Source organism: Stenotrophomonas sp. KH_036_B (assembly GCF_057839485.1).
Window position 1 is genome coordinate 625169 of sequence record NZ_CM174491.1, and the last position, 115343, is coordinate 740511.

A 115343-nucleotide genomic window follows, 5' to 3' on the forward strand; every position below is an offset into this window, starting at 1 on the left:
AATTGAAATGGCGCGCGAGGAACTGCTGCAGTCCGAACGCGCGGCCCGCAGTGCCGCCGAGAACATGGCGCGGCTGAAGGACGAATTCCTGGCTACGTTGTCGCACGAGCTGCGCACGCCGCTCACCACGATCCTGGGCTGGAGCGAGCTGCTGCTGCAGCGGGTGGACGCGACCAGCCCGCTGTACAAGGGCCTGGGCGTGATCGCCAGCAGCGCGATGGCGCAGAAGCGGCTGATCTCGGACATGCTGGATTTGAGCAGCATGCTGCTGGGCAAGGTGCAGCTGGAAGTGGAGGTGCTGGACCTGCGCGCGCAGCTGACCGAGGCCATGCGCGCCCAGGAGCTGGTGGCCGAGGGCAAGGCGCTGGATGTGAGCCTGGTGATGCCCGACGCCCCGGCTCTGGTGCTGGGCGATGCCACGCGCCTGCAGCAGGTGCTGTGGAACCTGCTGTCCAATGCCATCAAGTTCACCCCGGCGGCGGGCACGATCGCGGTCACGCTCGATACCGACGGCAGTCACTGGACGGTGACCGTGGCCGACTCGGGCGATGGGATCGCCCCGGAATTCCTGCGCCATCTGTTCAGCCGCTTCCGGCAGGCCGACGGCACCACCACCCGCCGCCACGGCGGCCTGGGCCTGGGCCTGGCCATCGTGCAGCAGCTGGTGGAACTGCATGGCGGCCAGGTTACCGCCAACAGCGAGGGCCAGGGCCGCGGCGCGGCGTTCACCGTGCGCCTGCCGGCCTACCTGCCGCAGGCCGACGGGCGACCGCTGCGCGAGGTGTTCAGCGGCCCGATCAGCGAACAGGTGATCGAGCCGTATCCGTTGAAGGGCCTGCGCCTGATGGCGGTCGAAGACCAGCCGGAGGTGCTCGAGTACCTGCGCCGCCTGCTGGAAGAGCAGGGCGCGCAGGTGACCGCCGCCGCATCGGCAGGCGAGGCGCTGGAACTGCTGGACCAGGGCGGGCACGAAAGCGTGGACGTGCTGCTGACCGACATCGGCATGCCCGGCATGGACGGGTATGGCCTGGTGCGCACCCTGCGCGAAGACATCGGCGTTGACGAGCGCATCCTGCCGGCCGTGGCGGTCACCGCCCTGGCCCGCGCGGACGATCGCAAGCGGGCGTTGGCGTCGGGCTTCCAGGAGCACGTGGCCAAACCCTATTCCGTGGCCCAGCTGGTGTCGGCGGTGCGCAGCGTTCTTGCCGCACGCCGGTGAAGTCGGCGGGTTTGCCACGCGTGGCGTGGCATTACGGAATGCGATTGCCACGCATGGCGTGGCACTGCCAGATGGCGCGTAGAGCCACGCCATGCGTGGCTGCCGTACCCCATGCTACCCAAGGAGACCCCATGTCCCGCTACGCCCCCACCATCCACACCGATCCGGCCGATATCGCCGCCCTCGAAGCGCTGCTGCCGCAGCTCAAGGGCCAGACCCAGGTCGAGCTCACCCTGGACGACGGCAGCCGCCTGCTGGGCACCGTTGCCGTGCAGCCGACCGTGCAGCAGTACCGCGACGCGGACGAGAACGAGGGCAGCAACGGCCAGTTGCGCCTGGATGACCTGGATACGCCCGCCCAGCAGCACGTGCTGTGGCTGGACCGGATCCGCGCGGTGCGGTCGCTGCCGCCCATCGAATAAGGCCGCACAAGGCACTGCCGGGCGGGCGGCCCGGCAGTGCGCTGGTCACACCCGGCGGGCGCCGCCCGGCACGGGCAATCAATGCGTGAATACTTCCGGCTCGGCCTCGAAACGGCGTGCATACGCCCGCTCGTCGGCCACCCGGGCCACTTCTTCATCGGCCATGTCCGGTGCGCCGTATACCGCATAGGCCACGGTGCCATCGGGCTGCTTGCCGACCTGGTGCAGCCGGTAACGGGAGTGCCCACCGCCGGTGTCTTCGGGGTAGTGCACGGGCGGCTGCGCCGTTTCCAGGTCCATTTCGCTGTTGTCGACCACGCCACCGACGAACAATGCGCGCATGAGCTACCTCCGTTCCGAATGAGCCTTCACCCTGACCGACCGCATGTTGCGATGGCATCAAGGACACGTTGAATAAACGGAAATCGCGACACGAACAGGGTCGATCGGCCGAGACGGTAGAATGGCGGCCTCTTTCAAGATGTGCCCCCCGCATGGCTGCCCAGCACGACGCCCCCCTGGAAACCCTGTTCCTGCCCTTCTCCGGTGCGCTGTCCTGGCCCGCCGGGCCGGTGCTGTTCCTGCGCGCCCGCGACGGCTGGCCGCTGCGCGAGCACGCGCAGCCGGGCCAGCTGGTCTGCGAGCAGAGCTTCCGCCCGTTCGCCGACGCGCTGGAAGCCAGTGGCTGGACCGTCCGCGACGAGCAGCAGCTGGCCGATGACAGCACGCGTTACGCCGTGGTGCTGGTGCTGCCGCCGCGCCAGCGCGAAGAGGCCCGCGCGCTGTTCGCCCGCGCCCTCGCGATCGCCGCCCCGGGCGGCATCGTGGTGGCCTGCCAGCACAACAACGAGGGCGCTCGCTCCGGCGAAGGCGACCTGGAGCAGTTGGCCGGGCTGGGCGGCAAGATGACCAAGAACCACTGCCGGGTGTACTGGACCGCGCCGCTCAACGGTCAGCACGACGCCGCGCTGGCCCAGCGCTGGTCCACACTGGACGCGCCGCGCGCGATCCTGGGCGGGCGTTTCCAGAGCCGTCCCGGCATCTTCGCCTGGGACCGCATCGATCCGGCATCGGCATTGCTGGTCGAGCAGCTGCCGGCCGACCTGGCCGGACGCGGCGCCGATCTGGGCGCGGGGTTCGGCTATCTGTCGGCCGAAGTGCTGGCGCGCTGCCCGGGCGTGACCGCGCTGGACCTGTACGAAGCCGAAGGGCGCGCGCTGGCGCTGGCCCGCGACAACCTGGCCGCGCTGGGCAAGCCAGCCGCACTGGCGTACCACTGGCAGGACGTGACCGCCGGCATCGAGGCGCAGTACGACTTCATCGTCACCAACCCGCCGTTCCACACCCCGTCGCGCGCCGACCGCCCTGACATCGGGCAGCGCTTCATCGCGGTGGCCGCGCAGGCGCTGCGCCCGGGTGGGCGGATGTGGCTGGTGGCCAACCGCCACCTGCCCTACGAGCAGATCCTCAACGACAGCTTCGGCCAGGTGCGCGTGGCCGCCGAGCGTGATGGCTTCAAGCTGATCGAGGCGACCAAGGCCAGCAAGACGGCCACCCCCGTCAGGGCTCCCCGGAGCACCGAGCCGAAGTGGGGCCGCGGGGGTCGCCCATGAAGCTGGTCAAGCTGTTGGCCAACCTGGGCTATGGCAGCCGCAAGCAGGTCCAGCTGATGTTCCGCGAGGGGTTGGTCACCGACGCCGACGGTGAGGTGCTGTATGCCGACGACCTGGTGGCGCATGAGGCGATCCGGGTCGAGGGCGAACCGCTCGACCCGCCGCAGGGGCTGACCCTGATGCTGCACAAACCGCGCGAATACACCTGCTCCACCAAGGACAAGGGCCGGCTGATCTACGACCTGCTGCCGCCGCGCTTCCGCGAGCGGTCGCCGTTGCTGTCGTCGGTGGGGCGGCTGGACCGGGATACCAGCGGCCTGCTGCTGATGACCGACGACGGTGCGCTGCTGCATCGGATCGTGTCGCCCAAGTCGCGCCTGGACAAGGCCTACGAGGTGACCCTGGCCGAAGACCTGCGCGGTGACGAGGCTGCGCGATTTGCCAGCGGCGCACTGCTGCTGGAGTCCGACGACAAGCCGTTGCTGCCGGCCGAGCTGCACGTGCAGTCGCCGCGCCAGGCACAGCTGGTGCTGCACGAAGGCCGCTACCACCAGGCCCGGCGCATGTTCGCTGCCGTGGGCAACCACGTGCAGGCGCTGCACCGCAGCCGCATCGGCGGGCTGTCGCTGGACGGCCTGGGCGAAGGCGAGTGGCGCATGCTCGACAGTGCCGACCTGGACACGCTGTTCACCGGCCACCTGACCGACGCCTGATGAACGCCGGTGCCGCACTGCCGTTCCTGCCCGACGCTGTCATCTTCGACATGGATGGCCTGATGATCGACAGCGAGCGTGTTTCGCTGGCGTGCTGGTCACAGGCGGCGCAGGAACTGTCGCTGCCGTTCACGGACGACTTCTGGCTGGGCATGGTCGGGCTGGGCGACCGTGACTGCGAGCAGCGGCTGCTGCAGCACATCGACGCCGCCCAGGTGGCCGCGCTGTTCGCACACTGCCACGACCTCTACGAGGCGCGCACCCAGCAGGGCCTGCCGCTGCGCCCGGGCATCATGGCGATCCTGCAGCTGCTGCAGGCGCACGCCATTCCACGCGCGGTGGCGACCTCGACCCGGCAGCCGCGCGCCTCGCGCAAGCTGGCGGCCACCGGGCTGCTGCCGTTCTTCGATGTGGTGGTGACCAGCAGCGACGTGGCCCATCCCAAGCCGGCACCGGACATCTACCTGCTGGCGGCGCAGAAGCTGGGCAAGGACCCGGCACGCTGCCTGGCGCTGGAAGATTCACCGGCCGGCATCCGTGCTGCGGTGAGTGCGGGCATGACCGCGATCCAGGTACCCGACCTGGTGCACCCGGACGAGGCGCTGCGCGCACTGGGCCACCGCATTGTTGCGTCCCTGGACGACGCGCACGCGTTGCTGGTGCCGCTGTTGCCAAGCGCACAGGTGGAATGAAACCGCGCGCGGCAGAGCCGACCGGGTAGAGCCGACCGCAGCCAGCGAACCCAGCCGCGCAAACCCATCCGTTCACCACAAAAAACCCGGCACATGGCCGGGTTTTTTCGTCCACGCCGCAGGCGATCACACCCGTCCGAACACCAGCGCGGCATTGGTGCCGCCGAAGCCGAAGCTGTTGGACATGACGGTGTTCAACTGCACCTCCTTGCTCTCGCGCACGATCGGGAAGCCTTCCACCGCCGGGTCGAGTTCGCCGATGTTGGCCGAGCCGGCCATGAAACCATCGCGCATCATCAGCAGGCAGTAGATCGCCTCATGCACGCTGGCCGCACCCAGCGAGTGGCCCGAGAGCGCCTTGGTCGAAGACAGCGGCGGAATGGATTCGCCGAACACCTCGCGCACCGCCTTCAGCTCGGTGACATCGCCCAGCGGGGTCGAGGTGCCATGCGTGTTGAGGTAGTCGATCGGGCCGGTGACATTCTGCATGGCCATGTTCATGCAGCGCACCGCACCTTCGCCGGACGGAGCAACCATGTCGGCACCGTCGGAGGTGACGCCGTAGCCGACCAGCTCGGCGTAGATGCGCGCACCACGCGCCACCGCGTGGTCGTAATCCTCCAGCACCAGCATGCCGCCGCCACCGGCGATGACGAAGCCGTCGCGGTCCTTGTCATACGGGCGCGACGCCGTGGCCGGGGTGTCGTTGAAGCGGGTGGACAGCGCGCCCATCGCATCGAACATCACGCTCATCGACCAGTGCAGGTCTTCACCGCCGCCGGCGAACATCACGTCCTGCGCGCCGTGGCGGATCAGGTCCGCGGCCGCGCCGATGCAATGCGCCGAGGTGGCGCAGGCAGCCGACAGCGAATAGCTCAGGCCCTTGATCTGGAACGCGGTGGCCAGGCAGGCCGAAACAGTGGAACACATCGTGCGCGGCACCATGTACGGGCCGACCTTGCGCACGCCACGCGCGCGCAGGATATCGGCCGATTCCACCTGCCACTGGCTGGAGCCGCCGCCGGAGCCGGCGATCAGGCCGGTGCGCGGGTTGGCAACCTGCGTCGCGTCCAGGCCGGCATCGGCGATGGCGTCGCGCATGGCGATGTAGGCGTAGGCGGAAGCATCGCTCATGAAGCGCTTGAGCTTGCGGTCGATCTGCGCGTCCAGGTCCAGTTCGATGTTGCCGCCCACATGGCTGCGCAGGCCGGCTTCGGCATGGTCGGGCAGGGCACGGATGCCGGCGCGGCCTTCACGCAGTGCGGAGGACACGGTGTCCAGATCGTTGCCCAGGCACGAAGTAATGCCCATTCCGGTAATGACGACGCGACGCATCAGAAGTTCTCGGTGGAAGTGAACAGACCTACACGCAGGTCCTTGGCGGAATAGATTTCGCGGCCATCGACCAGCATGCGCGCGTCGGCCTGGGCCATGACGAGCTTGCGGTTGATCACGCGGGTGATGTCGATCTCATAGCTGACGAGTTTGGCGCTGGGCAGCACCTGGCCGGTGAACTTCACTTCGCCGCAGCCGAGCGCGCGGCCACGGCCGGGCGCACCCAGCCAGGTGAGGTAGAAGCCGGTGAGCTGCCACATCGCATCCAGTCCGAGGCAGCCGGGCATGACCGGGTCGCCGATGAAGTGGCAGCCGAAGAACCACAGGTCGGGGCGGATATCCAGTTCCGCGCGTACCATTCCCTTGCCGTGTGGACCGCCGTCATCGCGGATGTCGGTGATGCGATCGAACATCAGCATCGGATCGTTGGGCAGGCGACCGCTGCCCGGCCCGAACAGCTCGCCGCGGGCACTGGCCAGCAGCTGTTCGCGCGAGAACGCGTTGATACGAGTCATGGAAAACGCAATCCTGAAGAAGTTGACATCGGGTGACGCCGGCCGTGGGTCGGCGAATTGTTGCTGTTGAAAGTGCCCAAGAGTGCAGAGTAAAAGTGATTCAATCAAACGTTTTAACCGTACGCTGGCGTAGTGTTTTCAGCTTGAAAAACGCATGTTGTTGTTATGAAAAGACCATGCTCAAGCGTATGGCTGTAATCTTGTTCATCTGAATCCGCCGCGCCCGCCCGAGTCTGCTGCCTTGTCCGCACTGCGCAAGATCATTCACGTCGACATGGATGCGTTCTACGCGTCGGTGGAGCAGCGCGACAATCCGTCGCTGCGCGGCAAGCCGGTGGTGGTGGCCTGGAAGGGGGCGCGGTCGGTGGTCTGCGCGGCGTCCTACGAGGCGCGGGTGTTCGGCATCCGCTCGGCGATGCCGGCGCTGCGTGCCGAGCGGCTGTGCCCGGATGCGGTGTTCGTGCCGCCGGATTTCGTGCGCTACAAGGCGGTGTCACGGCAGGTGCGTGAAATCTTCCTGCGCCACACGGACCTGGTCGAGCCGCTGTCGCTGGACGAGGCGTACCTGGACGTGACGGTGCACAAGGGGGGCATGACGGTGGCCACCGAGATCGCGGCGGTGATCCGCACGCAGATCCGCGACGAGACGCAGTTGACGGCGTCGGCGGGCATCGCGCCGAACAAGTTCCTGGCCAAGATCGCGTCGGACTGGCGCAAGCCGGACGGGCAGTTCGTGGTGCCACCGCACCGGGTGGAGCAGTTCCTCACGCCGCTGCCGGTGAAGCGGGTGCCGGGCGTGGGCAAGGTGATGGAGGCGAAGCTGGCCGAACTGGGCATCGCCACGGTGGGCGATCTGCGTGCGTTGCCGCTGGAGCTGCTGGAGACGCGTTTCGGTAGTTTCGGTGCCAGTCTGTACCGGCGCGCACGCGGGATCGATGAGCGCCCGGTGGAGCCGGATCAGCCGGTGCAGTCGATTTCGTCGGAAGACACATTCGCAGAGGATCTGCCGCTGGACGCGCTGGAGGCGGCGATCGTGGAGCTTGCGGCAAAGACCTGGAATGCCACGCGCAAGACCGATCGGGTGGGGCATACGGTGGTACTGAAGTTGAAGACGTCGCAGTTCCGGATCATCACGCGCAGTTTCACGCCGGAGTCGCCACCGGATACGCTGGAGGAGCTGCGCGACATCGCGCTGGCGTTGCGCGCGCGGGTGGAGCTGCCGTCGGAGACGCGCTACCGGCTGGTGGGCGTTGGCCTGGGTGGATTCCGCGAGCGTGAACCGGTGAGCCAGATGGGGCTGTTTGACGAACCACACACGTAACGCCGGATTGTATTGGACGTAGAGCCACGCCCTGCGTGGCTGCGCTACGGTCAGGCATCGCGCGGCCACGCAGGGCGTGGCTCTACGGTCAGGCATCGCGCAGCCACGCAGGGCGTGGCGCTACGGTCAGGCATCGCGCAGCCACGCAGGGCGTGGCTCTGCGGTCAGGCATCGCGCAGCCACGCAGGGCGTGGCTCTACGGTCAGGCATCGCGCAGCCACGCAGGGCGTGGCTCTACGGTCAGGCATCGCGCGGCCACGCAGGGCGTGGCGCTACGGTCAGGCATCGCGCAGCCACGCAGGGCGTGGCTCTACGGTCAGGCATCGCGCAGCCACGCAGGGCGTGGCTCTACGCCACAAGCCGCGCGTTGCCGCCAACAATCAATACGCCACGGTCGCAATCGTTCGCACGTACTGCGGCGTCTCGATTTCGCTCACGAACGCATCGGCGTAATCGGCGTAGCTGATCCGGCTATGTCCGTCGGCACCCACCAGGAACTGCCTGGCCTGGGTGCGGAAGCCGCCCTTCTGCGGGCCGGGGCCGATCTCGGCGGCGGGCGAGTAGAACGTCCAGTCCAGGTCGTCGACCTTCTGCAGCAGGTTGAACGCCTTGCGGGCGGCCAGGGCAACCGGCTTGTAGGCGTCGGGGAAGCCGTCGGTGTCGACCAGCTGCACGCCGGGAGCGACTTCCAGGGTGCCTGCACCGCCGACCATCAGGAAGCGCGGAACGCCCGCCTGGCGCGCCGCCTTCACCAGCGCGGCGGTCACGGTGGTGACCGTGGACGGGTCGTCGCCCGGGCGGGGGCCGAAGGCGCTGGCCAGGACGTCGTGGCCGGCAATCACCGCCGCCAGTGCGTCGGTGTCGTCCAAGGCGGCCACGGCCAGGGTGGCGCCGTCCAGTTCGGCGGGCAGGCCGGTGTCGCGGCGCACGACGGCCGTGACCTGATGGCCGCGGGCGAGGGCCTGGCGGGTGATTTCACGGCCGATGTTGCCGGTGGCACCGATGAGGGCAATCTTCATGTGGCGAGGTCCGTTGAGGGAGGAAGGCCAGCTTATGCGCCTGAAACCGGACGAAAAACCGCGTATAACGGCCTAATTTGTTGCGCGGATCGATCAAATGGACCGTCTTACCGCCATGAACGTGTTTGTCGAGGTGGCCGAGCGCGGCAGCCTGACCGCGGCCGCCGAGGCGCTGGACATGTCGCGGGCGATGGTGACGCGCTACCTGGCCCAGGTGGAAGGATGGCTGGGCGCGCGTCTGCTGCACCGGACCACCCGGCGGATCAGCCTGACCGGTCCGGGCGAGGCCGCGCTGCTGCGGTTCCGGCAGATGCTGGCGATCGGCGCTGAACTGCAGGGCGAAGTGGCCAGCGACAACCCCGAGCCGCATGGGCTGCTGCGGGTCACCGCCAGTGTGTCGTTCGGGCAGCTGCACCTGGCGGCGGCGGTGGCCGAGTTCGTGCGGCGCCATCCGCTCACGCGGGTGGAGCTGCTGCTGGTGGACCGCGTGGTGAACCTGGTCGAAGAACGGGTGGACGTGGCGGTGCGGATCTCGCGCGCGATCGACCCGAGCCTGATCGCGCGCTGGCTGGCGCCGTGCCGTTCGGTGCTGTGCGCGGCGCCCGCCTACCTGGCCGAACGGGGTACGCCGGTGAGCGCCGACGAGCTGGCCTCGCACAACTGTCTGACGCATCACTACGTGGGCAGGAGCGTGTGGCAGCTGCAACGCGGAGGGCGCGCGATCGCGGTGGCGGTGGGCGGCAACATCAGCGCCAATGAGGCGTCGCTGCTGCTGGAAGCGGTGCGTGCGGGCGCGGGCATCGCCATGCTGCCCACCTACCAGATCGCGCCCTTGCTGCGGTCGGGCGAGCTGGTGGAAGTGCTGCCCGATTACGAGGTGGAAGGCATGGGTATCCACGCGGTGTATGCGTCGCGGCGACAGTTGCCGGCGTTGATGCGCAGCTTCCTGGATTTCCTGGTGGAGCGGTTTGCGGCGCCGGAGTTCGTGGCGCGGATTTGACGCGTCCTGATGCCGGGATTGCGCGGGACACGCATGGCGTGTCGCTACGCGGCCGGGATTGCGCGGGACACGCATGGGCAGCGGGCATTGCGCGTAGGGACACGCCATGCGTGTCTGCGCAATCTCTGGATGCGCGCGGATACACAGTGCGCGGCCTACAATCATCGTCCCCACGTTGTAAAAGCGAGTGTCCCTTGACCTATCCCTATCCACTGGTGATCTTCGACCTGGACGGCACGCTGGTCGACAGCGCCGGTGATATCGCCGAGGCGCTCAACCGCACGCTGGAGGACTGGCAGCTGCCGCGCGTGCCCGAGGCCACGGTGCTGACCTGGATCGGCGACGGCGTGCGCCGTCTGGTCGAACAGGCATTCACCGCCGCACACAGCGACATCGACCTGGATCGGGTCATGCCCGGCTTCATGCGCCATTACGAGGCGTGCCTGCTGCGCAGCCCGCGGCTGTACGACGGCGTGGTGCCGACGCTGCAGGCACTGCGCGAGCGCAACGTGGCACTGGCGATCTGCACCAACAAGCCCTCGGCGCTGGTGGCACCGCTGCTGGCGCATCTGGGCGTGCAGGGCTACTTCGCGCAGGTGCTGGGCGGCGATTCGCTGCCCGAGCGCAAGCCGAGCGGTGCGCCGCTGCGGCATATCGCGGACCATTTCGGGGTTGCAGTGGCGTCCGCGCTGATGGTGGGGGACTCAATCACCGACTACGCCGCCGCCGTCGACGCGGGCATGCCGGTAGCGCTGGTGCGCTACGGGTATCCGCGCGGGCTGGATCTGGACACCGTGGTGGCGGTGGCCGTCGTGGACGACCTGCGGCAGTTGCCGGGGCTGTAACGCGAGGCGACGGAAGTGCCGACCTGCGGTATGCCCACCTTCGGCGGGCACCCTTCGGGCCGTCGCACGCGACGTCAGGAACGGCGTCGCCGCTCCTTGCGGCACCCACCGTGCAGGAGACGGCGCACAACCGTTGGTCGTGCGCCCCTCAACCTCATTTCGGCTGGTAACGCACGCTCAGGCGGTACTCCCGGCCGGGCTGGTTGTACCAGGCCACCGTTTCATAGTCGCGGTCGAACACGTTGCTGACCCGACCCAGCAGCGACCAGTCACGGCTGATCGCGTATTCCAGGCGCAGGTCCACGGTGCCGTAACCGGCCAGGCGCACGGTGTTGTCTGCATTGTCGTAGCGCTTGCCGGCACCGAACGCGGTGACGCCGGCGCGGAAGCCGCCGACGCTGCGGTCGATGTCCAGGCGTGCGGTGTTCTGCGCGCGGCGGGCCAGCCAGTTGTCGAACTGCGCGCTGCCGTCGGTGCGGTTGCGCGGATCGGTGTGGCTGAGCTGCGCGTTGAGATCGAACCCGGCCACGGTGATGGAACCGGTCAGTTCCGCACCGCGGATACGCGCCTTCTCCACCTGCGACATCATGAAGGTGGTGGAATCGTAGGTGATCAGGTCGTCGATGCGGGTCTCGTACACATCCAGGCCCCAGCGCCAGCTGTCACCCTGCTGCGCGATGCCGACGTTGGCGCTCTTGGAGGTCTCCGGGTCCAGGCCCGGCACGCCGCTCCACGGGTCGTACAGGTCACTGAAGGTCGGTGCCTTGAACGCGGTGCCGTAGCTGGCGTTGAGGCGGAAACCGCCGCCCAGTTCCATGCCCCAGCCGAGGCTGCCGGTGGTGTGGTTGCCGAACTGCTCGTTGTCGTCGTTGCGCACGCTGGCCTGCAGGTGGTGCGCGCCGAAGCGGCCCTGGTACTGCACGAACACGCCGGTATTGTCGCGGCTGTCCACCAGGTACCCGGCACTGCTGCCGTCCAGGTTGTCCTGGCTCCAGTCGACACCGGCGCTGAGCAGCTGGCCGTCGGCGATGCCGACATCGGCCTGCACCGAGGCGCTGTCGCGGTGGGTCTGCGCCGCACCCAGCCAGGTGCTGTCGTTGTAGTTGTCCGATTCGTTGTCGGCACGGCCGACATTGACGGTCAGGTTGAAGCGCTCGCTCGGCGTGTAACGCAGCTTGCCGCCCAGCACCTGCTGCAGCGTTTCCGAGTAGTTGTAGTACCCGTCGTAGTGGTTCTCGCCTTCGGCACGCAGCGCGGTACCTTCCACGTTGAGCGTGTCGCTCAGCGCGTAGCCGCCACGCAGGCTCATCGACAGGTTGCGGTAGCCATCGCGGTCGGGCTCATCGGCACCGCAGCCGGCGAAGGTGGCCGCATCACCGCGGCACGCATTGATGCCGTCGGTGTGCTGGTAGGCGATGTCGGTGCCGAACCAGCCACGCGCGCCGGTACCGCCGAAGCCGCCGCTGGCTTCACGCAGGCCGTTGCTGCCGCCGCCCAGCTGCAGGTGCGGGGCGAAATCGCCGGCATTGCGGCGGGTGAAGATCTGGATCACACCGCCGATGGCGTCGGCGCCGTACAGGCTGGACTGCGGGCCGCGCACGATTTCGATGCGTTCGATCTGCGCCAGCGGCAGGTCCTGGATCATCGCCAGGCCCAGGTCACCGGTATTGATGCGCACGCCATCCACCAGCACCAGGGTATGGGCCGAGTTGGTGCCGCGCAGGAACAGCGAGCTCTGCTTGCCCAGCCCACCGCTGTTGTTGAGGTTGATGCCGGCGCGGCCGCGCAGCAGGTCCTGCAGCGACGGCGCCTGGCTGCGCTCGATCTCGGCACGGTCGATGACCTGCGCCGGCGAGATGCTGTCCTGCAGGGCGATCGGGGTGCGGGTGGCGGTGACCAGGACCTGGTCCAGTGCGGTCGCGTCGTCCTGCGCGGCAGCGACCAGGGGCAATGCCGACAGCACGGCCAGGGAAAGAATGCGGATCTGAAGCGTCATCGTTGACTCCATGCACCGCGCACGCCCGCGCGGCAAGGGTAGGGGAGGTCGTGTCAACGGAGGCATCGGACGGTGGGCGGGCGCACGGCGCCGCTTGCCGCCGCCATGCCCGCCGCATCGCAACCAGTCGTCTTCCAGGCCGGTCTCCGGACTCGCGGGTCGATGGCGGACCATCGCACCAGGCGCCTTCCCATGCGTGAGCACAGTGGCGTATTGCCTGGTTTCCACGCTTACCGTTGCGGGGGCAGTGCCGGGCTGGCAGTGGGCAGGGCCCTGTTGCGTCACCGGCTTCCCGTTTCAACCTGCCGGCATGCGCCGCAGGTCACCTGAAAGTGCGCGCAGTGTAGAGCAAAGCCCCGCACCCGCGGCAACCTGCGGCGGAGCGACGCAGGCCGAGCGGTTAGAATGCGCCTCGCTCTACGAAGGGGTTCCCATGAAACAGACGTGGTTGCAGCACCCTTGCCGGCCTGGCCGTGGAACCCTGCGGTGGCCTGCAGCGCTACGCCACGGGGCAACGGCATGATCCTGGACCTGGTCCGGCACGCCAGCACCGGTCGCGACGGCCATCTCGATGGACGCAGCGACGCGCCACTCGAGGCAGGCAGCACCGACGCGCTGTGCGAGCGCTACGCCGGGCTGCCCTGGCAGCGCCTGTTGAGCTCGCCGCGCCAGCGCGCAGTGCACACCGCCGAAGCGCTGGCCCTGCCGCGCGGGTTGGAGGTGATCGCCGACGAGGAATGGGAGGAGCTGGACTTCGGCGACTGGGATGGCGTCGCACTCGATGCGCTGCCGATGGACGCGTTGTCCGCCTTCCACCTGGATCCGCACGCCAACCCGCCACCGCATGGCGAGAGCTGGGGGCATTTCGAGCGCCGCATCACGCGCGCGCTGCACCGCCTGCTGGACGATCCCGACCCCGTGCCGACGCTGGTGGTCAGCCATGGCGGTCCGTTGCGGATGGTGCTGTCGCAGGTCTGCGGTTTGCCGATGGCGATGTGCTGGGCGCTGCGTATCGACCACGGCACGCGCCTGCAGCTGCGCGTGGAGCGCGAGGACGGCCAGCTGTGGGGCGAGCTGCTGGAGCTCCAGCAGCCAACGTAGAGCCACGCCCTGCGTGGCTGCGCGCGGTGCCAAATGGTAGAGCCACGCCCTGCGTGGCTGCGCGCGGTGCCAGATGGTAGAGCCACGCCCTGCGTGGCTGCGCGGCGCCCGAACGGAAAACGGCCACGCAGGGCGTGGCTCTACGGCGCGTCGTCCTGGTCCTGCTCGAATGGCGCGTCATCGCTGACCACCGTCCGGTCATACACCGGTCCGGAGGCCGGCGGTGCCTTCTTCAGCGGCTTGTCGGCGATGATCGCGTCGTACTCGGCCACCAGTTCCACGCGGCGGGCTTCGGGCAGTTCCTGCCAGTGGCAGTCCCGAAGTGCGCCTTCCAGCGAATACAGCAGGTTGAGGCTGGGCTTGAAGCCGGCACGCCTGACCTTGACGAAGGCAGCGACCGCGCCGATGGCGGTCAGCTCCTCGGGCGTGCGCAGACCGACCTGGCGCAGCCAAGCGGCGCTCTTCGGGCCGATGTTGCGCAGCTTGGCGGTCATCCCAGGGCCTCGACGAACACCGCGGCGATCGCTTCCAGACCGGCCTGGTCCTCGGCGTCGAAGCGGGCCAGCGACGGGCTGTCCAGGTCCAACACGCCGATCAGGGTGTCGCCCTTCACCAGCGGCACCACCAGCTCCGAACGCGACGCCGAATCGCAGGCGATGTGGCCCGGGAACGCATCCACGTCGTCAATGCGCTGGGTGATGCGCTGCGAGGCAGCGGCACCGCACACGCCCTTGCTGAGCGGAATGCGCACGCAGGCCGGCAGGCCCTGGAAGGGACCCACCACCAGTTCGGTGCCGTCGAAGAAATAGAAACCCGCCCAGTTCAGCCCAGGCAGCGCGTGGTACACCAGCGCCGAAAGGTTGGCCGCGTTGGCGATGCGGTCGCGCTCGCCGTGCACCAGGGCGCGGGCCTGGGCCAGCAGCTGGCCGTACTGTTCCGGCTTGCTGCCGGTAAGCGTGGAGGTAGTGAACATGGCCGCAGTCTAGCAAGCGCAGCCCACACCGGACCGCCCGGCCACGGAACGCAGCGGTGCCGGTGCGCCACCGCCCTGCCAGCGCCGATAATGGCGGCCCCCTGTCCACCGGCCTGGCCATGACGACCCTTGCCTCCCCGCCCGCCGCGCTTTACATCACCGGTACCGATACCGGCATCGGCAAGACCTTCAGCAGCTGCGTCCTGCTGCACGCGCTGCGCCAGCACGGGGTCCGCGCGGTGGGCATGAAGCCGGTGGCCAGTGGCTGCGAACAGACGCCTGCAGGCCTGCGCAACGAAGACGCGACCGCGCTGCTGGCGGCCAGCGACCCCACCCCGGCCTACGCCGACCTCAACCCGTACGCGTTGCCCCTGCCGCTGGCCCCGGAGCTGGCGGCCGCGGCGGCCGGTGTGACCCTGGCGCTTGCACCGATCGAGGCGGCGTTCGCGCGCCTGCAGGCACAGGCCGACACCGTGGTGGTGGAAGGCGTCGGCGGCTGGCTGGCCCCTCTGTCGACCACGCTGGACCAGTCGCACCTGGTGCACGCGCTGCAGCTGCCGGTGGTGATGGTGGTGGGACTGCGGCTGGGCTGCCTCAACCATGCGCGGTTGACCGCGCAGGCCATCGCCGCCAGCGGCGCGACCTGCATCGGCTGGATCGCCAACGAGGTGGACCCGCAGATGGACCGGATCGACGACAACGTGACGTTGCTGCGCGCGCGCCTACCGCTGCCGTTCTGGGGCCGCCTGCCGTACGCGCCGGGCGCCGATCCGGCGCAGCTGGCGCGGCACCTGCTGGGCTGAGGCCTACCCGCGCGCCTGCGCAAGCAGCGCGCTGGCGAGCCGCCCGACGCTGGCGACGGCGTCCACATACCGCGCGTCCAGGTCCTGGCAGCACGACAGCCGCAGGCAGTGCCGGTAGCGCGCGCCGCGCGAATACACCTGGCCGGGCATGAACACCACGCCTTCGGCCAGCGCCTGTTCGAACAACACACCGGCATCCACCCCGGCGGGCAGCTCGATCCACAACAGGAAGCCACCGCTGGGCTGGGTGGCACGGGTACCCGGCGGGAAGTGCTGGGCGACCAGCGCGCGCACGCGGCGCACCTGTTCGCGGTACAGCCGGCGCAACCCGCGCAGGTGGTGTTCGTAGCTGCCCGCTTCGAGGAATGCGCCGACCGCCTCGCCCAGCAGCTGCGATTCGGCCCCGGTGGACTGGAACTTGAGCAGCTGGATGTCCGCCGCGAAGCGCCCGCCATCGAGCCAACCGATCCGGTAATCCGGCGCCAGCGTCTTGGAGAAGCCGTTGACCACGATCACCCAGCCGTCTTCGTCGAACGCCTTGAGCAGCGGCGCCAGCGGCTCCTGGAACTGCAGCTCGGCATACACCGCATCTTCGATCAGCGGCACGCGGTACTGGTTCACCAGCGCGGCCAGGCGTTGCTTGGCGGCCACCGGCATGGTGCAGCCCAGCGGGTTGTGCACGCTGGGCATGGCCACGATGGCGGCCAGTGCGCCGAGTTCCAGCTGCGCTTCCACGGCGTCGACATCCATTCCTTCGCGCGGGTCGGTGGGCAGTTCGATCGCCTTCAGGCCCAGGTTGCCCAGCAGCGGGTACAGGTTGAAATACGACGGTGCCTCGATGCCCACGGCATCGCCCGGGCGGGTGACGGCGCGCAACGCCAGCTGCAGGGCTTCCATCGCGCCATGGGTGAGCACCAGCCGGTCCACCGTGGTGTGCAGGCCCAGCCGCGGCCCGCGCCGCACGATCTGGTCCAGCAGCCGCCGCGCGCCGTTGGGGCGTGCGTAGGTGCGCACCATCCCCGGCGCGCGGCGCAGTACCTGGACGGTAGCGCGCGCCAGCTTCGTGGCCGGGTAGAAGCGCTCACCGCGCGGCCCCGCGAAGGCCAGGTCGACGATGCCGGGTTGCTGCTGGGCGGCCAGCACCCGGGCCATCATCAGCTGCTGGGTCTGGGTGGTGGCCAGCGACGGCGCCTGGCGCAGCGAGCGGGTCGGCTCGGGAAGGCGCGCGCTGACCACGAACCCGGCCTTGGGCCGCGGCATCACCAGCCCGGCGTCCTCCAGCTGCCGGTAGGCGGCAATGACCGTGTTGAGGCTGAGCTGGCGCTGCGCGGCCAGCCCACGCAGCGATGGCAGCCGCGCCCCGGCGGGCAGGCGACCGCTGTGGATGGCATCGGCCATTTCATCGGCGAGGGACTGGTAGAGATTGGCGGCCATGGGAGATCTGTAACCCTGCGAATCACGGATATCCTGGGCTGTACCTGGGTTGCCGGCAAGCGGGTAGGGTTGACGGGTACGCGGCTCTCTCAACGCGCCGACAACGTCGACACCAACCGCGGCTTCTCCCGGTACAGCTGCGGGTACATCCGCTGCAGGGCCGCCACCTTGGGCTGGTCGTTGATGCGGATGTACATCGATTCCGGATGCAGGGTGAGGTAGTTCTGGTGGTAACCCTCGGCGGCCACGAACGGCTTGCCGCCATCCACCGTTGTCACCACCGGCGCGGCATACGCGCGCGCCTTCTGCAGCTGGACAATGTAGGCACGAGTGGCGTCGCGCTGCGCGGCATCATCGGCGAACACCGCCGAGCGGTACTGCGTGCCGCGGTCCGGGCCCTGCCGGTTGAGCTGGGTGGGGTCGTGCGCCACCGAGAAGAACACCTGCATCAACTGCCCATAACTCACCTGGCTGGGATCGTAGGTGACCTGCACCGCCTCGGCATGACCGGTGCGCCCGCTGCCCACGCGTTCGTAGACGGCGTCGGCGCGGCTGCCGCCGATGTAGCCGGAGACGGCGTTGTCCACGCCCTTGATGTGCTGGAACACCCCCTGCACGCCCCAGAAGCAGCCGCCGGCAAACACCACCTGCGCGCGCTTGCCGGGCAGCATCGGATTGGCGGCGCCGGTGGGCGCCGGTACCGCGACCACCGCTTCGGCGGCGGCGGCGTGCGCAGGCCCATCCAGGCTGACCACGCCGCCGACGATGAGTGCGGCGATGGCCGCGGCGATGACGCCGGCCACCAGTTTGTCGAGTGAAAGTCGCATCTGCGTCTCCTGGTTCAACCAAAGGTAAAGGCGTAGGCCTGCACGCCCGGGTCGAGGAATTCGATCTCGAAGGTGCGTTCGCCGACGTCGCCGGATTGGCGGATCAGCTGGTACAGCCGGTGTTCGTCGACCGTGCCGCTGCCATCGGCAGCCACATCGCCGCCGGCCGCCGCGCCGGGCGCCTGCCCATCGATGCGCACGCGGAAGCGCACCGGTTTGCCGTCCTCACCCGGTGCCAGTACCAGGTGCAGGTCGCGGGCATGGAAACGGAAGGCGATGCGGCCGCCGGCACGTTGCAGCTGCGCGTCTTCGTTGCCTACCGTCCAGCGCCCGGCCAGCGCCCACTGGTTCAGTGCCAGCGTGGTGGGCAGCGCGTAGTCGGCCGCCTGGTCGCGGCGTTGTCCGCCCGGCGAGGCGAAGTTCTCTGCCCGCGCGTGGCCAAGATAGGTCTCCGGCGACTTCAGGTTGCGCATGTCCGCCTGCAGCTCCACGCCGTCGCGTGGCGAGGCGCCGCTCATGGCCATTGCCTGCGCCGGTTCGTCGGGCAGGGTGTGGCCGGCGTCGCGCAGCAGCTGGCGGATGATCTGCTCGGACTGCGCATAGTTGCCCTCGCCGAAGTGATGGGCGCGGATGCGACCTTCCGCATCGATGAAGTAATGCGCCGGCCAGTAGCGGTTGTTGAAGCCGCGCCAGATCGCGAACTCGTTGTCGATCGCCACCGGGTAGTCGATCTTCAGGTCCTTCACCGCACGCTGCACGTTGCCCAGGTTGCGCTCGAAGGCGAACTCCGGCGCGTGCACGCCGATCACCACCAGGCCGTGGTCGCCGTAGCGCTGCTCCCACTCGCGCACATACGGCAACGCGCGCAGGCAGTTGATGCAGGAGTAGGTCCAGAAATCCACCAGCACCACCTTGCCGCGCAGGCCCTCGGCGGTGAGTGGCGGGCTGTTGAGCCAGCCGGTGGCACCGGCCAGCGAGGGCAGCGTGCCTTCCACCGGCAGTGGGGCGCCGGCCGGAACATTGGCCGCCATCATCGCGCTGCCTGCAGCGGGTTGCTGGCCGGGCAGGGCGTCCAGCAGGCCCTGCTCCAGACGCGCGGTGCTTACCGTGGACAGCCGGGTCAGCACCCCGGTGTCCCAGCCCAGCGCGATGGCGACCACCGCCAGCAGCGCGGCCACACCCAGCCCGCGGCGGATCCACTCGCTGGCGCCGAGCCGCTGCTTGAGCGCGCTGAACACCCGCCCGCCGATCCAGATGGCCAGCGCCAGCGAGGTGGCCGCGCCCAGTGCATAGGCAAGCAGCAGGCCGCTGGTGCCCACGCTCGCGCCCTGCAGCGCCGCCCCGGTCAGGATCAGGCCCAGGATCGGCCCGGCGCACGGTGCCCACAGCAGCCCGGTGGCCACGCCGATCAGCAGCGAAGCGCCCGCGCCACCGCGGCCGGCGTCAGTGGCGGCGTCGGCCGATGCGCTCAGGCGCGCGCCCAGCCGCTGGAACGGCGACAGCATGCGGTCGGCCAGTGCCGGCCACAGCAGTGCCAGCGCGAACAGCGCCATCACCACCAGCGCGATCCAGCGCCCGATCTGGTTCGCCTGTGCGACCCACTGGCTGCCCACCGCGGCCAGGCTGGCGACGACGGCGAACATCAGCGCCATGCCGACCAGCAATGGCAGGCCACTGCGCAGGAAGGGGCGGTCGGAGCGGGCGAACACGAACGGCAGCACCGGCAGGATGCACGGGCTGAGAATGGTCAGTACGCCGCCCAGATAGGCAAGGACAAGCAGGAACATGGAGCATCCTTTCAGCTGTGGTGGGGAAACGCCTGCCGGCCAGCGGCCGGCACTACGCGTCGGTGGCGTTTCACGCCGAGGTAAATTGCATTGCCACACCGTTCATGCAGTAACGCAGCCCGGTCGGGCGCGGGCCGTCGTCGAACACGTGGCCCAGGTGGCCGCCGCAGCGGCGGCAGTGCGCCTCGATGCGGAGCATGCCCAGCGTGCTGTCGCGGTCCTCGCCGACGGCGTCGTGCAACGGGGCCCAGAAGCTGGGCCAGCCGGTGCCGCTGTCGAACTTGGTGGACGAAGAGAACAGGGGCAGCGCGCAGCCGGCGCAGGTGAAGGTGCCGCGCCGGTGTTCCTTGTTGAGCGGGCTGCTGAAGGGCCGCTCCGTGCTCTGCTGGCGCAGCACCGCGTACTGCGCCGGGCTGAGCTGTTCGCGCCATTGGGCGTCGGTGCGCATCACCTCGAAACGGCGCGTGGGCGCCGGTGCTGCCGGTGCCGGGCCACTGCACGCGGTCAGGCCGAACAGGCCGGCGGCGGCGCCGATGGCGCCCATGCCCAGCAGTCTGCGACGGGTACAGCGCATGGCCTATCTCCCGGTTTGGAAACGATGGGGCCATGCTGCGCCTCGGCCGATCAACGAATCCTCACGCAGGGTTAAATTTTCCGTGACACATTCAGGGTCGTATTTGCCGACAATGCGTCCACCTTCCTGCCCCTGCCACCGGTCCAATGAGCAGCAGCGCCAAGCGTGTCCTGATCGTCGAGGACGATGTCCACATCGCCAACCTGCTGCGCATGCACCTGCGCGACGAGGGCTATGAGGTCACCCATGCGGCCACCGGCGACGAGGGCCTGCGCCTGCTCGAGGAGCAGTCCTGGAGCGCGCTGGTGCTGGACCTGATGCTCCCCGGCGTGGACGGCCTGGAGATCTGCCGGCGCGCGCGCGGCATGGCGCGCTACACCCCCATCATCATCACCAGTGCGCGTGCCAGCGAGGTGCACCGCATCCTGGGGCTGGAGCTGGGCGCCGACGACTACCTGGCCAAGCCCTTCTCGATGCTGGAACTGGTGGCGCGGGTGAAGGCCCTGCTGCGCCGCGTGGAAGCCATGGCGCAGAACGCACGCATCGATGCCGGCGAACTGGACGTGGCCGGCCTGCGCATCGACCCGGTCGCGCGTACGGCGCAGGTCGAGGGTCGCGCGCTGGAGCTGACCCCCCGCGAGTTCGACCTGCTCTACTTCTTCGCGCGCCACCCGGGCCAGGTGTATTCGCGCATGGACCTGCTCAACCAGGTCTGGGGCTACCAGCACGACGGCTACGAACACACGGTCAACACCCACATCAACCGGCTGCGCAACAAGATTGAACGTGATCCGGCCACGCCGCAGCGCATCCAGACGGTGTGGGGGCGCGGCTACAAGCTGGTCGAGGGCGGCGAGGGCGCGCCGGCATGATCCGGCTGACGCTGTCGCAGCGGTTGTCGGTGGCCTTCTTCGCGCTGCTGCTGGTGTGCTGCGGCGCACTGATGTGGATCCAGATGCGCAGCACCACCGTGCACGAGCAGGAAACCGTGCAACGGTTGTCGCGCGGGCTGGCCGAACACATCGCGCGCAGTGGCGAGCTCATGGATGGCGGCGGCATGCGCAATGGCGAAGTACGCGCGCTGTTCGGCAAGCTGATGGCGGTCAATCCCAGCGTGGAGGTGTACCTGCTCGACGACCAGGGCCGTATCCTGGGGCACGACGCGCCCAGTGGCCACCTCAAGCGCGACCGGGTGGACCTGGCGCCGGTGCAGGCGCTGCTGCGTGATGCGCCCTTGCCGATCCTCGGCGACGATCCGCGCAGCGCCAACGGCCGCAAGGTGTTCAACGCCGCGCCCTTGTTCGTGCAGGGCCGCCAGGCCGGTTACATCTACGTGGTGCTGGTGGGCGAGCAGCGCGAGGCGCTGGCCGCCAACATCGCCGCCAACGCCACGCTGCGCACCACGCTGTGGTCGCTGGCCATCGTGGCGGGCATCGGGCTGCTGGCCGGTGCGGTGACGTTCCGCTGGGTGACCCGGCCGCTGCGCCAGCTGACCCGACGCGTGCAGTCGTTCGACGTGGACGCCGCCGCACCCGCGCAGGCGTTGCCACCCACGCCGCTGCGCGCTGGCGAGCGCGATGAGCTGGCCATCCTGCAGCACAGCTTCGGGCACATGGGCCAGCGCCTGGGCGAACAGTGGCAGCAACTGCGCCAGCAGGACCTGCAACGCCGGGAGCTGGTGGCCAACATCTCGCATGACCTGCGCACGCCGTTGTCCTCGCTGCATGGGTATCTCGAAACACTGGCCTTGAAGGACGCCACGCTGAGCGCGGAGGAGCGCCAGCGCTACCTGGCCATCGCGCTGTCGCAGAGCCACAAGGTGGGGCGTCTGGCGCAGGCACTGTTCGAGCTGGCGCGGCTGGAGCATGGCGGCGTGGTGCTGGACCGCCAGGCCTTCTCGTTGCCCGACCTGGTGCAGGACGTGTTCCAGAAATTCGAGCTGGCCGCGCAGGCGCGCCGGCAGACGCTGGCGGCGGAGATCCCGGCCGGCCTGCCGCCGGTTGATGCCGACCTGGCGCTGATCGAGCGGGTGCTGACCAACCTGCTGGACAACGCGATCCGGCACACCCCCGAAGGCGGCCGGATCACGGTGACGCTGCAGGCGGCGCAGGGCGAGGTGCAGGTAAGCGTGGCCGACACCGGCCCGGGCATTCCGGCGGCGCGGCGCGAGGACCTGTTCCACACGCCGCCGGCGCTGGGCAGCCAGCGCCCGGACAGCGGCGGGCTGGGCCTGCTGATCGTGCATCGGATCCTGCAGCTGCACCAGCGCGAGATCCGCCTGTTGGAGAGCCGCGAAGGCGCGCTGTTCGTGTTCTCGCTGCCCGTCGCGAAGGCACGTGCATGACGTTCGACAGGGCGACCACCGACACTGGGCCCGCGCACACCTGAGCGGTGCAATGATGCCCACACCGTCAATCGAGGAGTAACCCGATGGCCATCGCCGCAAGGTGCCACCGCTGGCTGGGGGAAGCGATATCGCTGGTGTGCCTGTTGGGCACGGCGTGCGGCGCGCTGGCGGCAGAGACCTGTCCGGACACGTCGGCGCTGGAGCCGGGCCGGGCGGTCATCCGCGACCTGCAGCGGATCACCACGCCGAACGGCATCCAGGAGCAGTACGCGACGCCGATCGGGGGCGTGTCGCAATGGCTGACCATTCGCGGCGACGACCGCGCCAACCCGGTGATCCTGTTCGTGCATGGCGGGCCTGCCAGCCCGGCGACGCCGAGCCTGTGGCAGTTCCAGCGGCCGCTGGAGGAATACTTCACGGTGGTGGACTGGGACCAGCGCGGCGCGGGCAAGACCTACGCGGAGGCGACGCCGGAGGCCATCGCACCAACGCTGACGATCGAGCGCTACGTGGACGATGCCATCGAGGTGGCCGAGCACCTTCGCACGCACCTGGGCCAGCGCAAGGTGATCCTGATGGCGCACAGCTGGGGCACCATCGTGGCGATGCAGGCGGCGCTGAAGCGGCCGGACCTGTTCCATGCGTACGTGGGCATCGGGCAGATCATCAACCAGGTCGAGAACGAGAAGATCAGCTTTGATTACGGGTTGGCGCAGGCAAAAGCGCACGGCAACGCCAAGGCGGTCGCGGCGCTGGAGGCAATCGCGCCCTACCCGGGCAACACGCCGATCACGCGCGAGCGGATCATCACGGCGCGCACGTGGCCGCAGTACTACGGCGGGCTCACGGCATACCGGGACGATTCAAACTACTACTTCGGGGCGGCCAAGCTCTCGCCGGAGTACACTGATGCGGACCGCTGCAACCTCGACAAAGGCAGCGTGCTGTCGTTGGGGCCGTTGTTGCCGCAGATGCTGAAGGTGGATTTCAACCCCATCACGCGCTTCCCGATTCCGGTGGTGATGTTCATGGGCCGCCACGACTACACCACGCCGACCGCACCCACCGAGCGCTGGTTGAACAACGTGGACGCACCGTTCAAGCAAGGCGTGTGGTTCGAACATTCGGCGCACATGGTGCCGTGGGAAGAACCCGGCAAGACATTGCTGAGCCTGGTGCAGATCGTGCGGCCGCTGGCGCGGTAGACGCGGCTGCCGGCGGGGCGAGCGCGGGGTGGCATGTGCTTGCCGGCGACAGCGGCTGCCGGTGGGGCGAGCGCGGGGCCGCCATGCCCTTGCCTGCGAATTTCCCTCAACAGCGGCTGCCGGTGGATCGAGCGCCGGGCCGCCTTACCCTTTCCGGCGAATGTCCCCCGGCGTCGGCCTTCGGCCGCCCCCTCCTCCTTTACTTCGCCTACAAGGGCAAGCCGACCCGGCGCTCGACCCACCGGCGTTGGCACCGTGACATCCGCTTTTCCCTGCGAACCGCAAGCCGAGCCCCGTCGCGGCCGGTAGGTCCCTGGCAGTGCCTAAAAAGGGGACGGAGGAGGTTAAGCCTCACCGTCACCGATTAACGTCCTCCGTCCCGGATTTTGCCTTTTCCTGCGAACCGGAAGCCGAGCCCCGTCGCGGCCGGTAGGTCCCTGGCAAAGTAAAGGAGGAGGGGGCGGCCGCACGCCGACGCCGGGGGACATTTGCATAGGGGCCTGCCGGCCGCGGCGGGGCCCTCAACGCTCGCGGCAGATCTGATCGAAGACCATGGCCCCAAGCGTCCAAAAAAAAAGACCCGACAGAGGGAGGGTTCTGTCGGGTCCTGGATTGCGTGGGGGGAGGGACCCACGCAAATTCACTTGATGCAATGCAGCATACGCCGATTGTGGTGCGTTGCAACAAATTTTTGCCGACGTGGTCCGGTTTCTGAAAAAACCAGCTTCTATCAATGACTTGGATGAGGCCGGTGCTGCGGGTCGTCGTCTTCTCAGCCTCGGTACCGGCAGCCGGACGTGCAGGTCTCATGCACGGTCACTTCGCTCAGCGCGGGCAGGGTCGGCTTGAGCTCGTTCCAGATCCAGATCGCCAGGCGTTCGCTGGTGGGGTTTTCCAGACCGGGAATGTCGTTGAGGTAGTGGTGGTCCAGGCGGTCGTAGATCGGCTGGAAGGCCGCTTTGACGTCGCCGAAATCCATGATCCAGCCGGTGTGTTCGCCCGGCTCACCCTCGACCTTGAGTTCCACGCGGAACGAGTGGCCGTGCAGGCGCGCGCACTTGTGGCCCGCCGGCACGTTGGGCAGGTGGTGGGCCGCTTCGAGGGTAAAGACTTTGAAGATTTCCATGGGCGCATTGTACGGCCTGCGGCGCGGGCGATCCGCCGCCGACAGGAACGGTTGCAGCAGAAAACATATCCATCCGGATGAAGAGATGTTACTTTTCGTTATATCCGCATGAAGCGATGTTATTGGCTCGTTAATGGCCCGGCATGGACTACTGCGGAACTTGTCGTCCACCACCCCCATAGAGTTCATGCCCAAGCACACCCTTCTTGTGGCGGCGCTTTCCGCCGCTCTGGCTACGCCTTTGTCCGCGTTTGCCCTCGACGCCGCCGCCGCCGATGCGGCCAGCCCCGATGCCGCCGCCAGTGGGGAGAGCACCACGCTCGCCGCCGTGCGGGTGACCGGCTCCAACATCAAGCGCACCGACACCGAAACCGCCAACCCGGTGCAGGTGATCGGCCGCCAGGAGATCGAAGCGACCGGCAAGGCCACCGTCGCCGATCTGCTGCGCTCGATCTCCGCCAATACCGGCAACGCCAACAACGAAACCACCAACAACGGGTGGGCCTCGGGCTCGGCCGGCATCGGCCTGCGCGGCCTGTCGCAGAAGAACACCCTGGTGCTGCTCAACGGCCGCCGCCTGGCCAACTACGGCTTCCCGGCCGGCGGCCTGTCGGACACCTTCGTCAACCTCAACGCCTTGCCGATGGTGGCCGTCGAACGCATCGAAGTGCTCAAGGACGGCGCGTCGGCCGTGTACGGCTCCGACGCGGTCGCCGGCGTGGTCAACATCATCACCCGGCAGAACTTCCAGGGCGCCGACCTCGGCGGCAGCGTCGGCACGTCCGACCAGGGCGGGCTGGACGAGCAGAACCTCAAGTTCATCGGCGGCATCGGCGACCTGGACACCGATGGCTACAACATCCTGGTCAGCCTGGAAGGCTACAACCGCGAGCGCCTGGACCAGGACCAGCGCGACCTGACCAAGTCGGGCATCTATACCGACCAGCCCGGTGGCCGCTGGAACGGCTGGTCGGCCAAAGGCGCGCGCTTCCTGGTCAACGGCACCTCGGTGCCGATGCTCGACGCCAACGGGCAGTGCCCGGAGAACACCACCTTGGTGCCCAGTGCGCCGATCGACGGCCTGCCCGGCAACACCTGCGGTTACAACCTGGCGCCGTACACCACCCTCATTCCCTCCACCAAGCGCTACCAGGCCTACGTCAACGGCACCTTCAAGGTGAACGACAACGTGGAAGCCTTCGGCGAGGTGATCTACAGCGAGATCAAGGGCGTGTCGTGGTTCGGCAGCAGCCCGTTCTTCACCCTGGAAAGCGGCCGCTTCGCGCTCAACGCCGATACCGGGCTGGCCGAGCCGGTGTCGTCCAACCTGCCGGCGAGCAGCCCGTTCAATCCGTACGGGCGTGCGATTCCGATCGAATACACGTTCTTCAACCTCGGCCCCACCATCAAGACCAACCGTTCCACCGCGTATCGCGGCGTGTTCGGCCTGCGTGGCAGCCTGCAGGACTGGGACTGGGAAGTGGGTGCGTTCGGCGCGCGCAGCAGCGAACGTGAGACCGTCTCGGGCGGCTTCGCCAACCGCTGGACCCTGGCCGATGCGCTGGCCACCGGCAGCTACAACCTGCTCGATCCGTCGGCCACCCCGCAGTCGGTGATCGACGGCATCAACCTGAGCACGCTGCGCCCGGCCGAGTCCGTGCTGCAGGGTGTGGACGCCAAGATCTCCGGCGGGCTGGGCAACACCTGGGCCGGTCCGATCGGCTTCGCCGCCGGTGTCGAATGGCGCCGCGAGAAGCTGGATTCGGAGAACCCGTGGCAGATCGATGCCGGCCTGCAGGTACGCCCGGCCATCGCCGAGGTGCATGGCGAACGCAAGGTCACCGCCGCGTATGCCGAAGTCAACGTGCCGCTGGCCGACCGCCTGGAGCTGCAGGCCGCCGCGCGCGCCGACCACTACAGCGATTTCGGCGACGCCTTCTCGCCCAAGCTGAGCCTGCGCTGGCAGCCGTTCGACATCCTGCTGGTGCGTGCCGCGGCGTCCAAGGGCTTCCGCGCACCGTCGCTGTCGGAGAACTCCAACAGCACCAGCATCGCCTACGGCAGCGTGATCGATCCGCGCGACCCGGACGTGCCCGGCTCGCGCCAGAACCCGACCTTCTTCACCGTCGGCAACAGCGACCTGAAGCCGGAGCGCACCAAGAGCTACAACCTGGGCCTGGTGCTGTCGCCGTGGTCCAACACCAGCCTGAGCGTGGACTACTACCGCATCGAACTGGAGAACCTGGTCGGCACCAACAACACCCAGACCCTGGTCACCAACGATGTGCCGGGCGCGGTTACCCGCGACGAGCGCGGCAAGCTGCTGGCGGTGTTCAACCGCTACCAGAACCTGAGCGAGCTCAAGACCTCCGGCTTCGACGTCGAACTGCGTCAGCGCTTCCCGACCGACGCGGCGGGCAACTTCTCGCTGTCCACCGCGTTCACCCACGTGCGCGATTACAGCCGCCCCACCGTGGTCGGTGGTCCGCTGGTGGACTACGCCGGCAGCAACCTGGGCGCCACCCTGCCCAAGAACAAGGCGACCACCACGCTGGACTGGTCCTACGCCGACTTCCGCACCGCGCTGACCTGGTACTACACCAGCGGCTATGACCAGAAGGCCAGCGCCACCGCCAGCGCCGTGCAGGACCGGGTGGATGCGTACAGCCAGTTCGACCTCTACCTGGCCTACACCGGGCTGGAGAAGCTGACCCTGTACGCCAAGATCCAGAACCTGGCCGATGAAGAACCGCCGTACGACGCCTCGTTCCCGGGCATCCGCGCGCCGTACGACTTCAGCCAGTACGACCTGCGTGGCCGCTACTTCACCGTCGGCTTCGACTACCGTTTCTAAGAGGGGTTGCTGTGTCCTTGTTCCGTGGTTTGTCGCGTCCCATCACCTGGCTGGTGGGCTCGCTGTGGCTGTTGGCCGCACCGGCGTTCGCGCAGAACGCCTACTTCTTCCCGCAGGGCGGGGAGTTCGATCCGGCCATTCCCACCCCGCAGCAGTTCCTGGGCTATGAGATCGGCAGCCGCTACACGCGGCATGACCAGTTGGTGGCCTACTTCAACGAGCTTGCCAGGCACTCCGACAAGATCAAGGTGGAACAGATCGGCAGCAGCTACGAAGGGCGCCCGCTGCTGATCGCCACCGTCACCTCGGCGCAGAACCAGCAGCAGCTTGAAACGCTGCGCCGCCAGCACGTGACCCTGGCCGACCCGGCACAGCCGCTGTCGGCGGCCGGCAACAGCCCGGTGGTGGTGTGGCTGGGCTACAGCGTGCACGGCAACGAGACCTCCAGCGGCGAAGCCGCGCTGCTCACCGCGTATTACCTGGTGGCCAACCGCAGTGCCGACACCGCCCGCTGGCTGGACCGCGCCGTGGTGCTGTTCGACCCGGCGCAGAACCCGGACGGTCGCGACCGCGCCGCCAGCTGGCACAACGCGTATGCGTCCTCGCCCGCGTCCGCCGACCCGGCCGACAAGGAGCACGTGGAGCCGTTCCCGCAGGGCCGCACCAACCACTACTTCACCGACCTCAACCGCGACTGGCTGGCGCTGACCCAGCAGGACACGCGGCCGAAGATCGCTTACTTCCACCAGTGGTATCCCAACGTCCAGATCGACTTCCACGAGATGGGCAAGGACAGCACCTACTACTTCGAACCGTCGCCGGCGAGCATGCACAGCCCGCTGCTGCCGGCGTCGTCGTATGAATTCAACAAGACCCTCGCCAAGTACCACGCACAGTCGCTGGATGCGCTGGGGTCGCTGTACTACACCGGCGAAAACTTCGACAACTTCTCGCCCGTGTACGGCTCGACGTATCCGGACTTCCACGGCGCGGTCGGCGTCACCGTCGAGCAGGCCAGTTCGCGTGGACGCGTGCAGGAATCGGTCAACGGCCTGCTGACCTTCCCGTTCACCATCCGCAACCAGGTCGCCACCGGCTTGGGCACGGTGCGCGGTGCGGTCACCGAGCGCGATGGGCTGCTCAAGCTGCAGAAGGCGTTCTTCCAGTCCGCGCTGAAGCAGGCCAACCAGCAGCCGGTGAAGGCATTCGTGTTCGGCGACGGCAACGACCCGGGCCTGACCCGGCGCCTGCTCGACCTGCTGCTGCAGCACCAGATCACCGTGCAGGCGCTCACCTCGACGGTGACCGTGGACGGCCAACGCTTCGAGCCGGGCAGCGCCTACGTGGTGCCCACCGCGCAGCCACAGTTCCGCCTGGTGCATTCGATCTTCGCCGACACGCCGCCCATCAAGGGGGACGTGTTCTACGGCAGCACCTCGTATGCCATTGCGCCGGCCTACGGCCTGGCGTTCGCCGGCAGCCGCAGCCGCATCGCCGGTGGTGAACGCATCAGCGCATTGCCCGCCGCGCACGGCGGGGTGAGCGGCGGACAGGCGGGCTATGCCTATGTGTTCGACTGGCGCGATTACAACGCCAGCCGCGCGCTGTACGCGCTGCAGGCCAAAGGCGTGCTGGCGCGCGCGGCCTTCCAGCCGTTCACCGCGAGCACCGCCACCGGCGAGCATGCCTTCGCCCGCGGCAGCGTGGTGATTCCGGTGGCCGGCCAGGTGCTGGCCGGCGATGCGTTGCTGGCCGCCGTGGACGATGCGGCGCGCAGCAGCGGCGTGCAGGTGCACGCGCTGTCCAGCGGCCAGAGCCGCAGCGGCATCGACCTGGGCAGCGACAGCGTCAAGTCGCTGCGCAAGCCGGCGGTGGCCCTGGTGATGGGCGAGGGCGTGAGCGCCACCGAGATCGGCTCGGCGTGGTTCCTGCTCGACCAGCAGGTGCAGCTGCCGGCCAGCAAGCTGGACCCGTCGCAGCTGGGCAAGGTCAACCTGGACCGTTACACCTCCATCGTGCTGGCCGGTGGCACCTACACCGGTGTGGACGCCGCCGCCGTGGCCGCCCTGAAGCGCTGGATCAACGCCGGTGGTTCGCTGGTGACCTACGGCAGCGCCGCGAAGTGGGCGATCGAGCAGAAGCTCAGCGATGAGGTGCTGGGCGCGGAAGAGAAGGAACCCGCTGGCGCCCGCCGGGCGTTCGGTGACCAGCGCGACATCGCCGCGATCGAACGGGTCAGCGGCAACATCCTCAGTGCGGATGTGGATACCAGCCACCCGCTGGGCTTCGGCCTGCCGCGCACGCAGCTGGCGGTGAACAAGGAAAACGGCATCAGCTTCAAGCCGAGCCGCAATCCGTTCTCCACCGTGGTGCGCGTGGACGAGGCACCGCGCGTGAACGGTTATCTGTCGGAGAGCAACCGCAGCCGCGTGGCCGGGTCGGCGTGGCTGCTGGTGTCGCCGCAAGGGCAGGGCAACGTAGTGCTGTTCGCCGACGATCCGGCGCACCGCAAGTACTGGCACGGCACCGAGCGGCTGCTGTTGAACGCGGTGTTCTTCGGCAACCTGCTGAACCCGACCAAGCCGCGGGGGTAATTCCCGCCCGGCCCGGACGTCCCGTGGGACACGCATGGCGTGTCTCTACGCGGGCCGGATTGCGTAGTGACACGCCATGCGTGTCATCGCAAACCCAAAAGAAAAGGGCGACGCAATGCGTCGCCCTTTTCTGTGTTCAATCCGCGAACGGATCAGGCCGGACGGCCGCCGCCGCCCTGGCTGCGCCCGCCACCGCCTCGGCGCTGGCCCTGCGGCTGGCCGCCGCGCGGCGCACCGTTACCGGCACCACGGCTCGCACCGCGACCGGCACCGTCACGCTGGCCGCCGCCGGTCTTGGCACCGGCATGCGCATGACGTGGCGCGTCACCGTGCGGACGGCGCGCGTGCGCGGTCCGGCGCGGCGCGCGATCGCCACCCGGCACTTCGGCCTTGCCCGGCGCGCTGTTGCCCCAGCGGATCGGGGTCTGCGGCTCGAAGCCGGGCACGTCGCGGATGTCCATGTCCTTGTCGAGCAGGCGCACGATCTGGCGCAGCAGCTTGGCCTCGTCCTGCGCCACCAGCGAGATCGCCTGGCCGGTCGAGCCGTTACGGCCGGTACGGCCGATGCGGTGCACGTAATCCTCGGCCACCATCGGCAGGTCGTAGTTGATGACCTTCGGCAGTTCGTTGATGTCGATGCCACGCGCGGCAATGTCGGTGGCCACCAGCACGGTCACACGACCGGCCTTGAAGTCACCCAATGCACGCAGGCGCTGGCCCTGGCTCTTGTTGCCGTGGATCGCCGCGGTCTTGATGCCGGACTTCTCCAGGAACGTGGCCAGCTTGTCGCAGCCGTGCTTGGTACGGCCGAACACCAGGGTCTGCTCGCGGCTGTCCTGGGACAGCAGGTGCAGCAGCAGCTCGCGCTTGCGCGGGCCATCGACCGGGTGCACGCAGTGCTTGATGGACTCGGCCACGGTGTTCTTCGGGGTGACCTGGATCTGTTCCGGGTCGCGCATGAACTCCAGCGCCAGCTGCTTGATGCTCTCCTCGAACGTGGCCGAGAACAGCAGGGTCTGGCGGTTCTGGCGCGGCAGCTTGGCGAGGATCTTCTTGATCGACGGCAGGAAGCCCATGTCGAGCATGCGGTCGGCTTCGTCCAGCACCAGGATCTCGATACCCGACAGGTCGACGCTGCGACGCTCCAGGTGGTCGATCAGGCGGCCCGGGCAGGCCACCAGCAGGTCCACGCCACGGCGCAGCACGTCGAACTGGTTGCCCATGCCGACGCCGCCGTAGATGCAGGCGCTCGGAATGCGCAGGTACTTGCTGTAACCGCGCAGGCTGTCATGCACCTGGGTGGCCAGCTCGCGGGTCGGGGCCAGCACCAGCGCACGCGGCTTGCGCGGGCCGTTCACGGCCTGCGGGTTGGTGCCCAGGTGCTGCAGCAGGGGCAGGCCGAACGCGGCGGTCTTGCCGGTACCGGTCTGTGCGCCGGCCAGCAGGTCGCGACCGGCCAGGGCGAGCGGGATCGCCTGCTCCTGGATCGGGGTCGGGTTTTCATAGCCCTGCTCGGACAACGCGCGCAGCAGGAACGGGGCAAGGCCCAGGTTTTCAAAAGACATCGGGTGGAAGCTCCAAAGACGAAGTAACGCCAGGCCGAATGGCCGGACGCAAGGCAGATCGTGGTGATCGGCTGACTCGGAGCGTTCCCGTAAACCGCGCTGCGAGAATTGGGTGCAGCCGGCGCGGTGCGCAGACTGGAATGCATGACGAATGGCGTCGGAGTGGGGGCGGGCGAGGGACGGAAATCCCGGTCGCCGGCGATCCCGAAGGGAAACGGACGGCCGCTGCAGACAATAGGAGTATAGGAGAAATCATGCGGCGCATCAATTTTCCCCATTCAGCTTTGTAGAGCCACGCCCTGCGTGGCTGCGCGCCAATTCGCGGTCATGAACGTCTGAAGGGTGGCTTATACCCCCATTCCGCTTTGTAGAGCCACGCCCTGCGTGGCTGCGCGCCAACTCAGGGTCATGAACGCCCGATGCGTGGCGTCGGCCGTTGCTAAACGTCGGAAAGGGGAGGGGGCATCTTCAGGTTCAGCGGCCCCGGATCCTTGTGCCGCGCTTCGCGCGGTCTCCACGCAGGGCGTGGATCTACGCGGTGTTGGCGCGAACGCCGTGGGGCAGCCCGGCGCAGAGGATCCACGCGGCATTGGAAAGCGCGCGCGGACAACCCGGCGGAGTGGATCCACGCGGCCTTGGCGCGGACGCGGGGATAATGCGGCGCAGCACCAGCCGGATGATGGCAGGGCACTGCGGGCTCCCCGATCGTTTAAGGTGGTTTCGTGCCGCATCGCAGCTTGGCAGCACCGCGCATTTGGTTACACTCGAAACCTATTTTTCTGCGATCCCGGATACCCACCCATGAAGCTTGGTTCTTTGAAGGAAGGCGGCCGCGACGGCACCCTGATCGTGGTCTCGCGCGACCTGCGCCACGGCGTGCGCGCCACCGGGATCGCCGCCACGCTGCAACAGGCGCTGGAAGACTGGAGCCACCTGGCGCCGCGCCTGAACGCCTTGTCCGAATCGCTCAATGACGGCAGCGCCGATGGCGTGTTCGACATCGACCTGCAGGCGCTGGCCGCGCCGCTGCCGCGTTCCTATGAATTCGTGGATGGCAGCGCCTACCTGCCGCACGTGGAGCGCGTGCGCCGCGCCCGTGGCGCCGAGGTGCCGGAAAGCTTCTACACCGACCCGCTGATGTACCAGGCCACCAGCGCCGGCTTCCACGGCCCGCGCGATGCAGTGAAGGTGGTCAGCGAGGACTACGGCATCGACCTGGAAGCCGAGCTGGTGGTGATCACCGACGACGTGCCCATGGCGGTCACCGCCGAGCAGGCGGCCGGTCACATCCAGCTGGTGGGCCTGGTCAACGACGTGTCGCTGCGCAACCTCATTCCCGGCGAACTGGCCAAGGGCTTCGGCTTCCTGCAGTCCAAGCCGCGTTCGGCGCTGTCGCCGGTGTTCGTCACCCCCGACGAACTGGGCGACGCCTGGCAGGACAGCAAGGTGCACCTGCCACTGGTGACCCACGTCAACGGCGCCTGGTTCGGCGCGCCCGAGGCGGGCGTGGACATGCAGTTCAACTTCGCCCAGCTCGTGGCGCATGCGGCCAAGACCCGCCCGCTGGGTGCCGGTGCGATCGTCGGGTCGGGCACCATCGCCAACGAAGACACCGGCAAGGGGGCCTCGTGCTTCGCCGAACTGCGCACCGTGGAAACCCTGCGCGACGGCAAGCCGAGCACGCCCTTCATGTCCTTCGGCGACGTGGTCCGCATCGAGATGTTCGATGCGGCGGGCGAGAGCATCTTCGGCGCCATCGAACAGCGCATTGAACAGGCCCAGCGGCCCTGAGCATCCCGATGAACCTGCCCATGGACCGGATCGAGCTGTTCAGTTACTGGCGTTCCAGCGCCGCCTACCGCGTGCGCATCGGCCTGAACCTGAAGGATCTCGCCCACGAGATCACCCCGGTCCACCTGGTCCGCGATGGCGGCCAGCAGCACAGCGACCATTACGCGGCGCTCAACCCGCAGGAACTGGTGCCCACCCTGTGCCACGGCGACCGCGTGGTGCACCAGTCGATGGCGATCCTGGAATACCTGGACGAGGTGTTCCCGGACCCGTCGCTGCTGCCCGACGATGCACCGGGCCGTGCCCGCGTGCGTGCACTGGCGCAGCTGGTGGCCTGCGACATCCACCCGCTCAACAACCTGCGGGTGATGCAGTTCTTCAGCGATACCTGGAATGTGCCGCAGCCCGAGCGCGAGGACTGGACCCGGCACTGGATGCAGGTCGGCTTCGATGCGATGGAGCGCATGCTGGTGGAATCGGTCGATACCGGCCGCTTCTGCCACGGCGACAGCCCGACCCTGGCCGACTGCTGCCTGGTGCCGCAGTTGTACAACGCGCGGCGCTTCAACGTGGACATGAGCCCGTATCCGACCCTGGCGCGGATCGACGAGGCGTGCCTGGCACTGCCGGCGTTCGATGCGGCGCGGCCTGAGAACCAGACCGACGCTTCATAACCGGTAGTGCCGGCCGCTGGCCGGCTCCTCGCATGGCCGGGTTTCCGTGGAGCCGGCCAGCGGCCGGCACTACGGGTATGGCCAGGTTTCCGTGGAGCCGGCCAGCGGCCGGCACTACGGGTATGGCCAGGTTTCCGTGGAGCCGGCCAGCGGCCGGCACTACGGGTATGGCCAGGTTTCCGTGGAGCCGGCCAGCGGCCGGCATTGCGGGCATGGCCGGGATTCCGTGGAGCCGGCCAGCGGCCGGCATTGCGGGTATGGCCGGGATTCCGTGGAGCCGGCCAGCGGCCGGCACTACCGCGGGCGGACGGCCATCAGAACCCGTGCGTGATCGCGGCCGGGCTCGCCGCCGAATAATCCGCGTACGGATCGTGCTCGCCGCTGCCGCCCTCGGACAGGCGGAACTTCAGCGCCAGGCCGTCGCGCGAATCGGCCGCACGCAGCGCCTCTTCCTGTTCGATGATGCCGGACTTGGCCATCCGGAACAGGCACTGGTCGAAGCTCTCCATGCCTTCTTCCAGCGAGGCTTCCATCGCCGCCTTGATCTCGTGCACCTGGCCGCGGCGCAGCAGGTCGCGGATCATCGGGGTGTTGATCAACACCTCGGTGGCCGGCAGCCGGCGCCCGTCCTGGCCCTTGACCAGGCGCTGGGACACCACCGCGCGCAGGTTCAACGAGAGGTTCATCAGCACGTTGCGATGCGCGCTCTCGGGGAAGAAGTTGAGGATGCGCTCGATGGTCTGGTCGGCGTTGTTGGAGTGCAGCGTGGCCAGGCACAGGTGACCGGTTTCAGCGAAGGCGATGGCCGCCTCCATCGTCTCTGCATCCAGGATTTCGCCGATCAGGATCACGTCGGGCGCTTCACGCATCGCGTTCTTCAGCGCGTTGTGGAAGGCATGGGTATCCAGGCCGACCTCGCGCTGGTTCACGATCGACATCTTGTGCTTGTGCAGGTACTCGATCGGGTCCTCGATGGTGAGGATGTGCCCGGTCGTGGTGCTGTTGCGGTGGTCGATCATCGAGGCCAGCGAGGTCGATTTGCCCGAGCCGGTCGAGCCGACCACCAGCACCAGCCCGCGCGGCGTCATGATGACGTCCTTCAGGACCTGGGGCAGGTTGAGCTCTTCGATGCTGGGAATCTTGCTGCGGATGGCACGGATCACCATGCCCACTTCGCCGCGCTGCTTGAAGACGTTGACGCGGAAACGCCCCGCCTCGGCCAGGGCGATGGCCATGTTGAGCTCAAGATCGCGCTCGAACTGGGGCACCTGGCCCTCGTCCATCAGCGAATAGGCGATTTTCTTGACCATGCCCGGCGGCAACCCGGTGTTCCCCAACGGGTACAGCTTGCCTTCGATCTTGATGTACACCGGGGCTCCGGTGGTCAAGAACATGTCCGAAGCGTTCTTTTCGGTCATCAGCTTCAGGAAATAGCCGATATCCATGCGAAATGTTTCCCCAACAATCAGCCGCGTGCCATTGCAAGCACGCCGCAGGCTTCCGACAATGGCCGCGCACCTTCTTCTGGCGAACGGCACCCCCAATGAATCCTAGCTTCGCACAATTACGACGCACTCTGTATGTGATGGCGTGCGCATTCGCGCTCTCTGGTGCCGTCCAGGCGCAGGATGGCGCCCTGGAACTGATGCAGGCCCGGCAGGCGGTCGACAAGGCCACCCAGGCCGACGCCGACCAGTACGCCCCGGACCTGATCGCCGTGGCCCGTCAGGGCCTGGAGCAGGCCCAGCGCGCCGCGGGGGACCGCCGCGAGCGCAAGAACGCGCCCGTCCTGGCCGTGCGCGCCACCGCCGACGCCGACCTGGCCCGCGCCCGCAGCGAGGAGGCCACCGCCAACGCCCAGCTGCAGCTGCGCCGCAACGAGGTGACCCAGCTCGAACGCCAGCTGGCCGCCGGGGAGGACCGCCGATGAAGGCCGTTGCCCTGCGCCTGTCGCCGCTGCTGCTCGCCACCGCGCTGTCCCTGCCGTTGCTGGCCAGCGCCGCCGAAGACCCGGCCGTGGCCCAGCTCACCCAGCGCCTGATGGCCATCCAGGCCAACCCGGACACCGCCGAACTGGCCGCCTTCGAGCGCCTGCAGGCCCAGCAGGCCGTGGCCGAGCTGGCCAAGGCCAAGCGCCGCGACCTGGACCAGGCCCGTTACCTGGCCGACCGCCGGGTCGAGATCGCCGAGACCAGCGTGCGCGCCGGCCTGGCCAAGCGTGAGGTGGCCACGCTGGAGCGCACCCGCAGCGACCTGCTGATCGAAGCCAGCCGTCGCGACGCCCAGCGCGCCCGCCAGGAGAACGAGCGCCTGCGCGTGCAGGCCCAGATCCAGGCCGAGGAAGCCGAGCGCCTGCGCCTGTCCGCCGAACAGGAGGCGCTGGCCCGCCAGGACGCCGAAACCGCGCTCACCAGCGTGGCCGGCAAGCAGACCGCCCGCCTCAGCGCCGCCCAGCAGAACGCGGCCAAGCTGGCCCGGGAAGAGGCCGAACTGGTCTCGGGCAACACGCTTCCCGGGTCGAAGGTCGACAGCCGCGGTGAGGTATTCACCTTCGCGGGCGACGCCTTCGCCAGCGGCAAGGGGGCACTGTCGGCCGGGGCCAAAGGCCAGGCCAAGGCGCTGGCCGAATACCTGAACATCGGCAAGAAGGGCCGCGTCCGGATCGAGGCCTACGATGCCGCCGCCGGGGTGGGGCAGCAGCGTGCCGACGCCCTGCGCGACGCGCTGGTGGGCGCCGGGGTCAGTGCCAGCCGGTTGCAGGCCAGCGGCAAGAAGGCCGCGTCCACCAAGGCCCGCTCGGCCGAGGTCATCATCGCCCCGTAAACGATGTTCATGACCCGCCCGTCATGACCAACGGTCATGACCTGCCCGCCATCGTTCCGGTAGGTCACGACCGTTGGTCGTGACCGCCTCGATGGCCGGCGCATATCGCCAACACGTTGTTTTCGTTACTTTTTCGTTGTTGTGCGTGTTCAGCCTGAACGTCTGCTGCGCCATTGGGTCGATTTCAAACGAAACCCTTGAACCGGTCGTTTGGCAGGCGTAGGGTCGATTGTCCGGGTTGCCTTCTGCAGCCCGGATGATTGGAGGGCCGGGCCGATGAACCAAGGGCGCGAACCAACGCCGTCAGCAGTCCGGGCAGTCCCGGCTGTGCGTGTGGATTCGGGTGCGGTCACGGTTGATGCCGGCACTCCTCCCAAAGCAACGCCCCGTGCCGTGTCGGCCGGGGCGTTCTTGTTTCTGCCGTAAAGCGATAGGAGGTTCATCATGTTTGAAGGTCAGCCCCAGAGCGAAATCGACGCACGCCGCCAGCGTGACCCGGAATTCAAGGCCCTGTACGAACGGCACCAGAAGTTGAACAAGAAATGTATGGATGCCGAGCTGGGCGTACTTCCGATCGACGGTGTCACCCTGGGCCAGATGAAGCGTGAGAAGCTGTATGCGAAGCAGAAGCTGGAACGGCTTTACTCCTCCCCCCTGAATTAAAGCCCCCTGCGTGCCGGCCCACGGTCGGCACCTACCGTTCACGGGCCGCCCTGCGGGGCGGTACCTGCCCCAAACGCCGCGGGCGGCGTCCGTCTCCTCGTCGACGGGCGCCGTCCGCGTCGCTCTTTCAGGGCCTCGCCCTGGAGGCGGCCGGGCAGACAAGCGCGGCGTGTCAGTAACGCCGTTATGTCGGATAATCGGGAGTCCGGCCGCGTTGCGGCGCGAATCGATGTGATCCGATGGCAATCCACTCCTCCGTACTCGACCTCATTGGCAAGACCCCGATCGTCAAGGCCCAGCGCCTGGATACCGGTGTCTGCGAGCTGTACCTGAAGCTCGAAAGCGCCAATCCCGGGGGATCCATCAAGGACCGCATCGGCCTGTCCATGATCGAGGCCGCCGAAACGCGTGGCGAACTGAAGCCGGGCGCGACCCTGGTCGAAGGCACCGCCGGCAATACCGGCCTGGGCCTGGCGCTGGTGGCCCAGCAGAAGGGCTACAAGCTGATCCTGGTCGTGCCCGACAAAATGAGCCGCGAGAAGATCTTCAACCTCAAGGCGATGGGCGCCGAAGTGCGCCTGACCCGGTCGGACGTCGCCAAGGGCCACCCGGAGTACTACCAGGACATGGCCCAGCGCGTGGCCGAGGAAACCCCGGGCGCGTACTTCATCAACCAGTTCGGCAACCCGGACAACCCGGCCGCGCACGAGTTCGGCACCGGCCCGGAGATCCTGGAACAGATGGACGGCGACCTGGACGCCATCGTGTTCGGCTGCGGCAGCTCCGGCACCATGACCGGCCTGTCGCGCGCCTTCGCCACGTTGTCGCCGAAGACCGAGCTGGTGCTGGCCGACCCGGTCGGTTCGATCCTGGCCGAGTACATCAATGACGGCGTGCTCAACGACAAGTCGGGCAGCTGGCTGGTGGAAGGGATCGGCGAGGACTTCCTGCCGTCGATCGCCGACTTCAGCCGGGTCACCAAGGCCTACGCGATCACCGACGCCGAAAGCTTCCACACCGCGCGCGAGCTGTTGGGCAAGGAAGGCATCCTCGGTGGCTCCTCGACCGGCACCCTGCTGGCCGCGGCGCTGAAGTACTGCAAGGAACAGACCACCCCCAAGAAGGTGCTGGTGCTGGTCTGCGACACCGGCAACAAGTACCTGTCCAAGATGTACAACGATTACTGGATGCTGGACAACGGCTTCCTGGAGCGCCCCCAGACCGGCGACCTGCGCGACCTGATCCTGCGCCCGTATGGCCAGCGCGACACCGTCGTGATCGGCCCGAACGACCTGCTCACCACCGCCTACCAGCGCATGAAGCTGTACGACGTGTCCCAGCTGCCGGTGATGGACGGCGACCAGCTGGTCGGCATCGTGGACGAAAGCGACGTGCTGCTGCATGTCTACGGCGACGAAACCCGCTTCCGCGACACCGTTGCCACCGCCATGGTCAGCAAGCTGGACCGGCTGGACGTGAAGTCGCCGATCGAGGCCCTGCTGCCGGTGTTCGACCGCGGCCAGGTCGCCATCATCATGGACGGGACCAGCTTCCTGGGCCTGATTACCCGGATCGATCTGCTCAATTATCTGCGCCGCCGGGTGCAATAACGACCCGATGGCCGGCGTTCGGCTCTGAACCTGCGTTTATCGGCGTCAACGGGCGATTAAGCCAGCGCTGATAGAATTCCGCTCCTTTTGCGGGAGCCCCAATAGGGGCTTCCAATTGCTGGGAAACACTATGTCCGACCACGCTTCCTCCGGGCACAACGACCGTGCACTCGCCCTGGCCACGCTGGCCATCCATGGCGGGCAATCGCCGGACCCGAGCACCGGCGCGGTGATGCCGCCGATCTACGCGACGTCCACTTACGCCCAGTCCAGCCCCGGCGAACACCAGGGTTTCGAGTACTCGCGCACCCACAACCCGACCCGCTTCGCCTACGAGCGTTGCGTGGCCTCGTTGGAAGGCGGCGGCCGCGGCTACGCGTTCGCCTCGGGCATGGCCGCCACCTCCACGGTGATGGAGCTGCTGGACGCCGGCAGCCACGTGGTGGCGATGGACGACATCTATGGCGGCACCTTCCGCCTGTTCGAGCGCGTGCGTAAGCGCACCGCCGGCCTGCAGTTCAGCTTCGTCGACCTGACCGACCTGGCCGCCCTCGAGGCGTCGATCACCCCGCAGACGAAGATGGTCTGGATCGAAACCCCGACCAACCCGATGCTGAAGATCGTGGATATTGCCGCGGTCGCCGCCATCGCCAAGCGCCACGGCCTGCTGGTGGTGGTGGACAACACCTTCGCCTCGCCGATGCTGCAGCGGCCGCTGGAGCTGGGGGCCGACCTGGTCCTGCACTCGGCCACCAAGTACCTCAATGGTCACTCGGACATGGTCGGCGGCATGGTTGTCGTGGGCGACAACGCCGAGCTCGCCGAGCAGATGGCGTTCCTGCAGAACTCCATCGGCGCTGTACAGGGGCCGTTCGACAGCTTCCTGGCCCTGCGCGGCCTGAAGACCCTGCCGCTGCGCATGAAGGCACATTGCGCCAACGCACTGGCCCTGGCCCAGTGGCTGGAAAAGCACCCGGCCGTGGAAAAGGTGATCTATCCGGGCCTGGCCTCGCACCCGCAGCACGAGCTGGCCACGCGCCAGATGAACGGCTACGGCGGCATCGTCTCGATCGTGCTCAAGGGCGGGTTCGAGGCGGCCAAGCGTTTCTGCGAGAAGACCGAGCTGTTCACCCTGGCCGAGTCGCTGGGTGGCGTGGAAAGTCTGGTCAACCATCCGGCGGTGATGACCCATGCGTCCATTCCTGTCGAACGCCGCGATCAGCTGGGCATCAGCGATGCACTGGTGCGGTTGAGCGTGGGGGTGGAGGACCTGGGGGATCTGCAGGTGGATCTGGAACGGGCGTTGGGCTGATCGCAGCCGATCCCGATGAACGCAATCGAGCCCACCCGACCGTCTGCCCAAGTGCGCCTGCTGGCGTGGTTGCGCAGTCAAGGTTGGCTGCGCAGCGCCTATCACCTCATTCCACGCCCGCTGCGTGAGGGCGCTTTGCAGCTCCTCACTCATCGCCTGCGTGCGCGTACCGGTTTTGCACGTACCGCCGCCTGGCGGGAATGGAACCGGCAGGCGCATCCGGACGCGCCGCTCGTTCGCGCGCCGGGCGTGGAGCCGGTGCGATCCGGAGTCAACATCATCGGTTACGTCAACGGCCAGTTCGGCCTGGCGGAAGCGGCGCGCAGCTATGCGCGCGCACTCATGGAGCAGGGGGTGCCGGTTGCGCTGCACGATATCAATCTGGGCCTCCCCAACGCGCGTGCGAAGAGCGCGCTCGATGCCCATATCGATGACACGATGCCGCACCGGGTCAGCATCATATTCGTCAATCCAGATTACCTTCCGCAGGCGTTGGCGAAGATCGGCGAAGCGCATCTCAAGGGGCGGCACCTCATCGCGTGCTGGTTCTGGGAACTGGAGCGGATTCCGGACGCCTGGCTGCCATCACTGGGCCTGGTGGACGAAGTCCTGGTCGCGAGCGCGTTCGTCGAGCAGGCTGTTGCGCGGGTGACCGACAAGCCGGTGCTGCGGGTACCGATGCCCGTTACGGTGCCTGCGGACAGTGGATTGCAGCGTGCCGATTTTGGCCTGCCGGACGATGTCTTTGTATTCCTGACGACCTTCGACTTCAGCTCCAGGATGGAGCGCAAGAATCCGGAGGCGGCCATCCGTGCGTTTCTGGCGGCCTTCCCATCGACGCGCCGTGACGTGCGCCTGGTGGTCAAGAGCAGCAATGGGCATCGATTCCCGCATTGGCTCAAGCACCTGCTGGCCCTTGCTGCGGGCGACGATCGAATTCTGATTCGGGACGACGTCATCGAACGAGAGCATCTCGCCGCCTTGCAACGGTGTTCGAACGCCTATGTATCGCTGCATCGGGCAGAGGGTTTCGGGCTGGGAATGGCCGAATGCATGGCGATGGGAAAGCCGGTCATCGCCACGGCCTGGTCAGGCAACATGGAGTTCATGGACGCAGGGTGCGCGGCGCTGGTCGATTACACCCTTGTTCCGGTTCGCGCCGGCGAATACCCCGGGGGCGAAGGCCTGCGATGGGCTGATCCAGATATTGAACAGGCCTCCGCCTGGATGCGGCGGCTGGTTGATGAACCCGGGCTGGCACCTGGCCTGGGCGAGCGGGGCAGGCAGCATGTCGACGAGGTTTTGTCCGGCAGGCATGCCGCGCGACAGATCATCATCCGTACAGGTGAAATCGAGGCTGGGCGGATGTCCACGCAGCAATGCATGAAAGAACCACTGGAAGAGGGCGAAACAAGCCGTGATTGACATGCTGCGGTCCCTTTGGGCATACCGCTACTTCATTCTCTCCTCGATCAAGAACGATCTGAGGATGCGCTTCATTCGAAGCAAGCTGGGTGCGCTGTGGATGATCATTCACCCGCTGATGCAGGTGCTCATCTTCGCCACCATCCTCTCCGAGGTGTTGTCGGCAAAAATGCCCGGCGTCGAGAACAAGTATGGATACGCCCTGTATCTGATGGCGGGAACGCTCTGCTGGAGCATGTTCTCCGAGACGGTATCCAAGTGCGTCAATCTGTTCGTGGATAGCGGGAACCTGATGAAGAAGATGGCGTTCCCGCGGATCTGCCTTCCGTTCATTGCCGCCGGGACCATGCTGGCAAACAACCTGCTGCTGCTTGCGGCGATCTTTGCCGTGTTCGCGGTGATGGGGCACTATCCCGGTGTACAGGTGCTGTGGCTGCCTGCGCTGATCCTGCTGACGCTCGGTTTCGCGATGTCGATCGGTCTCCTGCTCGGCGTATTCAATGTATTCATGCGGGACATCAGCCAGGTGGTTCCGGTTGTCCTGCAGGCGTTGTTCTGGCTGACGCCGATCGTCTACAACGTGAGCATCCTGCCGGAAGCGGCTCGCGAGGCATTCAAGCTCAACCCGTTGTACCCGCTGGTGACCAGTTATCAGCAGGTGCTCCTGTACAACCAGCCGCCCGTGTGGATGGATCTGTTGCCGATGGCGGTGGTGACGTTGATCCTGCTGCTTGCGTCGCTGGTGGTGTTCCGCAAGGCCAGTCCGGAAATGGTGGACGCGCTATGAGTGGTCTGCTGAAGCTCACCGGTGTAGGCAAGGCCTACCGGCATTGGGGCAGCGAATGGCTGCGTGCAGCCAGCTGGTTCGGCCTGCCGGTGCGCCCCAAGGAAGAACACTGGATCCTCCGCGATGTGTCCCTGACCATCTCGCCGGGCGAGGCCGTGGGTGTGGTGGGCCGCAATGGTGCAGGCAAAAGCACCCTGCTGAAGCTCATCACCGGCACCACCCAGCCCACCGAAGGCAGCATCGTGCGCGGTGGACGCATCGCCGCCATCCTCGAGTTGGGCATGGGCTTCAATCCGGACCTCACCGGCCGCCAGAATGCCTTCCACGCCGCGGGTCTGATGGGGTACACGCAGCACCAGATCGAAGCAATGATCACCTTCATTGAAGCGTTCGCCGAGGTGGGCGAGTATTTTGATGAGCCTGTCCGCACCTACTCCAGCGGCATGCAGGTGCGCGTTGCGTTCGCTGTCGCGACGGCATTCCGCCCGGACATTCTCATCGTCGATGAGGCGCTCTCGGTCGGCGATGCCTATTTCCAGGCGAAGTGTTTCAAGCGCGTGCAGGAGTTCAAGGAGCTGGGCACCACGCTCATCCTGGTGAGCCACTCCGTCGCCGATATCGTCAAGCATTGCGATCGCGTGATCTTCATCAAGGACGGCGGTGTTCACGCCGATGGACCGTCCCGCGAAGTGTCCAACCTGTATCTCGACGAATTGTTTGGCCGCAAGCCTGCGAAAGCGACCGCGTTGGCTGGCAGCGTCGCACCGGCGAGCGTGGTGCTGGACGGCGGGAGCGAGGATCTGTTCCACACCCGGCGGGGCTACAACAAGGCCGAACATCGATGGGGCCAGGGCGGAGCGAGGATCATCGACTACGCCATCGTGAGCGGAGGCGAGGAACACCCGGCGCGCATCGACAGCGGCGCACGCACCGAGTTCGTGATGAAGGTGCTGTTCGAGCAGGATGTCGAGAATGCAGTGCCCGGGATTCTGATCAAAACCCTGGAAGGCCTGTTCCTGTACGGCACCAACTCGTTCCTGGCCAGCAACGGGGCTGCAGCGATCTCCGCGAAGGCGGGCGACATCGTGGTCTGCAGCTTCCAGGTGCCGATGAACGTCAATGAAGGGCACTACATGGTGTCGCTGGGCATCTCGTCGGGAGATCCCCTTTCCGAATTGGTACCGCTGGATCGCCGGTACGACTCCATCCTGCTCGATGTGAGCCGGCCGATGCAGTTCTGGGGAATTGTGGACCTCCACGCTGACTTCAGCGTGCAGGCGGCCTGACCAGGCGCAGAAACGTATGTGGTACCGAGAATTGGATGATTATGCTTATGAATGATGCCCCCACCCGTGCCGACGGCTCGATCGAAGCGCTGGTAGCCGCGTTGCCGGAGAAGTACCAGCCCATCTTCGGTCACCCGGAGCTTTCGGATGGAAGTTCCCGCGGGTGCGAAGATCGATTGGCGCTCATTCTTGCAGCGGCCCAGCGATTGCAGGGCGCGTTGGGGCGGCCGCTGCGCGTGCTCGACCTCGGCTGTGCCCAGGGCTTCTTCTCGCTGAACCTGGCAGCAGCGGGTCATTCCGTTCATGGTGCGGATTTCCTCGATCGAAACGTCGATGTCTGCGCTGCGCTGGCCGCGGAAGCCGGCCTGGGCAAGGCGACCTTCCAGTGCGCCCGCATCGAGGACGTCGCTGCCGCATTGCAGGCCGACACCTATGACCTGGTCCTTGGTCTCAGTGTGTTCCATCATCTGGTGCACGAGCACGGTCTTCCCCCCGTCGTGGAGATCATCGCCGGGATCGCGGACAAGATCGGCTGCGGCATCTACGAGGTCGCGGTGCGCGAAGAGCCGCTGTATTGGGGGCCGTCCCAGCCGAAGCACGCCAGTGAGCTGCTCGCACCCTACGCCTTCCAGCGGGTCATGTCCTGGCAGCCGACGCACCTCTCCGGCGTTGAGCGCCCCCTGTATTTCGCCAGCCAGAAGTACTGGTATGTCGGGGATGATTTCCGTGCATTCGATTCGTGGCGCTTCCAGTCGCATTCGATGGACATGAGCAGTCACCAGCAATCGCGACGCTATTTCTTCAGCAAGCATGTGCTGCTCAAGCAGTACTCATTGGCGAATCCGGCCCGACGTGAGTTCAATCGGGAGGAGTACGAGAACGAAGCGGGCTTCCTCGGCGCAGCGCCGCCGCAGATGCGTACCCCTGCATTGATTGAAGCGGTGGTGGATCGCCAGGACTGCTGGCTTGCCAGAGAGATGTTGCCGGGCCGGCTGCTGCTGAAGCTGATGGACGAGCATGTGCCCTATGCGGCCGAGCGCGTGGTGGATGGGCTGATCCGCCAGCTGGTGCTGCTGGAGGAGCGTGGCCTTTATCACAATGACGTGCGCTGCTGGAATCTGATGATCGATAGCGATTCGGAGCCACACCTCATCGATTTCGGCGCGATCTCGAAGACCCGCAGCGACTGCGTGTGGCCGGTCGATCTGCTGGTGTCGCTGCTGATCACCGTGCGCGAAATCTTCATGGGGCACGTGGGTCCGGTGCTGCCGGTGCGGCGTGGCCTGCTGGATGTCAGCATGCTGCCCATGCGCTACCAGACTGCGTTCGCCAACGCACTTGCCAAGCCGCGTGGCGCCTGGAGCTTCCGCGAACTGTCGGACGGCATCAAAGCATGGGCCGGTGAGTCGATGGAGTTCCCCGGATACGTCGCGGCGATCGCCGCCGCCGAACGAGGGATGTTGAGCCTTGAAGGCACGCTTGCGGCTGAGATGCATGAGGGCAGGGTTGCCCGCGAGAACCTTGCACGCTCGCTGGACGAGGCCCGCGCGGAGCTGACACGCTCCCGTGAGGATGCCCATCGTTGGCACCTGCTTGCTGCGCAACGGGACGACGAGATCGCCACCTTGAATGACCGCACGATGTCCACGACGGTCAGCCACGGTGCCCTGCAGCATCGAATGGAAGGCTTGCTGGCCCAGTTGGCGGTCCAGGAGGCGGAGGCGCGCAGGGTTGGTGAGGACAATGCCGCGCTCGGAAAGTCCGTGCAGGAGTGGCAGGCGCGTGCAGACGAACTGAATCACCTGTTGCATCTCGTTCGCGGCAGCTGGTCCTGGAAGTTGACCGCCCCGCTGCGGGGCCTCAAGCTCCTGGTTCGGCAGCCGACCGCCTTCACCCGGCGGATCGTCCTGGCCGGCATGCGACGCGTGGTGCGTTATCCGGTGCTGGCGCGGCGGCTCAATTCGCTGGCCCAGTTGTTCCCGCCGCTGCACGCCAAGCTGATCTCGGTGGCCGTGAACAATCGAATCATCGCCGACGTTCCCGCTCCAATCGAGCAGGAAGGGATCGTCGGTGGCGTAAGCTCATTTACCGGCCTGACCGAGCGCGACGGCCTGGACCGCCTGTCCATCCGTGGCAAGGCGTTTTACCAAGGTATTGCAAACGGCAATCGCAAGGAGACCCGTTGATGCGAATTCTTTTGGACCTGCAGGGTGCGCAAGGCGAAAGCCGGCGCCGCGGCATCGGGCGATACTCCTTGTCGCTCGCGATCGCTGCAGCGCGGGCGAAGCGGGGGCATGATCTGCATCTCCTGTTGAATGGCGCCTTCCCGGAGACCATCGATCAGATTCGGGAGGCATTCACGGGCCTCGTGCCGAGACACAAGATTCATGTGCTGCATGTTCCGCTTCCGGTATTCGAGCGCGACGCGGGCAACGACCGGCGCAGAAGCCAGGCAGAGATCATCCGGGAAGCTGCGATCGCTTCGGTGAACCCGGATGTCGTGCACGTCTCCAGTCTCTTCGAGGGATTTGCCGACAATGCCGTCTGCAGCGTCAGCCAACACTGCCGCGTGCCTACGATCGTGACGCTTTACGATCTGATCCCGCTGATGAATGCGAAGCTGTATCTCGATCCGGATCCGACCTACAAGAGCTTCTACCTCGGAAAGCTCGGCAACCTGGGACGTGCCGATGGCCTCGTGGCCATTTCCCAGAGTTCGGCGGCGGAAGGGCACGACGTAGCCGGCTTCCCTGCTGATCGGATATTCAACATCTCCGCAGCATGTGATCGTGCGTTCCGGCCGCTGAAGCAAGCCGACCCGCTGCGCGGCGCTACACGCGCGGCGTTGGGACTGCGCGGCGGATTCTTGCTGTATACCGGTGGTGCGGACCGGCGCAAGAACCTGGGCCGGCTGATCGAGGCGTATGCCGGCTTGGACGTCCACACCCGTGCACATGTGCAGCTGGTCCTGGCGGGACACATGCCGGGCCCGCAAGTTGCCGAGTTGCAGTCCCTGGCGCACGAGAAGGGGCTGGGTGAGCGCGATCTCGTCTTTACCGGATACATCTCTGACGAACAGTTGATTGCCTTGTACAACGAATGCAGCCTGTTCGTTTTCCCGTCCTGGCACGAAGGATTCGGTCTGCCCGTGCTGGAGGCCATGGCCTGCGGCGCAGCGGTCATCGCATCGGATGCGTCCAGTATTCGGGAAATCGCGACCGAGAAGACGGCCCTGTTCGACCCGAACGACGCGGAGTCCATTCGCGAACGCATGGCGCATTTCCTGGCAAACCCGGAAGAAGTCAGCCGCCTGCGGGCGTACTCGCTGGAGCGCGCGAAGGTGTTTTCGTGGGACAGGGTCGCCGGACACTTTCTGGACGCCTGCGAGCGCGTTGCAGCACTCGGCATCGAGCGCACCTCGGTCGCGGCGGCCATCGACGACGCGATCGCCAGGCTTGGCGCTCTCAGGGGCCAACAGTCCAGCGAGATGCTGGCGGCCGCCGACGCGCTGGACCGAAGCTGTGCTGCGACCCCGCAGTTGCTGGTGGATGTGACCGAGCTGGCCGACAAGGATCTACGATCCGGCATCCAGCGTGTGACGCGCGCGGTGCTGGCCGAGTGGGGGCGCGTGCCGCCCGCCGGGTACGCCCTGCAGCTCGTGCGGATGGACCGGAGTGTGGGGACGTATGTCTGCGCAAACCGGTATGCCGCCACATTGCTGGGCGTGGAATCCCATCCGGACGTTCCTGTTGTCGCCCATCCCGGTGACGTGTTCCTTGGTCTGGACCTGGTGGGGTCCGCCGTGCAGGCGGGGAGCGCGTGGTTCGCGGCATTGCGGCGCAACGGCGTCAAGGTCAGCTTCGTCGTGTATGACATTCTTCCCGTCAGGCACCCCGAGTGGTGGCCAGGTGGGGGCGGACAACACCATGAGGCCTGGCTGCGCAATATTCTTGCCTGCGCCGACCAGCTCATCTGCATTTCCCGGGCGGTGGCCGATGATGTCAGCGCCTGGATGGATGAGAACCGGATAGACAGTGCGGCCACGATCGACTGGTTCCACCTCGGTGCGGACTTGGACGGCAGCATGCCTTCCAGGGGCCTGCCCGAAGATGCCGAGCAGGTTTTGGCGCTTCTGTCGGCGGTGCCGAGTTTCCTGATGGTGGGGACCATCGAGCCGCGCAAGGGGCACGAGGCGGTACTGGCCGCTTTCGAGGCGCTGTGGGCCGACGGCTACCAGATCAACCTGGTGATCATCGGTCGCAAGGGGTGGCTGGTCGACGCGCTGTGCAGGAAGCTGGCCGGGCACGAGGAGCTTGGGAAGCACCTGTTCTGGTTCGAAGGCGCCAGCGACGAGTACCTCGACCTGGTGTATGAGAAATCAAGCTGCCTGATGGCGGCGTCCGAGGGTGAAGGCTTCGGTCTGCCGCTGATCGAGGCGGCCCAGCGCGGCCTGCCCATCATCGCGCGTGACATTCCCGTGTTCAGGGAAGTGGCGGGCACGGGGGCGCATTACTTCCACGGTGCGGGCGCGGTGCCTATTGTGAACGCAGTCAAGGACTGGCTGACCCTGCATGCACAGCAGGCTCACCCAAGGTCTGACGGGCTTGGCTGGCTGACATGGACCCAGAGCGCGGTCCAACTGCAGCAGGCGCTACTGCGCGGCGAGGGCGGGGGCGACCTGCCTGCCCGGACACCATCCTGAGCTATGATTCGTAGCTGATACGACGCGCCGGTCCCCCCGGACCCGCGCCATCTGGCGGAATCCGCCACACCAGACTTTTTGAGAGAGATCGGAATGAGCAAGAAGAAGGCGATTATCACCGGCATCACCGGCCAGGACGGCGCGTATCTTACCGAGCTGCTGCTGAGCAAGGGATATGAGGTCTACGGGACGTATCGCCGCACCAGCTCGGTCAATTTCTGGCGCCTGGACGAGCTTGGCGTGACCAAGCATCCGAACCTGCACCTGGTCGAATATGACCTGACCGATCTGGGGACCACCATCTCCATGGTCCAGAAGATCCAGCCGGAAGAAATCTACAACCTGGCCGCGCAGAGTTTCGTGGGTGTGAGTTTCGAGCAGCCCACTACCACTGCCCAGATCACCGGCGTAGGCGCGTTGCATCTGCTGGAGGCCATCCGCCTGATCAACCCGAAGATCCGCTTCTACCAGGCGTCTACCTCGGAGATGTTCGGCAAGGTGCAGGCCATTCCGCAGGTCGAGGACACGCCGTTCTATCCGCGCAGCCCGTACGGCGTCGCCAAGCTCTACGCACATTGGATCACGGTCAACTACCGCGAAAGCTACGACATCTTTGGTTCCAGCGGCATTCTGTTCAACCACGAAAGCCCGCTGCGCGGTCGCGAGTTCGTGACCCGCAAGATCACCGACTCGGTGGCCAAGATCAAGCTGGGTCAGCTGGACTGCCTGGAGCTTGGCAATCTCGATGCCAAGCGCGACTGGGGGTTTGCCAAGGAATATGTGGAAGGCATGTGGCGCATGCTGCAGGTGGACCAGCCGGATACCTTTGTGCTTGCCACCAACCGAACCGAAACCGTCCGCGACTTCGTGCAGATGGCGTTCAAGGGCGCCGGCATTGACGTGGAGTTCCGCGGCAAGGACCAGGACGAAACCGCCATCGATACGGCCACCGGCAAGGTGGTGATGCGCATCAATGCCAAGTTCCACCGTCCGGCCGAGGTCGATCTGTTGATCGGCAACCCTGAAAAGGCAGAGCGCGTATTGGGTTGGAAGCCGCAGACCACGCTGGAGCAGCTGTGCCAGATGATGGTCGAGGCCGATCTGAAGAGGAACGAACGTGGGTTCTCCTTCTGAGATGGCGGGAAAGCGTGTTCTGGTGACGGGAGCGTCCGGTTTCACTGGGCGCTACATGGTGCGTGAGCTTGAGCGACGGGGTCATACGGTCGTCTCTCTAGTGAGCGCCGCCCAGTCGACTGCGGACACCGAAGATGATCCTCAGGTCAGGCGTGCGGACCTGAGGGACCTACGTACGTTGACGCAGGTCATGGATGAGGTTCGCCCCGACCACGTGATCCACCTTGCCGCTCTTGCGTTCGTCGCACACGGGAAGGTGGACGACTTCTATCAGATCAATCTGGTCGGTACCAGGAATCTGTTTCAAGCACTTCAAGACGCCGGCCACATTCCAGTAAGTGTCCTTTTGGCAAGCAGCGCCAACGTTTATGGGAACACGACCGAAGGAGCAATCTCAGAAGCTGTGCCGCCCAATCCCGCGAACGACTATGCGGTCAGTAAGCTGGCAATGGAGTACGTGGCGCGGCTGTGGAGCGACAGATACCCACTGGTGGTCGCGCGGCCATTCAATTACACCGGTGTTGGTCAGGATGAGAAGTATCTAATTCCGAAGGTGGTTTCTCATTTTGTGAAGGGCGCGAACCAGATTGAACTGGGCAACATCGATGTGTGGCGGGACTTCGGCGACGTCAGGGCCGTGGTCGATGCATATGCGCGCTTGATGGTGGAGCCGCAAGCGGCTTCCATGATCGTCAATGTGTGTTCGGGTGAAGCGCATTCGTTGCGTGGCATCATCGATACCTGCCAGCGCATCACCGGGCATGAGATCGCAATACGGGTGAATCCTGCGTTCGTCAGGGCGAATGAGGTTCGCGTCTTGCGCGGAAACAACGAATTGCTGAAAAGTGTGATCGGCGACTGGAACTGCCCGGATATCAGCCAAACGCTTGAATGGATGTTGACGTCGCATTTGGGGTAGCGCTACTCGCGAGAGCTTCTGTTTGGCCCGAGCGGCGCATTGGCGCCATTCGGCGCCGAATCAGTGTTGAGTGGGTAAGCGGATCTCTCCGCCTGCAGCGCTCGGTGCCCCGCCTGCTGTGATGAAGTTTATTTGGGCCGATTCGGCGTGCTGTCGGACGGCCTTTGATTACAGGTGCCTTTTACATATGTATCCATACCTGATGACGGTCTTCAGCGTCGCGGCGTGCTCCTTGGTGCTGCTTGGCTGCGGTTCGCTTTTCGTGCGATCAGATTCAGGCCACCTCCTGCCTGATGATGTCAGGGGGGCGGTTGGGGCGGCTGCAAGCCTGGCACTCGGCGTGGTCGCATTCGCGCTCTTGGTAATCAATTTCAACTTGTGGTTGCCAGGGAAGTGGGTCTATTACGGACTTGTCGCCGTGGCTGGATTCGGACTTCTCAGATTGTTGGTATTGCGCCGGACGGGCGGCATGGAACTAATAGTATGGTTGGTCGTGCTGTGTGTAGTCGTCGGGACAGTCGCATGGATTGTCGGGATACGCGTGGATGCGGCGAACTACTGGCTCATCGAGACTTCCAATCACGACACGCTTTTTTATTTTGAAGGTTCCCGTTGGGCGCTCAATCACCCGATCTTCGTTGGCCCCGAGGTTGTTTCCGAAGCGCTCAATCTGGGCGGCTGTCGTCTCGGTGCTGTCTACATAGGAAATGACTGCCCGGTATATCGAGGCGGAAGCTTCTCGATGCTCGGGATGGCGCTTGCGTACGGCGGTGGTGCTACTGCCAATGAGATGCTGATCTCGTCGGCTCTTGGCTCCCTGTTCATCGGCATTGGACTGCTCCCTATCGCCGTCATGAGCCGCTCAGGTGGCCGCTCGCTGCGTGTGGCGTGGTTGCCTGCCTTGGCCATTCTGACGGTGCTGGTCTACTTCTCGCCGAGCATGCTGGCGGCAGCGATCAACAGCAATGTCGCCACAACCCTTGGCGCGTCCGCCGCAGCCATGGTGCTGGCACTCGCTGCATCGATTGATCGATGCTGGTGGCGTCGAGCGCTGCTGCTGGGCCTTGGGGCGTCGTTGGCGGCACATTGCTACGGCGAGGCTGCGGCCGCCGCGGTAATCCTGGCTGCGTTTGGGGTGGCATGGGGTGCCCTGCTCAATCGGTCCTGGGCGGAGTTCTTCAAGGGCGCGGCGCTCTGCGCTGGCGCGTTCTTCCTTGCCTCCAACGTCCTTGTCATGGAACTGTTGCAATCCGCAAGTGATGTCGAGGGTATCGCCAGCGGCGGGACGTGGGAAGGCATGTACCTGCATGCCAGTCCTTGGACTTGGGTAGCTGCGCCATTTGCTGGAATGGTGGTGAATGGGAGTCCCTACGTCAGCCACAGCATGCTTGTAATCGGTTGGGCTCTGGCCGCGCTTGTAGCACTGGGCAGTGCGTGGGTTCCTGCTGCGCGTTCAGCGGCTGCCTCGCTCTTGCTAGTCTCGCTGTTGCTGATTGGTTTCGTCGAAGTGCGGGACTACGCCTATGGAGAGCATAAAGTTGTCCAGATGATCGGGCCAGCGGCCTGTGTTCTGGCCGCCGTCTTGATCTTGAACGGTCTCAGGGAGTTGGGAAATGCAGCGCGTAGCAGATCAGTCAAGTGGGGCATTCTGGCTTATGTGGCGCTCGTCTTCCTGTTGATGCTGGTCGCGATCCATAATCATGCCCGTCCTTCCATGGGCATCGTAGAGGGATGGAAGGGAGTGCATGGCCTATCGCTGGATTTTGCTCGTGACCTGCCGTCAGGTGCAGGAGAGGCCTGGGTCATAGATGATGCCGGCGTCGAAGGTGTTGAGAGATTCCAGAAGTCCCACTATGTTTCCTACCTCGCCCATGAGCAGGCCTCACTCGCGTACCTGCCGAAGCTCGATCAGGAGGGCATGAGAGGTGGCTACGCCAGAAGGGCGCGCGGGGACACATTCCATAGTGCAGTACACCCGCGATGGGTGGTGCAACTGAAGTCCTTTACCGGCGTCCAGTCTCCGTTCGTTTATCCATCCGGTGGAGTGAAGGAATCCACCGAGTACAATCTAGTGGATCTCGAAAAAGCGGGTGAGGTGGTCGCGGTTTCCGGGTGGGGCTGGTTGCCATGTGTAGCCGGGGGCTGTCCGGTGGCATCCGGATTTGAAATCGAGGCATTGGTGTCGGTGCCTTCTCAACAGACATGCCGCTTAACCGTGTACGCAGACCACACGCCCGACTTCGCTTCACTCGACGTGCTGGTGGATGGTGGAGATGGTTCGCCCGCGGTCGGTCAGTTGGCGCCAGCTGGGATGGAGATCCCATTGAAGAGTGGTTGGCAACGCCTAACCTTCGTTGACCCGAAGGCCACCCCGGGCGCGCTTTGGGTGATTCAAAAGGTGACCAGCACCTGCGGAGCGTCGGCCGTCACTCGTTAGCCTAGTCGCTGCCGTGCGCTTACGCGTTGGGACGCCATGGAAGCGCGGGAGCGCAAGCCCGCTGAAGGGCTTGCTCGGCCCGCTTCCTTGCGGTTCATGCTTGTGAAAGCCTGGCCATTCGGAGGGTGTTCTGTGGTTGCCTACGGATGGGTTGCCGATGCCCGCGGAAAGGAGGCTCAATCCGCGGATCCTGTGCCCGGAAGCCTCGCGAAACGAACACGCTCGCCCGGGTGGGCCGGGATCCCGCCAAACGAGTCCGGCTCCAAAGCATGGATAATAGGTAGTTGTTCGCGCTGCCTCGACGCGCACTTTTCTGGATGGTTCTGTATGCAACTTCTCATCGTGTTTGGCCTGGTCATCCTGGGGGCCTTCGGCACCCTTCTACTCAAGATCGGCGCCGGCAAGGTCCACTACTCGCAGGGAGTGGTTCCGCTGCTTGATTCTGCATTTCGCAATCCGCCCCTGATCGCGGGCATGATCATGCAGATGATTCCGCTGGTGGCTTGGGTGGTACTTTTGAAGTACATGCCATTGACTAAGTTGCAACCCATGATTGCTCTGACCTACGTGGTAACCCCGATCCTGGCGATCGTTTTCCTGGGCGAGCAGCTGGGCCCGCTTCGGGCCACTGGAATCGGATTGATCGTGCTAGGCGTACTGCTGGTGAGTGCGAGCTGACCCATGAAGATATTGATCGTATTGACCTATTACACGCCCTACATGAGTGGGGTGACCGAGTTCGCGCGTATGCTCGCCGAGGATCTCGCCGAGCGTCACGAGGTCACCGTGCTGACCACCCAGCATGATGCCAGCCTGGCCGTTGAGGAGACGATGAGGGGCGTGAAGGTTATCCGGGCTCCGGTATTTGCGCGCCTGCACAAAGGTGTAATCAGCTGGCGCTTCATCACTTGGTTCCGACGTTTGGCGCGCGCACATGACGTGGTCAACCTGCATATGCCGATGCTGGAATCTGGCCTGCTCTCACTGCTCGTACCATCACGTAAGCTGGTAGTGAACTATCAATGTGACATGGCCGTTGTGGGCGGGCTGATGGATCGTGTTGCGGTGAACGTGACGCGACTGTCGTGCTGGCTGGCAACGCGCCGCGCACGGGATGTGGGTGTGCTCACCCACGACTATGCCGCTTCCTCATCGTGGCTGGTCGGGAGCAAGCACAAGCAGCACGAAGTGTTGGCGCCGATGAAACTGATGCCCTGGCTGGATGCGCCGACCGCTGGCGATGGCGTTTTTCGCTTCGGTTTCGTTGGTCGTTTCGTCGCTGAGAAGGGACTGCCGGTCCTGCTTGATGCCTTCTCCGAGATCCACCGACGGTATGGTGCCAGCGTCCGGCTGGTGCTGGTAGGCGATACCCACAACGTGGCCGGCGGAAGCATCATGGACTCCATCCATGGGCAGATTGGGTCACTGGGCGATGCGGTCGAAGTACGGGGGCGAGTCAGCGAGGAAGAATTACGTGCGTTCTACGCGCAGCTTGATGTACTGGTGCTCCCCAGTGTCAACCGTTATGAGGCTTTCGGCATGGTCCAGCTGGAGGCCATGCAGAGCGGTGCTCGCGTTCTGGCGTCCAACCTGCCTGGTGTGCGGACAATCGTGCAGAACACCGGAAATGGCGAGGTGGTAGGCATTGGCGACGCACCAGCGCTGGTTGACGCGATGCAGCGCATGATCGAAAGCGGTGATGACGTGAGCCGTCGCGAGATTCGTGAGCGGGCACTGCAGGCCTATCCGCTGCGGCGCTTCCATGACCTGCAGGAAACGATGCTGATTAAGCGTACTGTGCGGAGTTGAACGTGCCATAGAGGCTGGCCCCAGTCCACGCATGGCCTGCCTGACTGCTTGCGCGCGGGAACGTATTGAGCGACTCTTGGTACCGGTCGTAGTACCCCCCCACAACGGTTCACGGAGCGGCACCTTGCCGTCCTGATTGCGGTTGCGTGATTTGAAGGAGGGCACGGTGAGAGAGAACACGGAGCATTACGGCGAGGAGTATTACAGTGGCAATGGGCAAGGCGGTGACCGTCCTGCGCTGAAGCTGTTCACCCGGCTCGCCCAACGCTACTTGGCCGCCGGCAAGATTCTCGATTTCGGTTGCGGACCGGGCTTCTTCCTGATGCACCTCAAGCGTCATTTTCAGGCGTCGGGGGTGGAGCAGAGCGCCTGGGCCAGTAGGGCCGCGCGCGAGCGAACCGGGGTGCCTATCCACGAGTCACTTGATCAGGTGAGTGACGCCAGTCTGGACGGGCTGGTCTCTGTGCATGTGGTCGAGCATATTCCGGACCCCGCATTGACCCTTGTGCTGGCCGATTGGCGGCGAGTATTGAAGCCCAACGCGCGCGCGCTGGTGATCACGCCAGACGCGGACGGCTTTGCCCACCGCAGGAAGGGGACCGCCTGGATCGCCTTCACCGACCCCACTCACATCAACCTAAAGTCTCACGCCGAGTGGGAAAGCATGTTCCGTAAGGCTGGCTTCAAGGTTGTACGTAGGTTCGCCGACGGTCTATGGGACTTCCCATACGTGTTCGGCTGGCTGGGCAAGCTGGAAGTGCTGCTGCTGGGCTGGCCGACTCTGCTCCAGTTCGTTCTCGCGCGACCCCTGCTACCGGCCGGTAGCGGGGAGTCGATCATCCTGATCTTGGAGCGAAGCGCCGGCGACGGCGAAATCTGAGGCGCATCCGGATAGTAAGGTGCCACCCGGAGTTTCAGATTGCAGCGAGAACCGACAACCCTCCAACCAGAACCGTAATCAAACTTCCGGGGTCCTTGACTGCGAACACTACCGGGTCGTCGTGCATCTGCCCGCGATGCGCCAACAACCACGCACGACAGATCCAGTACAGCAGCACGGGACTCAGGAACCAAAGGAACACGGGATGCTTGTACAAGGCTTGGCTCTCGGGCGCATTGATGTAGAGGCATAGCACCAGTACCGAAACCAGGCCCGCGGCGGTGCCCAGCGTCTGCACCAACGCCAAGTCTTCCACATGATATCCGCGCCCACTCGGCTTCAGCTTTCCGCTGGCCAAGGTCATTTGTAGCTCGGTATAACGCTTGAGCATTGCCAAGCTCAAGAAAATGAACATCGAGAAGGTCAGCAGCCAGAATGACAGCGTCACATCGATAGCTGCCGCACCGCCCACTATGCGGATCGTATACAACGCGGCCAGCATCACCACGTCGATCATGACCACCTGCTTCAAGCGCAGCGAATATGCAAGGGTGAGGCAGAAGTAGAGTGCCAGAACCAGCAGAAACGCGGGAGCCACCCACCAGGCGAGGAGGAACCCGGCGAGCGTCAGGACTGGTGTAACCAGCAGGCCGGAACGCAGCTCCAACCTACCACAGGCAAACGGTCGCTTGCGCTTCCGGGGATGCTCGCGGTCCGACTCCAGGTCGAGGAGATCGTTGAGCAGATACACGCCGGACGCACACAGGCCGAATGCGGCAAAAGCGAGCGCCGCCGATAGCACCATGTCCGGTTCCATGAAGCGATGGCTGGCCAGCAAGGGCACGAAAACCAGGAGGTTCTTCAGCCACTGGTGCACCCGCATTGCCTTTAGCCATGCACGTGGACCACCGCCTTCGCTTGGCCAGTGGGCGGCAAGCTGGGAGCATGCCGCCGCAGCACGGGCGACGCGCTTGCTGCCATTGACCACCCAGGCTGAATGGGCATGGCGCCAGATGGCGACATCCACCCCTGCGTTCGCGACATAGTCGAATCCTCGCTCGCCAAACTGCGCAACCAGCAGATCGGCCTTGCGATGGCCGGCAAGATTGGTCTCTCCGTCGCTGCAGTACACCGCGTCGAACATCCCCAGATGGCGTGCGATCGGTTCCACCAGTGCCCTGTCGGACGCAGTGCACAGGACGCGCATGCGGCCGCTATTGGCCTGAAGCAGTTCCAGCACCCGAGGATCGAATGGAAGCAGGGCGGGGTCGCCTACGCCATGCACCGCCAACCGTCGCTTCAGGTAAGCCTTGCCACGCAGCAGCCACCATGGAAGCAGCAACAACATCCAAGGCTGTCGTGCGAGCATCCTCAGGAAAGTCTCGTAGAGCAGATCCGTACGCAGCAAGGTACCGTCCAGATCAACGCACAACGGCCTGGGCTGGCCGGTCCCTTCATCTGCCATGGATCAACCCGCCACCCGGCCATATTGGTCTTCGAAACGAACAATGTCGTCTTCGCCCAGATAGCTGCCCGACTGCACCTCAATAAGCTCCAGCGGCAACTTGCCCGGGTTCTTCAGGCGATGGGTGACGCCCAGTGGAATGTACGTGCTCTGGTTCTCGGTGAGTAGGATGACCTCCTCTCCGCGTGTAACCTCGGCGGTACCGCTGACAACGATCCAATGCTCGGCACGGTGATGGTGCATCTGCAGGCTTAGCGTTGCGCCCGGCTTGACGGTGATGCGCTTGACCTGGAAGCGGGCGCCGTTGTCGATGGAGTCATAGGCACCCCATGGGCGATAGACCTTCCGGTGCGCGGCCGCTTCGCTCCGGCCGTCACGCTTGATCCGGGCGACGATTTCCTTGACGTCCTGAACGCGGTCCTTGTGACCAACGAAAACGGCGTCGTCTGTTTCTACCACGACAACATCGTCCAGCCCGACCATGGCGATTAGACGGCTGCCGTACGCATAGCTGTTGCGACAGTCCACGGCAATCACATCGCCGTGGCAGGCATTGCCCGATGCGTCCTTGTCGGACACTTCCCACAGTGCCGACCAGGACCCAACGTCATTCCAGCCGGCATCGAGCGGCACTACGGCCGCATCGGCAGTCTTCTCCATCACTGCGTAATCGATTGAATCGTTCGGGCTGCTGGCGAAGCTTTCGGCGTCCAAGCGAATGAAGTCGCTGTCGCGTGATGCCTTTTCCAGTGCCGCGCGGCTGGCGGCCAGGATTGCCGGCTGCAGGGCTTCCAGCTCGGCCAGGTACCGCGAGGCCTTGAACAGAAACATGCCGCTATTCCAGAAATACTCGCCGGAGCGAACGTACTGCTCGGCGGTTTCAAGATTGGGCTTCTCAACGAAGCGCTCCACCCCGCGCACGCCTTGGCCTGGGGCGGCCTTGATGTAGCCGTAGCCAGTCTCCGGTGAGGTCGGCACGATACCGAAGGTCACCAGCTTGCCGCTCTCAGCGGCAACCGCTGCGTTCATGACGGCCTCGTGGAATGCCTTTTCATCGCGCACCACGTGGTCTGATGGCAACACCAGCAGCAGTGCGTCCTCGCCGGTCGCCAGCGCCTGCAACGCCGCGATGGCAATTGCCGGTGCAGTATTGCGGCCAATCGGTTCGAGTATCAGCGCCTGCGGAGCTACGTTGCACTCGCGCAGCTGTTCTGCGGCCATGAAACGATGTTCCTGGTTAGCTACCACGATCGGCGCCGCTCCTGCAACTTGCGCAACGCGCTTCCACGTTGCTTGGAGCATGGTGTCCTGCCCGACCAGCGGCAGGAATTGTTTCGGGTAGGCCTCACGCGAAACGGGCCACAGGCGGGTGCCGGAACCACCGGAAAGAATGACGGGAACGATGGGCAACATGGATGCGTCCTGGATCAGTGTTGGGCCGGACTGCCGCCGATCAGGGCGGTCAGCTCGTCTGTGCGGGTACGCAGCAGAGCTGCATCGCCACGGGTTTCCACATTGAGACGCAGCAATGGTTCAGTGTTGGAGCTGCGCAGGTTGAAGCGCCAGTCCTTGAACTCGGCGCTGACGCCATCCGTGTGGTCGAGAGTCGGCTCCTGGCTGGCGTAATGTGCCATTACGCGGGCAACGGTGGCCTTGGCGTCTTCGACGCGGAAATTGATTTCACCGCTGCATGGGAATGCCTGCATACGGTCTGCGACCAGATCACCCAGAGAGGTGCCCGTCTCTGAGACCAGCTCCGCAATAAGCAGCCAGGGAATCATCCCTGAATCACAGTACGCAAAATCGCGGAAGTAATGGTGCGCGCTCATTTCGCCGCCATAAATGGCATCCTCAGCGCGCATGCGCTCTTTGATGAACGCATGCCCGGTCTTGCTCATGATCGGAATGCCGCCGGCTTCTTCGACCATCTCCACCGTGTTCCAGGTCAGTCGAGGGTCGTGGATGATCTTGCCACATGGCGAGCTTCCAAGAAGGGCCTTGGCGAGCAGGCCAACCAAGTAATAACCTTCGATGAAGTTGCCATCTGCGTCGAAGAAGAAGCAGCGATCGAAATCGCCGTCCCACGCAATGCCGAAGTCTGCACCGTGCTCACGTACCGCATCACGGGTTGCCGCCCGGTTCTCCGGCAACAGTGGGTTGGGAATCCCGTTTGGGAAGTTGCCGTCCGCCTCATGCTGGATACGGATGAATTCGAATGGTAGATGGGGCGCCAGCTGATCGATTACTACACCAGCGCCACCATTGCCCGGATTGGTCACGATCTTCAGCGGCTTCAACTTGGCTACGTCGATGTAGCTGAGCAAGTGCTGGATATAGGAGGACTTGTCTTCGTCGCGGACTACCGTCGCGCTGCCTGTTCCCAGCGGAGCGTCCGAAGCTGCGAAATCGCGGATGTCGAAAAGTCCGGTATCCCCGCTGATCGGTTTGGCACCGTCGCGTACCAGCTTCATGCCGTTGTAATCCATCGGATTGTGGCTGGCGGTGACCATGATCCCACCGGCAGCGTTCCGGTGGAAGGTCTGGAAGTAAACTTCTTCCGTGCCGCAAAGGCCGATGTTGATGACATCGCGGCCACTGGTCGTCAGACCGTCAATGGCGGCTTGAAGCAGTTCAGGGCTGCTCAGGCGAATATCATGGCCGACGATGACGGGTCCCGGGCCGAGCAGCGATGCTGTGCCGGCGCCAATGCGCTTGGCCAGCGCAGCGTCCAATTCGTCAGGCACGCGACCACGGATATCGTAGGCCTTGAAACTCGGAAGCGTCATCAATGCAGTCCTTTCAGGGTTGACCGCTAATTATAACGGCAGTGACCGCAAAGGGCGGGTGATCCCGTGCAGCGTTCGAGCCCGTCCGGTTAACCGGGTGGAGGCTGCGCAACTGGCAAATTGCGCAGCCTCGCTCATACCGCTCAGCCGATCGCCGCTTCCAGCTCAGGCAACAACGTGAACAGATCCCCCACCAGCCCGATATCGGCGATCTCGAAGATCGGCGAGTCCGGGTCCTTGTTGATCGCCACGATGGTGCCGGCGTCCTTGATCCCGGTCAGGTGCTGGATGGCGCCGCTGATGCCGACGGCCACGTACAGCTCCGGCGAGATGATCTTGCCGGTCTGGCCCACCTGCAGGTCGCTGGGCACGTAGCCGGCGTCCACGGCGGCGCGCGAGGCGCCCACGGCGGCCCCGAGCTTGTCGGCCAGCTGGAAGATCACCTTGAAGTTCTCCTCCGACCCCACGCCACGGCCGCCGGAGACCACGCGCTTGGCGCTCTGCAGGTCCGGGCGGTCGGTGGCACCGGCCGCCAGGCCGATGAAGCGGGTGTGGGTCGGCAGGGCCGCATCCACACTGGCGACTTCCACCGCCGCGCTGCCGCCCTTGGCCGCTTCCGGCCAGGAGGCCGCGCGTACGGTAGCGACCACGATCTGGTCGGCCGGTACGTCCACGGTGATGATGGCGTTGCCCGCGTAGATCGGGCGCTTGAAGCTGTGGCTGCCTTCCACGGTCATCAGGTCCGAGACCTGGTTGACGCCCAGCAGGGCGGCCACGCACGGCATCAGGTCCTTGCCGAAGGTGGTCGAGGGGCCGAATACGTGGGTGTAGCCGGCGGCCAGCTGCGCGATCTGCGGGGCCAATACCTGAGCCAGCGCCTGGGCGTTGGCGGCATTGGCGACGGTCAGCACCTTGGCCACGCCGGCCAGCTCGGCGGCTTGCGCGGCCACGGCGGCCGGGTCGGCGGCCAGCACCAGCACGTCGATGCTGGCGCCGCTGATGGCGGCGGCCGCGCTCACGGTCTTGGCTGTGGCGGCGTTGAGCTTGCCGTCATGGTGTTCGGCAACAACGAGGATCTTGGTCATTACAGCAACCCCTTCTGCTTGAGTGCAGCGACCAGTTCGGCCGCATCCTTGACCATCACGCCCTTGCTGCGCTTGACCGGCGCGGCGTACTGGGTGGTCTTGAAGGTATCGGCCGCGTCCACGCCGAGGTCGGCCAGCTGCAGGGTCTCCAGCGGCTTGGCCTTGGCCTTCATGATGTCGGGCAGCTTGATGAAGCGCGGCTCGTTCAGGCGCAGGTCGGTGGTGACCACGGCCGGCAGGTCCACCTCCAGCGTTTCCAGGCCGGCGTCGACTTCGCGGGTGACCGTGGCCTTGCCGTCGGCGATGTCCAGCTTGCTGGCGAAGGTCGCCTGCGGCCGGCCCCACAGCGTGGCCAGCATCTGGCCGGTCTGGTTGGCGTCATCGTCGATGGCCTGCTTGCCCAGGATGACCAGGTCCGGCTGTTCCTTCTCGACCAGCTTGAGCAGGGTGCGCGCGGCGGTCAGCGGCTGGATGGCCTGATCGGTGACGACGTGAATGGCACGGTTGGCGCCCATGGCCAGGCCGTTGCGCAGGTGCGCCTGGGCGTCTGCCGGGGCGATGGTGGCGACCACGACTTCGGTGGCGATGCCCTTGTCGCGCAGGCGCAGGGCTTCTTCCAGGGCGATTTCGTCGAAGGGATTGGGGGACAGCTTGACGCCGTCGGTGACCACGCCGGAACCGTCCGGCTTGACCTGAATGCGGACGTTGTAGTCCACCACGCGCTTGTACGCGACGAGGATTTTCATCTGGTGCGGGATCCTTCAATAACGGGGGAACGTCCGGTGTCGGAAACGACAGCCGGTTCGGGGGTGGGATATGGATTCTAACTGTCCGCGCACTACCATGCGAATGCGTATGGTTATGTTGCGGTGCGTCATTGCCGTGAGGGGCGACCGCATCGTTCACCCCGCGCTGGCAGTCGTGAAGACGGCTGGCATGTATTCTGTTGCGCTGTGTCATGCGGGCCCGAGACGGCCCCCGGACGACCCTCGCAGATCAGGAGAACAGGTAGTGCCCACATGGCTGGTCACCGGCGGCGCCGGATTCATTGGCGGTAACTTCGTTCTTGAGGCCGTCGCCAAGGGCGTTCGGGTCATCAATCTCGACGTGCTGACCTATGCTGGCAATCTGAAGACGCTGGATTCGCTTGAAGATAATGCGGATCACGTCTTCTTCCACGGTGATATCGGCGACCACTCCCTGGTGTCGCGCCTGCTCGCTGAATTCCAGCCCGATGCCGTGCTGAACTTCGCCGCCGAGAGCCACGTGGACCGTTCCATCGACGGCCCCGGCGCGTTCATCCAGACCAATGTGGTGGGCACGCTCGCGCTGCTCGAAGCGGTGCGCGACTACTGGAAGGCGCTGCCGGCCGACAAGGGCGCTTCCTTCCGTTTCCTTCACGTGTCCACCGACGAGGTGTACGGCACCTTGGGCGAGACCGGCAAGTTCAGCGAAACCACCCCGTATGCCCCCAATTCGCCGTACTCGGCGTCCAAGGCCGCATCGGACCATCTGGTGCGCGCGTTCCATCACACCTACGGGCTGCCGGTGCTGACCACGAACTGCTCCAACAACTACGGTCCGTACCACTTCCCGGAAAAGCTCATTCCGCTGGTGATCGCCAAGGCCCTGGCCGGCGAACCGCTGCCGGTCTATGGCGACGGCAAGCAGGTGCGCGACTGGCTGTTCGTGTCCGACCACTGCGAGGCGATCCGCACCGTACTGGCCAAGGGCCAGGTGGGCGAGACCTACAACGTGGGTGGCAATTCCGAGAAGGAAAACATCGAGGTGGTGCATGCGATCTGCGCGCTGCTCGACGCCCGCCGCCCGCGTGAGGATGGTCAGCCGCGCAGCAGCCAGATCACCTATGTCGCCGACCGGCCCGGCCACGACCGTCGATACGCCATCGACGCGAGCAAGCTCAAGGACCAGCTGGGCTGGGAACCGAAGTACACCTTCGAGCAGGGAATCGCCTTTACCGTCAACTGGTACCTGGAAAACCAGCCTTGGGTCGACGGCGTGCTGGACGGCAGTTACCGTCTGCAGCGAATCGGTACCCGGGCTTGAGGAATAACATCATGACGCAACGCAAGGGCATCATTCTGGCCGGAGGGTCGGGCACGCGCCTTTACCCCATCACCAAGGGCATCAGCAAGCAGCTGCTGCCGGTGTACGACAAGCCAATGATCTACTATCCGCTAAGCGTTCTCATGCTCGCCGGAATCCGGGACGTCCTGGTCATCAATACTCCCCATGAGCAGTTCTTGTTCCAGCAACTGCTGGGTGATGGATCGCAGTGGGGCATGAATATTGAGTACGCCGTTCAGCCACGCCCGGATGGACTGGCGCAGGCCTATGTGATAGGGCGCGACTTCATCGGTGACAATCCGAGCTGCCTGGTGCTGGGTGACAACATCTTCCACGGGCATGGCTTGAGCCAGGTATTGCGCAGCGCTGACCAGCGGCAGAGTGGTGCCACCGTTTTCGGTTATTGGGTCAACGATCCAGAGCGCTACGGCGTAGCAGAATTCGATGGTGAGGGCCGGGTCATCGATCTGGTCGAGAAGCCCGCTGTGCCACGTTCCAACTATGCCGTGACCGGTCTGTACTTTTATGACGGCAAGGCATGTGAGTACGCTGCCGAGCTTCTGCCTTCCGCCCGGGGTGAGTTGGAAATCACCGACCTCAACCGCCGCTACCTGCGCGATGGTCAGTTGCACCTTGAGGCGCTCGGCCGCGGCTACGCATGGCTGGATACAGGCACGCACCAGTCCCTGCTGGAGGCGTCCAATTTCATTGAGACCATCCAGACGCGGCAGGGGCTCCAGGTCTGCTGTCCGGAAGAGGTGGCCTTTGGAAGAGGCTGGATCAGCGCGGAACAAGTCAGGGATCTAGCGGCCCCGCTGAACAAAAATGGCTACGGCCAGTACTTGCTGAAACTGGCAGAACGGGGTGTAGTGCCGTGAAAGTGATTGAGACCTCATTGACCGGCTGCTACGTCATTGACCCCAAAGTGTTCGGTGACGACCGAGGCTTCTTCTTCGAAACCTGGAATGCCGGGCGTTTTGGTGAGGTGGGATTGCCGACCGCGTTTGCCCAGAGCAACGTGTCCTCGTCAACTAGAGGCGTCCTGCGTGGGCTGCATTATCAGTGGCCTCATCCACAGGGCAAGCTCGTCAGCGTACTCGAAGGTGAGGTGTATGACGTGGCAGTCGATATCCGTCGGGGCTCGCCCACGTTCGGTCGATGGGAAGCTGTGGTATTGAGCGCTGCCAACAAGCGGCAGTTCTGGATCCCGCCGGGCTTCGCGCACGGCTTCGCTGTGCTGTCGGACACCGCGCTGTTTCACTACCTGTGCACCGACGTGTACGTCAAGGAAGCCGACGCAGGCATCCGCTGGAACGATGCGGACATCGCTGTCGATTGGCCGATCGGCCAGCCGCTGCTGTCGGCCAAGGATGAGCAGGCCCCCTTCCTGAAGGACATTCCTGAAGATCGCCTTCCGGTCGTTGCCGTATGACGCTGCTGGTCCTGGGGGCCGCCGGGCAGCTGGGCACCGAGTTGCTTCGGGCCTTGGCGCCGCTGGGGCAGGTAATCGCGGCCACGCGTAGCGGTGTGCTGCCCGACGGGCGCGCCTGTGAACAGGCCGACCTCGACCAGCCCGACGGCCTGCCGGCGCTGCTGGACCGTCTGAACCCGACGGTGGTGATCAACGCCGCCGCCTACACCGCCGTTGACCAGGCCGAGCAGGACGCCGACGCCGCCTTTCGGGTCAACGCCCAGGCACCTGGCGAGATCGCGCGCTGGTGCGCCGCACACGCAGTGCCGTTCGTGCATTACTCCACCGACTACGTCTTCGACGGGCAGGGCAGTACGCCTTACAACGAAGATGCGCCCACAGGGCCGCTGGGTGCGTACGGGCGCAGCAAGCGCGACGGCGAAGATGCGGTACGCGCGGCTGGCGGCCGCCATCTGATCTTCCGCACGGCGTGGGTGTATGCCTCGCACGGCAAGAACTTTCTACGCACCATGCTTCGGTTGGGTGCGCAGCGCGATCACCTGCGCGTCGTCGCCGACCAGATCGGGACACCCACGCCCGCCGGGTTGATCGCCGACATCACTGCGCAGGTGCTCCGGAACCCGACCCCGCTTTCCGGAACCTGGCATCTCACCGCGTCCGGCCAGACCAGCTGGCACGGTTTCGCGCAGGCCATCTTCGAGGAAGCGGTGAAGCAGGGCGTTCTGGTCAACGTCCCGGCGGTGGAGCCGATCACCACGGCGCAGTACCCCACGCCTGCGCAGCGCCCGGCATGGTCGGTGCTGGACAGCCGCAGACTCCAGCAGGATTTTGGCGTCACGCTCCCGTCCTGGAAGGAAGGGCTTGCGCAGGTGATGGCGGAAGTGGCGCGCCACTGATTCCCGGCGCGGCCTGCAGCCCGGGCCCGCTTGGTGGCGCTGCAGTCACATCGCATACAATCGCGGGTGTCCGAGGACGGACCCGGCAGCCACGGGTCCTTCCCAATTGCGCCGCTCCGAACGCCGAGGAATGCTTTGAAATTCACCCCCGACCAGAATCGCGTGCTAGTCACCGGCGGCGCCGGCTTCCTGGGTTCGCACCTGTGCGACCGCTTGGTCGCAGCCGGCCATGACGTACTGTGCGTGGACAATTTCTATACCGGCAGCAAGGCCAATGTTGAAGGACTGCTGGCACATCCGCGTTTCGAGCTGATGCGCCACGACGTCACCTTCCCGCTGTACGTGGAGGTGGACCGCATCTTCAATCTGGCGTGCCCGGCCTCCCCGATCCACTACCAGCAGGATCCTGTCCAGACCACCAAGACCAGCGTGCACGGTGCGATCAACATGCTTGGGCTGGCCAAGCGGGTCCACGCGCGCATCCTGCAGGCCAGCACCAGCGAGGTGTATGGCGATCCGGAAATCCACCCGCAGGTGGAAGGATATTGGGGCCGGGTCAATCCGATCGGTATCCGCAGCTGCTACGACGAAGGCAAGCGCTGCGCCGAGACGCTGTTCTTCGACTACTGGCGGCAGCATCAGCTCGAAGTAAAGGTCATGAGGATCTTCAACACCTACGGCCCTCGCATGCATCCCAACGACGGCCGGGTGGTCAGCAACTTCATCGTGCAGGCGCTGAAGGGTGAGCCGATCACCATCTATGGCGACGGCAATCAGACGCGCAGTTTCTGCTATGTGGACGATCTCATCGAAGGCATGCTGCGCCTGATGGAAACGCCGGCGGAATTCACCGGTCCAGTGAATATTGGCAATCCGTCCGAGTACACCATGCTGCAACTGGCCGAGACCGTGCTCCGCCTGGTTGGCGGAGCTTCGAAGATCGAGTTCCGCCCGCTGCCCTCCGACGACCCGCGCCAGCGCCAGCCCGACATCAGCCTGGCCAAGGCCACGTTCGACTGGGAGCCCAAGGTGGCCCTGGAAGATGGCCTGAAAGAAACGATCGCCTACTTCCGTTACCGGCTCCAGGCCTGAGGAAAACCGCATGCGCAAGGTTGTGGTGATGCCGGTCTACGAAGATCTGGAAGCATCTTCCAAGCTGTTCGTGGAGCTGGCGCGCACCCAGGGCGGCGACACCTTCATCGTCGCCGTGGACGACGGATCGGTGCGCCAACCTTTGGATGCGACGGCCATCGAGGCCTCCGGTCTGGAAGGCGTGGTGATCAAACTGCGCCGCAACGTGGGTCACCAGCGCGCCATCGCCATCGGGCTGAGCTACGTGGCCGAGCAGTTCGGTGACGATGTCATCGTGGTGACCATGGATTCGGACGGCGAGGACACCCCGGAAAGCATCAGTGCGCTGGTCCAGGATCTGGCGCGCGACGACGTGGATGTGGTGGTCGCGACCCGCCGCAGCCGGGTGGAGTCGTTGAAGTTCAAAGCGTTCTACGTTGTCTACAAACTGTTGTTCTCTCTGCTGAGCGGCCGCAGGATCAGTTTCGGCAACTTCATGGCAGCGAAGATGCCGGCGGTGCGCCGCCTGGCGTCGATGCAGGAACTGTGGACCCACGTCGCCGCATGTGTGCTCGGTTCAAAGCTGCGCGTGCACAGCTGCGCATTGGACCGTGGCCCGCGTTACGCAGGCCGCAGCAAGATGAATTTCGTCGGGCTGGCCCTGCATGGCTTCCGCGCGCTGATGGTGTTCGCCGAGGATGTGTTGGTGCGGGTGGGAATCGCCTGCACGATCGTGGCAGCCCTTTCCATCACCGGGGGCATCATCGCAACCGCGCTGAAGATGTTCGGCTTCGCGACGCCCGGCTGGTTCTCGCTGGCGTTCGGCATCCTGTTGCTGGTGTTCCTGCAGACCGCCGCGCTCACCCTGATCATCCTGATGCTGTCGGGCATGATCCGCAGCGGCGGCGTGCTCGGGATTGGCAGCTACCGCGAGTTCGTCGAAGACGTGCAGCATGCCCGCCGCAAGGTTGCTTAAGCCCCTCAATGGCCAGCTGGTCCGTTTCCTGGTCAATGGCCTGGTAGCGACAGCGGTGCACTATACGGTGCTGCACGTCTGTGTCGAAGTGCTGCATGTGCCGTTGGCTGCGGTGGCAAATGCCATTGCCGCCGTGTTCGGCATCATCACCTCGTTTCTTGGCAATCGCTACTTCGTGTTCCCGGGGCGGCAGGGAAGTGCGGCGAGGCAGGGCGCGCTGTTCGTGCTGGTGTACGCCACCGTCGCCCTGCTGCACGGGCTGTTGATGTTCGCCTGGGCGGACTGGCTCGGCCTGGACTACCGCATTGGGTTCCTGCTCATTACCGGCATGCAGATGGTCTTCAGCTTCGTCATCAACAAATTCGTGGTGTTCAAATGAACAAATACCTGCGCGCGCTGCTGGCGACTGTGCTTTTCATCGCCGGCCTGCTGCTGGTCTACTACCTGCACATGCGCCACTTCCGGGTGGACGTTGTGCTGTACGCCAGCATCGTGGATGCGGTCATCGCCCTGGTTGTGGTGTTTGGTGCCCTGTACCTGCTGAAGTGGTTTCGCGATTTCAGCCGGCTGGAGCTCATCCAACTGGTCCTGATCTGGCTGCTGGGCGGTTACGTGTTCGCCATCTCCATTCCCACCGTCATTGACCGCTCGCTGTCGTTCTACATTCTGGAAAAGCTGCAGCAGCGCGGCGGCGGCATCCGTGAAGATGCTTTCCGCCAGGTATTCACCGACGAATATGTGCGCGAGCACCATCTGGTGGAAGTGCGCTTGACCGAGCAACTGCAGTCGGGCACGGTTGAGATTCACGATGGCTGCGTGACGTTGACCGCCCGCGGCAAGCGCCTTGCTTCGTTCAGCCGCTTCTACCGGCAGAATCTGCTGCCCACCCATCGGCTGCTGATGGGCCAGTACACCGATGCCCTGACCGATCCCTTCCGCGATAGCCGGATGGCGACGGACTACCGTTGCAGATAGTGGCGGGTCATCGCCTGTGAAGCCGCCATCTGCGTCCGCCATGGTCCGGAGGAGCTGCGCTTGGCTGCTGCCGTTGCTGGTGTTGGCAGTAGGCATCTGGATGGTGCCGCTCGCGCATACCTGCCAGCTGAGCTGTGTGCCGGGAGACCTGGGCGACGCCCGGTTCAATGGGGTCATGCTGGAGCATTTCCACCGTTGGTTGACTGGCCTGGAGCCCAGCCTCACAAGCCCATCATTCTTCTATCCGATGCCGGGTGCATCTGCGTTCTCGGACAATCATTGGGGCACGGCGTGGATCTATTCCTTCATCCGTCGGTGTGGGGCTGACCGGTACCTGGCATTCGATCTGTGGTACCTGGTTGGTTTCGTCGCGACCTTCGTGGTCAGCCATGTGGTCTTCCGCCGCATGCACTTCTCGCCGCTGGCCAGTGCGCTGGCAGCATTCGCGTTCACGTTTGCCATGCCGGTGATCAGCCGACATGGGCACGCGCAGCTGACATACCGTTTTCTGATACCGGTGGGTCTGCTGCTGTGGCAGCGCTGTATTGACGATGGCCGCTGGCGCTGGTTTGCCTTGCTGTCGGTGGTGGTGGTTTCGCAGTTCTACATGTCGATCTACCTGGGCTACTTCCTTTTGCTCCTGCTTTCGGCGTGGTGCCTTGCAGGATGCGGGGTGGATCGCTTGTGGCCAACTCAATGGCTTCTACGCTGGTGGCAGGGGCGAAAGCGCAGCACGTGGAGGGAGCTGCTGGTGTCGCTGCTTGTGGCGGCCGCGACCATGACCGCGCTGATCGTGCTGATGTATCCGTATGTTCACTATTCAGACGTTTATGGCTTTGGCCGAGGTCTTGGAGAGGTCGCGTCGTTTACCCCACGTCCCCAGAGCTATCTGCTTGCCGATCAGTCGTTGATCTGGGGCGGCATCAGTTCCCATGTTGGTCAGAGCGTGCCGATGCGCCATGAGCAACAGCTGTTCTTCGGATTGGGAATCATTGGATTGGCGGTACTGGGTGTCCGGTACTCGCGCGCTCGCATGCGCTGGGTGGCTCTGGTCTCATTGGGCCTGCTCGTAGCCCTGACGCTCACCTTTGGAAGGTACTCGTTGTACCTGGCCATTGCCACGCTGCCCGGTGCCGAGTCTGTACGGGCAGTGGCGCGCATCGGGCTGGTGATGGCGCTGCCGCTGGCGCTGCTGGTAGGCATGGCGGTAGACGCCATGCCCCGACTACGGGTCGGCATGCGTGTGCTTATCGGCCTGCTGGTGGTGGCCATGATGGCGGAGTCCGCACTGCACCAGACCACCCATTTCAGCTTCGAAGAAGCGCGTGCACGCACTGTCGCGGCGCGTGGTCAACTGCCTGCCTCCTTGCCGGCGGGAGCCGTGCTCTTCATTCCGGCCAGCCCGGATGTACCATTCTATGTGTCGGAGTTGGATGCCATGGTGCTGGCGCAGGAGCTGGGTCATCCGACGCTGAATGGCTACTCCGGGAACGTCCCGCCGGGCTATCTGAGTGAGCCGGAACGTCCGCCGTGTGCACAGGCAGTGACACGGCTGAGGGCGGCCAGACGATTCGCAAGGCGGCAACCCGACGTATTGCTGCAGCAGCCAGTGCCATCCGCTGCAGTGGTGAGCGGCCAGGCACGGTGCTCAGTGGCCAGGCTAAGTGGCGATGTTGCGCCGCATCCCGGCGAACGGCGCCATGCCCGCTAGAATGCGTCCATATCAATCGGGGCAGCGGAGCAAGGGATAGGTCCGACACCGTTGCCAAGCGCAGCAATCGCTACGCCAGCGCGGCCGAGGCACTGCAGGGCGTGATCGCCGATGGTGAAACGAACTTCCAGCTCCGTGCGCTCGTCATGGTTTACTCGCAGTGCGGCGCCTGCCCTTGCCTTGCTTCGCCGCCACGCCCGGCAACGGTGCCAGCAGCGCGTCCAGATCCGCGTCGTTGAAGCGTGGTCCGCTGCTTCCGCCACCCTCCAGGATGGCGTCGGCCAGCGCCGCCTTGCGTTGCTGCAGCTCGGCAATCCGCTCCTCGATGCTGCCGGCGGCAATCAGCTTGTAGACGAACACGGGTTGCTCCTGGCCGATGCGATGCGCCCGGTCGGTGGCCTGGTTTTCCGCCGCCGGGTTCCACCACGGGTCGAAGTGGATGACCGTATCGGCGGCGGTCAGGTTCAGGCCGACGCCACCGGCCTTGAGGCTGATCAGGAAGATGGGCACCTCGCCCTGCATGAACCGCTGGACCGGGGTGGCCCGGTCCCTGCTATCGCCGGTCAGCTGGACATACGCGAGCCCAAGTTCATCCAGGGTCTGCGCGATCAGTTCAAGCATGCTGGTGAACTGGGAGAACAGCAGTATTCGACGGCCCTCTTCAACCAGCTCCGGCAGCATGACGCGCAGCAGGTCCAGCTTGGCCGAGCCTGCGTTGCGTGCGGTGCGGTCGCCCGGCAGCAGGCGCGGGTCGCAGCACACCTGGCGAAGTTTCAGCAGGGCGTCGAGAACCACGATGTGACTCTTGGCCAGGCCGTTGCTGGCAATGGCATCGCGCACCTTCTTTTCCATCGAGGCGCGCACGGTTTCATAGAGGTCGCGCTGTCCTCCTTCCAGGGTCACCGTGCGGGTGATGAGCGTCTTGGGGGGCAGTTCGGTCGCCACCTGGTCCTTGCGCCGGCGCAGCATGAACGGCCGAAGGCGCTGCGCGAGCAGTTGCGCGCGCTGGCGGTCGGTGCCGCGCTCGATCGGATGACGCCAGTGCTGGTTGAACTGCTTTTCACCACCGAGCAGGCCGGGCAGCAGGAAGTCGAACTGCGCCCACAGCTCGCCCAGGTGGTTCTCCAGCGGCGTTCCGGTCAGGCACAGGCGATGGCGCGCATTCAAGGTGCGCAGGGTCTGGGCGGCCCGTGATTTCGCGTTCTTGACCTGCTGTGCTTCGTCCAGGATCAGCAGATGGTAGCTGTGCGCCTGCAGTGCTTCCTCGTCGCGCCATACCAGCGGGTAGGTGGTCAGCACCAGGTCGTGCTCGGGGATCTCCGCGAACAGGGCTTCGCGCCCGCTGCCGTGCAGCGCGAGCACGCGCAGGTCGGGGGTGAAGCGCGCGGCTTCGCGTTGCCAGTTGTGCAGCAGCGAGGTGGGCAGGACAACCAGCGCGGGCCGGTCCAGACGACCGGCTTCCTTCTCCAGCAGCACGTGGGCCAGGGTCTGCAGCGTCTTGCCCAGGCCCATGTCATCGGCCAGCACGCCACCCAGATTCTGCTGCCGCAGGTACTGCAGCCACGCCAGTCCTTCCTGCTGGTATGGACGCAGCGTGGCGGCCAATCCGGTGGGCGGATTCACCGGCGTCATTGCCGGGCCTTCCAGCAGGCGCTGAACCAACGCCCGGGTGTCCTTGCGGTCCTTGAACTGCAGTCGGGCGTCGTCCTGCAGCGCACGCAGGCGGCCACGGTCGCGCGCGGACACCCGCAGCGGCGCATCGCGCCCGCCGAACAGGTCGGCCAGCAACGCGATCACCGGCTTCAGCCGCCCGGCGCGGAACACCAGCCGGGTGTTGTCGGTGGCCGACAGCAGGATGCGTTCGTCGTCATCGATGGCATCAAGCTGCCCGCGCACCCAGCGCGGATCGGTCTGCAGCATCTGCTGCAGCAGCGGGGCCAGCGGCACGCTGCGGTCGTCGACCTGGATGTCCAGTGCCAGTTCGAACCAGTCCGCCTGCTTGGGGTCGGGGCGGATATCCAGCGCAATGTCCTCCACCGGGGTGATGCGGTGGCGGAAGTCGTCGTCCGGCTCGATCCTCCAGCCCAACGCCTCCAGTCGCGGCGCGTCCTCCAGCATGAAGCGCGTCCAGTCGAAGCTGCGCAGCTCAAAGGGCGGCCCGGCCCCTTCCAGCACCGCTCGTGGCTGATGGTCGCGGTGCAGTTTGGCCGTGTGCAGTTCTGCTTCGCGTCGCGCTTCTTCAGCAAGGTTGCGCGGGAGCAGGCACAGCTGGCCGTCGGCGTCGTGGGCAAACAGCGAGGGGTCGTCGAGCAGGCGCACGTGGTCGTCGTACTCGAAGGCGACGGTCGCCATGTCGATCCACTGCGACGCGTCGCGGCGACCCAGCCAGCTCGGGCGATACTCAAGGCTGTGCAGGTGCAGTATCGGGGTCATGCCAGCGATCTGCAGGGTGGGGAGGCTGCCGCCGTCGTCGGGACGAGGCAATGCAGGGTCGATCTGCTGCAGCATCGGGGCGACCACCGCTTCCTCGCCGGGCAGCAGCGGCGGCAGACCCAGGAAGGCATCCGCATCCTGCAGCATCACGTCCAGCATCAACGGGCCAACCTCGCCCGTCTCTGGGTCCAGGTAGCACGCGGAATTACCCAGGACGATGCCCTCGGCACCCCCCTCCACCTGCAGTGTGGGTGTCGGCAGCAGCGTGCCGTAATGGTCGCGGGGCATCCATGCGAGCGTCCCGTGGCGCGGCGGACCGCTGCGCGCCGCTACCCGATCACCGGGGCCGTGGCGGTTCATCCAGGCGCGGCCACTGGAGACGATCAGTTCCATCAGCGCGGCAATATCGGTCTGTGACGTATCCAGCCGGCCGTGCTGCAGCAGCCACACCTGCGCCAGGATTCCCGTATCGATCTGGGACAGGTAACCGGCTGGCTCCAGGAACGTGTCGGGGGTTACGTCCAGCAGGGTATCGAAGCTCTTCGAGCCCTCGGCGGCTGGCCCGTTTCGATGCACGAGCACGATGGGTCGATAGCGGTTCGTCGACAGGATGAAGCCGATGCCGTGGCGTTGTTGTTTTTCCGGGACGACATGGCTTGCCTGCCAGCGCGACAGCGCCGCGAGCAGCTGGGGACGTGGTGACAGCGGCGAACCCGTCGTTGCCAGCGCCGCCGTTGGCATGTCGGGGGACGAGGTCAGCGTCGCCAGCAGCACCGCAGCTACATGTTTGCAGTTGTAGCCCACCGGGCAGCTGCAATCACCCTGCAGGCGACTGACACGGGTGCGGGTACTGGCGCGCAGATCGATCGAAACCGTGTAGGGCTGCCTGGCCGAGCCCTGCACGTCCGCGGTCAGCAGAGCTCCCTGCTGCTGCAGGTTGCGCACGCCTGACAGGCAACGCTCGCCCTTCTCCAGCGTCCATCCGTCCAACCAGCGGAGAAGATCGTCTTCGTTGAATGTCAGTGTCATTGGCCCTGCCATGCCTTGCCCTGCGTCAGGTCGCGCGACGCCGCTGCGGCGCCGTACCGGTAAGTGTGTGGACGGGCCATTCTAAGGCGGCGGCCGGTCGGTTTCCCGTGCAGGTCCGGCGGTCATGCTGCGCCGCATCCCAGACCATCGAGGGCATCCGGCTAGAATGCCCTCATCCACACCGCGCAGGGCCGAACAGCGATGCAACCATCAATTCCCAAGGGCAATCGCAGCAAGCGCTTTGCCTCCGCAGCGGACGCCCTGCACGGCGTGGTCGCCGATGGCCAGACCCTGGCGGTCGGCGGGTTCGGCCTGTGCGGCATTCCCGAGGCACTGATCGCCGCGCTGCGCGACACCGGGGTGAAAGGCCTCACGGTGATCTCCAACAACGCCGGCGTGGACGGCTTCGGCCTGGGCCAGCTGCTGGAGACGCGCCAGATCCAGAAGATGATTTCGTCCTACGTGGGCGAGAACAAGGAGTTCGAACGCCAGTATCTGGCCGGTGAGCTGGAACTGGAGTTCAATCCGCAGGGCACCCTGGCCGAGCGCCTGCGCGCCGGCGGTGCAGGCATTCCGGCGTTCTTCACCGCCACCGGCTACGGCACCGTGGTGGCCGAGGGCAAGGAAACCCGTGAATTCGATGGCAAGCACTACGTGATGGAAACCGCGCTGCGCGCCGACGTGGCGCTGGTCAAGGCGTGGAGGGCCGACGAAGCCGGCAACCTGGTATTCCGCAAGACCGCACGCAACTTCAATCCGGCCTGCGCGATGGCCGGCAAGCTGTGCATCGTGGAGGTGGAGGAAGTGGTGCCGGTGGGCAGCATCGACCCCGACCAGGTGCACCTGCCGGGCATCTACGTGCACCGCATCGTGCACAACCCGACACCCGAGAAACGCATCGAACAGCGCACCGTGCGCAGCGAGGGGAACTGAGATGGCCTGGACCCGTGACGAGATGGCGCAGCGCGCCGCGCGCGAACTGACCGATGGCGCGTATGTGAACCTGGGCATCGGCCTGCCGACGCTGGTGGCCAACCACATTCCGGACGGCGTGGATGTGTGGCTGCAGTCCGAGAACGGCCTGCTCGGCATCGGCCCGTTCCCGACCGAGGCCGAGGTGGACGCCGATCTGATCAACGCCGGCAAGCAGACGGTCACCGCCCGCGCAGGCGCCAGCTACTTCGGCAGCCACGACAGCTTCGCCATGATCCGCGGCGGCCACGTCAACCTGGCCATCCTCGGCGCCATGCAGGTCACCGACAAGGGTGACCTGGCCAACTGGATGGTGCCCGGCAAGATGGTCAAGGGCATGGGCGGCGCGATGGATCTGGTGGCCGGCGTGCAGCGCGTGGTGGTGCTGATGGAGCACACCGCCAAGAACGGTGAACACAAGATCCTGCCCGAGTGCACGCTGCCGCTGACCGGCGTGGGCGTGGTGGACCGCATCATCACCGACCTGGCCGTGTTCGACGTAACCGATGGCGGCCTGACGCTGGTCGAAGCGGCGCCGGGTGTCAGCGCCGATGAGCTGAAAGAAAAGACCGGGGTTGCCTTCGCTTCGCCATGACTGAGTCCAGGCACGTCCTTGTGCCTGGACATTCATACATCCGTCAGAGCCAAATGTAGCCTCGAATCCCTTCGTTTGTGGGATTGCTTTGGTTCTCGCAATTGGCGCTGATGGTGTCGAAATGGTCAGCCCACGGACTTGGCTTGAAGCCGCCTCGAATACACCGGTACAAGGGAACCGTCCCGGGAAGCTGAGTGGTGGCGATGTACCCGAGGATGGGCATATGCGTCATTTTTCTCTGACCTTCGCAGTTTTCATACTCGGAGGTGAAAAAGTCCTGTCCATCATTGGTAATGCAGCTGTACAACGTGCGTGCCCCGGGGAATGGGGTATATGAGATGAAGCCCACTGTTCCGACCTTGCGGCCAGGATGCTGGACGTAAGAATCCTTTGGGAATGGTCTCGCGGAGAACGTCGTGCGGCCATATATCCAGCGTTCAATCTCGACCGGCTGTGCCTCGGGAGGGTATTGGGCCGGAAACGCAAGGGCCTCGGTGGCAAGGCTACGAGTCAGGCCCAGAGTCACCGTCGTTTCGTGTTTATTGGTCTCGGCATAGGTAGTGCCATGAACTCCAAGTAGTCCCAGTGCAAGAAGGCAACTGAAGTGCTTCATTGATTCGTTCCTTGTGATGTGTTTTCCGTTCAGTGATTTCTCCAAGTGGAGCTCTCCGCTTGGAGAATCGGATCCTACGGACGCCGTTCGCGTGAGAATTTGAAGTTGCTTCCATCTCGCGTCACTGCGTGCAGTACGGTCAGAAGATGGCGCTTCAAAGTAGTTATTTCTGGCTGTTTGCGACGTTGCGGTTTGATCTGGCCAACTGTTAAAGTGAATGATATGGCGGCTGTTTGGACCCACTGATTCGTCCACGGGCGCCTTGCCTTTCTTCTGCAACATCGGGATGCTGCCGTGAACAAAGCTTGGATGGAGATTGACCCGTCCATCCTGCGATGGGTTGCTGGGCTGGCCATCGGTATCGGCATTGCGGCAGCCTTGCGGGGTATCGCCGATGATGTCGACTTCGACACTTCGCTGCTGCAGAGGGCTTTCAGCTCCGACGCGGGTGTGGAAGTCTCGCTTCCTGCCGAGGTGCTCGATGCGCGGTCGCTGCTGAGTCGCGCGGATATTGGAAACGCCGCCGTCGCGCTGGACCCGCGCCTGAAGGACGACCCCTTGCTGCAGCAGCGAATGTGGGAAGGGCTTTACCCCGTCAAGCTGCATGATGCCGACACCGGCCTGATGCTCTGGATGGTGCCTGGTCCCGCTCGTGATGAATGCATCATTCTGGAAAGAAGCGAACGCCTTGTTCTCGTCGACTGCCCCTGACGCGCTGCGTCGACCAGCCACGGCCATGCTCGGCTGCGTGATGGCGGCCTATGTTCTCGCTGCGGCCGGCGGCGTGGGCTTGCCCACGGTGCTGGCCTTCCTTGCGTTGCTGGCCTGCACGGGCTGGGCGCTCACCAGCGTGCGTGACCCGCGCGCGGCCTGGATGCTGGTGACGGTTGCAGTGCTGATGGTGATCGCGCTGGGCAGCCCGTCGGACGAGTGGGACCCGCGTTCGATCTGGCTGTTCCACGCCAAGCGCATTTTCGTGGACGGTTCGCTGTACGTCATGCTGGATGGCTACGCGGCCTTCAGCCACAACGACTATCCCGCACTGTTGCCGCTGTTGTCTGCCACGGCGGCGAAGCTGGTGGGGCACTGGAACGAGCTGTTCCCCAAGGCGGTGGGCACTTTGCTGTTGCTGCCGGCGCTGCTGCTCATCGCGCGCAGCCTGCGGGCGTGGTGGGTGGCCGCTCTGTTTGCACTCGTCACCCTGCAGATTGGCGGCACGTACCTGGTGGATGGCTACATGGACGCGCTGCTGGCGGTGTATGCGGTGGCCTCGCTGGCTACCGCAGCGCGCTGCCTGTCCCGTTGGAATGCGCTGTCATGGCCCGACCTGCTGCCCTATGTACTGGCGACCTCGGTGCTGTCGCTCATCAAGAACGAAGGCATGGTGCTGGCTGGGGTAATTGCCGTGGCGATGATCGCTGCCGTACTCCTGCGCGAGCGGCGCGTGCCGTGGGGGTTGCTGGTGGCCTTCGCCGTTGCGCTGCTGCCGTTGCTGGCGTGGAAGCTCGCCGTGGCCGGCGCGCACCTGACCAATGATCTGGCGGCCAGCGATCTGAAAGGACAGCTGCTGGCGCGGTTGCCGGAATTCTCCAACAGCGTGCTGATCCTGAAGAAGCTCCTGCGTGGCTGGGCACTGGTGCCGTTGCTGATCTTGCTGGTGCTGTGGAAGCGCAGCTGGCGTACGCCGGTGGTGCTGGGCGGCATGCTGGCGGGACTGGCCTATGCGGGTGTGCTGTACGCGGTGTACCTGGGTACGCCGCACGACCTGGACTGGCATCTGGCCACCAGCGTGAAGCGCACGGTGCTGCCGGTGTTCCTGTTGCTGACGTATGCGCTGTTGGTGCTGGTGGACCGGTGGAAGGAAGGCGAAGCCGCGTAGAGCGACGCGCTGCGTCGCTCTTCCTCGATCGGCTTCACGGCTGCCCGATGTGGACCCGCTTGCTGCGGTCGTTTGACGGCGTTGGACGCGACCGGATCACCCCGCGTGCAAGCCGGTAATGCCGGCGTCGGATGGGCCGCAGCTCCACGGAAACCGCCGGATCCGGCACGCGCAGCAGGATGGCGCCGTCGTACACCTCCACCGAGAGTCGGGTTCCTGCCGTGATACCGGCCTCGCAGAGCCACATGCCACGCAGTTTCAGGCAGGGAATGAGCAGGTCGCCGGGCTCTGGTTGTTCCCGGCCCAGCCGCCCGACCAGCACGGACCTGGGCGTATGCCAGTGGAAGGTGACGCGAGGGGCGGGGGTGGGGGATGGATCTTCGTCATGGGATGGCATGGTGGCGCTCTCCTGAGGATCTCCCTCGCCGGGATGGCGAGGGATGTCGGGAGGTTGAAAGCCGCTCACAAGCGCACGGTGCGACGTATTTCCGCGAGGGTGTTGTATTCCGCCACCCTCCCGACGCAGGACGTGAAAACTACTTGCGAGGAGCTTTCAAACTCCGAGAGTTCACCATGCTGACGCGGCAACGGTAGCGGAAGTTGGTTGTGTCTGTTGGTGCGCGTGGCTTCGTTGGCCGTATCAATTGCAGTGGCGCGATCGGGCCGTGCGCGGCTCGAACACGTTGTGAGGCAACGGTTTTCCAGAGTGAGATGTGGTTGGCGGTTGGCGCCTTCCCCGTCGTGTTGCGTCCGCAACGACTGAATCTTTGATGGCGTTTATGGCGTCAACTGCGCCACATCGCGCGCGACATGCGCTGTGTCGATGGTGGTCATGCGCTACAGGGCGCAGCACCGCTACGGGCAGTCGATAGGGATGCGACCCTGCCGGTCGGTTGCGCGCCGGTAGGGTCCCATTCCAATCGACTGCCGTTACAGCTCCCGCGTGCGGTAGTGGCATGACCATCGGCGGCGAAGGCGTTTCCCGCATGCGGGCTGTCAACCACCATGCTAGCGTTCCGCCATGGACCTCCACCTTCCCGACGCCTCGGTGCACTGGCACCGCCATTGGCTGGCCGCTCCGGCCGCAGACGCACTGCAGCGCCAGCTGCGCGGCGAGGTGCCGTGGGAGGTGCACAAGATCCAGATGTTCGGCAGGCAGGTGGACTCGCCCCGGCTGAGCTGCTGGATGGGCGATCCCGCCGCCCGCTACCGTTACTCGGGCACCGACTTCGTGCCACATGCCTGGCACCCCGCGCTGCTGCCTGTGCGGGACGCCTTGGCCGCATTCTGCGGGCAGGCATTCAACAGCGTGCTGCTCAACTGCTACCGCGACAATGACGACGGCATGGGCTGGCACAGCGACAACGAGCCGGAGCTCGGGCCAACGCCGGTGATTGCATCGCTGAGTCTCGGCGAGGCGCGGCGGTTCCTGCTGCGTCGGCGTGATGACCATGCGCGGAAGGCCGAAGTCACTCTCGGTCATGGCGATCTGCTGGTGATGGCCGGGCATACCCAGACCTTCTACCAGCACGCCCTGCCGAAAAGCGCGCGGCCGCTGGCGGAGCGCATCAACCTCACGTTCCGCCGAATCGAGGCGTAGAGCCACGCCGCGCCGAGAGACCGACGGGCGCCGATTCGATGAACGCATCGCCATGCGCGCGGAGCCTGCCGGTACAACGGGACGTGATTCATGCGTGGCTGCGCTTCGTTCGGGGACCGCGAAGCCACGCAGGGCGTGGCTCTACCCCCATCACGTCAGGCGCTGATCGCCATAGCCGCGCAGCCATTACCGCAGCCGCACGCGCGTCGCCGCAGCCGCGCCGCCATTACTGCAGCCGCGCGCCCCTCAACGCAACCGCGTCGGTGTGACCTTGGCCTGCTGGAAATCCGCCTGGCCCGTTGTCAGTGTCCAACCCACCAGCTCGGTGGTGACCGCCTGCAGGCCCTTCTCGAACGCCTGTGCCACATCGGCGGTACTGGTGCTGCCCACCGGCTGCTCCTGGCGGAAGGTGCGGTCGGCCACCACGCGCTGGTCCACCACATGGATCAGCTTGGCATTGATCTCGATGTAGGCCGTGGGCGTGGCCTGGCCGCGGTAATCGGATTCAAAGCGGCGCACGTCCAGGGCCAGCTTGTAGTCCGCGCGGATGCCGGTGGTGGCACGTGCCACGCCGGCAATGCGGCCGGAATCCTCGAAGCCGCGGACCAGCGCGTCATCCACCATGTCGGTGGCCGGCTGCGCCCAGCTCACGCCTTTGTAGACTTCCAGCTCGCCGGGGTTGGGGCGCACGTTGATGCGTGGGCTGTCCACGACGCGCGCCGCGGTGGGCTTGACCAGCACCAGCTGCCAGTCGACCTTCGGCCAGTTCTGGTCCGGCTGGATGCGCACCACCGGCGAATAGATCGTGACCTGGCTGCGCTCGCCGCCACCCAGCAACGAGGAGCAGGCGCCCAGCGCGACCATCAGCACGGCCGGCAGCAGCAGCCGGGGCAGGGAGGCGGGCAGGAGAGGGATCTGGCTCATTTGGGTTCGAACTCCTTCGGCGCGTCACGGCCCAGCAGATAGCGGGCCGGGTTGTTGTCCAGTTTGTCGCTGACCCGGCGCAGGTCGCGGATCAGCCCGCGCAGCTCGGTCAGCGTCGGGCCCAGCTGGGCCAGGCCATCGTTGGCGAAGCTGTTGATGGCCGCGCGGTTCTCGCCGAGGATCGAGTCGGCATTGCCGGCGGCCGAGTCGAGCTTGGTCAGGGTGGTTTCCAGCTTGTCCAAAATCGGCGGCAGCTGCTGCACCAGATTCTTGTCCAGGCGCTCGATGGTGCCGTTGGTGGTCTTGAGGGTCACGTCCAGGCTGCGCGCGGCGTCGCGCGCGCTGAGCAGCAGCGCCTGGGTGCCCTGGTCACGGTCGGCCAGGCCGCCGCTGATGGTTTCCAGGTTGGCCAGGGTGGCGTTGATGCTGGCCACGTTGCGGTCACTCAGCACCTGGTCCATGCGCTCGACGATGCGGTTGGCCACGTCGGTGATGTTCTGCAGCGCCGACGGCGTGGTGGGAATGATCGGCGCCGGGTCCCGGTTGACCGCGGTCAGGGCCTGCGCCTGCGGCGTGCCGCCGCTGAGCTGGATGATCGACGGCCCGGTCAGGCTGGTGATGGCCAGCTTGGCGCGGGTGTCGGTCTTGACCGGGGTATTGGAGTTCAGGCGGATGCGCGCCACCACCTGGCGGGGATCGTCCGGCACCAGGTTGAGTTCGGTGATCGAACCGACCGCGATGCCGTTGTACTGCACCGGGCTGCCAACCGACAGGCCGGTGACGGCCTCGCGGAAGACCACGCGGTACTCGGTCCAGGTGCGGTCGGAGGAGTACTTGGCGGCCCACAGGCCGAAGGCCAGCAGTGCCAGCCCCACGATCAGGGTGAACGCGCCGATCAGTACGTAATTGGCTTTGGTTTCCATGGCTTACTCGCTCTCAGGCTTTGCGGCGCGTGCAGCACGCGCGCGCGGTCCGTGGAAATACTCCTGGATCCACGGGTGCTCCAGTTGTTCGATCTCGTGCAGCGGTGCATTGGCGATCACCTTGTGGTCGGCCAGCACCGCCACCCGGTCGCAGATCGCGTACAGCGTGTCCAGGTCGTGGGTGATCAGCAGCACGGTCAGGCCCAGCGCTTCCTGCAGGGTCTTGATCAGGCGGTCGAACGCGGCCGCGCCGATCGGGTCCAGGCCGGCGGTGGGCTCGTCCAGGAACAGCAGCGGCGGGTCCAGCGCCAACGCGCGGGCCAGGCCGGCGCGCTTGCGCATGCCGCCGGACAACTGCGAGGGCAGCTTGTTGATCGCATCGGCCGGCAGCCCCGCCAGCTTCACCTTGAGCAGGGCCAGTTCGTAGTGCCAGCGCTCGGGCAGTTCGCCGTGGTGTTCTTTCAGCGGGACCTGCACGTTCTCGCCCACGGTCATGGAGGAGAACAGCGCGCCGTCCTGGAACAGCACGCCGGTATTGCGTTCGATGTGCAGGCGGTCGGCGCGGTTGTCGGAGCGCGCATCCACGCCCAGTACTTCGATATGGCCGGCATCGGGCGTACGCAGGCCGAGGATGCTGCGCATCAGCACGGACTTGCCGGTGCCCGAGCCGCCCACCACGCCGAGGATCTCGCCACGTCGTACGTCCAGGTCCAGGTCATCGTGCACGGTCTGGCTGCCGAAGCGGTTGGTCAGCCCGCGCACGCGGATGGCCAGCCCGGCGTCGTCGGCCAGGGCGGTGCGGGTGTCCTCGGCAGGGGCGGTCACAGTCGTCATCACCAATCCATGTGCATGAACCACAACGCGGCGAACGCGTCGATGATGATCACCAGCGAGATGGTCTGCACCACGCTGGACGTGGTGCGCTCGCCCACCGACTGCGCGGTACCTTCCACCTTCAGGCCCTCCAGGCACCCGATCAGGCCGATCACCGCGGCGAACACCGGTGCCTTGGACAGTCCCACCAGCATGTGCCGCACCTCGATGGTGTCGTGCAGGCGTGCCAGGTACATCTGCGGCGGAATATCCAGGTCGAACGCACCGACGGTCACGCCGCCGGCCAGCCCGGCGATCATCGCCACGAAGGTCAGCAGCGGCAGGGTGATGAGCAGGGCGATGATGCGCGGCAGCACCAGCAGGTCGACCGGGTCCAGGCCCAGGGTCCGGATCGCGTCGATTTCCTCGCGCGCCTTCATCGAGCCGATCTGCGCCGTGAACGCGCTGGCGGTGCGGCCGGCCAGCACGATGGCGGTGAGCAGCACCGCGAATTCGCGCAGGAAGGCGATGCTGACCAGTTCGACCACATAGATCTCGGCGCCGAAGTCGCGCAGGATCGTCGAGCCGAGGAAGGCGATGACCGCGCCGACCAGGTAGGACAGCAGGGCGACCAGCGGCACCGCATCCAGGCCCACCTGTTCCATGTGGTGCACAGTGGCGGTCAGGCGGAAACGGCGCGGTTCGCGCAGCAGGCGGCCGCCCTTGACCAGGTTCTCGCCGAGGAAGCTGGCCAGCGCCACGATGTTGTGGCCCGTGCTGTGTACGCTGACGCCCAGCCGTTCCAGTGCCGCCAGCACGCCGAAGTCGCGCTTTGGCTTGGGCCGGTCGTCGGCCACCTCTTCGATGGTGCAGACCAGCGCACGGTGTTCCTCGCGGAAGGTCAGCGCGTCCTCGGGCAGGTCGGCGCGATGGGCCACGCGCAGCACCTGCAGCACGCCGGCCGAATCGAGCTGGGTGATGCCGCTGGCATCGATCCCGGTCACTTTCTCCGGCGCCGCGCGCAGCACTTCGGCCGCGTCGAGCGCGGTACGCAACGTCCACTGTCCGGACAACCGGATCACGCCGGGGTCCTGTGGATCCTGTTCGAGTTGGGGGGCTTGGTCTGGCGTCATGGGGCGTCCTCCACGCAGCATAACCTGTCTGCGTGGAGGCCAAGTGTGTGCGCCGAACGACATCGTTGTTCAGCCCGGGCAGGCTTCGGGTAATACTACGTCGCATGTCTGCCGACGCACCCGCCATTGCCACCCCCCCGGCCACCTACGCACAGCGCGTGGCCTTCGTCTGTGAGATCGCCGGGCGCCTGCACAGTTACGGCACCACCGCGCAGCGCCTGGAGGCGGCCGTGGTGGCGCTGGCGCAGCGCCTGGACCTGGATTGCGAGCCGTGGTCCAACCCGACCGGGCTGATCCTGAGCTTCAGCGACCCGACCAAGGCGATCGGCTCGTCGGACATCACCCGCGTGATCCGCCTCGCCCCGGGCGAGAACGACCTGCATAAACTCAGCATCGCCGACCAGATCACCGACGCGGTCGCCAACGGCACCATGAGCATCGCCCAGGGGCATACCGCGCTGCGCCAGCTGGACAAGGATCCGGGCCGGCGCGGCAAGATCCGCATGATCCTGTCCTACAGCCTGGGCGCGGCCGGCGTGGCCGGGCTGTGGAAGCTGCCCTGGCTGGACATCGCCACGGCCGGCGTGATCGGCCTGCTGATCGGCATGATGACCCTGCTCACCGATCGGCGCCCGGCCAGCCGCGAGGCCAGCGAGGCGCTGGCGGCGCTGCTGGCCGGCACGGTGGCGGCCTTGGTGGCCTCGTTCGTGGGGCCGCTCAACCTCAACACGGTGATCATCGCCTCGCTGGTGGTGATGCTGCCGGGTATGTCGCTGACCAACGCGGTCAACGAACTGGCCAGCCAGCACTGGGTATCGGGCACGGCGCGCTTCGCCGGTGCGATCACCACCATTCTGAAGCTCACGGTGGGCGCGGTGATCGCGGTGACGCTGTCGGGCATTCTCGGGCTGGACCCGCTGGTGCGCGCGTCGCGGCCGCAGGCGGACTGGGTGGAATGGAGTGCGCTGCTGCTTGCCGCCTTTGCCTTCGCGATGCTGTTCAAGGCCAATCGCCGCGATTATCCGTGGGTGATGGCCGCATCCGTCGCCGGCTACGCCATTTCAAAATTCGCAGGGCAGGCGTGGGGGCTGCCGGCCGGCATCTTCATGTCGGCCATGGTGATGATGGCGGCCGGCAACCTGTTTGGACGCATCGTGCAGCGCCCGGGCGCGATCATCCGCCTGCCCGGCATCATCATGCTGGTGCCCGGCAGTACCAGCCTGCGCGGGGTGCTCACGCTGGTGCAGCAGCAGGACATGAGCGCCGGCCAGACCGTGCTGATGACGGTGCTCAACGTGGTAATGGCGCTGGTGGCGGGATTATTGTTCGGCAACCTGCTGGTGCCGGCGCGAAAGAATCTGTGAGTTATTGAGAGATTATGAGAGTTTCCGAGGGACACGCATGGCGTGTCTCTACGCGACGGCTGCAACCACCATCAACGCCCGACCCCAACACCAAGCGACCAAGGGTCGTAGTGACACGCCATGCGTGTCAACGCCATGATCCTGCGCACGTAAACGAGCCATGGGTGTCAACGCCATGACCCTGCGCACGTAAACGAGCCATGCGTGCCAACGCCATGTCCCTGCGCAAGCAAAAAAAACGCCGGCATCCGAGCCGGCGTTTTGAAACGAGCGCGTACCGCGCGTCGCTTACTTCTTGATCAGGAAATCTTCCAGCTTCTTGCCCTTGCCGGTGTGGGCGGCCAGCCAGCGCGGCTGCTTGCCGCGGCCGGTCCAGGTTTCCTTCGGATTGGCCGGGTTGCGGTACTTCGGGGCCACCTTGCCGAGCTTGCGCACGGCCTTCTTGGCCGGTGCGGCCTTGCTGGCCTTGGTGGCGCGACCACGGGTCGGCGCGGCGACACCGGCGACTTCCTCAAGGGTATAACCGTTGGCCTTGGCCAGCTTGCTCAGCTGCGCACGCACCTTGCTGACGGCGGGGCGCTTGGCAACGATGGTCTGCTGCTTTTTGGCGTTCTTGATCAGGGCGCCCAGTTCTTTGGCGGACAACCCGCTCAGGTCAATACTCATCAACTGCTCCGGAATCTAATGAAGGACGGGGGTCAGCCAGTCCTTGGCGTCATCCACAGCATACATTTTCATCCGAAGCCTGCACAGCAAGCAGGAATAATCAATGAAAACGGGATAATGAAAAGCCGGGATATTTCACCCGGCCTGTCATCATTTCGTCAGCGTTGCCATCAGCGCGTCGCGGTCGAGACTCTCCGCCTCGCTCGCCCGGCGCGAGCGGTACTCGTACGTGCCGGCGGCGACGCCGCGTTCGGACACCACCACGCGGTGCGGTATGCCGATCAGTTCCATGTCGGCGAACATCGCCCCCGGACGCAGGCCGCGATCATCCAGTGCCACATCCAGGCCGGCGGCCTGCAGCTGCGCCAGCAGTTCGGCGGCGGCGGCGTTGACGGCCTCGTCCTTCTTCGGGTTGATCACGCACACCACCACCTGCCACGGCGACATCGCGTCGGGCCAGATAATGCCGGCTTCGTCGTGATTCTGTTCGATGGCGGCCGCGACGATGCGTGAAATGCCGATGCCGTAGCAGCCCATCGCCAACACCGCCGCCTTGCCGTTTTCATCCAGCACGGTGGCATTCAATGCCTGCGCATACTGGCGGCCCAGCTGGAACACGTGACCCACTTCGATACCGCGCGCGATCTTCAACTCGCCACCATCGGCGGCGCGATCGCCTTCCTTCGCGTTGCGGATATCGGCCACGTCCGGTTCGACCAGGTCACGGCCCCAGTTGACGCCGGCAATATGGAATCCGGCTTCGTTGGCACCGATGACGAAATCGGCCATCGCCGCGACGTCGCGATCGGCCACGATGCGGATCGGCTGTGCCGGGTTGAGCGGACCCAGGAAGCCCGGTTCGCTGCCCAGGTGGGTGGCAATCTCGGCTTCGCTGGCCATGCGGTAGCCCTGCAGGCCCTGCACCTTGCCCAGCTTGATCTCGTTGACCTCGTGGTCGCCACGCACCAGCGCCAGCACGAAACCGGCCTCGCTCATGACCGCGATGGACTTGACGGTGCGCTCCAGGCCCAGGCCGAGCAGTGCGGCCACCGCTTCGCAGGTCTTCTGCGTGGGCGTGTCGACCTTGCGCAGCGCTTCACTGGCAGCGGGGCGCGGGCCCGGTGCGGCAGACACGGCCGCTTCCAGGTTGGCGGCGTAATCCGAGCCGGTGGAGAACACCAGCGCGTCTTCGCCCGAATCGGCAATCACGTGGAATTCCTGCGACGCATCGCCGCCAATGGCGCCGGAATCGGCCTGCACCATGCGGAAGTCCAGGCCCAGGCGGGTGAACACGCGGGCGTAGGCGGCCTTCATGTTCTCGTATTCGCGGACCAGGCAGGCGTCGTCCAGGTGGAAGGAGTAGGCGTCCTTCATCAGGAACTCGCGCGCGCGCATCACACCGAAGCGCGGGCGGATCTCGTCGCGGAACTTGGTCTGGATCTGGAAGAAGTTGATCGGCAGCTGCTTGTAGCTGGACAGCTCCTGGCGTGCGAAATCGGCCGCGGCTTCTTCAGCGGTCGGGCTGTAGCAGAACACCTGCTCCTTGCGGTCCTTGATCTTCAGCAGCTGCGGGCCGAACTTCTCCCAGCGCCCGGTGGCTTCCCACAGTTCCTTGGGCTGCAGCGTCGGCACCTGGAATTCCACCGCGCCGGCGCGTTCCATTTCCTCGCGCACGATGCGCTCGACCTTGCGCAGCACCCGCAGGCCCAGCGGCGACCAGATATACAGCCCCGAGGCCAGCTTGCGGATCATGCCCGCGCGGAGCATCAGGCGGTGGCTGGTGAGCTCCGCGTCGCTGGGGGTTTCCTTGGTGGTATGCAGGTGGAACTGGGAGAGGCGCATCGTCGGCTTCGCTGAACGGCGGAAAGCCTACATTCTGCCAGCCCAACCCCAATCGACCAACGGTCGAGTGGGGTTGGGCTGGCAGAATGTAGGCTGTAGCACACGCAGAGAACGGCAGGAGCCGTTCTCAACGTCGCGAAGCGACGGCCCGGAGGTTGCCAGCCACGACGGCGGGCATAACTGTCAGTCGTGTGACCGTCGCGGTCTACGCGTATCCGTCAGGCCGCCGGCTTGCAGTACGCCTTGACGCCGGCCTCGGCCAGGCCCTTCTGGCTCTGGCGCTGGCCGTCATCCAGCGGGGTATCGGGCTTGCCGTCGCCGTTGGTGTCCTGCAGCACCGCGCCCTTGCCGTTGAGCAGGGCCAGGTTGTTGCGGGCGGTGGTGCAATCGGCCGATTCGGCCGTTGCCGCGGCGGCGACCGCGGGGCGGCCGGCCGGATCCCGGCTCTGGATCTGGCGTTCTTCGGCCTTCTGGCCGGTGGGCGGCTTCTCCGAATACTGGGTCACGCCGTTGGCGTCTTTCCACTTGTAGACGGTTCCGGCGCTGGCCGACGCGCTGGCGAGCAGCAGCAGGCAGCACACGAGGGGCAGGGCACGCATGGCAACTCCGGGCAACGGGGGACAGGAGCGCGATTGCAGCATTACCGCCCCCTGCTGGCAAGCCTCCCCCCAAAACGGGGCCGCAGCCACTAAACTGACCCCATGGATGAGATGAAACCCCCGCCGCGCTCGCGCAGCATCTACCTGCTGCCCAACCTGTTCACCACCGCCGGCCTGTTCGCCGGGTTCTACGCGATCATCGCGGCGGCCAACGGCGATTTCGTCAATGCCGCCATCGCCGTGTTCGTCGCGGCGGTCATGGACGGCCTGGACGGCCGGGTGGCCCGGCTGACCGGGACCAGCAGCGAATTCGGCGTGCAGTACGACTCGCTGGCCGACTTGGTCAGCTTCGGCATGGCCCCGGCGCTGGTGATGTACCACTGGTCGCTGTCCTGGCTGAAGTTCGATGACCCCGTGCTGGGCCGCGTGGGCTGGGCCGTGGCGTTCCTGTATGCCGCGTGCGCCGCGCTGCGCCTGGCGCGCTTCAATACCCAGGTCAGCGTGGTCGACAAACGCTGGTTCATCGGCCTGGCCAGCCCGGCCGCCGCTGGCCTGATGATGTCCTTCGTCTGGGCCTTCGCCGACGGCACGCTGGGCTGGGATGGCAACGAGCTGCGCTACGTGGCGCTGGGCGTGACCCTGGTGGCCGCCCTGCTGATGGTCAGCCGGATCCGCTTCTGGAGCTTCAAGGGCAGCGGCGTGAAAGGCCCGCGCGCCGACCGCGTGCCGTTCCTGGCCCTGGCGCTGGTGCCGATCGCCATCGCCATCATGGTCATCGACCTGCCGCGCGTGCTGTTTGCGGTGGGCGTGATCTATGCGCTGTCCGGCCCGCTGTACTGGCTGTGGCAGCGCACCCGCAAGACGGCCGAGCCCAACGCGTGAGCATTCCGGCCGACCCGCCGCTGTGGTCCGCTGCCCAGCAGTCCTGGCTGCAGGCGATGGGCTACACGGTGTTCGTGGACGGCAACGTGGAGGCGGCCGTGCCCGAGACGGGGATCGAGCTGGGGCTCGCCGCGGCAGCGCAGGCGACGCAGCCGGCGCCCGCAGCGGAACGCACGGCACCGGCACCGCGCGCGGTCGACCCCGATGCGCCGCCCCGGCGTGAACCCGCGCCCGTGCGCCGCGCCGCGCCGGCCAGCACCGACGATCCGACGGCCGCCGCGCCGCGCGAACGTGCCACGGGGGGCCGCCGACCGGCAGTCCGCATGCCCGATCGGCTGCAGATCGCACTGCTGCGCGCCTCCGGGCGCAACCCGGCCGAGGCGGAGACCCAGGCGTTGATGGCCGGCTGGAACCTGGACGAACTGCGCGCCAACCCGGCCGCCAAGCGCGCGCTGTGGCCGCAGCTGAGGGCACTGCGCAAGCGGGGCCAAGGGTGAGCGCGGTCAGCTCGCCACGCCCGCTGTCACTGCGCGCGTTGCGCGAAGCCGACCTGGACGCGGTGATGGAGATCGAGCTGCGGGGCTATCCGTTCCCGTGGACGCGCGGCATTTTCGTCGATTGCCTGCGGGCCGGGTATCCGGCGCTGGTGCTGGAGGACGATGCGGTGCTGGTGGGCTACGGGGTGCTGAGCATCGCCGCCGACGAGGCCCATGTGTTGAACGTCTGCGTCGACCCGGCCTGCCAGACCCGCGGCCTGGGCCGGATGCTGTTCCGCGCGCTGGTCAAGCTGGCCCGCGACCACGGCGCGCTGCGGGTATTCCTGGAGGTGCGTCCGTCCAACACGCCGGCGATGGCGCTGTACCACAGCGAAGGCTTCAACGAGATCGGCCGCCGCCCGCGGTATTACCCGGCCCGCGAGGGACGCGAGGATGCGCTGGTGATGGCGATCGAGCTGATCGACGACGACATCCAGACGATGCCGCCGTTGTAAGGGCAGCCACGCAGGGCGTGGCTCTACCCTTGGCAGGTTCCCGGTTTCGGCGTAGAGCCACGCCCTGCGTGGCTGCTTGGCAGGTTCCCGGTTTCGGTGTAGAGCCACGCCCTGCGTGGCTGCGTACACCTTTCACCACCTTCAGAGCTTCGCGCGCTGCGCGACCAGCCCGTCCAGCTGCGCGGTCCATTCGACCAGGCGCACGCGCTCCTGTTCGATCACCGCCGGCGGCACCTTGTCGGTGAACCTGGCGAGCTTGACCTCGCTCTTCTCCTTCTCCGATTCCACGCGCTTGATTTCCTTGTCCAGGCGGGCGCGCTCGGCATCCAGGTCGACCAGGCCTTCCAGCGGCACCAGGAGTTTCAGGTCGCCCACGATCGCGGTGGCCGCCGGCGGGGTGTCCGCGTCGGCGCCCAGCCATTCGATGCGTTCCAGCTTGAGCAGGAACGACAGCGAGCTGTTGAAGCGCGCCAGCCGGTTGCGGTCCTCTTCGGTGCCACCCTGCAGCAGCAGGGTGACCTGCTTGGCCGGCGGCACGGCCAGCTCGCTGCGCACGCGGCGCAGTGCGCTGACCATCGACTTCAGCCATTCCACGTCGGCCTCGGCACGCACGTAATCCCCGGCGAACTCGTCGCCGGTGGGGTAGGCGCGCAGCGAAATGGTGTCGCCGTCGATGCCCAGGCGCGGTGCCACCTGGCGCCACAGCTGCTCGGTGACGAACGGGGTCAGCGGGTGCAGCAGGCGCAGCAGCGCTTCCAGCACGTACAGCAGGGTGTGGCGGGTGCTGGCCGCATCCTCGGCGTTGTCGCCGTTGAGCGCCGGCTTGGTCAGTTCCAGGAACCAGTCGCAGAACGCGTTCCAGGCGAACTCGTACAGTGCCTGCGCGAGCAGGTCGAAGCGGTAGTTGGCGTAGTGCGTCTGCGCTTCGGCCGACACCGCCGCCAGCCGCGCCAGGATCCAGCGCTCGGCATCGGTGCGCGGCTGCGGCACGCCGGTGAACTGCGCCCCCTCGGTGTTCATCAGGGTGAAGCGGCTGGCGTTCCACAGCTTGTTGCAGAAGTTCTTGTAGCCCTCGGCGCGGCTCATGTCGAACTTGATGTCGCGGCCGTGGGTGGCCAGCGCGGCGATGGTGAAGCGCAGCGCGTCCGCCCCGTGGGCGATGATGCCGTCGGGGAACTCCTTGCGGGTGGCCTTCTCGATCTTCGGCGCATCCTTGGGCTTCATCAGGCCGGTGGTGCGCTTGGCGACCAGGTCGTCGATGGAGATGCCATCGATGATGTCCAGCGGGTCCAGCACGTTGCCCTTGGACTTGGACATCTTCTGGCCCTGCGCATCGCGGATCAGGCCGGTGATGTAGACGTCCTTGAACGGAATCTTCCCGGTGAAGCTGTCGGTGGCCATGATCATGCGGGCCACCCAGAAGAAGATGATGTCGAAGCCGGTGATCAGCACCGACGACGGCAGGTAGCGCTCGAAACCGCGCTCGGCCATGGCGGCCTCGTTCGGCCAGCCCAGGGTGGAGAACGGCCACAGCTGCGAGGAGAACCAGGTCTCCAGCACGTCGCTGTCCTGGCGCAGGACGACGTCGGCGGCGAGGTTGTTCTTCGCGCGCGCATCGGCCTCGTCGCGGCCGACATGGCAGTTGCCTGCCTCGTCGAACCATGCCGGAATGCGGTGGCCCCACCACAGCTGGCGGCTGATGCACCAGTCCTGGATGTTCTCCATCCAGTGGCGGTAGGTGTTGATCCAGTTGGCCGGGACGAACTGGATGCTGCCCGGCTTTCCATCGGTACCTTCGACCAGCTCCAAACCGCGCTTGGCCAGCACGTCCATCTTCACGAACCACTGGTCGGTCAGGTACGGCTCGATCACCTGCTGGGTACGGTCGCCGCGCGGCACCTGCAGCTTGTGCGCCTTGGTCTCGACCAGGATGCCGAGCTCCTCGAGCTCGGCCAGGATCACCTTGCGTGCTTCGTAGCGGTCCAGCCCGCGGTACTTCTCCGGCGCGTTGTCGTTGATCGCTGCCACCGGGGTGAACAGGTTGATCATCGGCAGGTTGTGGCGCAGGCCCACCTGGTAATCGTTGAAGTCGTGCGCCGGGGTGACCTTGACCACGCCGGTACCGAAGGCGCGGTCGACGTAGTCGTCGGCAATCACCGGCACGCTGCGCCCGGTCAGCGGCAGGGTGACGCTGCGGCCGATCAGGTGCGCGTAGCGCTCGTCTTCCGGGTGCACCATCACAGCCGTATCGCCCAGCAGGGTTTCCGGTCGAGTGGTCGCCACGACAAGATACGGGCGGGTTTCGCGCAGCGTCTCGTTGCCGTCGGCGTCGCGCTCCACGTGCTCGTAGCTGGCGCCGTCTTCCAGCGCGTAGGCGATCGACCACAGGAAGCCGTCTTCTTCCACGCTTTCCACTTCCAGGTCGGAAATGGCGGTCTTGAGCACCGGGTCCCAGTTGACCAGGCGCTGGCCACGGTAGATCAGCCCCTGCTCATGCCAGCGCAGGAACGCCTCGACCACCGCCTCGGAAGGCTGCGGGTCCATGGTGAAGGTGCTGCGCGACCAGTCGGCCGAGGTGCCGATGCGGCGCATCTGGCGTTCGATGATGTCGCCCGACTGTGCCTTCCACTCCCACACCTTCTCGATGAACCCGTCGCGGCCCAGCGAATCGCGGCTCTCGCCGTTGCCGGCCAGCGCCAGGTTGCGCGACACCACCATCTCGGTGGCGATGCCGGCGTGGTCGGTACCCACCTGCCACAACGTGTCGTACCCGCGCATGCGGTGGTAGCGCACCAGCGCGTCCATCAGGGTCTGCTGGAACGCGTGGCCCATGTGCAGCGTGCCGGTCACGTTCGGCGGCGGCAGCAGGATGGTGTACGGCTCGCCCTTGCCGGACGGCTTGAAGTGCCCAGCCTTCTCCCAGGAGTCGTACAGCTCCGTTTCAAAGGTCTTGGGGTCGTAGCTGGAGGCAAGTTGGGTCATGCGGGGGAACCAGGAGGCAATCAGTAAAGGATCAGGGCGCTGGCGGCACCGATCAAGGGCGCCAGGCTTGCGGTTACATGTCGTATTTGTTCAGGTCGAAGCCCAGCGCCTTGTACTGGCGCCAGCGCTCGCGCAACGGCTCGCGCGCCTCCGGGTCGGCGGGGACCACCTCCAGCACGCGGTCGCAGCTGGCCAGGTACGGGTCGTCGCGCAGGTTGATCACCAGCGGGCGGGCGGGGGCCTCGGTGCCGGGCACCGCGATCAGCACCAGTGCCTCTTCTTCGTCCATGTCCTCACCGGCGATCTGGTGCGGAATGTAGGCATCGGCGTCGAACGACCACAGCAGCTCGTCCAGTTCCTCGGCCTGGGCCTGGTCGCGCGCCAGCACCAGGGTGAACAGCCCGGCGTCGTTGGCCTTGCGGGCCAGTTCGCAGACCAGGCGCAGCGGTTCCGTCAGGAACCGCGGCTTGGCGATCAGGTAGAAATCAGCCCGCGACATGGGCGCGGCCGACCTGGTCCAGCAGCCACTGGCTCAGCAGGCCGACCGGACGGCCGGTGGCCATGCCGCGCTTGCCCTCGTCGCTGGCCACGCCGGCGATGTCCAGGTGGGCCCAGCGCTGGCCTTCGGTGAAGCGCGACAGGAAGCAGCCGGCGGTGATCGCACCGGCCCAGCGGCCGCCGATGTTGTAGACGTCGGCGAAGCTGGAATCCAGCATCGGCTGGTACTCGTCCCACAGCGGCAGGCGCCAGGCGCGGTCGAACACGTGTTCACCGGCGGCCAGCAGCTCGTTGGCCAGGTCGTCATGCTTGGTCATCAGGCCGGCGGTCTGGTGGCCCAGCGCGACCACGCAGGCACCGGTCAGGGTGGCCACATCGACCAGCGCGGCCGGCTCGAAGCGCTGCGCGTAGGTCAGCGCGTCGCACAGGATCAGGCGGCCTTCGGCGTCGGTATTGCCCACTTCGATGGTCTTGCCCGACATGGCGGTGATCACGTCCGAGGGACGATAGGCGTTGCCGTCGATGGCGTTTTCGACCGCCGGGACCACCACCACCAGGTTCAGCGGCAGCTTCGCGGTGACCGCGGCGACGAAGGTGCCGATGACGTTGGCACCACCGCACATGTCGTACTTCATCTCCTCGATGCCGCCCTGGGTCTTCAGGTTGACGCCGCCGGTATCGAAGGTGATGCCCTTGCCGACCAGCACGTAGGGCTTGGCGTCGCCGCCGTTGTTCCACTTCAGCACCACCAGGCGCGGGCGGTTGGCCGAGCCACGTGCCACGGCCAGCAGCGAGCCCATGCCGAGCGCCTCCATCTGCGCCTCCTCCAGGATCTCGGCGTCGGCACCGGCGTGGGCCTGGGCGAAGGCGACCGAGGATTCGGCCAGGTAGGCCGGGGTGCACAGGTTGGGCGGCAGGTTGCCCAGCTCGCGGGCGTGCTGCACGCCGGCGGCGATGGCCTGGCCCTGGGTCAGCGCCTGGGTGTCCGTGCCGGCAATGGCCAGCGTGGCCAGGCCCTGGGCCTCGGGCTTCTTCTTGCCCAGCGTGGCGGTGTAGCGGTAGGCGGCGTGGTCGGCGGTGATCACGGCCTGGCGGATGTTCCAGGCGGCGTCGCGGCCCTTGACCTCGATCTCGGACAGGGTGAACAGCGCATGGCGGTTGACCCCGCTCTTCAGCGCGCGGCTGGCGTCGCCGACGGCCTTGAGGTACTGCGGGACCCCGAACTTGGCCGGCTCGCCGAGCCCGACCACCAGCACGCGCGGTGCGGTCACGCCGGGTACGTCATGCAGCAGGGTGGTGGCGCCGGTCTTGCCGCCGACGTCGCCGCGGCTGACCAGGGCGCTCAGGCGGCCGCCGGAAGCGGCGTCCAGGGCCTGTGCCGCCGGGCTCAGGGTCTGGTCGGCGTAGGCGCCGACGATGACGCAGTCGCACTCGGCCGAGGCCGGCGCTGCGTGGTTCAGGGTGAATTCCAGGGCCATTGATCAGATTCCGTTGGCAAATCCGTACAATCGCGAGCTGTTTACGTCCCGTCAGTAGACTGGGCAGCACCGCGAACGAATCCGAGAGTTTAAACCACCACCCCATGTCGAAGCTCGATCGCTATCTCCTGCGTGATTTCGTCCAGAGTTTCCTGGCCACCCTCATCGTTCTGCTGGTGGTGAGCGTCGGTGGTGTGCTGGTGGACATCCTCGGCAACATCGCCGATGGCCGCCTGCCCGCCCGCCTGCTCTTTTCCCAGCTGGGCCTGCAGTTCATCGTCTACATGCCGCTGATCCTGCCGCTGGCGCTGATGCTGGGCCTGCTGCTGGCCACGGCCCGGCTGTACCGCGACTCGGAAATGGCGGTGCTGACCGCCATCGGGGTCGGGCCCAAGCGGCTGCTGCGGCCGGTGCTGATGCTGGTGCTGCCGGTGGTGGCGCTGATCGCCCTGTGCTCGCTGTGGCTGGGCCCCTGGGCCGACCGCACCAGCGAACGGCTCATCCAGGAGGCCAACCGCAGCCTGGTGATGGCCGGCCTGGAGTCGGGCAAATTCACCATGCTTCCCAATGGCGGCGTGGTCTACCTGTCGTCCGTCACCGCCGACGGCAGTGGATTGGGCCGCATTTTCCTGCAGCGCGCGCGGGGCGACCGGGTCGAAGTGGCGTCGGCCGCACGCGGAAAGATGTTCTTCGAGGGCGACCGCCAGCGCTACCTGCAGCTGGAAGACGGCCACCAGGTCGAAGGTCCGCTGGCCGGGGGGCTGGACTACCGGTTGATGACCTTTGCCCGCAATGACGTGGCCCTCCCCGACGGCGCCGACACCCGCGACGAGAACGACCCGGAGCTGATGCCCACGGGCCAGCTGTTCGGCGACGAGCGCCCGGCGGCGCAGGCACAGCTGCATTCGCGCATCACCCCGCCGCTGATCGCGCTCGCCTTCGCCCTGATGACGCTGCCGCTGGCGCGCAGTTCGCCGCGCCAGCAGCGCTACGGCCGGATGATGCTGGCGTTCCTGGCCTACATGGTGGGCATGAACCTGATGTTCATCGGTACCCGCTGGATTGCCGACGGAAAGCTGTCCGGCACGGTGGGTTTGTGGTGGTTGAGCTTGCCGTTGCTGGCATTGGCCATCTGGATGTACCTGCGTGACGGCAAGCTGTCGCGCCCGCGGAGGACCGCATGAAGCTTCGCCCGATGCGGTTTGACCTGTACCTGGGCCGGGCGGTGTTCAGCACCGTCCTGCTGACCTGGGCCGTGCTGGTGGGCCTGGACGTGGTGATGGCGTTCTCCGGCGAGTTCAAGGACGTCGGCAAGGGCGGCTACACCCTGGGGCATGCCGCGGCGGCGGTGCTCTACACGGTGCCGCGCCGCGCCTACACGTTCTTCCCGACCGCCGCGGTGATCGGGTCGCTGATGGGGCTGGGCCAACTGGCGGCCACCTCCGAACTGACCGCGCTTCGCGCGCTGGGCCTGTCGCGCAAGCGGCTGAGCGTTTCGGTGGCAATCGCGCTGTCGCTGCTGACCGCGGTGATGGTGGTGAGCGGCGAAACGCTCGCGCCGTGGGCGCAGGAGCGTTCGGACACCATCAAGGCCAGCGCCAAGTCGGGGCAAAGCCTGGCGTCGTCGCGGTACTCGGGCATCTGGGTGCGCGAGGGCGATACCTTCCTCAATGCGGTCAGTGGCGACGAACAGCTGCTGCCGGGCGGCGGTACCCGGCTGGTGCTCAGTGACGTGCGTCTGTACCAGATCGCCGACGACGGGCACCTGGCCTCGCTGACACACGCTGGCACCGTCGAGCACGGTCCGGACGGGTGGACGCTGCGCAAGGTGCGCCGGGATACCTTCGGCGAGCGCTCGGCAACGCGTACCACGGCGGAATCGGAGAAGTGGGATTCGCAGCTGGACGCGGCCGCACTGGCCACCGGCATGTCCAAGCCGCGCAACCTGCCGGCGCGCGACCTGCGCACCAGCATCGAGTACCGCAAGCGCAACGGCCTGGATGCCCGCGATTATGAGGACATCTACTGGAGCCGCTGGTTCTATCCCATCAACGTGCTGGCGCTGTGCCTGGCGGCGGTGCCGTTCGCCTTCGGTTCGCTGCGCAGCGGCGGCATGGGCAAGCGGCTGTTCCTGGGCATCCTGTTCGCGCTGGGCTTCTGGCTGCTGCAGCTGTTCTTCGGGCGCATGGCGGGCGCGCTGAAGTTCGATTACCGCATTGCCTATGCGTTGCCGCCGATAGTGATGCTGGTGGTGTCGGGCATGCTGTTCCGGCGCAAATCGGGGTGACGGGTCACCCCGACTAGCGCGGGATCCGCCGAAGGCGGGTGCCGCTCGCCCGGTCGTACCACGTCAGGCGCTGCCGGTCGATCAACGCCCACCACAGCCCCAGCCCACCCAGCAGCACCGACAGCGTGCCCACCGCGTAGCGCAGCCACAGCTGGCGTCGTGTGGGTGCGGTGCCATCGGGGCCGACCACCTGCAGCCGCCACGGCCGCATGCCCAGCGTTTGGCCGCCGCGCCGCCAGCTTTCGACGGCGTACAGGCCGGTCACCGCCCAGCAGCACGCCCACAGCACCCATTGCAGGGCGCTGAACGGCGCGATGTTGTCCCGCGCGGCGTGGCCGAACGCGTAACCAGCGGTAAACAACGCGCCAAGCAGCATCCACAGTGCCAAGGCCGGGAAGAAGTCGTACACCAGCGCCAGCAACCGCCACAGCAGCAGCGAGGCGGGGCGGGCGGTGTCGATGACGGCGGCGGTGGCGGTGGGCGTGTGCATGCGCCGAGCATACCTGCGCCTGCGCGCGTGTTGGAATGGCCGCTGCCGCCCCGGCTCCGTATCCTGTGGACATGTCCGACACCCCCACTCCCGCCGCCCGCCGGCAACTGGTGCAGCACCTGCCCGAGCTGCGCGATGCCGACAACGCACTGATCCAGCGCTTCCTCGACGCCATCTGGGCCGAGCAGGGCCTGGCCCGGGCCAGCCTGGACGGCTACCGGCGTGACCTGGAAGGGCTGGCGCGCTGGCGCGACGGGGCCGCGGGTGGGTTGGGGGGCATCGACCGCACCGGGCTGTTCGACTACCTGGCGTGGCGCACCCGGCATGGCTGGTCGCAGCGCAGCAACGCCCGGCTGTTGTCGGCACTGCGCGCCTTCTTTGCCGATGCGGTGCGGCGCGGCCAGCGCAGCGAAGACCCGAGCGCGCTGCTGGACCCGCCGCGCCTGCCGCGGCTGCTGCCCAAGGCCCTGGCCGAAAGCCAGATCGACGCCCTGCTGGCCGCGCCGGATGTCGACCAGCCATTGGGCCTGCGCGACCGCGCGATGCTGGAGCTGATGTACGCCGCCGGGCTGCGCGTGAGCGAACTGGTCGACCTGCCGGCCAACGCCGTCAACCTGCGCCAGGGCGTGCTGCGGGTAACCGGCAAGGGCAGCAAGGAGCGGTTGGTGCCGCTGGGCGAGGAATCCCAGCACTGGCTGGAACGCTACCTGGCCGAGGCGCGCCCGCAGCTGGCGGGCAAACGCGCCGTCCCGGCCGCCCGCGACGGCAGCGTGCCGCTCTTCCTCGACCCGTCATTGCATGCGCTGAGCCGCCAGCAGTTCTGGGTGCTGGTGAAGAAGTACGCAGCGCTGGCCGGGATCGACCCGGTGCGGATCAGCCCGCACGGGCTGCGCCACAGCTTCGCCACCCACCTGCTCAACCGCGGCGCGGACCTGCGCGCGCTGCAGATGCTGCTCGGCCACAGCTCGCTGTCCACCACCCAGATCTACACCCTGGTGGCACGCGAACACCTGCAGAAGCTGCATGCGCGGCATCATCCGCGGGGGTGAGCGGCGCGGCGCGTGCGGTTACCGCCGCAGGGAATGCACTTCATCACCGGGTCGTTTGCCCCAGAGGGGGGCAACGCCCTCCACACTGTCGAAGGAAGCCAGGCTCCACGTGCGCCGGCTCCTCACCGAGCCGGTATCGGAACTGTCCCACCAGATAAAACTGTGACAGGACCGCGCATCACCATCGACCGAATCGTGCCCGCGGCTGCGACCCTCACCCTCATCCTCATCCTGCGCAGGAGGAGCGTTGTCGACCGCGCCGGTACCGGCCATCAGGTGGCTGGGAGCGGCCGCCAAGGGTGTGTCAGGGGGGAGTGTTGCGGGATGTAGAGCATGGCACGCGTTCAGCAGCCTGGCCATGCCGATGTGGACCGGCACCGAGGGATTCAGCGTCGCTCCCAGACGGGCCAGTTTCGTGGCGCGCGAGATCAGCTGGTCCTCGGCCAACCTGCCTTTCCCGTAGGCCCGGTACATGGCCGCTTCGCTGTTGGAGAGGCTGCTCAGGGCCAAGGCGTATCGCTTGCCGCCCGGGTCTGGCGTGTTGGCTGCCAGCGCCACGCGTGCGGTGGTGCTGCCAAGTAGATGGGCCTTGAGAGACAGAGTGAGCGAGGGAAGGCAGCGCATTGGCGTGGAGGTAGCGTAGGACGTCCGAGGCTGGGCCTTCGGATGCGCGGCTGCTTCCAGAAATCACTCACCTGACGCGACCCGAGTGCCGGCTCCCTCTGCTGGGCGTACCTCGCGTTCCAGCCGGCTGTGCGAGAATTCGCACATCCCCTACCGTGGAACGCCTGATGCTTCGTGTCCTTACCGTCGCCCTGTTCGGCGCGCTCAGCCTGACGGCCTGCGCCCAGCCGGCCGCCCCGGTCGCCTCCTCTTCGAACAAGCCGGCCGCCAGTGCGGCACCGGCGTCCAACGCCACGGCCGAGCAGACCGTGCGTACCGCGCTGGCCAGCCTGGATGCAAAGTTCAACCCCGATTACATCGGTGCCGCACCGTTCCCGGGCTTCCGCGAAGTGCTGGTGTCCGGTCAGGTGCTGTACGTGTCCGACGATGGCCGCTACCTGATGCAGTCGCAGCCGTATGACATCCAGAACCGGGGGCCGGCCAGCAGTGCCGGGCTGCTGTCTTACCGCAAGGCCCTGCTGGACAAGGTGCCGCGCAGCGAGCGCATCGTGTTCGCCGCGCCCAACCCGAAACACACGATCACGGTGTTCACCGACATCGAATGCGGCTACTGCCGCAAGCTGCACCAGGACCTGCCCGAACTGAACCGCCAGGGCATCACCGTGGAATACCTGGCGTTTCCGCGCATGGGTCCCGGCAGCCAGGACTTCACCGATATGATTTCGGTCTGGTGCGCCGTGGACAAGCGCAAGGCGCTGACCGAAGCCAAGAGCGGCCAGGCGGTAGCGCCGAAGAACTGCACCAGCCCGGTGGCCATGCAGTACAACCTGGGCCAGCAGGTCGGCGTGAGCGGCACCCCGGCGATCTTCGCCGCCGACGGCACCCAGCTGGGCGGCTATCTCACCCCGGCACAGCTGGCCAAGGCGCTGGAGCGGCAGTCCCGGTAAACCGGGCTGTCCAGACCGGAGGCTCAATGCCTCCGGTCCGACCAGCGTGGCTCAGCCGCTGGGATTGTTGGCGCGCGTCGCCAGCTTTTGCCTGAGTTCCGTCATCATGTCGTTCTTGACGGCGCTGTCCTTCTGCCGCCCCGGAAGTCCCGCGAACGCGTTGTTGACTCCGGTGGCCCCCTTTTCTACAACCTTGTAGTGAACGTGGACCACCTTGGGTGCAGCGGTCTTGTCATCCACCGCGCGCTGCTCCGATTCCAGGTCCAGCATTGCGCGACGCTCGGCGATCTTCCGCAGCAGCTCGGTCGGCAACGTACCCCCGAACAGGTCGCTATGGTTGAGGCGCCCACGAGCGGCATAGCGTGCGCTGCTGTCCGGCGCCTCGTGTGTCTTTTCCTTGCGGGTCCCGAAACTCACTGTCGCCTGGTCCTCGAGCGAGCGGCTCTTGATCAACGGAGTGCGCTGCAACTCCTTGAGCAGACCGCCCGAGGTTGCATGAACCTGCGCGGCAGGGAAGGCGGGCGGCGCTGGGGGGGGCGGGGGAGCGGGTGCCGTTGATGGCAGCGTCGGCTCGCTCGCGCATTTCACTTCCAGGAGGGCGGGCCGGGGTATGCGAAAGACGGAGGGAAATGCAGCTGCATCCGTCTTCGCATCGGTGGTATCAACGTGATTGGACCGGGTCGCAACACCCGCCGGGCGGGCTGCCCAATGATTGTGCGGCCAGCCGCCTTGGAGGTTCCCGGCGGTGCGTGCCGCGCTGGTTCCTGCAGCCCCATGAATCAGCAGGGGTGCAGTGCGCGGACCACGTTCCGTTTCCCGCGGCACCGGCGGCACGTGCAGCTGCGCCGGTGCCATCAACTTCCTCACATCCTGCAGAGACAGCTTGTCGGCTTTTCGGAACTCGAACGGGCGGACAGGCGGGTCCGACACCTTCGGTCGGTTGGAGAGATGCGTGAAGGAGCGGAGTTTGACCGTGGGGAGCTCCAGCTTCGTCTTGGCGCGTGAACTGCCGAGGAAGGCGGCGATCCGAAGGAGGGGGGTGGGGACGCGGGAGGTTGCAGTAGTCATGAGCTTCCAATGGCAATCGAACGAGTGCCCCGCCATTGTTGGTGCAACCCCGTGGCAGACTTTCATGAAACGCTCGCGCCCCGCGCGCGCCATGCATCACGGGGCGTCACGGGCGTTTATTCCTCTGCACCATTCCAATCGCTGTCATCCGGTGACCGGGTCATGGCGCTGAGCACCGCGTGCTGGCCGACCTGCTCAGGGATCCCAACCGTGGTCGGAAGCATCGTCGTCCGGGCCGCTGCCAATGCCCGAGTCGCTGGAAGATGCCTGGCGAGCCAAGGATGTTTCTCCGCTCCCGATGTTGATGAGGGCGCGCTGGTAGAAGTCCTCCATCGCTGACGCCACACGGGTCGGTTCCACGTCCAGGATGCGCCTGACAGACGCAGCCTGTCCTCTCGCCCGTATTTCCGCCAACAGGTCCGTTGGAAGCGCCGAGCGGTGCAGGGGCTGGGCAGGCGCCGGACCCGCGTCCTTGACGGGGAGCGTCTGCGGAACCGTCGCGCTGGCGACCTGCGGGGCGTGCGGTCGTTGTCCGCCTGCATCGGCCAGATGCGGGTAGATGGCCTTGTCGGGAAGGCGTGCCTTGAATTCCGCGAACGATTCGCCGCCGGCGCGCAGCTGCAACGCGGTTCGTAGTGCCTGCGACATGGTCTGTTCCTGGAGGCCAACTCGATTGGCGCTGCCGGCGCTGGGCGGGAGGGCTGTGTTCGCCAGCGGGAGTGGCGCGGGAGCGTGGACGCCTGCCTTGGCACGGTCCAGCAGCCACGCAGGTTTGGGCGCCGGGACAGGCTTGGTGGGCACGGGCGCCTGCGCGCGCATCTGCGGTGATGGTACGAACGCTGCCGCCGCCTTGGAGCGCGCCAACAACGCCGGTGGCTTCGGCGGAACAACGGGCTTCATGGAGGGGGCGGGCGGCGCGCGCCGTTTCCGTCCCATGGGGCCCTCCTGCAGCGCCGTCATGAGCACCACATTGCGGGCGGCCGGCGTCCGTGTCTCGCGGTTCGACCCGGAGCTGCGCGCAGGCAATTCGCCAAACATGTCGCCGTCCAGGCTGTCGCGGTGCGGTCGGGCCGGTGCGCTGTGATCGGTGGCGGACTGCCCGCTCAACCATGCGATCAGCGTGCTGTTGCCGGCTTCCACCAGTGCGGGGGGCGCGGCATGCGCCGATCCGGCCGTTTGCGAGGTGCCAAAGAAATTGTCGACGGCCCACGTCGGCTTTACCGGGGAAGACGTACCGGGGGCGGGTGTCGGCAGAGGCGTGTGCCATCTGCCGGACGCCTTGTTGTTGCTTATCTCAGTGGGAGATAGAGGCTTGAGGAGCTGCCGTAACGACCGCTCGTTTTTCGCGCTCTCGTTGCCCAGGCGCGCAAGGAGGTTGATGAGGGGAGTAGGAATGCGCATGTCGATCAAACATCTGAAGGACCGGCAACCTACGGCCGATCACGCAGCGCCGCTATCAGTTTGCGCTCATTCCTGCGCAACACCCGGGGCCACACTGGCCCCGGGCGCCCTGTACTTACTTCAGGCCGGTACTGATGGTGTTCACCAGCGTGCCTTGTGCGTCATCGCCACTGAACTCCCAGAAGAACGCGCCGCCCAGTCCCTGGGTCTTCACGTAGCCCATCTTCTCGGTCACCAGCGCCGGCGTATCGAAGCTCCAGAACGTGGTGCCGTTATAGCTCCAGGTGGCCCGTGCATTGGCGTCGGTGAAGATGGGATGGTTGAGGTTCTTCAGCACCTTCCAGTCTTCGATGCCCGCCTCGTAGGTACCCGGCGCGGCGCTGCCGCTCTGGTACAGGCCATTGTTGACGTTGGGCACGTTCGTCCAGCCGCGGCCGTAGAAGCCGATGCCCAGGTTGAGCTTGCTGGCCGGCACGCCACGGCTGATGAACGCTTCCATCGCATCGTTGCTGTTGTACAGCTTCGTATCACCGGTGGAGGGGTCGGCCGGCGAATTGAACAGCGCCGAGTGGTGCCCGGTGATCGGGTCGAAGGCGCCGTGGAAGTCGTACGTCATCACGTTGATGAAATCCAGGTAGCCGTGATACGCGGCCGGGTCGGTCACGCGGATCTTGTCGATGCCCGCGCCTACCGCCACGGTCAGCAACAGGCCAGGGCGCACCGCGTCCAGCTGGCGGCGGAACTCGGCCAGCAGTGCGGTGTAGTTGGCATTGTCGGCCGGCGTCCCGCAGCTCAACCCGCACCCCACCGGGTACTCCCAGTCGATGTCGATGCCATCGAACACGCCCGCCGCCGCGCCCACGCCGCCGGCACCGTCGGTCACCGGCAGGTTGCCCTTGATGTAGGCATCGACGCACGACGCCACGAAGGCCTGGCGGTTGGCGGGCTGTGCCGCGCTGGAGAAGCCGCGCGACCAGGTCCAGCCGCCCAGCGAGATCAGCACCTTCACGTTCGGGTGCTTGGCCTTGAGCTGCTTGAGCTGGTTCCAGTTGCCGCGCAGCGGCTGGTCCCAGGTATCGGCGCCGCCACTGACGCTTTCGCCCGCCTGGAAGGCCTTGGTGTAGTCGGCGAACGCATCGCCACCCACGCCGGTGTTCGGGTCCGAGGCCTGGGTAATGCCCACTTCGCAGCGGTTGTTGCGCACGTTGCCGAAGGCGTAGTTGATGTGGGTCAGCTTGCTGGCCGAGCCGCTGGTGTCGATGTTCTTGACCCGGTAGTTGCGCCCGTAGATGCCCCACTGGGTGAAGTAACCGATCACCCGCTTGTTGCCACCCGTGCCGCCACCGGTGGCGGTGGTGACGCTGATCGACGCGCTCTGCGCCGAGGCATTGCCGGCGTTGTCACGGGCGCGCACCCGGTAGGTGTAGGCCGTGCTGGCGGTGAGGCCGCCGTCGGTGTACTGGGTGGCGCTGGGCGAACCGACCAGGCTGCCGTTGCGGTACACGTCGTAACCGGCCACGCCGCTGCCGCCGGTGTTGTCGCTGGCCGCGTTCCAGGCCAGGTTCACCGTGGTGGCGGTTTTGGCGGGCGAGGCCAGGCCGCCGGGCACGCTGGGCGGGGTGGTGTCGTTGCTGGCCGCGTTGACCGTCACGCTGACCGTGGCCGAGGAGGTCACCGCATTGTTGTTGTCGGTGGCCACCGCCTTGAACGTGTGGCTGCCGGCGCTGGCGTTGGTCCAAGCCACGCTGTACGGGGCGCTGGTGTCGATGCCGAGCGAGGTGCCGCCGCGGAAGAACTCGACCTTGGCCACGCTGCCATCACTGTCGCTGGCAGTGGCGCTGACGGTGATGCTGCTGCCGGCGGCAAAGCTGGCGCCGTTGGACGGCGAGGTCAGGCTGACGCTCGGGGGCTGGTTGCTGCCGCCAGTGTCGCAGGCGCCCAGGTTGGTGTAGTACGGCGCGCCGGCGGGGTGGTCGGGCGGGGCGTTCCAGATGTCCTGGTTGGCCCGGTACAGCACGCCGCCCTTCTGCAGGGTGCTGCCGGACAGGTAGATCACGTTGCCGTTCCACTCCGGCACCCCGGTACAGCTGGCCGCCAGGGCCAGGCCGGGGCTCAGTGCCGCCGAGCCCAACGCCAGGGCCAGCAGCCAACGCCGATGCCGGGCGGGGGAGCGGGGAGATAACGATGTCACCGTACTGCGCGCAATCGGGTCAGTCATGTCTTACTCCGATCAGGTGGTGGGCGCTGGGCGGCAGGGTGTCGGCCAGCGTTGCAGCAGGTCCGGGGCCGGTGAGAGAGGCCGGCAACAGCAGAGGGGGCGGACATGGACCCCGCCCGGCAGTCCGCTGGGCAGGTGGTGGCAACGTTGTCATGGTTTGCCCCTCCGTTCCGTGCGCCAGCGCAAGGTTCAGGACGCGGCCGGTCTGCGCCGGGGCGGGAGCGGGGGGCGCCGGGCCGACCACCGGCGGGCACGTATCGGTACAATAGTGGGCCCCGTCTCCAACCACGGTTCCCCGGACATGATGGTCCTCGAGGGCGCATCCGCCCTTTCGCCGTTCCGCCGCGAACGTCTTGAATCCCGCCTGCAGTCCCTCGCCGCCGATCTGCGCATTACCGGTGCCTGGCACGTCTACTTCATCCAGACCGAAGGCGATGCCGCCCCGGACCCGGTGATCCTGAGCCGGATCCTGGAGGCGCAGCCGGCGCTGGCCGCGCAGGCGGAGGGCGCTCTTTCGCGCTTCGTGGTGCCGCGCCTGGGCACGCTGTCGCCGTGGTCGAGCAAGGCCACCGAGCTGGTCCGTGGTGCCGGGCAGCCGATCCGCCGCGTGGAGCGCGGGCTGCGCATCGACCTGGCCGGCTCGCCGGCCGATGCCGCCCAGCGTGAGGCGGTGATCCGCGCGCTGCACGATCCGATGACCCAGTCCGTGCTGGACGATGTCGCCCAGGCGCAGGCGCTGTTCACCGCGCCGGCCCGTGGCGAGCTGGAGCGGGTGGCGCTGGATGACCTGGAAGCGGCCAACCGCCGCCTCGGCCTGGCCATGGCCCAGGACGAGATCGACTACCTGCGCCAGCGCTTCGGCGAACTGGGCCGCAAGCCGTCGGACGTGGAACTGATGATGTTCGCCCAGGCGAACTCCGAACACTGCCGGCACAAGATCTTCAATGCCAGCTGGACCATCGACGGCGCCGACCAGGCCAACTCGCTGTTCCGCATGATCAAGAACACCCACCAGCACACCCCGCAGCACACGTTGAGCGCGTACAGCGACAACGCTGCGGTGGTGGCCGGTTTCCCGGCCGCGCGCTACCGGCCGGACCCGGCCACGGGCGAATACCGCAGCGAAGCGGTGGTGGACTCGGCCTTCTGCATCAAGGTGGAAACCCACAACCACCCGACCGCGATCGCGCCGTTCCCGGGCGCCTCGACCGGTGCCGGCGGCGAGATCCGGGACGAAGGTGCCACCGGCCGCGGCGGCAAGCCCAAGGCCGGCCTGACCGGATTCTCGGTCTCGCACCTGCGCATCCCGACCCTGCCGCAGCCGTGGGAGGCGCCGCGTGCGCTGAACCCGCGCATGGCGCCTGCGCTGGACATCATGCTGGAGGGCCCGCTCGGCGGCGCCGCATTCAACAACGAGTTCGGCCGGCCCAACCTGCTGGGCTACTTCCGCAGCTTCGAACTGCCGGAAGGCGAGGGTCTGACCCGCGCCTACGACAAGCCGATCATGCTGGCCGGTGGCCTGGGCGCCATCGACCAGGTCCAGGTCGAGAAGCTGCGCCTGCAGCCGGGCGATGCGGTCATCGTGCTCGGTGGTCCGGCCATGCTGATCGGGCTGGGCGGCGGTGCCGCCAGTTCGGTGGCATCGGGCGAAAGCGCCGAAGACCTCGATTTTGCCAGCGTGCAGCGCGACAACCCGGAAATGGAGCGTCGCTGCCAGGAAGTGATCGACCGCTGCGTCGCGCTGGGCCTGGACAACCCGATCCGCTGGTTCCATGACGTCGGCGCCGGTGGCCTGTCCAACGCCATTCCGGAACTGCTGCACGACTCCGGCGTGGGCGGTGTGATCGACCTGGGCAAGGTGCCCACCGACGATCCGTCGCTGTCGCCGATGCAGTTGTGGTGCAACGAATCGCAGGAGCGCTACGTGCTCGGCGTGCCGCAGGCACGCCTGGCCGAGTTCGCCGCGCTGTGCGCCCGCGAGCGCTGCCCGTTCGCCGCCGTCGGCGTGGCCACGGCCGAGGAACGCCTGGTGGTGGCCTACGGTGCAACGGTGGGCAACATCCCCGCCGATGCGCCGATCGACCTGCCCATGGACGTGCTGTTCGGCAAGGCGCCGAAGATGCACCGCGATACCGCGCACCCGCCGGCGCCGCGCTGGCCGGCGTTGAGGACGAGCGGGCTGGACCTGCATGAGGCCGGCCTGCGCGTGCTCGCGCACCCGTCCGTGGCCGCCAAGAACTTCCTGGTCACCATCGGCGACCGCAGCGTGGGCGGCCTGACCGCACGCGAACAGATGATCGGGCCGTGGCAGCTGCCGCTGGCCGACGTGGCCATCACCCTGGCCGGTTTCGATACCGTCGCCGGTGAAGCGATGGCGATCGGCGAGCGCACCCCGCTGGCCCTGCTGGATGCGGCCGCCTCGGCGCGCATGGCGGTGGGCGAAGCGATCACCAACCTGTGCGCCGCCCCGGTGGACGCGCTGGAGACGGTGAAGCTCTCGGCCAACTGGATGGCGGCGGCCGGCCACAACGGTGAAGACGCGCTGCTGTATGACGCGGTGCGTGCGGTGGGCATGGAACTCTGCCCGCAGCTGGACCTGAGCATTCCGGTCGGCAAGGATTCGCTGTCGATGCAGGCGCAATGGCATGACAACGGCCAGGCGCACAAGTCGGTGTCGCCGGTGTCGCTGGTGATCTCGGCGTTCGCACCGGTGGCCGATGCCAGCGGCCAGCTGACCCCGTTGCTCGACCGCGAGACCGACAGCGAGCTGTGGCTCATCGGCCTCGGTGCCGGCAAGCAGCGGCTGGGCGGTTCGATCCTGGCCCAGGTGCACGCCGACCACAGTGCACTGCCGGCCTTCGCCGGCCCGGTGCCGGACCTGGACGATGCGCAGCGCCTGCGTGCCTTCTTTGAACTGATCCGCGATGCGCGCCAGTCCGGCCTGCTGCTGGCGTACCACGACCGCAGCGATGGCGGTGCGTTTGCCGCGCTGTGCGAAATGGCGTTTGCCTCGCGTCTGGGCCTGGACATTACTCTGGATGCCTGGGGCGACGATCCGTTCCGCAGCCTGTTCAACGAAGAACTGGGTGCGGTGGTGCAGATCGCCAAGGAAGACCGTGCCGCGTTCGCCGACCTGGTCGAACGCCATGCACTCACCGAGTGCGCCCAGCGCATTGCCCGCCCGACCACCGCACCGGTGGTGCGGGTGTCGCTGCAGGGCGAGAGCCTGGTCGAGTGGCGCTGGGAAGCGCTGTTCGACGCATGGTGGTCGGTGACCCACGCGATGCAGAAGCTGCGCGACAACCCCGACAACGCCGACCAGGAGCGTGCGATCGCGCGCAACTTCAACGCGCCGGGCCTGAAGCCGAAGCTGACCTTCGACATCAACGAAGATGTCGCAGGCCCCTACATCAACACCGGCGCGCGCCCGCGCGTGGCGGTGCTGCGCGAGCAGGGCGTCAACGGCCAGATCGAGATGGCCAACATCTTCGAACGCGCGGGGTTCAGTGCCCATGACGTGCACATGAGCGACCTGATCGAGGGCCGCGTGGCACTGTCCGATTTCACCGGCCTGGCCGCCTGTGGTGGTTTCAGCTACGGCGACGTGCTGGGTGCAGGGCGTGGCTGGGCCACCTCGGTGCTGGAACGCAACGCACTGCGCGATGCCTTCGCCGCGTTCTTCGCGCGGCAGGACAGCTTCGCGCTGGGGGTGTGCAACGGCTGCCAGATGATGAGCCAGCTCAAGGACATCATCCCGGGTGCCGAGCACTGGCCACAGTTCCGCCGCAACCGCAGCGAACAGTTCGAGGCGCGGACCGCGTTGCTGGAAGTGGTGGAGTCACCGTCGATCCTGCTGCGCGGCATGGCCGGCTCGCGCCTGCCGGTGGCCGTGGCGCATGGTGAAGGCCAGGCGGTGTTCGCCACCGCCGTCGACCAGGCCGCTGCCCGCGTCTCGCTGCGCTACGTGGACGGCGATGGCAACGTCGCCAGCCAGTACCCGCTCAACCCGAACGGTTCACCGGACGGCATCACCGGCCTGACCAGCACCGATGGCCGCGTCACCATCATGATGCCGCACCCGGAGCGCACGCCGCGCGCGATCAACCTGAGCTGGCGTCCGGCGGAGTGGCAGGGCGACTCGCCGTGGCTGCGCATGTTCCGCAACGCACGCGTATGGTGCGATTGAGCAGACATACAGATCGCGTGAAAGCGCGGTGAAAGCTGAGTGAAAAAACCGCCGACCCGTTCGGCGGTTTTTTTTCGTCTTCGATCCAAGTCGAGTGGAAGCAACACGTTACAGCGCGTTACATGCGTCAATTCGTGTGATGAAGATTACTCACATCGATCTAACAAAACGCGTTGATGAATAGTCAAATATGTGACGTCTCTCGCGTTCGAGCAATTTCTGCAGTCAAAGTCTTGACGCCATCGGAACCGTGCGTTAACACTGATTGCTCATTTTGACAGCGTTCAGTTCTGCAGTAACCCCAAGGATGGCGAGTTCTCTGTACGTCGCACACGCCGTTCGGCACACAACGCAGTAATCCAAAGCATTCAAGCGGAAACGCCCCCAGGGGACGTTGGACCACGTTGTCCGGCGTTGGCGTCGCTTTGCCCGAAACCAGTCCAACCAGGAGTCGCATCGATGAATCGGATTTATCGCAAGGTCTGGAACAAAGCACTGGGGCAGATGGTCGTTGCCTCCGAACTCGCCAGCAGCCAGACCCCGGGCGTGGTGGTGGACCAGCGACGAGCCGCTGGCGCGCGCGGCACATCGGTGCTGTCCGCTGCCATTGCGTTGACGCTTGGATTGGGCATGGCCGGGGTGACCGCGGATGCGCGTGCGCAATCGGTGGAAGTGGGCGGCAACGCCAACTGCGTGGTGCTCAACAGCGGCGTGGTCGACAGCTGCGTGGTTGACGGCAACGCAACCGCCTCGGGCGCGAATGCCGTGGCGATCGGCAGCAACAGCACGGCCTCGGCAGCCAACAGCGTGGCGCTGGGCGCCGGCTCGCGCGCTGCACGGGCCAACACCGTTTCGGTCGGCGACGTCGGCAAGGAACGCCAGGTCACCAACGTTGCGGCCGGCACCGCCGCCACGGACGCGGTGAACAAGGCACAGCTCGATACGGTGGCCGCGACCGCCGCCGGCGCAACGCGCTACTTCAAGGCCGATGGCGAAGGCAACGACAGCGACGCGGCCCGTATCGATGGCGAAGGTGCACTCGCTGCCGGTGCCAATGCCACGGCCGAAGGTGACGGCGCCACGGCGCTGGGCCACAACAGCCAGGCGCTGGCCAACGCCACCACGGCGGTGGGCAGCGATGCCATCGCCGCGGGCCTGGGCGGCAGCGCCTTCGGCCAGAACAGCCTGGCCATCGGCGACGCCACCGTTGCGGTGGGCCAGAGCGCCATGGCGTTCGGGCTCGGCGATGTAGCGCTGGGCGCGTCGGCCTTCGCGGCAAGCGAAAACGGCGCCGCCACCGCGATCGGCGGCCTGGCCGAAGCCAGTGCGGATGGCGCCACTGCCATCGGTGGCGGCGCCCTGGCCATTGGCGCGGGCAGCACCTCGCTCGGCCGTGGTGCCGGCAGCGGCGGCGAAGCCTCGATTGCGGTGGGCGCGTTCAGCACTGCGGTGGCTGACTTCAGCGCCGCACTGGGCTCCAACTCAGCCGCGGTGGCGGTGGGCAGCGTGGCGCTCGGCGCTGGCTCCTACGCCGATCGCGTCGACACGGTCTCGGTGGGCAACAACAACGGCCTGCAGCGCCAGATCACCAACGTGGCTGCCGGCACCGAAGACAACGACGCGGTGAACAAGGCCCAGCTCGATGAAGTGGGTGACGTCGCGCAGACCACGAGCACCTACTTCCAGGCCAGCGGCAGCGCCGACAGCGATGCCGGTGCGCTCGTCGATGGCGACAACGCCACTGCGATCGGCGAGGCCAGCAACGCGCTCGGCAACGGCGCCACCGCGCTGGGCAGCGGTGCGACCGCCGTGGCGCAGAATGCCACTGCGGTGGGTTACAACGCACTGGCCAGCGGCCAGAACAGCGCCGCCTTCGGCACCAATGCGCAGGCCAACGGTCCGGGCAGCGTGGCCGTGGGCGGTACCGCCGTCGATGAAGACGGCAATCCGTTGATCACCAATGGCGGCGTACCGGTCGACACCGGCGCCACCAGTGCCGGCGTGGGCGGCACGGCCGTCGGCGCCAGCGCCGAGGCTTCCGGCTTCGCCGCATCCTCGTACGGCGTCGGTGCATACGCGGGCGGCGCGCAGTCGTCGGCCTTCGGTGCCGTCTCCAATGCGACGGGCGATTACGCCACCGCCGTGGGCACGCAGAGCGTGGCCGCCGGCACCAGCAGCACCGCCATTGGCGGCCCGGCCGACCTCATTCCGGGCCTGGGCTTCTTCGTGCAGACCCAGGCCAGCGGCGAAGCCGCCACCGCCGTCGGTGCCGGCGCGATCGCCAGCGGCGATTACGCGGTGGCCAACGGCACGCTGAGCGAAGCATCGGGCACCGAAGCCACCGCCGTGGGCTATTTCGCCTACGCACCCGGCGAGGGCGCGGCTGCGCTCGGCGCCGAAAGCTGGGCCAGTGGTGACCTGAGCACGGCGGTCGGGTTCTACAGCACCGCACGCGGCGCCAACAGCGTGGCCCTCGGCGCCAACTCCACGGCCGTGCGCGACAACACCGTGTCGGTCGGCGATGTCGGCAACGAACGCCAGATCACCCACGTCGCCGCCGGCAGCGAAGCCACCGACGCGGTCAACAAGGCGCAGCTGGATGCCGTCGCGGAAACGGCCGATCGCACGGCCTACCGCTTCAAGGCCAACGCTTCGCAGGACAGCGATGTGGGCGCCTTCGCCGACGGCGACGGTGCGCTGGCCGCGGGTGAAGCCAGCAATGCCTTCGGTGCCGGCGCCACTGCGGTGGGTAACGGTGCGTCTGCGATTGGCGACGATACCGTCGCGGTCGGCCGCAACGTAGCCGCCAACGGCACCGGCAGCGTCGCCATTGGCGGTGTGGGGCAGGCCTACGACCAGTACAACGCGCCGATCGTGGATGCCGACGGCAACGCGGTGACGGTGGGCACCACCGCCGCGCAGGATGCCGTCGCCGTCGGTGCGGGCGCCCAGGCCACCGGTGCGCTCAGCAATGCTTACGGCAGCGGCGCGCAGGCCACCGGCGACAACAGCCTGGCGCAGGGCTACAAGTCGCGCGCCACCGGCGAGTACAGCGTCGCGCAGGGCGACAACGCCTTCGCCAGCGGCAGCGAAAGCACCGCCACCGGTGCATACGCATGGGCAACCAACGACGGCGCCACCGCGTTCGGCTCCAGCGCGTGGGCCACCGAAACCAACGCCACGGCCGTGGGCTATGCGGCCTGGGCCGACGGCAGCGGTTCCACCTCGGTCGGCTACAACAGCTGGGCGCGCGGCAGCAGTGCCACCGCGCTCGGCCGCGGTGCGTTCGGCTACGGCGACAACAGCGTGGCCGTGGGCTACCAGGCACTCGGCAACAGCATCAACACCATCGCCATCGGTACCAATGTGGTGGCCGGCGGTGAAAGCGCGATCGGCATCGGTGCGGGCAGCACCGCCAGTGCATCCAACGCGGTCGCGCTGGGGGCCGGTGCACGCGCCGACCGCGCCTACACGGTCTCGGTCGGCAATGACGACCAGCAGCGCCAGATCACCCAGGTGGCCGCCGGTACCGAAGGCACCGATGCGGTCAACGTGGACCAGCTGACCGCCGCCACCGAACAGTTCCAGGCGAGCGGCGACGGCGTGGCCGTAGCCGGTGGCGAGGACAGCGTGGCCGCCGGTTCGAATGCCGCCACCGATGGCGATTACGCCACCGCCGTGGGCTCCAGCAGCTTCGCCAGTGGCACCGGCGCATCGGCCGTGGGCAGCGGCGCGTTCGCGTTGGCAGACGGCGCAACGGCCGTCGGCCTGAATGCATTGGCCAGTGCGGCCAACGCCACGGCATCCGGCGCGGATGCACAGGCCACTGCCGAATATGCCACCGCCAACGGTGCGGAAAGCCTGGCCTCGGGTGAGCAGAGCACCGCCAACGGTGCGGCCAGCATCGCGTCCGGTGCGGGCAGCCTGGCCAGCGGCGCGTTGTCCGAAGCGGCCGGCGAAGAATCGGTGGCGCTGGGCTACTACAGCACCGCCAGCGGCTCGGGGTCCACGGCGGTCGGTGCGGAAAGCGTGGTCAGCGGGACCCTTTCCGCTGGCTACGGTTTCGCGTCCGAAGCCACTGCGGGCTACACCACGGCGATCGGTGGCTATGCCGCCGCAACCGCCTTCAACGCCACCGCACTGGGCAGCTTCGCGCAGGCCACCGGCTCCAACAGTGTCGCGCTCGGCGGTGACGCCGAAGCCAGCGGCGCCTACAGCACCGCCACCGGCCAGGGCAGCCTGGCCAGCGGCACCAACAGTGTTGCGATCGGTGGCGCGCTGTTCGGCCTGCTGCCCACCGAAGCATCCGGCAACTATTCCACCGCCGTCGGCGGTGGTGCCTGGTCGCCGGGCCTGAACAGCACCGCGCTGGGCAATGCCGCCACCTCCGAAGGCGAAAACAGCGTAGCGCTGGGTGCGGATTCCATCGCTGACCGCGACGACAGCGTGTCGGTCGGCAGTGCCGGCAGCGAGCGCCAGATCACCAACGTGGCCGCCGGTACCGAAGGCACCGACGCGGTGAATGTGGATCAGCTCAACGCGGTGGCCGATACGGCCGCCACCACCAGCAAGTACTTCCAGGCCAGCGGCAGCGACGCCAGCGATGCCGGTGCCTACGTGGAAGGCGATGACGCATTGGCGGCCGGTGAGGCAGCCAACGCCATCGGTGACGGTGCCAGCGCGCTGGGCAGCGGTGCCACTGCGCTGGCCAACAACGCCACGGCAGTGGGTTTCAACGCGTTGGCGACGGGCGAAGGTGCCGCGGCATTGGGCAGCGAAGCCCAGGCCACCGGCGAAGACAGCGTGGCCATCGGCAACGGTGCGGCGGCCAGCGAGATCGGTGCCAGCGCCATTGGCGCCGGCGCGCAGGCGTCCGGCGCGTACAGCACGGCCAGCGGCAGCGAAGCCATCGCATCGGGCCAGCAGGCCACTGCCAACGGCTTCCGTTCCAGTGCATCGGAGGCGGGTGCGTCGTCGTTCGGCAGCTACAGCGAAGCGACCGGCGAATTGTCCTCCGCGCTGGGCTACGGCGCGGTGGCCTCCAACGCCTACGCCACTGCCGTGGGTGCAGCGGCGACCGCATCGGGGGCAAGTTCGGTCGCGGTCGGCGAGTTCAGCGAAGCCACCGGCGATGAAAGCGTGGCCATCGGCGGCAGCACGTTCTTCGGCTTCATCCCGGCGCGCGCGTCCGGTACCGGCGCCTCCGCGTTCGGTGCAGGTGCCTGGGCCACCGACGACTACGCCACCGCGATCGGCTGGAATTCGTGGGCCGATGCCGCCAGTGCTACCGCACTGGGCGAAAGCGCCACTGCCACCGGCGTGAACAGCGTGGCCCTGGGTGCCGGTTCCAGCGCGGATCGCGACAACAGCGTGTCCGTCGGCACCGCCACCGCGCAGCGGCAGATCACCAACGTTGCGGCCGGCACCGAAGGCACCGATGCGGTGAACGTCGACCAGCTCAACGCCGTGGCCGATACCGCCGAGGAAACCAACCGCTACTTCAAGGCCTCCGGCAGCGGCAATGGCGACGACGTGGGCAGCTACGTCGACGGTACCTACGCCACGGCGGCGGGCGAAGCGTCCAATGCGTACGGCACCGGCGCGTCGGCCTACGGCAGCGGTTCGCTGGCGTCGGGTCGTTACGCCTCGGCGTCGGGCTACAACGCCTCGGCCACGGCCGATTCAGCCACCGCCATCGGTGGTGCGCTGTACTACGAAGATGCCAACGGCAACGTGCTGCTGGACAAGGCCACCAGTGCCAGCGGCACCGGTGCGACCGCGCTGGGTGCCGGTGCACAGGCCACCGGTGTGTTCAGCACCGCCAGCGGTGCCGGCGCCACCTCGGCCGGCCTGCAGTCGTCTGCATTCGGCTACAGCGCCGAAGCCGGCAGCGACTACAGCACCGCCGTGGGAGCGTTCAGCGCCGCGACCGGGCTGCGTACCACCGCGCTCGGCTACGGCGCGGAAGCCAGCGGCGACTATGCCTCGGCGTTCGGCTGGGGCAGCACGGCATCGGGTGCCTACGGCATCGCCATCGGCAACAGCGCGCAGGCCAGCGGAGCCAACAGCTTCGCCGGTGGCGCCAGCGCCTGGGCGACGGCCGCGCAGACCACGGCGGTGGGCCAGCTGGCGTGGGCGACCTCGGCCGGTTCCACCGCGATCGGCCAGGACAGCTACGCCTACAGCGGCCTCAATGCCACCGCACTCGGCAAGAGCGCCTGGGCCAGCGGCACCGGCAGC

At 66.4% G+C, this 115343-nt stretch carries 92 protein-coding genes, 2 pseudogenes and 1 riboswitch (2 of these 95 running past the window's edge); of the genes and pseudogenes, 57 read left to right on the forward strand and 37 right to left on the reverse strand.

Features of this window, described 5'->3' with window-relative positions; all coding sequences use genetic code 11:
* Both AC3ITN_RS02795 and AC3ITN_RS02800 read left to right on the forward strand, forming a co-directional pair.
* Positions 1-1219, forward strand: partial view of an ATP-binding protein gene (locus AC3ITN_RS02795; protein WP_489392864.1) — the 3' portion only. Its footprint begins 791 nt before the window's first position; 1219 of the gene's 2010 nt are visible here — the last part of the coding sequence; its start codon lies beyond the left edge, outside the window; its stop codon occupies positions 1217-1219.
* A gap of 131 nt (positions 1220-1350) precedes the next feature.
* On the forward strand, positions 1351-1641 hold the full coding sequence (locus AC3ITN_RS02800; RefSeq protein WP_313348180.1) for a DUF3247 family protein: 291 nt from the start codon (positions 1351-1353) through the stop codon (positions 1639-1641).
* A 78-nt stretch (positions 1642-1719) separates the two neighbouring features.
* On the opposite strand, the gene AC3ITN_RS02805 is transcribed toward AC3ITN_RS02800, so the two are convergent.
* Positions 1720-1983 carry a hypothetical protein gene (locus AC3ITN_RS02805; protein ID WP_313348178.1) on the reverse strand — a complete coding sequence of 88 codons (264 nt, stop codon included), beginning with the start codon at positions 1981-1983 and terminating at the stop codon, positions 1720-1722.
* A 152-nt stretch (positions 1984-2135) separates the two neighbouring features.
* On the opposite strand from AC3ITN_RS02805, the gene AC3ITN_RS02810 reads away from it, so the two are divergent.
* The 3 genes from AC3ITN_RS02810 to AC3ITN_RS02820 are packed head-to-tail and all read left to right on the forward strand — an operon-like array spanning position 2136 to position 4659.
* On the forward strand, positions 2136-3254 hold the full coding sequence (locus tag AC3ITN_RS02810) for a class I SAM-dependent methyltransferase (RefSeq protein WP_489392010.1): 1119 nt from the start codon (positions 2136-2138) through the stop codon (positions 3252-3254).
* Entirely contained in the window at positions 3251-3967 is a 717-nt protein-coding gene (locus AC3ITN_RS02815; RefSeq protein ID WP_313348174.1) for a pseudouridine synthase, read from the forward strand. The genes AC3ITN_RS02810 and AC3ITN_RS02815 overlap by 4 nt, the downstream gene beginning before the upstream one ends.
* Complete coding sequence (locus AC3ITN_RS02820; protein ID WP_489392011.1) at positions 3967-4659, forward strand: HAD family hydrolase; 693 nt, start codon at positions 3967-3969, stop codon at positions 4657-4659. The genes AC3ITN_RS02815 and AC3ITN_RS02820 overlap by 1 nt, the downstream gene beginning before the upstream one ends.
* A 126-nt stretch (positions 4660-4785) precedes the next feature.
* Here the strand turns inward: AC3ITN_RS02820 and fabB are convergent, their stop codons facing one another.
* Together fabB and fabA are read right to left on the reverse strand one after the other, a co-directional pair.
* A complete protein-coding gene (fabB, locus tag AC3ITN_RS02825) occupies positions 4786-5994 on the reverse strand; it encodes a beta-ketoacyl-ACP synthase I (RefSeq protein ID WP_489392012.1) in 1209 nt (402 codons plus the stop codon).
* Entirely contained in the window at positions 5994-6509 is a 516-nt protein-coding gene (gene fabA, locus AC3ITN_RS02830) for a 3-hydroxyacyl-[acyl-carrier-protein] dehydratase FabA (protein ID WP_313348168.1), read from the reverse strand. Before fabA ends, fabB begins: the two co-directional genes overlap by 1 nt.
* Positions 6510-6750: 241 nt before the next feature.
* On the opposite strand from fabA, the gene dinB reads away from it, so the two are divergent.
* Positions 6751-7830 (forward strand): DNA polymerase IV, encoded by a 1080-nt coding sequence (dinB, locus tag AC3ITN_RS02835; protein ID WP_489392013.1) that lies wholly within the window; start codon positions 6751-6753, stop codon positions 7828-7830.
* A gap of 380 nt (positions 7831-8210) precedes the next feature.
* Here dinB and AC3ITN_RS02840 read toward each other — a convergent pair whose 3' ends face one another.
* Complete coding sequence (locus AC3ITN_RS02840; RefSeq protein WP_489392014.1) at positions 8211-8849, reverse strand: NAD(P)-dependent oxidoreductase; 639 nt, start codon at positions 8847-8849, stop codon at positions 8211-8213.
* Between the two features lie 97 nt (positions 8850-8946).
* Here AC3ITN_RS02840 and AC3ITN_RS02845 point away from each other — a divergent pair, with 97 nt between their 5' ends.
* Together AC3ITN_RS02845 and gph are read left to right on the forward strand one after the other, a co-directional pair.
* A complete protein-coding gene (locus tag AC3ITN_RS02845) occupies positions 8947-9849 on the forward strand; it encodes a LysR family transcriptional regulator (protein WP_489392015.1) in 903 nt (300 codons plus the stop codon).
* A gap of 194 nt (positions 9850-10043) precedes the next feature.
* A complete protein-coding gene (gene gph / locus AC3ITN_RS02850) occupies positions 10044-10694 on the forward strand; it encodes a phosphoglycolate phosphatase (protein WP_489392016.1) in 651 nt (216 codons plus the stop codon).
* 154 nt (positions 10695-10848) lie between these two features.
* Here gph and btuB read toward each other — a convergent pair whose 3' ends face one another.
* A complete protein-coding gene (gene btuB, locus AC3ITN_RS02855; protein WP_489392017.1) occupies positions 10849-12690 on the reverse strand; it encodes a TonB-dependent vitamin B12 receptor in 1842 nt (613 codons plus the stop codon).
* Positions 12691-12810: 120 nt separating this feature from the next.
* Positions 12811-13035, reverse strand: a riboswitch (cobalamin riboswitch).
* Positions 13036-13209: 174 nt separating this feature from the next.
* On the opposite strand from btuB, the gene AC3ITN_RS02860 reads away from it, so the two are divergent.
* Complete coding sequence (locus tag AC3ITN_RS02860; RefSeq protein ID WP_489392865.1) at positions 13210-13791, forward strand: histidine phosphatase family protein; 582 nt, start codon at positions 13210-13212, stop codon at positions 13789-13791.
* Between the two features lie 140 nt (positions 13792-13931).
* On the opposite strand, the gene AC3ITN_RS02865 is transcribed toward AC3ITN_RS02860, so the two are convergent.
* Together AC3ITN_RS02865 and AC3ITN_RS02870 are read right to left on the reverse strand one after the other, a co-directional pair.
* Entirely contained in the window at positions 13932-14285 is a 354-nt protein-coding gene (locus tag AC3ITN_RS02865; RefSeq protein ID WP_313348154.1) for a TfoX/Sxy family protein, read from the reverse strand.
* On the reverse strand, positions 14282-14764 hold the full coding sequence (locus AC3ITN_RS02870) for a GAF domain-containing protein (protein ID WP_313348152.1): 483 nt from the start codon (positions 14762-14764) through the stop codon (positions 14282-14284). The genes AC3ITN_RS02865 and AC3ITN_RS02870 overlap by 4 nt, the downstream gene beginning before the upstream one ends.
* 119 nt (positions 14765-14883) lie before the next feature.
* Here AC3ITN_RS02870 and bioD point away from each other — a divergent pair, with 119 nt between their 5' ends.
* Entirely contained in the window at positions 14884-15567 is a 684-nt protein-coding gene (gene bioD, locus AC3ITN_RS02875) for a dethiobiotin synthase (protein WP_313348150.1), read from the forward strand.
* Positions 15568-15570: 3 nt separating this feature from the next.
* Here the strand turns inward: bioD and AC3ITN_RS02880 are convergent, their stop codons facing one another.
* From AC3ITN_RS02880 to msrB, 4 genes and pseudogenes are all read right to left on the reverse strand, one after another.
* Complete coding sequence (locus AC3ITN_RS02880) at positions 15571-17001, reverse strand: aminotransferase-like domain-containing protein (RefSeq protein ID WP_489392018.1); 1431 nt, start codon at positions 16999-17001, stop codon at positions 15571-15573.
* 89 nt (positions 17002-17090) lie between these two features.
* Positions 17091-17828 carry a peptide-methionine (S)-S-oxide reductase MsrA gene (msrA, locus tag AC3ITN_RS02885; protein WP_489392019.1) on the reverse strand — a complete coding sequence of 246 codons (738 nt, stop codon included), beginning with the start codon at positions 17826-17828 and terminating at the stop codon, positions 17091-17093.
* A 14-nt stretch (positions 17829-17842) separates the two neighbouring features.
* Positions 17843-19615 (reverse strand): cytochrome c biogenesis protein DipZ, encoded by a 1773-nt coding sequence (locus AC3ITN_RS02890; protein ID WP_489392866.1) that lies wholly within the window; start codon positions 19613-19615, stop codon positions 17843-17845.
* A gap of 21 nt (positions 19616-19636) precedes the next feature.
* Positions 19637-20189 (reverse strand): annotated as a pseudogene (msrB, locus tag AC3ITN_RS02895) (peptide-methionine (R)-S-oxide reductase MsrB); the annotation flags it as partial.
* A gap of 146 nt (positions 20190-20335) precedes the next feature.
* Between msrB and AC3ITN_RS02900 the strand changes: the two are divergent.
* From AC3ITN_RS02900 to AC3ITN_RS02910, 3 genes are all read left to right on the forward strand, one after another.
* Entirely contained in the window at positions 20336-21061 is a 726-nt protein-coding gene (locus AC3ITN_RS02900; RefSeq protein WP_489392020.1) for a response regulator transcription factor, read from the forward strand.
* Positions 21058-22533, forward strand: a complete 1476-nt coding sequence (locus AC3ITN_RS02905) for a sensor histidine kinase (RefSeq protein ID WP_489392021.1) — start codon at positions 21058-21060, stop codon at positions 22531-22533. Before AC3ITN_RS02900 ends, AC3ITN_RS02905 begins: the two co-directional genes overlap by 4 nt.
* A gap of 86 nt (positions 22534-22619) precedes the next feature.
* Positions 22620-23741 (forward strand): alpha/beta fold hydrolase, encoded by a 1122-nt coding sequence (locus AC3ITN_RS02910; protein ID WP_489392022.1) that lies wholly within the window; start codon positions 22620-22622, stop codon positions 23739-23741.
* Positions 23742-24513: 772 nt separating this feature from the next.
* Here the strand turns inward: AC3ITN_RS02910 and queD are convergent.
* Positions 24514-24867: a 6-carboxytetrahydropterin synthase QueD gene (gene queD / locus AC3ITN_RS02915; RefSeq protein WP_214905071.1), complete on the reverse strand. Its 354-nt coding sequence runs from the start codon at positions 24865-24867 to the stop codon at positions 24514-24516.
* 187 nt (positions 24868-25054) lie between these two features.
* On the opposite strand from queD, the gene AC3ITN_RS02920 reads away from it, so the two are divergent.
* Positions 25055-27721 (forward strand): TonB-dependent receptor, encoded by a 2667-nt coding sequence (locus AC3ITN_RS02920; RefSeq protein WP_489392023.1) that lies wholly within the window; start codon positions 25055-25057, stop codon positions 27719-27721.
* A gap of 29 nt (positions 27722-27750) precedes the next feature.
* The gene (locus tag AC3ITN_RS02925) at positions 27751-30315 is read left to right on the forward strand and encodes a M14 family zinc carboxypeptidase (protein ID WP_489392024.1); all 2565 of its coding nucleotides are present in this window, start codon (positions 27751-27753) and stop codon (positions 30313-30315) included.
* Positions 30316-30467: 152 nt separating this feature from the next.
* Here the strand turns inward: AC3ITN_RS02925 and AC3ITN_RS02930 are convergent, their stop codons facing one another.
* Positions 30468-31880 (reverse strand): DEAD/DEAH box helicase, encoded by a 1413-nt coding sequence (locus tag AC3ITN_RS02930; RefSeq protein ID WP_489392025.1) that lies wholly within the window; start codon positions 31878-31880, stop codon positions 30468-30470.
* A gap of 801 nt (positions 31881-32681) precedes the next feature.
* Here AC3ITN_RS02930 and AC3ITN_RS02935 point away from each other — a divergent pair.
* Positions 32682-33671: a fumarylacetoacetate hydrolase family protein gene (locus tag AC3ITN_RS02935; protein WP_313349010.1), complete on the forward strand. Its 990-nt coding sequence runs from the start codon at positions 32682-32684 to the stop codon at positions 33669-33671.
* A gap of 8 nt (positions 33672-33679) precedes the next feature.
* Positions 33680-34345: a maleylacetoacetate isomerase gene (maiA, locus tag AC3ITN_RS02940; protein ID WP_489392026.1), complete on the forward strand. Its 666-nt coding sequence runs from the start codon at positions 33680-33682 to the stop codon at positions 34343-34345.
* 314 nt (positions 34346-34659) lie between these two features.
* Here maiA and AC3ITN_RS02945 read toward each other — a convergent pair whose 3' ends face one another.
* Positions 34660-35790: a PilT/PilU family type 4a pilus ATPase gene (locus AC3ITN_RS02945; protein WP_313347899.1), complete on the reverse strand. Its 1131-nt coding sequence runs from the start codon at positions 35788-35790 to the stop codon at positions 34660-34662.
* 98 nt (positions 35791-35888) lie between these two features.
* Between AC3ITN_RS02945 and AC3ITN_RS02950 the strand changes: the two genes are divergently transcribed.
* The 16 genes from AC3ITN_RS02950 (at position 35889) to AC3ITN_RS03025 (ending at position 56132) form a co-directional block, all read left to right on the forward strand.
* Positions 35889-36275: a DUF4398 domain-containing protein gene (locus AC3ITN_RS02950; RefSeq protein WP_313347898.1), complete on the forward strand. Its 387-nt coding sequence runs from the start codon at positions 35889-35891 to the stop codon at positions 36273-36275.
* The gene (locus AC3ITN_RS02955) at positions 36272-37168 is read left to right on the forward strand and encodes an OmpA family protein (protein ID WP_313347897.1); all 897 of its coding nucleotides are present in this window, start codon (positions 36272-36274) and stop codon (positions 37166-37168) included. Before AC3ITN_RS02950 ends, AC3ITN_RS02955 begins: the two co-directional genes overlap by 4 nt.
* A gap of 444 nt (positions 37169-37612) precedes the next feature.
* The gene (locus AC3ITN_RS02960; RefSeq protein ID WP_282245428.1) at positions 37613-37831 is read left to right on the forward strand and encodes an HP1242/YdcH family protein; all 219 of its coding nucleotides are present in this window, start codon (positions 37613-37615) and stop codon (positions 37829-37831) included.
* Positions 37832-38070: 239 nt separating this feature from the next.
* Complete coding sequence (locus AC3ITN_RS02965) at positions 38071-39441, forward strand: pyridoxal-phosphate dependent enzyme (protein ID WP_489392027.1); 1371 nt, start codon at positions 38071-38073, stop codon at positions 39439-39441.
* A 130-nt stretch (positions 39442-39571) separates the two neighbouring features.
* Positions 39572-40753: a cystathionine gamma-synthase gene (locus AC3ITN_RS02970; RefSeq protein WP_313347895.1), complete on the forward strand. Its 1182-nt coding sequence runs from the start codon at positions 39572-39574 to the stop codon at positions 40751-40753.
* 15 nt (positions 40754-40768) lie between these two features.
* The gene (locus AC3ITN_RS02975; protein WP_313347894.1) at positions 40769-42178 is read left to right on the forward strand and encodes a glycosyltransferase family 4 protein; all 1410 of its coding nucleotides are present in this window, start codon (positions 40769-40771) and stop codon (positions 42176-42178) included.
* A gap of 1 nt (position 42179) precedes the next feature.
* Positions 42180-42965, forward strand: coding sequence for an ABC transporter permease (locus tag AC3ITN_RS02980; protein ID WP_429000580.1), 786 nt, complete (start codon positions 42180-42182; stop codon positions 42963-42965).
* The gene (locus AC3ITN_RS02985; protein WP_313347902.1) at positions 42962-44251 is read left to right on the forward strand and encodes an ABC transporter ATP-binding protein; all 1290 of its coding nucleotides are present in this window, start codon (positions 42962-42964) and stop codon (positions 44249-44251) included. Before AC3ITN_RS02980 ends, AC3ITN_RS02985 begins: the two co-directional genes overlap by 4 nt.
* A gap of 47 nt (positions 44252-44298) precedes the next feature.
* Positions 44299-46437: a methyltransferase domain-containing protein gene (locus AC3ITN_RS02990; RefSeq protein WP_489392028.1), complete on the forward strand. Its 2139-nt coding sequence runs from the start codon at positions 44299-44301 to the stop codon at positions 46435-46437.
* On the forward strand, positions 46437-48953 hold the full coding sequence (locus tag AC3ITN_RS02995; protein WP_313347892.1) for a glycosyltransferase family 4 protein: 2517 nt from the start codon (positions 46437-46439) through the stop codon (positions 48951-48953). Before AC3ITN_RS02990 ends, AC3ITN_RS02995 begins: the two co-directional genes overlap by 1 nt.
* 93 nt (positions 48954-49046) lie before the next feature.
* Positions 49047-50087, forward strand: a complete 1041-nt coding sequence (gmd, locus tag AC3ITN_RS03000; RefSeq protein WP_489392029.1) for a GDP-mannose 4,6-dehydratase — start codon at positions 49047-49049, stop codon at positions 50085-50087.
* On the forward strand, positions 50071-51006 hold the full coding sequence (locus AC3ITN_RS03005; RefSeq protein ID WP_489392030.1) for an NAD-dependent epimerase/dehydratase family protein: 936 nt from the start codon (positions 50071-50073) through the stop codon (positions 51004-51006). The genes gmd and AC3ITN_RS03005 overlap by 17 nt, the downstream gene beginning before the upstream one ends.
* 187 nt (positions 51007-51193) lie before the next feature.
* Positions 51194-53443, forward strand: a complete 2250-nt coding sequence (locus tag AC3ITN_RS03010; RefSeq protein ID WP_489392031.1) for a hypothetical protein — start codon at positions 51194-51196, stop codon at positions 53441-53443.
* 327 nt (positions 53444-53770) lie between these two features.
* Positions 53771-54121 (forward strand): EamA family transporter, encoded by a 351-nt coding sequence (locus AC3ITN_RS03015; RefSeq protein WP_313347889.1) that lies wholly within the window; start codon positions 53771-53773, stop codon positions 54119-54121.
* A 3-nt stretch (positions 54122-54124) separates the two neighbouring features.
* Positions 54125-55252, forward strand: coding sequence for a glycosyltransferase family 4 protein (locus AC3ITN_RS03020; protein WP_489392032.1), 1128 nt, complete (start codon positions 54125-54127; stop codon positions 55250-55252).
* 166 nt (positions 55253-55418) lie between these two features.
* The gene (locus AC3ITN_RS03025; RefSeq protein WP_313347887.1) at positions 55419-56132 is read left to right on the forward strand and encodes a class I SAM-dependent methyltransferase; all 714 of its coding nucleotides are present in this window, start codon (positions 55419-55421) and stop codon (positions 56130-56132) included.
* A gap of 34 nt (positions 56133-56166) precedes the next feature.
* On the opposite strand, the gene AC3ITN_RS03030 is transcribed toward AC3ITN_RS03025, so the two are convergent.
* The 5 genes from AC3ITN_RS03030 to AC3ITN_RS03050 all read right to left on the reverse strand — a co-directional run bounded on the left by AC3ITN_RS03030 (position 56167) and on the right by AC3ITN_RS03050 (position 62214).
* Entirely contained in the window at positions 56167-57597 is a 1431-nt protein-coding gene (locus AC3ITN_RS03030; protein ID WP_489392033.1) for a UbiA family prenyltransferase, read from the reverse strand.
* Positions 57598-57600: 3 nt separating this feature from the next.
* Positions 57601-59010, reverse strand: a complete 1410-nt coding sequence (locus AC3ITN_RS03035; protein WP_489392034.1) for a mannose-1-phosphate guanylyltransferase/mannose-6-phosphate isomerase — start codon at positions 59008-59010, stop codon at positions 57601-57603.
* 14 nt (positions 59011-59024) lie between these two features.
* Entirely contained in the window at positions 59025-60383 is a 1359-nt protein-coding gene (locus AC3ITN_RS03040; protein ID WP_489392035.1) for a phosphohexomutase domain-containing protein, read from the reverse strand.
* Between the two features lie 143 nt (positions 60384-60526).
* A complete protein-coding gene (locus tag AC3ITN_RS03045; protein ID WP_489392036.1) occupies positions 60527-61468 on the reverse strand; it encodes an electron transfer flavoprotein subunit alpha/FixB family protein in 942 nt (313 codons plus the stop codon).
* Positions 61468-62214 carry an electron transfer flavoprotein subunit beta/FixA family protein gene (locus AC3ITN_RS03050; protein WP_121042567.1) on the reverse strand — a complete coding sequence of 249 codons (747 nt, stop codon included), beginning with the start codon at positions 62212-62214 and terminating at the stop codon, positions 61468-61470. Before AC3ITN_RS03050 ends, AC3ITN_RS03045 begins: the two co-directional genes overlap by 1 nt.
* A gap of 265 nt (positions 62215-62479) precedes the next feature.
* Between AC3ITN_RS03050 and rfbB the strand changes: the two genes are divergently transcribed.
* From rfbB to AC3ITN_RS03095, 9 genes are all read left to right on the forward strand, one after another.
* Positions 62480-63535 (forward strand): dTDP-glucose 4,6-dehydratase, encoded by a 1056-nt coding sequence (gene rfbB / locus AC3ITN_RS03055; protein ID WP_489392037.1) that lies wholly within the window; start codon positions 62480-62482, stop codon positions 63533-63535.
* A gap of 11 nt (positions 63536-63546) precedes the next feature.
* Entirely contained in the window at positions 63547-64434 is an 888-nt protein-coding gene (gene rfbA, locus AC3ITN_RS03060) for a glucose-1-phosphate thymidylyltransferase RfbA (RefSeq protein ID WP_489392038.1), read from the forward strand.
* Positions 64431-64988: a dTDP-4-dehydrorhamnose 3,5-epimerase gene (gene rfbC, locus AC3ITN_RS03065; RefSeq protein WP_489392039.1), complete on the forward strand. Its 558-nt coding sequence runs from the start codon at positions 64431-64433 to the stop codon at positions 64986-64988. The genes rfbA and rfbC overlap by 4 nt, the downstream gene beginning before the upstream one ends.
* Positions 64985-65884: a dTDP-4-dehydrorhamnose reductase gene (gene rfbD / locus AC3ITN_RS03070; RefSeq protein WP_489392040.1), complete on the forward strand. Its 900-nt coding sequence runs from the start codon at positions 64985-64987 to the stop codon at positions 65882-65884. Before rfbC ends, rfbD begins: the two co-directional genes overlap by 4 nt.
* A gap of 135 nt (positions 65885-66019) precedes the next feature.
* Positions 66020-66976, forward strand: coding sequence for a UDP-glucuronic acid decarboxylase family protein (locus AC3ITN_RS03075; RefSeq protein WP_313347877.1), 957 nt, complete (start codon positions 66020-66022; stop codon positions 66974-66976).
* A gap of 10 nt (positions 66977-66986) precedes the next feature.
* Positions 66987-67931, forward strand: a complete 945-nt coding sequence (locus tag AC3ITN_RS03080) for a glycosyltransferase (protein WP_313347876.1) — start codon at positions 66987-66989, stop codon at positions 67929-67931.
* On the forward strand, positions 67909-68310 hold the full coding sequence (locus AC3ITN_RS03085) for a GtrA family protein (RefSeq protein ID WP_489392041.1): 402 nt from the start codon (positions 67909-67911) through the stop codon (positions 68308-68310). Before AC3ITN_RS03080 ends, AC3ITN_RS03085 begins: the two co-directional genes overlap by 23 nt.
* The gene (locus tag AC3ITN_RS03090; protein WP_489392042.1) at positions 68307-68906 is read left to right on the forward strand and encodes a hypothetical protein; all 600 of its coding nucleotides are present in this window, start codon (positions 68307-68309) and stop codon (positions 68904-68906) included. Before AC3ITN_RS03085 ends, AC3ITN_RS03090 begins: the two co-directional genes overlap by 4 nt.
* A 100-nt stretch (positions 68907-69006) precedes the next feature.
* Positions 69007-70617, forward strand: a complete 1611-nt coding sequence (locus AC3ITN_RS03095) for a DUF6311 domain-containing protein (RefSeq protein WP_489392043.1) — start codon at positions 69007-69009, stop codon at positions 70615-70617.
* A 144-nt stretch (positions 70618-70761) separates the two neighbouring features.
* On the opposite strand, the gene AC3ITN_RS03100 is transcribed toward AC3ITN_RS03095, so the two are convergent.
* Complete coding sequence (locus AC3ITN_RS03100; protein WP_489392044.1) at positions 70762-74079, reverse strand: DEAD/DEAH box helicase; 3318 nt, start codon at positions 74077-74079, stop codon at positions 70762-70764.
* Between the two features lie 201 nt (positions 74080-74280).
* Between AC3ITN_RS03100 and AC3ITN_RS03105 the strand changes: the two genes are divergently transcribed.
* Positions 74281-75012 (forward strand): CoA transferase subunit A, encoded by a 732-nt coding sequence (locus AC3ITN_RS03105; protein WP_489392045.1) that lies wholly within the window; start codon positions 74281-74283, stop codon positions 75010-75012.
* Position 75013: 1 nt separating this feature from the next.
* Entirely contained in the window at positions 75014-75646 is a 633-nt protein-coding gene (locus AC3ITN_RS03110) for a CoA transferase subunit B (RefSeq protein WP_489392046.1), read from the forward strand.
* A 43-nt stretch (positions 75647-75689) separates the two neighbouring features.
* Here AC3ITN_RS03110 and AC3ITN_RS03115 read toward each other — a convergent pair whose 3' ends face one another.
* The gene (locus AC3ITN_RS03115) at positions 75690-76541 is read right to left on the reverse strand and encodes a hypothetical protein (protein WP_489392047.1); all 852 of its coding nucleotides are present in this window, start codon (positions 76539-76541) and stop codon (positions 75690-75692) included.
* A 12-nt stretch (positions 76542-76553) separates the two neighbouring features.
* Here AC3ITN_RS03115 and AC3ITN_RS03120 point away from each other — a divergent pair, with 12 nt between their 5' ends.
* Both AC3ITN_RS03120 and AC3ITN_RS03125 read left to right on the forward strand, forming a co-directional pair.
* On the forward strand, positions 76554-76970 hold the full coding sequence (locus AC3ITN_RS03120; RefSeq protein ID WP_489392048.1) for a hypothetical protein: 417 nt from the start codon (positions 76554-76556) through the stop codon (positions 76968-76970).
* A complete protein-coding gene (locus tag AC3ITN_RS03125; RefSeq protein WP_489392049.1) occupies positions 76948-78138 on the forward strand; it encodes a hypothetical protein in 1191 nt (396 codons plus the stop codon). The genes AC3ITN_RS03120 and AC3ITN_RS03125 overlap by 23 nt, the downstream gene beginning before the upstream one ends.
* 34 nt (positions 78139-78172) lie before the next feature.
* Here the strand turns inward: AC3ITN_RS03125 and AC3ITN_RS03130 are convergent, their stop codons facing one another.
* Positions 78173-78535, reverse strand: a complete 363-nt coding sequence (locus AC3ITN_RS03130) for a SymE family type I addiction module toxin (protein ID WP_489392050.1) — start codon at positions 78533-78535, stop codon at positions 78173-78175.
* A 624-nt stretch (positions 78536-79159) separates the two neighbouring features.
* Between AC3ITN_RS03130 and AC3ITN_RS03135 the strand changes: the two genes are divergently transcribed.
* On the forward strand, positions 79160-79738 hold the full coding sequence (locus tag AC3ITN_RS03135) for an alpha-ketoglutarate-dependent dioxygenase AlkB family protein (protein WP_489392051.1): 579 nt from the start codon (positions 79160-79162) through the stop codon (positions 79736-79738).
* A gap of 246 nt (positions 79739-79984) precedes the next feature.
* Here the strand turns inward: AC3ITN_RS03135 and AC3ITN_RS03140 are convergent, their stop codons facing one another.
* From AC3ITN_RS03140 to AC3ITN_RS03155, 4 genes are read right to left on the reverse strand one after another with little or no spacing between them, the layout of a single operon-like run.
* Positions 79985-80662: an ABC-type transport auxiliary lipoprotein family protein gene (locus AC3ITN_RS03140; RefSeq protein WP_489392052.1), complete on the reverse strand. Its 678-nt coding sequence runs from the start codon at positions 80660-80662 to the stop codon at positions 79985-79987.
* Positions 80659-81585, reverse strand: coding sequence for an MlaD family protein (locus tag AC3ITN_RS03145; protein ID WP_313347862.1), 927 nt, complete (start codon positions 81583-81585; stop codon positions 80659-80661). Before AC3ITN_RS03145 ends, AC3ITN_RS03140 begins: the two co-directional genes overlap by 4 nt.
* A 3-nt stretch (positions 81586-81588) precedes the next feature.
* Positions 81589-82419 carry an ABC transporter ATP-binding protein gene (locus AC3ITN_RS03150; RefSeq protein WP_489392053.1) on the reverse strand — a complete coding sequence of 277 codons (831 nt, stop codon included), beginning with the start codon at positions 82417-82419 and terminating at the stop codon, positions 81589-81591.
* Complete coding sequence (locus tag AC3ITN_RS03155; RefSeq protein WP_313347860.1) at positions 82419-83531, reverse strand: ABC transporter permease; 1113 nt, start codon at positions 83529-83531, stop codon at positions 82419-82421. Before AC3ITN_RS03155 ends, AC3ITN_RS03150 begins: the two co-directional genes overlap by 1 nt.
* 104 nt (positions 83532-83635) lie before the next feature.
* Here AC3ITN_RS03155 and AC3ITN_RS03160 point away from each other — a divergent pair, with 104 nt between their 5' ends.
* Positions 83636-84895: a threonine/serine exporter family protein gene (locus AC3ITN_RS03160; RefSeq protein WP_489392054.1), complete on the forward strand. Its 1260-nt coding sequence runs from the start codon at positions 83636-83638 to the stop codon at positions 84893-84895.
* Positions 84896-85186: 291 nt separating this feature from the next.
* On the opposite strand, the pseudogene AC3ITN_RS03165 reads toward AC3ITN_RS03160, so the two are convergent.
* The 3 genes and pseudogenes from AC3ITN_RS03165 to AC3ITN_RS03175 all read right to left on the reverse strand — a co-directional run.
* Positions 85187-85561 (reverse strand): annotated as a pseudogene (locus tag AC3ITN_RS03165) (H-NS histone family protein); the annotation flags it as partial.
* Positions 85562-85711: 150 nt separating this feature from the next.
* Positions 85712-87403, reverse strand: coding sequence for a proline--tRNA ligase (locus AC3ITN_RS03170; protein WP_489392055.1), 1692 nt, complete (start codon positions 87401-87403; stop codon positions 85712-85714).
* A gap of 218 nt (positions 87404-87621) precedes the next feature.
* Complete coding sequence (locus AC3ITN_RS03175) at positions 87622-88002, reverse strand: DUF4124 domain-containing protein (RefSeq protein WP_489392056.1); 381 nt, start codon at positions 88000-88002, stop codon at positions 87622-87624.
* Positions 88003-88104: 102 nt separating this feature from the next.
* Between AC3ITN_RS03175 and pssA the strand changes: the two genes are divergently transcribed.
* Genes pssA through rimI form a run of 3 tightly spaced genes read left to right on the forward strand, consistent with a single transcriptional unit; the run spans position 88105 to position 89875 of the window.
* Positions 88105-88884: a CDP-diacylglycerol--serine O-phosphatidyltransferase gene (pssA, locus tag AC3ITN_RS03180; RefSeq protein ID WP_313347856.1), complete on the forward strand. Its 780-nt coding sequence runs from the start codon at positions 88105-88107 to the stop codon at positions 88882-88884.
* Positions 88881-89381, forward strand: coding sequence for an SAM domain-containing protein (locus AC3ITN_RS03185; protein ID WP_489392057.1), 501 nt, complete (start codon positions 88881-88883; stop codon positions 89379-89381). The genes pssA and AC3ITN_RS03185 overlap by 4 nt, the downstream gene beginning before the upstream one ends.
* Positions 89378-89875, forward strand: a complete 498-nt coding sequence (gene rimI, locus AC3ITN_RS03190; RefSeq protein WP_489392058.1) for a ribosomal protein S18-alanine N-acetyltransferase — start codon at positions 89378-89380, stop codon at positions 89873-89875. Before AC3ITN_RS03185 ends, rimI begins: the two co-directional genes overlap by 4 nt.
* Positions 89876-90016: 141 nt before the next feature.
* Here the strand turns inward: rimI and AC3ITN_RS03195 are convergent, their stop codons facing one another.
* The 3 genes from AC3ITN_RS03195 to AC3ITN_RS03205 all read right to left on the reverse strand — a co-directional run bounded on the left by AC3ITN_RS03195 (position 90017) and on the right by AC3ITN_RS03205 (position 94833).
* Complete coding sequence (locus tag AC3ITN_RS03195) at positions 90017-92857, reverse strand: valine--tRNA ligase (protein ID WP_489392059.1); 2841 nt, start codon at positions 92855-92857, stop codon at positions 90017-90019.
* Positions 92858-92930: 73 nt separating this feature from the next.
* On the reverse strand, positions 92931-93356 hold the full coding sequence (locus tag AC3ITN_RS03200) for a DNA polymerase III subunit chi (RefSeq protein ID WP_313347853.1): 426 nt from the start codon (positions 93354-93356) through the stop codon (positions 92931-92933).
* Positions 93343-94833: a leucyl aminopeptidase gene (locus AC3ITN_RS03205; protein WP_489392060.1), complete on the reverse strand. Its 1491-nt coding sequence runs from the start codon at positions 94831-94833 to the stop codon at positions 93343-93345. Before AC3ITN_RS03205 ends, AC3ITN_RS03200 begins: the two co-directional genes overlap by 14 nt.
* A 104-nt stretch (positions 94834-94937) precedes the next feature.
* On the opposite strand from AC3ITN_RS03205, the gene lptF reads away from it, so the two are divergent.
* Both lptF and lptG read left to right on the forward strand, forming a co-directional pair.
* A complete protein-coding gene (gene lptF, locus AC3ITN_RS03210; protein WP_313347851.1) occupies positions 94938-96017 on the forward strand; it encodes an LPS export ABC transporter permease LptF in 1080 nt (359 codons plus the stop codon).
* Complete coding sequence (gene lptG, locus AC3ITN_RS03215) at positions 96014-97120, forward strand: LPS export ABC transporter permease LptG (protein ID WP_313347850.1); 1107 nt, start codon at positions 96014-96016, stop codon at positions 97118-97120. The genes lptF and lptG overlap by 4 nt, the downstream gene beginning before the upstream one ends.
* Before the next feature lie 13 nt (positions 97121-97133).
* Here the strand turns inward: lptG and AC3ITN_RS03220 are convergent, their stop codons facing one another.
* A complete protein-coding gene (locus AC3ITN_RS03220) occupies positions 97134-97610 on the reverse strand; it encodes an RDD family protein (RefSeq protein ID WP_313347849.1) in 477 nt (158 codons plus the stop codon).
* 71 nt (positions 97611-97681) lie between these two features.
* Here AC3ITN_RS03220 and xerD point away from each other — a divergent pair, with 71 nt between their 5' ends.
* Complete coding sequence (gene xerD / locus AC3ITN_RS03225) at positions 97682-98659, forward strand: site-specific tyrosine recombinase XerD (protein WP_489392061.1); 978 nt, start codon at positions 97682-97684, stop codon at positions 98657-98659.
* A gap of 18 nt (positions 98660-98677) precedes the next feature.
* On the opposite strand, the gene AC3ITN_RS03230 is transcribed toward xerD, so the two are convergent.
* Positions 98678-99217: a hypothetical protein gene (locus AC3ITN_RS03230; protein WP_489392062.1), complete on the reverse strand. Its 540-nt coding sequence runs from the start codon at positions 99215-99217 to the stop codon at positions 98678-98680.
* A 233-nt stretch (positions 99218-99450) separates the two neighbouring features.
* Between AC3ITN_RS03230 and AC3ITN_RS03235 the strand changes: the two genes are divergently transcribed.
* Entirely contained in the window at positions 99451-100230 is a 780-nt protein-coding gene (locus AC3ITN_RS03235) for a thioredoxin fold domain-containing protein (protein ID WP_313347793.1), read from the forward strand.
* A gap of 51 nt (positions 100231-100281) precedes the next feature.
* Here AC3ITN_RS03235 and AC3ITN_RS03240 read toward each other — a convergent pair whose 3' ends face one another.
* From AC3ITN_RS03240 to AC3ITN_RS03250, 3 genes are all read right to left on the reverse strand, one after another.
* Complete coding sequence (locus AC3ITN_RS03240; protein WP_489392063.1) at positions 100282-101298, reverse strand: hypothetical protein; 1017 nt, start codon at positions 101296-101298, stop codon at positions 100282-100284.
* 195 nt (positions 101299-101493) lie between these two features.
* On the reverse strand, positions 101494-102699 hold the full coding sequence (locus AC3ITN_RS03245; protein WP_489392064.1) for a hypothetical protein: 1206 nt from the start codon (positions 102697-102699) through the stop codon (positions 101494-101496).
* Positions 102700-102814: 115 nt separating this feature from the next.
* A complete protein-coding gene (locus AC3ITN_RS03250) occupies positions 102815-104917 on the reverse strand; it encodes a glycosyl hydrolase family 18 protein (protein WP_489392065.1) in 2103 nt (700 codons plus the stop codon).
* 301 nt (positions 104918-105218) lie between these two features.
* On the opposite strand from AC3ITN_RS03250, the gene purL reads away from it, so the two are divergent.
* Positions 105219-109103, forward strand: coding sequence for a phosphoribosylformylglycinamidine synthase (purL, locus tag AC3ITN_RS03255; RefSeq protein ID WP_489392066.1), 3885 nt, complete (start codon positions 105219-105221; stop codon positions 109101-109103).
* A 459-nt stretch (positions 109104-109562) separates the two neighbouring features.
* A protein-coding gene (locus AC3ITN_RS03260; RefSeq protein WP_489392067.1) for an ESPR-type extended signal peptide-containing protein crosses the window boundary here: on the forward strand, positions 109563-115343 show its 5' portion. Its footprint extends 1812 nt past the window's final position; only the first 5781 of its 7593 coding nucleotides appear in the window; the start codon lies at positions 109563-109565; the stop codon falls past the right edge of the window.

Bases quoted from the DNA above. Each gene is read 5' to 3' on its own strand.
- AC3ITN_RS02810 (WP_489392010.1), top strand. From the start codon at position 2,136: ATGGCTGCCCAGCACGACGCCCCCCTGGAAACCCTGTTCCTGCCCTTC.
- AC3ITN_RS02930 (WP_489392025.1), bottom strand. From the start codon at position 31,880: ATGTCTTTTGAAAACCTGGGCCTTGCCCCGTTCCTGCTGCGCGCGTTG.
- AC3ITN_RS03220 (WP_313347849.1), bottom strand. From the start codon at position 97,610: ATGCACACGCCCACCGCCACCGCCGCCGTCATCGACACCGCCCGCCCC.
- AC3ITN_RS02985 (WP_313347902.1), top strand. From the start codon at position 42,962: ATGAGTGGTCTGCTGAAGCTCACCGGTGTAGGCAAGGCCTACCGGCAT.
- AC3ITN_RS03080 (WP_313347876.1), top strand. From the start codon at position 66,987: ATGCGCAAGGTTGTGGTGATGCCGGTCTACGAAGATCTGGAAGCATCT.
- AC3ITN_RS03175 (WP_489392056.1), bottom strand. From the start codon at position 88,002: ATGCGTGCCCTGCCCCTCGTGTGCTGCCTGCTGCTGCTCGCCAGCGCG.
- AC3ITN_RS03110 (WP_489392046.1), top strand. From the start codon at position 75,014: ATGGCCTGGACCCGTGACGAGATGGCGCAGCGCGCCGCGCGCGAACTG.
- AC3ITN_RS03235 (WP_313347793.1), top strand. From the start codon at position 99,451: ATGCTTCGTGTCCTTACCGTCGCCCTGTTCGGCGCGCTCAGCCTGACG.
- AC3ITN_RS02965 (WP_489392027.1), top strand. From the start codon at position 38,071: ATGGCAATCCACTCCTCCGTACTCGACCTCATTGGCAAGACCCCGATC.
- AC3ITN_RS02950 (WP_313347898.1), top strand. From the start codon at position 35,889: ATGAATCCTAGCTTCGCACAATTACGACGCACTCTGTATGTGATGGCG.
- AC3ITN_RS02905 (WP_489392021.1), top strand. From the start codon at position 21,058: ATGATCCGGCTGACGCTGTCGCAGCGGTTGTCGGTGGCCTTCTTCGCG.
- AC3ITN_RS02990 (WP_489392028.1), top strand. From the start codon at position 44,299: ATGAATGATGCCCCCACCCGTGCCGACGGCTCGATCGAAGCGCTGGTA.
- maiA (WP_489392026.1), top strand. From the start codon at position 33,680: ATGAACCTGCCCATGGACCGGATCGAGCTGTTCAGTTACTGGCGTTCC.
- AC3ITN_RS02870 (WP_313348152.1), bottom strand. From the start codon at position 14,764: ATGTTCACTACCTCCACGCTTACCGGCAGCAAGCCGGAACAGTACGGC.
- AC3ITN_RS02955 (WP_313347897.1), top strand. From the start codon at position 36,272: ATGAAGGCCGTTGCCCTGCGCCTGTCGCCGCTGCTGCTCGCCACCGCG.
- AC3ITN_RS02900 (WP_489392020.1), top strand. From the start codon at position 20,336: ATGAGCAGCAGCGCCAAGCGTGTCCTGATCGTCGAGGACGATGTCCAC.
- AC3ITN_RS03090 (WP_489392042.1), top strand. From the start codon at position 68,307: ATGAACAAATACCTGCGCGCGCTGCTGGCGACTGTGCTTTTCATCGCC.
- AC3ITN_RS02920 (WP_489392023.1), top strand. From the start codon at position 25,055: ATGCCCAAGCACACCCTTCTTGTGGCGGCGCTTTCCGCCGCTCTGGCT.
- AC3ITN_RS02865 (WP_313348154.1), bottom strand. From the start codon at position 14,285: ATGACCGCCAAGCTGCGCAACATCGGCCCGAAGAGCGCCGCTTGGCTG.
- AC3ITN_RS03195 (WP_489392059.1), bottom strand. From the start codon at position 92,857: ATGACCCAACTTGCCTCCAGCTACGACCCCAAGACCTTTGAAACGGAG.
- AC3ITN_RS02975 (WP_313347894.1), top strand. From the start codon at position 40,769: ATGAACGCAATCGAGCCCACCCGACCGTCTGCCCAAGTGCGCCTGCTG.
- AC3ITN_RS02980 (WP_429000580.1), top strand. From the start codon at position 42,180: ATGCTGCGGTCCCTTTGGGCATACCGCTACTTCATTCTCTCCTCGATC.
- AC3ITN_RS02815 (WP_313348174.1), top strand. From the start codon at position 3,251: ATGAAGCTGGTCAAGCTGTTGGCCAACCTGGGCTATGGCAGCCGCAAG.
- AC3ITN_RS02860 (WP_489392865.1), top strand. From the start codon at position 13,210: ATGATCCTGGACCTGGTCCGGCACGCCAGCACCGGTCGCGACGGCCAT.
- AC3ITN_RS03050 (WP_121042567.1), bottom strand. From the start codon at position 62,214: ATGAAAATCCTCGTCGCGTACAAGCGCGTGGTGGACTACAACGTCCGC.
- bioD (WP_313348150.1), top strand. From the start codon at position 14,884: ATGACGACCCTTGCCTCCCCGCCCGCCGCGCTTTACATCACCGGTACC.
- AC3ITN_RS03035 (WP_489392034.1), bottom strand. From the start codon at position 59,010: ATGTTGCCCATCGTTCCCGTCATTCTTTCCGGTGGTTCCGGCACCCGC.
- AC3ITN_RS03200 (WP_313347853.1), bottom strand. From the start codon at position 93,356: ATGTCGCGGGCTGATTTCTACCTGATCGCCAAGCCGCGGTTCCTGACG.
- AC3ITN_RS03160 (WP_489392054.1), top strand. From the start codon at position 83,636: ATGTCTGCCGACGCACCCGCCATTGCCACCCCCCCGGCCACCTACGCA.
- AC3ITN_RS03010 (WP_489392031.1), top strand. From the start codon at position 51,194: ATGTATCCATACCTGATGACGGTCTTCAGCGTCGCGGCGTGCTCCTTG.
- AC3ITN_RS02935 (WP_313349010.1), top strand. From the start codon at position 32,682: ATGAAGCTTGGTTCTTTGAAGGAAGGCGGCCGCGACGGCACCCTGATC.
- AC3ITN_RS02800 (WP_313348180.1), top strand. From the start codon at position 1,351: ATGTCCCGCTACGCCCCCACCATCCACACCGATCCGGCCGATATCGCC.
- AC3ITN_RS03150 (WP_489392053.1), bottom strand. From the start codon at position 82,419: ATGACGACTGTGACCGCCCCTGCCGAGGACACCCGCACCGCCCTGGCC.
- AC3ITN_RS02880 (WP_489392018.1), bottom strand. From the start codon at position 17,001: ATGGCCGCCAATCTCTACCAGTCCCTCGCCGATGAAATGGCCGATGCC.
- AC3ITN_RS03115 (WP_489392047.1), bottom strand. From the start codon at position 76,541: ATGTTGCAGAAGAAAGGCAAGGCGCCCGTGGACGAATCAGTGGGTCCA.
- AC3ITN_RS03170 (WP_489392055.1), bottom strand. From the start codon at position 87,403: ATGCGCCTCTCCCAGTTCCACCTGCATACCACCAAGGAAACCCCCAGC.
- AC3ITN_RS03145 (WP_313347862.1), bottom strand. From the start codon at position 81,585: ATGGAAACCAAAGCCAATTACGTACTGATCGGCGCGTTCACCCTGATC.
- AC3ITN_RS02820 (WP_489392011.1), top strand. From the start codon at position 3,967: ATGAACGCCGGTGCCGCACTGCCGTTCCTGCCCGACGCTGTCATCTTC.
- AC3ITN_RS02845 (WP_489392015.1), top strand. From the start codon at position 8,947: ATGGACCGTCTTACCGCCATGAACGTGTTTGTCGAGGTGGCCGAGCGC.
- btuB (WP_489392017.1), bottom strand. From the start codon at position 12,690: ATGACGCTTCAGATCCGCATTCTTTCCCTGGCCGTGCTGTCGGCATTG.
- xerD (WP_489392061.1), top strand. From the start codon at position 97,682: ATGTCCGACACCCCCACTCCCGCCGCCCGCCGGCAACTGGTGCAGCAC.
- AC3ITN_RS03135 (WP_489392051.1), top strand. From the start codon at position 79,160: ATGGACCTCCACCTTCCCGACGCCTCGGTGCACTGGCACCGCCATTGG.
- AC3ITN_RS02840 (WP_489392014.1), bottom strand. From the start codon at position 8,849: ATGAAGATTGCCCTCATCGGTGCCACCGGCAACATCGGCCGTGAAATC.
- lptF (WP_313347851.1), top strand. From the start codon at position 94,938: ATGTCGAAGCTCGATCGCTATCTCCTGCGTGATTTCGTCCAGAGTTTC.
- AC3ITN_RS03155 (WP_313347860.1), bottom strand. From the start codon at position 83,531: ATGACGCCAGACCAAGCCCCCCAACTCGAACAGGATCCACAGGACCCC.
- gmd (WP_489392029.1), top strand. From the start codon at position 49,047: ATGAGCAAGAAGAAGGCGATTATCACCGGCATCACCGGCCAGGACGGC.
- AC3ITN_RS03045 (WP_489392036.1), bottom strand. From the start codon at position 61,468: ATGACCAAGATCCTCGTTGTTGCCGAACACCATGACGGCAAGCTCAAC.
- AC3ITN_RS03100 (WP_489392044.1), bottom strand. From the start codon at position 74,079: ATGACACTGACATTCAACGAAGACGATCTTCTCCGCTGGTTGGACGGA.
- AC3ITN_RS03245 (WP_489392064.1), bottom strand. From the start codon at position 102,699: ATGCGCATTCCTACTCCCCTCATCAACCTCCTTGCGCGCCTGGGCAAC.
- AC3ITN_RS03020 (WP_489392032.1), top strand. From the start codon at position 54,125: ATGAAGATATTGATCGTATTGACCTATTACACGCCCTACATGAGTGGG.
- AC3ITN_RS03250 (WP_489392065.1), bottom strand. From the start codon at position 104,917: ATGACTGACCCGATTGCGCGCAGTACGGTGACATCGTTATCTCCCCGC.
- AC3ITN_RS03040 (WP_489392035.1), bottom strand. From the start codon at position 60,383: ATGACGCTTCCGAGTTTCAAGGCCTACGATATCCGTGGTCGCGTGCCT.
- AC3ITN_RS02890 (WP_489392866.1), bottom strand. From the start codon at position 19,615: ATGTTCCTGCTTGTCCTTGCCTATCTGGGCGGCGTACTGACCATTCTC.
- fabB (WP_489392012.1), bottom strand. From the start codon at position 5,994: ATGCGTCGCGTCGTCATTACCGGAATGGGCATTACTTCGTGCCTGGGC.
- rfbD (WP_489392040.1), top strand. From the start codon at position 64,985: ATGACGCTGCTGGTCCTGGGGGCCGCCGGGCAGCTGGGCACCGAGTTG.
- AC3ITN_RS03205 (WP_489392060.1), bottom strand. From the start codon at position 94,833: ATGGCCCTGGAATTCACCCTGAACCACGCAGCGCCGGCCTCGGCCGAG.
- queD (WP_214905071.1), bottom strand. From the start codon at position 24,867: ATGGAAATCTTCAAAGTCTTTACCCTCGAAGCGGCCCACCACCTGCCC.
- purL (WP_489392066.1), top strand. From the start codon at position 105,219: ATGATGGTCCTCGAGGGCGCATCCGCCCTTTCGCCGTTCCGCCGCGAA.
- AC3ITN_RS02970 (WP_313347895.1), top strand. From the start codon at position 39,572: ATGTCCGACCACGCTTCCTCCGGGCACAACGACCGTGCACTCGCCCTG.
- rfbA (WP_489392038.1), top strand. From the start codon at position 63,547: ATGACGCAACGCAAGGGCATCATTCTGGCCGGAGGGTCGGGCACGCGC.
- AC3ITN_RS03030 (WP_489392033.1), bottom strand. From the start codon at position 57,597: ATGGCAGATGAAGGGACCGGCCAGCCCAGGCCGTTGTGCGTTGATCTG.
- AC3ITN_RS02910 (WP_489392022.1), top strand. From the start codon at position 22,620: ATGGCCATCGCCGCAAGGTGCCACCGCTGGCTGGGGGAAGCGATATCG.
- fabA (WP_313348168.1), bottom strand. From the start codon at position 6,509: ATGACTCGTATCAACGCGTTCTCGCGCGAACAGCTGCTGGCCAGTGCC.
- AC3ITN_RS03140 (WP_489392052.1), bottom strand. From the start codon at position 80,662: ATGAGCCAGATCCCTCTCCTGCCCGCCTCCCTGCCCCGGCTGCTGCTG.
- AC3ITN_RS02960 (WP_282245428.1), top strand. From the start codon at position 37,613: ATGTTTGAAGGTCAGCCCCAGAGCGAAATCGACGCACGCCGCCAGCGT.
- AC3ITN_RS03130 (WP_489392050.1), bottom strand. From the start codon at position 78,535: ATGCCATCCCATGACGAAGATCCATCCCCCACCCCCGCCCCTCGCGTC.
- AC3ITN_RS02945 (WP_313347899.1), bottom strand. From the start codon at position 35,790: ATGGATATCGGCTATTTCCTGAAGCTGATGACCGAAAAGAACGCTTCG.
- lptG (WP_313347850.1), top strand. From the start codon at position 96,014: ATGAAGCTTCGCCCGATGCGGTTTGACCTGTACCTGGGCCGGGCGGTG.
- AC3ITN_RS02805 (WP_313348178.1), bottom strand. From the start codon at position 1,983: ATGCGCGCATTGTTCGTCGGTGGCGTGGTCGACAACAGCGAAATGGAC.
- pssA (WP_313347856.1), top strand. From the start codon at position 88,105: ATGGATGAGATGAAACCCCCGCCGCGCTCGCGCAGCATCTACCTGCTG.
- AC3ITN_RS03095 (WP_489392043.1), top strand. From the start codon at position 69,007: ATGGTGCCGCTCGCGCATACCTGCCAGCTGAGCTGTGTGCCGGGAGAC.
- AC3ITN_RS02995 (WP_313347892.1), top strand. From the start codon at position 46,437: ATGCGAATTCTTTTGGACCTGCAGGGTGCGCAAGGCGAAAGCCGGCGC.
- AC3ITN_RS03105 (WP_489392045.1), top strand. From the start codon at position 74,281: ATGCAACCATCAATTCCCAAGGGCAATCGCAGCAAGCGCTTTGCCTCC.
- msrA (WP_489392019.1), bottom strand. From the start codon at position 17,828: ATGCGACTTTCACTCGACAAACTGGTGGCCGGCGTCATCGCCGCGGCC.
- AC3ITN_RS03015 (WP_313347889.1), top strand. From the start codon at position 53,771: ATGCAACTTCTCATCGTGTTTGGCCTGGTCATCCTGGGGGCCTTCGGC.
- AC3ITN_RS03240 (WP_489392063.1), bottom strand. From the start codon at position 101,298: ATGACTACTGCAACCTCCCGCGTCCCCACCCCCCTCCTTCGGATCGCC.
- AC3ITN_RS03085 (WP_489392041.1), top strand. From the start codon at position 67,909: ATGCCCGCCGCAAGGTTGCTTAAGCCCCTCAATGGCCAGCTGGTCCGT.